Source organism: Marinobacterium sp. NO-S09, from assembly GCF_059179545.1.
Genome location: NZ_CP168954.1, coordinates 3,856,706 through 3,972,048 on the forward strand (window position 1 = coordinate 3,856,706; position 115,343 = coordinate 3,972,048).

Sequence of the window (115,343 nt, forward strand, 5' to 3'; positions counted from 1 at the left end):
AAAGCCATGGGCCTTGAGGACCCGCGCCAGGCCGGATCCAAGAACCCCGGTGCCACCAATGTCATGCGCCTGGGCGGACGCCAGGCCGCCATCCTTACGCTTTCGGGCGACCTCAGCAAGGGCGCTGCCGCCATCCTGTTGGCCATTCTGGTCGGGGCCGACATTACCCTGCGCGGCTGGGCCATGCTGGCCGCCGTGTGTGGCCACCTGTTTCCGTTCTTCTCCAGCCTGCGCGGTGGCAAGGGCGTTGCGACTACTCTGGGTTGCACGCTGCTACTGAGCTGGCCGCTGGCCTTGTGTCAGCTATTGTTCTGGGGACTGATTTTCCTGCTGGGTCGCATCTCGTCACTGGCGTCCATCGCCACTGCGATCATTACCCCACTGTTCTGCTACCTGACCACACCAGCACTGACGCTGACCTTCAGCCTGACCTCAGCGATCCTGATCCTCAGACATAGCAGCAATATCCGCAAGCTGGTGGCCGGGCGCGAGCACCGCTTTTAACCCCTTCACAGAATCAGATCGACTCCAGTGTATCCATAGGCCAGCGCGGGCGTGCCAAAATGGTCAGATCTGCCTGCTGACCAGCCAACAAACGCTGACAGCCGGCATAGGCGATCATGGCACCGTTATCGGTACAGAACTCAGGGCGTGCATAGAACAGGCCCGACTTTTCCTTGCGCACCACCTCATCCAGACGCTCACGCAGTCGCTTGTTGGCACTGACACCGCCAGCAATCACCAGCTGCTTCATGCCGGTCTGCTGCAGGGCACGGCGACATTTTATAGCCAGGGTTTCTACCACCGCTTCTTCAAACGCAAAGGCAATATCGGCCATGGTCTGCGCATCAATCTGACCGTTCTCGTCACGCTCGGCATTGGCGGTATTCAAAGTGAAGGTTTTCAGGCCGGAAAAACTGAAATCCAGACCCGGACGGTCGGTCATTGGACGCGGGAAGCGATAACGGCCCGGCGTGCCCTGCTCGGCCAGCTTGGCAATCAGCGGACCACCGGGATAATCCAGCCCCAACATTTTGGCTGCCTTGTCGAAGGCTTCACCGGCCGCATCATCCAGTGACTCGCCCATCAGCTCGTACTGGCCGATGCCCTTAACACTGACCAGCTGGGTATGGCCACCGGATACCAGCAGCGCTACGAACGGAAACGCAGGCGGGTTGTCTTCCAGCATCGGCGCCAGCAGATGGCCTTCCATATGGTGTACCGCAATGGCCGGCACGCCCAAACCAAGAGCCAGTGCGCGCCCGGTGGATGCACCGACCATCAGGGCACCGATCAGACCCGGGCCAGAGGTGTAGGCCACTGCGTCCAGGTCCTTGAGTTCCAGCTCCGCCTTGGCCATCACTTCCCGAATCAGCGGCAGCAATTTGCGCACATGGTCACGTGAGGCCAACTCGGGCACCACGCCACCGTATTCGGCATGCATTTTTACCTGGCTGTAGAGGGCGTCGGACAGCAGTCCGCGCTCGCTGTCGTACAGCGCCACACCGGTTTCATCACAGGAAGTTTCAATGCCCAGCACTCGCATAGCGGCCTCGTCAATTAAAGCAGATCGAACAGCTTGCCATTATCCCTGCTGTGGGCCGCAAAATACAGTCTCGATCACTTTACATGGCCGGGGGGCTTCACTAGAATATGCCGCCTTAATCTCTATCATTGCGATAGGTACATTCACCCCAACCACTAAAGGGAGCATTCAATGCCTCAGGTTAAAGTTAAAGATAACGAGCCGTTCGACGTAGCTCTGCGTCGCTTCAAGCGTTCTTGCGAAAAAGCCGGCATCCTGGCTGAAGTTCGTCGTCGTGAGCACTACGAAAAGCCGACTTCTGTTCGTAAGCGTAAAGCAGCTGCTGCCGTTAAACGTCACGCCAAGAAACTGCAGCGTGAAACTTCTCGTCGCGTACGTCTGTACTGATTTAACACTCTGTTAAGCTAACCAAGCACACTCGAAGGAGCATCCCATGTCTGATCTGAAAGCAACCATTACAGAACAGATGAAAGATGCCATGCGCGCCAAGGACAAAGCACGTCTTGGCACAATTCGCCTGATTCTGGCGGAATTGAAGCGTATCGAGGTGGACGAGCGTATCGAACTCGATGACGCCCGCGTCCTGACAGTGCTGGACAAGATGGTCAAACAGAGAAGAGACTCCATTACCCAGTACGAGGCGGCTGAGCGACCCGAACTGGCAGAGAAGGAGCAGCAGGAGCTGGAGGTGATTAAAACTTTCCTGCCGCAGCCACTCAGCGAAGCTGAGATTACTCAGATTATTGATGACGCCATCGCCGAATCCGGCGCCAGCTCCATGCAGGACATGGGCAAAGTGATGGCAATCGTCAAACCCCAGGTACAGGGTCGAGCCGACATGGGCAAGATTTCCGGCCTGGTGAAGCAGAAACTCTAAGGGTCCGCATACGCTGACCTGTCCGCGGAGCGAACATGGCAGGTCGAATACCCCAACACTTCATTGACGACCTTCTGGCCCGCATCAACATCGTTGATGTCATTGATGGTCGCGTCAAACTGAAACGCGCAGGCAAGAACTACTCTGGCCTCTGCCCGTTCCACAAGGAAAAGAGCCCCTCCTTCTCGGTTAGCCCCGACAAGCAGTTTTATTATTGCTTCGGTTGCGGTGCCGGTGGCAACGCGCTCGGCTTCCTGATGGAATATGACCGCCTTAACTTCCCCGAAGCCGTTGAAGAGCTGGCCAAGCTCGCCGGCATGGATGTTCCCCGCGAAGAAGGCAGACCCGTCGACCACCAGCGCGAACAGCGCCTCAAGCGCCAGTTTGAAGCCCTGGAGCAGGCCAACACCTTTTTCCAGCAGCAACTGCGCCAGTCCCCGGAACGCGAGCGTGCGGTCAACTACCTCAAGCAGCGTGGACTCAGCGGCCAGATTGCCGCCGCCTTTGGTATCGGTTATGCCCCGCCCGGCTGGGATAACCTGATGAACCATTTCTCGGCTGTGGATAACGCCACCGAACTGCTGGAACAGTCCGGCATGGTGATCCATAACGAAGAAAAAGCCAGTCACTACGACCGTTTCCGCGATCGCATCATGTTTCCGATCCGCGATGTACGGGGCCGGGTGCTCGGCTTTGGTGGTCGCGTACTGGGCGACGACAAGCCCAAATACCTGAACTCGCCGGAAACCCCGACCTTCCACAAGGGCCGCGAGCTCTACGGCCTCTACGAGGCCCGCCAGCACAGCAATCACCTGGACCGCCTGCTGATTGTGGAAGGTTACATGGACGTGGTCAGCCTGGCCCAACACGGCATTCACTGGTCGGTCGCCACACTGGGTACCGCCACCACCGCCCAGCACCTGGAAAGGCTGTTCAAACTGGTCCCGGAAGTGATCTTCTGCTTTGACGGCGACCAGGCCGGGCGCACCGCCGCACTGCGGGCACTGCACACCACGCTGCCGGTGATCAAGGATGGCCAGGAAGCACGTTTCCTGTTCCTGCCCGACGGTGAAGACCCGGATACTCTGGTGCGCCAGGAAGGTGAAGCCGCCTTCAGCGAACGCGTCACCCAGGCACTGCCGCTGAGCGAATTTTTCTTCAAGTCGCTGACCGAAGACGCCGACCTCAGCAGCATGGACGGCCGTGCCCGCTTCAGCAACGCCGCCCTGCCCCTGATCCAGTCCATGCAGCCGGGCCTGCTGAAGCAGATGATGATGGACCGTATATGCGAAATCACCGGCCTGTCACTGGAGCAGCTGGGCAGCGTGATCGATCTGCACCAGGTCACCCAGCCCAGCCAGGAGCCGCCACCGGAACAGTACACCCCGTCACCGGCGCCACGCTATGACGAACCCAGAGCACCGAGCTACGAGTCAACGCCACAGCGGCAGTCAGCACGTCAGCAGTCACGACACCTGGTCAACCAGGCCATTTCGATTCTGCTGCACCAGCCATCATTGGCAACGCAGGCACCCAAGGCCGAGGAGTTCGTGCTGGTCGACGAGCCCAATATCAGCGTACTGACCCACCTGCTGGAATATTTGCAGCAGACGCCTGGCAGCTCCCTGGGCACCCTGCTGGTGGACTGGCAGGATGATGACGCTCGCCGTGCCGACTTGATGCTGCTGAACGAAATCTCGCACCTGGACCCAATCCTGGGTAACACCAATGCCGCCAGCCTGTTACAGGACACGCTCAAGCGCATTCTGGCGCGTCGTGAGGACGCACAACTGGATCAACTCTTGAAAAAGTCCAGACAGTCCCCACTTACCAATGAAGAGAAACAAACACTTCAGCAGTTGTTGATCAATCAGCGTAACTGACTGATGCAGGAAATCTTCGGCAAGCACCTGATTTCTGGTCTATTCTCCTAGCTATAGACTTTTTTACGCAGGTGCTGCGCTTATTGTTGTAGCTGCCGACAGCCTTTTTCGGTATAATGTCGCGCTCGCTTTTCCGCCACCAGTCACATCAGCTTTCATTCGTTGCAGGGGCTCTATGTCAGATAAATCCCAACAGCAGTCTCGACTTAAGGAACTGATCGCCCGAGGTAAAGAACAGGGCTATCTAACTTACGCCGAGGTTAACGATCATCTGCCGGAAGATATTGCCGATCCCGATCAGGTCGAAGATATCATCCGCATGATCAACGACATGGGTATTCGCGTTTCTGAAGAAGCGCCGGATGCCGAAGATCTGCTGCTGAGCGGCGGCGATTCTGCAGAAGAAGCCGACGAAGAAGCCGTTGCTGCACTGGCTGCCGTCGAGAATGATGCCGGTCGCACCACCGACCCCGTCCGCATGTACATGCGTGAAATGGGTACCGTGGAACTGCTGACTCGCGAAGGCGAAATCGACATCGCCAAGCGTATCGAAGAAGGCATCCGTGAAGTCATGATGGCACTGTCCCGCTTCCCGGGCAGCGTTGACATCATCCTGGACGCTTACAACAGCGTACTTCAGGAAGAAGGTCGCCTGAGCGATATCTTCAGTGGCTACATCGATCCTGACTCCGACATCCCTGCACCGGAAGCCGAAGCCCCCGTCGAAATCGAAGAAGATGATGACGACGAGGACGATGATGACGACAAGGAAAAAGGTGACGACGACTCCAACGAAGAGAAGGAGCGTGGCCCGGATCCTGAAGAAGCACGTCAGCGCTTTGGCCTGATCCAGGAATCCCTGGACAACCTGAATGCGACCATCGCACGCGGCGGTTCTGCCGACGAAATCGAATTTGCGGCCATGTCCCTGGCCAATGCGTTTGCGCCGATCAAGCTGTCCCCGCGCTACTACGACCTGCTCGTCCAGCGTGTGCGTGACTGCATCGACAGCATTCGCAAGCAGGAGCGCACCATCATGCGCATCTGCACCCAGCGCGCCAAAATGCCGCGCCCGCTGTTCATCAAGTCCTTCCCGGGCAACGAAACCAGCCAGGAATGGCTGGACGAACTGGTTAACAGCGACAAGCCTTTTGCTGCCCCGATCAAGCGCAGCATGCCTGACCTGCAGCGTGCCCAGCGCCGCCTGCGCCAGGTAGAAGAAAACATCGGCCTCCGTCTGGCTGATATCAAGGAGGTCAACCGCGACCTGTCCATTGGTGAAGCACGCGCCCGTCGTGCCAAGAAAGAGATGGTTGAGGCCAACCTGCGTCTGGTTATCTCTATCGCCAAGAAGTACACCAACCGCGGTCTGCAGTTCCTCGATCTGATCCAGGAAGGCAACATCGGCCTGATGAAGGCTGTGGACAAGTTTGAATACCGTCGTGGTTACAAGTTCTCCACCTATGCAACCTGGTGGATTCGTCAGGCTATCACCCGCTCCATCGCGGACCAGGCCCGTACCATCCGTATTCCGGTACACATGATCGAAACGATCAACAAGCTCAACCGTATCTCCCGCCAGATGCTGCAGGAGATGGGCCGCGAAGCGACTCCGGAAGAGCTGGCCGAACGTATGGAAATGCCGGAAGACAAGATCCGCAAGGTACTGAAGATCGCCAAAGAGCCGATCTCCATGGAAACCCCGATCGGCGACGACGAAGATTCCAGCCTGGGCGACTTTATCGAAGACACCACCCTGCACTCACCGGTGGATACTGCCACTGGCGAAGGCCTGCGTGAGTCTACGCGTGAAATCCTGTCCGGCCTCACCGCCCGTGAAGCCAAGGTACTGCGCATGCGTTTCGGTATCGACATGAACACCGACCACACCCTTGAGGAAGTGGGCAAGCAGTTCGACGTTACCCGTGAGCGTATCCGTCAGATCGAAGCCAAGGCGCTGCGCAAACTGCGTCACCCGAGCCGCTCCGATCACCTGCGTACATTCATCGACGAATAATCGTTTAATTTCATCATATTGCGCCAATGATAGGACGTGCTATCATTGGCGCGCACTCCCCGGGCCTATAGCTCAGTTGGTCAGAGCAGTGGACTCATAATCCATTGGTCGCAGGTTCAAGTCCTGCTGGGCCCACCAACTTCCCCGCTAAATATCTATTAAAAACATGAAGTTAAATACTCCATGACTATAGATAACAGCGCCTGCGATACCTCTGGATTCTCATTCGGTACAATTTCGGTACACTGACAAAGCGCAAGCGGTACAGTCAGGTACAGGGAATGTGTGAGGAAACAGTATGGCAACGATTGTCAGAACAGAGTCCAAAACCTGGAAAGCCATGATTCGCAAGAAAGGCTTCCCAACCACCGTTAAGACCTTCCGAACTAAACGTGACGCTGAAGACTGGGCGCGCCGAACAGAAGATGAAATGGTCCGCGGTATCTACATCCAACGCGCACCTGCTGAGAAAATGACTTTCAGTGCAGCTCTGGACAGGTACCTCAACGAAGTCACTCCAACCAAACGACCTAAGACCCAACAAGCCGAACGTAATCGTGCAGCACCGCTGAAAGCCTTTTTCGGCAAGTACTCCCTGGCTACTATCAACGCAGAACTAGTCGCCGCGTTTCGTGATAAACGCTTGGCTGGTGAAGATCGCCTGGACAAGGACGGAACCCCTCGCCCCCGATCAGCCAACACAGTACGTTTGGAAATGGCTTTGCTAGGCCACCTATTCACAACGGCCATCAAGGAGTGGGGCATAGGGCTAACTTACAACCCTGTGATGAATGTTCGCCGCCCTTCCCCTGGTGCTGGACGCAACCGCCGTCTTTCTCAAGACGAAGAGCAACGCCTTTTAAACGCCATAGATGAACACTCCAACCCGATGCTGGGCTGGATTGTCAGAATCGCCGTAGAGACCGGAATGCGCTCATCAGAGATTACCTCGCTAACACTTGGCCAGGTAAATCTACAAAAGCGCATCGTCACCCTGCTCGAAACCAAAAACACCATGCCCAGAACGGTGCCGCTAACGCTAGAGGCTGTAGAACAATTCCAGCAGGCCACAAATAACCCTGTTCGACCACCCGATACCAACCTGGTCTTTTTTGGGGAGCCCGGCAGAGATGGCACACGTAAGCCCTACATGTTTAACAAGATCTGGATGCAGATAAAAGAAAACGTGGGACTTAAAGACCTGCGATTTCACGACCTACGACACGAAGCTGTAAGTCGCTTTGTCGAGGGAGGACTTAGCGACCAACAGGTTGCAGCTATTAGTGGCCACAAATCCATGCAGATGCTGCGACGTTACACGCACTTGAGAGCAGAAGATCTGGTCGATGAATTAGATGCGATAGGAAAGCGTAGACAGCAAAACGGAAAAGCCCCCTCCAACTGAGCCCTGCCCACCTGATAACTATGTAGTATGTTGTAGTAGTGTACAACATACTACATACAACAAACTCAAGTTCATCTATTTTCAATAATGAAAATTTAGCCGCTAAAATATAATTAAAATTCAGCCCCTCAAATGTCAAAGAAATAAAAACACAAAAATATTATATCGAAATAATGTATAGCTAAACCTTGACATATTAAAATAAATATAAATTTTTACTTGAAATTATAATAACCATACTAAAAAATACCGAAGTCTTAGGTTTAAATACGTATGGATATTAATATGACAACCGAAGAACTTTTATTAAATAAATACGGTGGTTCGCCCCTCCTTTCTCTTGTCCAAGTCGCAGAGGTTTTGCACCGCAGTCCTGAGGGCTTACGCATAACCCTAAGAGGCGAGAATGAACTTGCAAACAAGTTACGCCCCAACAGGGTAAAGATCGGACGGCGCGTCTTTTTTAAACTCTCGGCTATTGCTTGCCTGATTGACGAGTCCTGAGGGCTAATATGGACGACACAGTGATCATGCGTCGGCGGGTTCATTCAAACTTCACGACGTATACCAACGAAGTTATCCGAGACGACCGGATATCCTGGAAGGCGCTAGGAATACTGGTGTTCTTGCTTTCATTTCCAGATAACTTTCGCTTTCGACTGTCGCATCTATCTAAGCAAAAGTCGGTTCACTCTGGTCGAGATGCCACGCGCTCAGGACTGAAAGAGCTGCAACAGGCCGGTTACCTCCATATTGAGCGTGTAAGAACAGAAGGTGGGAAGTTCGCCCATGTGCAATGGCTCGTCACGGATCGTCCCGGCGATTGGGCATTAGAGCCACCATGTTCGGATTTTCCGAACGCGGTAAATCCTACTGCGGATAATCCTGAGTCGGAAAACCCGACGCTAATAAATACAGATAGTAATAAGAATTGAATTAAATAAAGACTTAGTCCAATAAATATCGTGCGGCGGTGCCGCGGTTACAACGCCAGGAAGAGATAGGCGCCTACTACCTTAACGATTTTTATAGGCAACCATCTGTTTTATTGACACTTGAGGGGCGGGTATACGCCAATAAGGAAAGCTGTGTATCTCTGTGTTCAAAGCCCGGTAATGGCACTACAAAAAAACGTTGATAGATCGCTATCTTAACGCTGTTAGTGCGCTGCTGTGACACTGAAAAATCAATGTATTCGGGCTATTTGGCAGTTTCGAAAAAAATGCACAAAAAAACAGCGCGATGCAGAGAATAGCAGAGTAATGCACATGGCATACGCGAACAAACCAATGCTGAAATGCGGGCAGGATGTGTGAAGTAGGACCACCACGCAAGCGTGGCATTCCTCTTCACTGATCGTTATTCGCACCTGACGGTGCTCAACGGACATCCTGCTCTGCGAGGCTGCACGACAGACGAAGAATCACATGGACGAGCCAAAGAGAATCACCAGAAAAAACAGTACACCGCTCAAGGTCTACTGCCTTCCGGAAGAACGTGAACTAATCGAGGCCAATGCCAGTCGTGCGGGACTCAGCGTTGCCTGTTATTTGCGTGAAGTCGGTCAAGGCTACCAGGTCAATGGCGTTCTGGACTACCAGTGCGTCCGTGACCTGGTGCGTATTAACGGTGACCTTGGGCGGCTGGGCGGATTGCTAAAGCTTTGGCTCACTGACGATCTGCGTACAGCCCAATTCGGCATTAACACCATCCTCGCCCTCCTCGGCCGGATAGAGGCCACTCAAGAGGAAATGAGCCGGATCATGAAAGCCGTAGTACAACCAAGGGCCAAGCCATGATTTTTTTAGCCGCTAAAAAGTCGGGGACGGCGTAGTGATCGCCAAACACGTCGCCATGCGCTCATTGGGCAAGTCTGATTTTGCCGGGCTGGTGAACTACGTCACTGACGAACAGAGCAAGGAGCATCGGCTAGAAAGTGTGCGATTAACCAACTGCGAGGCGCATTCCATCCAGGACGCCATCAGCGAAGTGCTGGCGACACAGTTTGCTAACACCAGGGCGAAAAGCGACAAGACCTATCATCTAATTGTCAGCTTCCGCGCTGGCGAGAACCCCGACGCAGAAACGCTGCAAGCAATCGAGGAACGCATTTGTACGGGTCTTGGATTTACCGAGCATCAACGTATCAGTGCCGTCCACAACGACACCGACAACCTGCATATCCATATCGCTATCAACAAGATTCACCCGACGCACAACACCATGCACGAGCCCTACTACCCCCATAAGGCGCTTGCAGACTTATGCGAATTGCTCGAACGAGACTTCGGGTTGCAGCAAGACAATCATATGCCACGCCGACGTGGTGCCGAATCAAGAGCCGCAGATATGGAACACCACGCGGGTATTGAAAGCCTGATCGGTTGGATCAAGCGCGAGTGTATGGATGAGATCAAGGCCGCGAATTCTTGGGGAGAACTGCACCAAGCAATGCGCAGCAACGGGCTGGAACTCAAAGCTCGAGGTAACGGGTTGATTGTGGCTTCTGGCGACAAGTCGATAGTTAAGGCGAGTACGCTAGGACGTGATTTCTCCAAGCCAAAGCTCGAAAAGCGCCTGGGACCTTTCGAGCCCGACCAGGCGCAACAGACCAGACCCCACCGCCAATACACGAAAGCCCCGGTGAAGCTGCGCATTGATACCACCGAGCTTTATGCCCGCTACAAGTCGGAGCAGCAAAAGGCAACGACTAACAAGACAGCAGCCCTGAAGGAAGCTCGACAGCGGAAAGAGCGCCAGATCGAATACGCAAAGACGAAGGGCAAAGCACGACGGGCAACCATCAAACTCGCCGGTGGCGGTAAGTTAACGAAGAAACTCCTGTACACACAGGCCTCCAGCTCCCTGAAAGCCGACATAGAGGCGATTCAGAAGCGATACCAACAAGAACGCCAAGCGATCTATGAAACGCACGGTCGACGTACCTGGGCCGATTGGCTCAAGCGGGAAGCCCTGCGAGGCGATACCAAAGCACTCGCCGCGTTACGGGCCAGAGGTTCCGACCAGAAGCTCAGAGGCGACACGCTTCAGGGAGAGAGACAAACAAAGCAGGTTAACGCGCCGGTGATCGACAATATCACTAAGAAGGGCACGATTATTTACCGCGCAGGAATCAGCGCTGTGCGTGATGATGGGAACAGACTCCAGGTATCGAGAGACGCGGACCAGACCGGTGTCCAGAAAGCTCTAAGGCTCGCAATGGAGCGCTATGGTAATCGCATCACCGTAAACGGTTCGCCTGAGTTCAAAGCCAAAGTGATTCTGGCGGCGGTTGACTCTCGACTGCCAATAACCTTCGAAGATCCCGCACTGGAGTATCGACGGCAGTCTTTGGCAAATAAGCCAAACGCGACTACTTCCAGAAAGAAGACGGGACGGTCTGGCGTTGCTCCGATTGGCCGGTATCCCCCACCAATGCGTCGCAACCGGCTGCACAACCTCTCTGAAGTGGATGTGCTCAGTTTCGGCGACAAAGCAGCCGTGGATCAACCGCTGCCTGAACAGAATACTCAGGCTCGCCGACTTGCCAAACTTCAGGCGGAAATGAGCGCTAAAAAGGCGAAACAGAAGACAAAAGGAAGATCGCGCTAAGGGCACCCACTCTATCGACACCGTGACAGTTAAAAATACGGCCGGGCTTCGGTGTCGCTCAGGTCAGCTACCGCACTAGCCAAGTGACACGCTGGTGGCGATGAAGACAGCTCAAGAGGGACTTTGAGCCCAGGGGCTTTTGTCACGTCAATGGAGGAAACTGACCATGAAGCCAGTAGATTTTTTAGCGGCTAAAATTCCTGCCCTCGCCTTATCCTTGGCGTTAACCACATCAATGCCAGCGCACGCTGGTATTCCTGTAGTAGATGGCACCAACCTGACTCAAAACATTATGTCAGCCCTGGAAGCCGTTTCGCAGACCGCCAAGCAAATCCTACAGTATCAAACTCAGTTGCAGCAGTATGAAAACCAACTGCAAAACACGATGGCACCGGCTTCGTATATTTGGGACCAGGCTCAATCCACGATTAATGACCTGACCCAAGCAACCAACACGCTGGCCTATTATGAAAACCAGCTTGGCAGCCTCGATGCGTACCTGGGCAAGTTTCAGGACGTGGCCTACTACCGCAGTTCACCATGTTTCTCATCGACAGGATGCAGCGATGCCGAATGGGGCGCGATGACCGAGAACCGCCGCCTGGCGTCTGAATCACAGAAAAAAGCCAATGACGCGCTGTTTAAGGGCTTGGAGCAGCAACAAGACAACTTGCAGGCCGACGCTCGACAACTCCAGCGGTTGCAATCTGCCGCCCAGGGCGCGGACGGCCAACTGGCGGCCATCGGCTACGCCAACCAACTCGCCAGCAACCAGGCCAACCAGCTCCTGCAAATTCGTAGTTTGCTGATTGCTCAGCAGAATGCCGTAGCTACCCGAATGCAAGTCGACGCAGACCGCGAGGCCCAATATCAAGCATCTCACGAAAAGCTCTATGAAGGACTAGGCGACCCCGTAGACCGCTCCCAGAGTAAGGAGTACTGAGGCATGAAATACGCGATTCACATGCTGGCCGTCCTGCTCTCCGTCGCCATGTTGGGGGGTTGTAGCGAGAACGATCCAGACTGCGAAGAAATTGGCCAATTACAAGCTCAATGTGAAGCACAGGGCGAAACCATCTATGACGGTCTAAAAGAACCAGCGGATCGCTCCGAGAGCAAGGAATACTGATCATGAAATCACGGATTCTGCTTTTGATTATGGGGCTTCCGCTCCTCACCATTACCCGCCTAGCTACTGCTGAGATAGACAAAGGTGGTGTTCTAAATGAAGTCTCGGATCGCTTTTTTACCGAAAGCTCTTATTGGGCTCCGACAATTACCGACTACGCATCTTGGTTGTTCTGGACACTCGTTGTTATCTCGATGGTCTGGACCTTCGGAATGATGGCCTTGCGTAAGGCCGACATTGGCGAATTCTTTGCCGAACTCGTCCGCTTCACCATTACCACGGGCTTCTTCTGGTGGCTTGCGATAAATGGACCAGGCTTTTCAATGGATATAATCAACTCACTTAGAACCATGGCCGCCGAAGCCTCCGGATTGCCCCGAGGGCTGAACCCTTCTACACCGATCGATATCGCATTCGACATTATCGCCAAGGCTGCACAGAGCTATAGCTTCACCAGTCCCATGGATAACCTATCCATATTCCTGACCAGCTTGGCTATTCTGGCCTGTCTAACTGTGGTGGCCGCAAATGTTCTATTGGCCTTGGTAACAGCCTGGATCATCGCTTACGCGGGGATTTTCGTTCTTGGATTCGGTGGAGCTCGTTGGACCTCTGATATAGCGCTCAACTACTTCAGAAGTGTCGCCGGCATTGCTCTCAAAATCATGACGATGACCCTATTGGTAGGCATCGCGGTTTCGATTATCGACGGCTATCACGCTACTTTATCGGAAGGGGCACCACTCGATGAGCTACTGGTCATTTTCGTCGTCTCGCTAGTCATGGTTATCCTCGTTAATTCGGTCCCCAATGTAGTGGCAAGCTTGATCCCCGGCGGCAGCTCAGCGGCCAGTGCAGGTAGTTCGTTCGGGGCCAGTACTCTCGTTGGGGCCGCTGCCGGTACAGGAGCAGCAATTGCCTCGGGCGGTGCAGCCCTCGGGGGCGCAGCAGTTTCAGGAGCTGCCAATATGGCCGGTGGTGCCAGCGCCGTTAAAGCGGCTTTTGAGAAGGCTCAATCAGCCGCATCCCAAAGCTCAATGGAAAACTTTGAGAATAGTCGTGTTAGCGGCAACTCGGGCAGTAACAATGCCACCGTAGGAGACACTCCCTTCGCTCAAGCCGCTGGTTTTTCGGGCTCTAGCTCTTCTGGTGATAACAGATCTCAGCAAAGTAGCGGCTTTGGAAAAACGACGTCGCTCGCTGTCGGAACGGCTAGCGAACTCGCTAAGGGGACTTCAGCTCAGATGCTTGGGAGTTTCCAAGATAAAGTAGGACAAACTGCCGGAGGTCGATTAGCCTCATCTATCCGGGAAAGCATGGAATCAAATGGTGATGGCAATGCTAAAGACACTGAACAAGTGATCGATACTGATGAACCTGCCAACACTTCACCAGCTTTCGAAACCGATAGTCTAGGCGGCAATAACAATGGCTGGGTAAACCAAACAGACGGCTTTAATGCTCTGTCCGGTGAGGACCAGAACAAGGCCCACCAATCGCATGCTAAGTGGCAAGCACGCGACCCGGAAAAGCACACCTTGGACGTTGGGGATTACGTTTTGTATGCCCAGAAATACCAGCAGAATAGAAACGACGAGATCAGCAGGTTTGTTAACCGCGGAGAATCTTTTATTTAGATGCCGCTAATGTAGAAAAAATTAATTGAATGGCCGTTTTCTAATAAAATTAATTTATAATAACGGTAACTTGTTTTAAATAACATTCCATTCATAAAAAATAAATTGTATTATATAATAGTCAAATTTATTCATCACTACCGCATGAATAATAAAATATCTTAAATCAAACTATAAATACTCCTACGTAATAATTACTCTAACTAAAAAACGAGATTTAAATAAATTATTATTTTCGGTAAAAGCAATAAAAATCGTGAAGCCCATAATAAAACTTACGAGAAATTAATAAATATAATATTGAAAATATACGTTCTAAGGAGAGAACATGGCTAGGCTATTACCTGAAGACTTCATACCCGAAAAGTTAAATATTGAGATTGTTGAAATTTACCCTAATTTCACCGAAGTTTTTTATATTCCTAGCCAGGATGAATTAAAAGAAGCAGGAATAGAGTTAGAAGAACCTGCAACGCTAAGAACAAAACTTGCTTGTTTTAGCGGACAAGATCATATTATAGCGGTTTACCCAACTATTACCTTGCCGTACCATACGGATTACTTAAAACCGAAATACAGACAAATAAATGAAATTATTGTCGAAGTTGAACTTGATAATGCCCCATATAAAAAAGAAGAAGTAGTTGATTCTCTGCAACTATTACCTGCTGGATTTATAAAAGACATTCGATACGGTCTAGGATTAACAAGAGAATTTCGTTCTATAATTTCAGCAATCGAAGATCAAACTAATAATAATAGTCTTTGGATTGGAAGTGATGCAGATGAAGATACCGGAGATACCGCCTACGATAGTTTTTATCTACACCTGAGTGATTACGATGAAATGCGACGTTCTTGTAATCGTATTACAGAAAGAACCAGAAGAGTTTCACGTGTCACAAAATCAGTGGCTACCTACAACTATATAGCGAGCCTATTAGGTAACGATCATAAGCAATTACCGTCAGATACTGACGCTATTAGCAAAATGATTCGTATCAAAATTAGTGATCACGATAAACAAACGGCCATGAGCATGGTCTCTCATGACAAATCGGCTGTTAAACAAGCAGATTCGACGACCCTAACAAAACTGAAGAATAACATTGAACTAGTTTCTCTTGAACGTTTAATTAATGATTATGAAGAGCTACTTAACAAAAAAACAAAAGAAGAAACTTGGCAGAAACTTTTCAATCAAAATCCATTTATCTTAAGTCTCACCTTTGGTTACCCGGCTATAAAAATATCAGAACAAGCTAGTGTCGGCGGTAATCGACTTTCAGGTAATGGAGAAAAGATTACAGACTACCTGATAAAAAATGGTATCACGAACAACTTGGCACTAATTGAAATTAAGAAGCCATCCTCCGCATTACTCAATAAAACAGCCTATCGAGGCTCCGTTTTCTGTGCATCTACTGAGCTTACAGGCTCTGTGACGCAGGTACTAGATCAGTGCTATCAACTGCAGAAAAATATAGCTACTATTAAAAGTAACAATCGAATTTATGATATAGAATCATACGCGGTTCACTGTATTTTAGTGATTGGCACGATGCCTGGAGACGAGGATGAGAAGAAGTCCTTTGAAATATATCGCCGTAACTCAAAGAACGTACAAATCATTACCTTTGATGAACTTTTACTAAAAATCAAGCAATTACATGAATTTCTCAGCGACAGAAATGATGTGATAGAGGAGCCTAAACCGTGAGCTTAGAAACAAACTTAAAAGGGCGCTTACGAAATACGTCACTGCCTAAGAGCCACGGTTTGATGCCAGTTTTCGAAGCCGTAGTTAACTCCGTTCACTCCCTCGAAGAGGGAGGAAATACAAATAACGGCAAGATAGTTCTCAAAATAAATCGAACTACCCAAAATAGTTTAGATTTAGATTCAAAGTCTTTACCTTTTATTACTGGTTTCACCATAACAGATAACGGCTGTGGTTTTAACGATGCCAACTTTAAGTCCTTTGAGACTCTAGACTCTGAGCACAAAATCGATAAGGGGTGCCGTGGCGTAGGCCGACTGATGTGGCTAAAAGTATTTGATCAAGTAAGTATCGAAAGCCACTTTTTTGATGCCACTGGAACGTTAAAGAAAAGAGTATTTAAATTTAACGATAAATTCGCTGTCCATGACACAACAACAATAGACGCTACAGAGCAACATCCTGGTACAACAATCCATTTGGTTGGCTTTGATGAGAATTACCGCAAAAATGTGCCCACAACTGGGCTATCTATCGCAAACCAGCTACTAGAGCATGTGCTTTGGTATTTTGTTCGCCAAGGGAGCGCACCGAAAATACTTGTTCAAGATTCTGGAGATGCCTTCGACTTGGATGATCTTCTAGCCGAACATATGCATGCAGATGCCTTTCTTGACACCATAAGTATTCATGGTCATCCATTTGATCTCACACACATCAAGTTCAGGGCTTCAGTAAACAAGAAGCACCAACTCGCATTGTGTGCAGCTAACCGGTTGGTTAAAGAAGAGTCCATTCAGGGAAAACTCCCAGGGCTATATGGAAAGATTGCCGATGAGTCTGGTGATTTTACTTACACCTGCTATGTATCGTCAGCCTATCTTGATGACCATGTTCGTAGTGAACGGACATCCTTCGATCTTACTGAGGATGTAGAGGACATGTTCAATGAAGTGACCCTTAAAGACATCAGAGAAGCTGTACTAGAACGTACGAAAGACTATTTGAAGGATGTCCTTACGGCGAACGTAGCCGCAGGGAGACAACGTGTTGACGATTTTATCAGCAACCAAGCTCCTCGCTACCGCCCTATCGCTAATTACGTTCCTGAGGAACTATTAATCGTTGACCCTGATAAATCAGACAAAGAGTTAGAACTGCATCTACATGCCCAATGGTACGAAGTAGAACGGCAGCTAGTAAGTGAGGGTCACGACATAATGCAGCCTCAGAATGAGGAGCATCTCCAAGAATACAAAATACGTTTGAGCAGCTATCTGAGCAAGGCCGAAGATCTGAAGAAGTCAGATCTTGCAAATTACGTCTCACACCGCAAAGTTATCATCGACCTTTTACAAAATTCGCTCGAACAGCTTGAAAATGGGAAATATGCTCGCGAAGACATGATCCACGAACTAATCATGCCGATGCGCAAAGACTCAACCGAAGTATTTCTCGATTCCTGTAACTTATGGTTAGTCGATGAACGGTTAGCATTCCACAACTACTTGGCGTCTGATAAAACGCTTAACGCGATGCCGATTACAGACAATAAGTCGACCAAAGAACCTGACGTGTTGGGTATTAAAGTTTTCGATAACCCTCTTCTCGTAAACGATCAAACCACATTCCCATTAGCATCAATTACGGTTGTGGAGATTAAGCGGCCGATGCGCAATGATATGCGAGAAGGAGAGGAAAAAGACCCAATAGATCAAGCATTAAGTTATGTTGAGAGAATTCGTGAAGGACAAGCAAAAACGAAGTCAGGATTACTGATACCAAGAAGCCACGATATTCCTGCGTACTGCTACGTGCTTTGTGACCTCACACCTACAATGATAAAGCGTTGCAAGAATTTCAGCTTAACTATCACTGCTGATGGCATGGGATATTTTGGATACAACCCGAATTACAAAGCTTATATAGAAGTGATCAGCTTTAATCAACTTGTAAGGGCCGCCAAAGAGCGCAATAGAGCTTTCTTCGATATGCTTGGAATGCCCTCAATATGATTAAAATTGCAAAGATATTTACCACTTAAAAATTTTTGGTAAAAATTTCAATAAAACTAAAATAGATGAGTAACGGTAAGCCCTAGACAGCTAATCAAATGTATTATTTTGAGCTAGATAGTTTCACAAAATTAACGGCTGGAAGGATAACAGGATCATAACCTGACTGGAGGATTATATTCGCAACAAAACTCCTTAAGAAGGGATACGCAATTGCGGGAGCATTAACTTTGACAAAATGAGACGAACGAAAATCACTTGATATTTCCTCCGAATTTCTAAAGTCAGCTTGATAATCAAATTCAAGCGTAAGCTCACCATCTATATCCATTTTCATGTGAAAAACTATAGAGAACAAGTGCTTGTCTTGCTCATCAAAAAATGGTTCGAACTTAAAGTCATCGACCTTATTTTCTGACTCTTTGTAATCACCGCTTTCCAGCTTAATACTCAAAGCTTTAGTAGTTAAAAGACTAATAGATGCCAATTTTTATGCTGCCATACTGAACATATCAAGCTCTTCAGATGAAGAGACAGCTAAGTAATTCGTCATATGCTCATCGACTGATAAACGCTTTACAAGCTTTTCAGTTACTTGAGCAAACTCTCTTTTAAACATAAAAATTTTCAACTCTTCCGCACTGACTAGCGGGGCAAACTTCTCTGGAAGCTGCTCGTCAAAGGATTGGGAAAAACCTTCAATAGATATAGAGTCCACCCATTCCCCCATAGTCAGCCAAAGTGAGCTACAAGCTCTCTCTAAAGCTTTGTTAAATATACGAACAGAAAACTCTCTTTTCCGCCGAGAAAAGATAATTTCAGACGTAATTTCCACTCGCTCAGAATGTTCACAGCTCGTGACGCTGACTCCGCGCCCGGTTTTGTGCTCTAGGAAGAACTTGCACAGCACCCCTGCGATCCGCTGCTCTCCAATCGCAACAAAATCACGTGCTAATGCCGCGCAGCTGATTGTCTGAGGTTGACGTTCGTTCACCGAAATCTCCTAACACTGTCTACACTGCGGCCCATCTGCCGCTTCTCGAATTTCTTCGAACTCTTCTCATCACACTCTATGTCAACTAGGCACATCTAGCAATGAGCAGCACATCTTCAAATGGCGAAGCCACGCCCCAAATACACCTAGCAAGAGCATCATCTACATCCCCGTTCAAGCTAACTTCTTCACCTCTTTCAAAGCCATACACGCCTTCCTCTTCCTTTAAAAGCTTGAGGAGCGAATAATTAATGGCTTGGACTTTAGGGTTATCCGAAGTGCTACCTAACTGCTCCCAAATACGCCTACCAGGAGGATAGTGGTGATGGTCCGACAGCAGTGCGCCACTCTTATTTTTAAGATACTTAACAATTTCGTTATACAACCGAAGTGCCAGATGACGATTGCTCTGAACGATCTCATCGCGATGCTCAGTAGCAATAACACCACAAACCTTTAGCCAATAAGATTCATGTACATCTTGAGATTTGACTCCTGCTTCATCACAGTTATCAGTCTCGCACAATTGTAGATCGATAGCCGTTAAGTAATTAGCCTCCAGCGTCTCTGAGTCAACGAACTCCGCAATTAAAACCATCGCATGAGAACCATCCGACTTGAGGACACATTGGCAAAAAACATCGTCCACTGGCTCGAAAAAGCCTCCTAAGGCAACGTAGCCTTTGTCGTCAAGTTGTTGCTGCGTCCATTCCGTCCTGCCAAGCTCGTGCCGCTCTATCGTGTATAGAGGAGGTACAGTTGAAGCACCCTCAACACCTAACATCTGGGGAGCCAATCGATACTCCATTAAAAAACTGTGCTTATTACCGTCTAGACAACGGTCCAGACTATAAATCCTAGGATGACAATTGCCGCTAGTGCGAATGCCAACCGAATCAAAATAGATAGCAGGCCGGCCAACTTTGAGAAAATTATGGCTCCAGCAATACTGCTAACTACGATGCCAGAAAAGCGTAGCCATTTTGGCAGATCTGCTCCGCCCAAGTACCTAAACGCTAAGTAAGCTAACACTCCACACACTAGAAAGCCAAAAGCTCCATACGCTTCAGCTTGTGCCTCTCGCTGCTCTCGCCGCCTAGCCTCTAGAAAAGTATCTTTATCGCCGTGGTATTCGTAGGCGCCGTCCGAGGCACGTCGTCCATAACGTGTTCCCATTTCATCCTTGCCTGATTGCAGACTTGGCACTTCTTTAGCTGTGTGCGTGCTCTATGAAAGGGCTGATGTCCTCACCACGCCCCTGTTACCGGATCATCCCCAATCGACAATTCGGCCATTCACTGCTTAATCCGGTACATTAACGGTACACTCATCAGTTTGGAAGCCCTACCCAAAGTTACGCTAACTTACTGTTACTAAACTACTTTCCCCTACGCTCGATTACGCTCACATCTCTTTGATTTCAAAGGATTTATGGTTTAATATCAGAACTCATAATCCATTGGTCGCAGGTTCAAGTCCTGCTGGGCCCACCAACTACCCTTCCCAAGCGTTCCAACCACTTCCCAAGACACTAGAAAACACGCGGCTTACAGCCTATAGTGATTCCCAGTCATTCCCAAACATACCCAGCAAAGCCGGGGTACATTGGGGGTACGATTGGGGAGATATGTGATACCCCAAAAAACGATACCCCCAGACACATACCCCTGGCCCAATTTGAACAGGGGGACGCCATGCCGCTGACGGATCGACAGGTAAAAGCCGCAAAACCTCGGGAGAAGAAGTACAAACTTGCCGACGAGAAAGGCATGTTTCTGGAGGTACGCCCGAACGGTTCCAAGTACTGGCGCATGAAGTACCGCTTCCAGGGCAAAGAGAAGCTGGCCGCTTTCGGCGTGTACCCTGATGTCAGCCTTGCCGCTGCCCGTGAACAACGAGACTCAGCCCGGCAGCAACTGGCGCAAGGGATCGACCCCAACGCTGCCAAGAAGGCAGAGAAGCAGGCTGGTCGTGCTGCAGCTGAGAACAGCTTTGAGCTGATCGCCCGTGAATGGTTTGAACTCAAGATGAAGGACCGGAGCAAAGACCACCGGGCCCGAACTCTTAGGTCCATGGAGAGAGACCTATTCCCTACCCTGGGCAAACGCCCAGTTAACGACATAAGCCCATCTGATCTTTTACAGGTACTTCGCAAGATCGAGGCACGCGGCACCATAGAAACCGCCCACCGAGTAAAGCAGACCGCCTCCGCTGTATTCCGCTATGGTGTGGCCACCAGCCGCTGTGAGCGAGATCCTAGCGCCGATTTGAAAGGAGCACTCGCAACCCACAAGACCAAACATCTTGCCGCCATTACAGACCCTACAGAAGCAGGCCGCCTGATGCTGGCCATTGAAGGGTACACCGGCACCCCTGTTGTCAAAGCAGCCCTTCAGTGTTCCGCTCTATGGTTCTGCCGACCAGGAGAGGTGCGCCATCTTGAATGGGCACAAGTGAACTGGGACGAGAGCCGCCTTGAATTTGCAGCCGAGAAAACCGGCCTGGATCACGTTGTCCCCTTGAGCCAGCAAAGCCTTGAGATACTCCGTGAGCTGGAACCCCTCACAGGTCGCCATCGCTTCGTTTTCCCAAGTGCCAGGGGTGCTAGCCGCCCATTAAGTGAAAACGGCGTTAGAACGGCTCTTAGGACCCTAGGATATGCTAATGATCAGATGACGCCTCATGGCTTCAGAGCAATGGCACGCACTCTGCTGGATGAAGTCTTAGGGCACCCGCCGCATATCATCGAACAGCAGCTGGCGCATGCGGTACAGGATGCAATGGGCAGAGCATACAACCGCACCCAGCACTTGGAGCAACGTCGTAAGATGATGCAACACTGGGCTGATTACCTGGATCAGCTCAAAGCCGCCGCCAGTGCCGGGAATGTCGTTACTGGGAACTTTGGCAACAGGGCCGTGTAACCACTAAAGAACAGATTATGGCTGCTCTACCGGGACGCCGGGAAAAGGTGGCACCTCACCACCCTGGGCAGCCATTCCAAATTGAGGCCACGCAAGAGGGCGTGTATATGAGACGAGTCTCAGCCCCCGAGGAACCTAGCTATAACATCAATGACCTCTTAGATCGTTGGAGCGATATCGTTGATGGGGTTGATGGTCTCCGGGTAATAACTGACATTGGAAGAGCAATTAACCAAGGCCAAATGAAAGTCTGGATGATGATCCCCCGTCAGCCAGGTGATGGAGACTTCAGTAAGCAGCAACTGGTACAAATCGTTCGATGCAAATACGCTTTTGACTATGATGAAAACGACCCTTTTTCGGGCCATTCTGCATTAGAAGCAGAGTTGTGCGTTGAGCCAAACAGCGGAATACCCATACGCCTAACCAACCCTGAAGTAGCAGGGGATTGGATGCGAATGTTCGTGTATCTGAGTGACCTAATCGAAGCTGAAGAGGAAATATTTGAAGTAGAGTATTACGATCACTCGGCCTACAGCCCCCACTACAAACAAAATCCTACAACCATAAATCCACTTGCTGCAAACAGCGACGAACAGCACTTGCCAGGCTATCTTCTAAAGCTCAAGAGACTGATAGAAGGTGAGGCTGGGCCCTTTCAGTCACCTGAGTTAGCCATCGCTATAAACGCATGGCTTGAACTATCAGAAAAAGCCGACGCTGCTGGTAATTTAAAGAATGGTGTAACTACTGAGGTTAAACACTGGCTAAACCACCACGTCCCCGAGGTTGAAAGCATAAAAGCCATAGACCGGATCAGCAAAGTTACCAACTGGAACAAACCAGCCAACTGGAATAAAAACCGCAAGGGATAGGTATAGGGCCCCCATGTAAACGCCAGGCAGTGCAGGCCATTGAGGCAGTACCAAGTATAATTTGCTCCTCATATAGAGGCCCCGTTAATTTCGATAGGGCCTCTATATCCCTCCCCTGCAATCCCAAACAATCCCACCGATACACATTCACAACGGTGGGGTTTCAGCATGAACAAACACGCAATTTTGCCTCGGAAAGAAGTTGAGCAACTGACTTCCATGTCCAGAACTTCAATTTACCGAATGATGGATAAAGGGCAGTTTCCAAAACCAATTCGCCTCAGCCCAAACCGGGTTGGCTGGATCTCGGAAGATATCGATAACTGGTTGCAGCAGCGCATTGATGAAAGCCGTGTGGCTTAAAGGGAGGGCGTGACATGAGAGAGCAAGCAGCAGCCCCTGCCGAAGGGAGCACCGCCGCACAGCAGGCCGATAGTAACAAGCCGCCTACCAAACTGGAACGTGTGCTGATCGCCTTATTGACCAGAGGGAGCTTGAACCGGCTTGAGGCCGAGAAGGCACCCGTCTTTGATCATGCGCTGAATAGCACCATGTCCTGTGAGCTTGGCCGTCGCCTGGACCTGACCTTCAGCAGCACTCAGGAAAATTGCATCGGATACTCTGGCCAGCCTGCGCGGTATCACCGCTATTGCCTCCTCCCTGGAAGCATTGAAGCAGCGCAAGAGGCTGTAAACGATTTGCGCCTTAAACGCGGTGCGCCTCCTGTTATATGGCATGCTGGCGCAGATTCAGAACAAGCCGCCTGATGGTTAAGGCCGGGCCTTCGGGTCCGGCTGGATGGGAGGTTCACATATGGCAGCAACTGTCACCCGGCTGAGAAAGCCAGGCAAGGGGAAGCCCAGTCATTCAATTACGTACAGGGGCCATTTTTCCTTGCCCGCTGTCGTGCTTAATCATCCGGACTTTATCGGCCTTAGCTATCCGGCAAAGGCGTTACTCCTGGACGTTGGGGCACAATACAACGGGTTCAACAATGGTGATCTATGCGCAGCTCACTCAGTGCTGAAGGAACGGGGATGGAAATCCAACGACACCCGCACCAGGGCGCTGAATGAGCTACTTAAAGCGAGGTTACTGGTGCAAACCAAGTTTGGCGGCCTGAATGCTGGCCCTCACCTGTATGCACTGACATGGCAACCGATAGATGAGTGTGGTGGCAAGCTGGATATTGCAACGACAGGCAAGAAGCCTTACCGCCAATTCAAGGAGGCTTCTTAAATTTCCACTGTACCGGCTAACGGTGCTGACTGTACCGCCTGCCGGTGCTGTAAATGACTTCACTGTACCGTTTCCCGGTGCTGACTGTACCGGCTCCCGGTGCTGTAAAGGGTGTTTTTAAGGGGTTCACTGTACCGGCTCCCGGTGACCTTTATATATATACCATAGGGAGGGCATAACAATGGACGCTGAGAACATAGGCACAAACCAATTTGCGCCCTACCAGCACACCAGCATCAATCACCCTGGCCCATGAAATGCTGATCAACTTACTGGTGCTGTACCAACAAACCAACCAGGCATAGAAAATTCACCTGACCATCCAGCCATTAGACATAGGTGCGGTTGAATGAAAGTTACGAACCCCGACAAGTGTGTCGCCTCCACTCAGCAGGAACTTGACGTAGAGATCACAGTGAAGATCAACGGCAGGGAGCAGCCTGTTATCAGGGGCAAGGAGACTGCAGAAATAATGGCCAGACTGCTGGGCTTGAAATGGCGCACTGTCCAGAAGCGCCGGCAACGAGGGAGCGACTGGGCGTCATCCCTGGACCCCAAGCTGAAGCGGCCGCCAAGAATCGAGTTTTGATTCTCGCCCTCGCCTGTCTGGTTTCGGTATGGGCCACCTCCCGTCTGGTACTTCGTGGTAGCCTGAAGCTGCTGCTAGAAAGCACTGTGACAGCCCACAATCAGAGCTGCTTCAGAGGGGGCTGCCAATCGCCGCCCCCTTGACCAGCACCAGCCGTTCAGATAATTTCCAGCCTTGAGGCGTCGAAACCTCTTATGTAACCGGACCACCCAACCCCGTCAGTGTTGGTTTTTTTGCGCCCAAAATCTGCCAAGATTAAGGGAGCAAGCCCCCGTTATGTCGGGAGGGCGACGAATACAATACCCTTCGGGGAAATAAGTCCGCGGTCTGTTACAGCCGTTTCGAACCTCCCGGCACCCATACGGCTTATGGGTACTTCGAAGAAAATGTAACGGAGGCATCATGCCAACCATCCACCACACACGCTCCCTGAAGCTCTTCAGAGCCGTTTCTACACTAAACCCAATCGACCGCATTACCGTGACTGCTTTCAGCCTGAGAGAAGCTCGTGAGCTGCTTCCTGCTTGCGTTGTCATTACCAGCTGGGCACCAGTACAGGGATCGAGAGTATGAACCAGGCTAATTTCACATACAGCATGGCCGCTAACATGGACATTATCGCCATTGGCCTGGAGCAGATGAACTTGCTTGTAATGCTGGCATCCCGGGCCGGAGAGCTGGACGAGAAGCAGCAATCCATTCTGTTTGGTGATCTTCGGGGCCGGATAGAGGAACTGGAACAAGCCTGTGTTGATATTCAGACCGAGGTGGAAGCATGAGCAATGCGCCAAAGCCTCAGGGCTTCATCAAAGCAGATCTCCCTACCCTGACCTTCCACAATGAGAAGGCACTGCCCATTCACCGCCTGCCGTTTGTTGGCCGACCTGCTGACCACACAGACTTATCATTCTGGAACGTGCCTCAATCTGGTGGCTACACAGGCGGCTGTATGACGGGCAAAGCGCTGTGCCGCATCTACCTAAAGCACTGCCGGGAGCACGGTGCCACCAAGGGTGGCCTACTCCAGCTCATTGCCGGGTCCATGCTTTCACCTGGGCAGACAGATACACCTAAACAGGCAGCGCTTCAGGGGCAGATTGTTGGATTCATGAGTGAGCTTGAGCCCTGGATAGCCGCTGCTGCTCGCAATGCTGGCGCTCCACTTGATGAGCTGCAGCATAACGACCTGCTGAACAAAGCTAACAGAGGGCTAAATCTGGAAGAGGCGGCATACTGGGCCGCCCGTGCTGAAGGTGATTGCGAGGAATAATATCACTGGTAGGGCTGCCGACCTGGCGGCCCTTGCCTAAACCTTGCCAGTGTTGGCCCTTTCCTTGGCCCTCAATTGACATCAACACCAGCAGTGACGGGGCTTTCAGTTGGCCCTTTTGTTGGCCCTTCGATCTCTCTGATCAGGCTTTCTCAAAAGCTAATACGTACCTATGGCCACGAGTCAATCACATGTTTTCAAGAGCCGATTGGAGACTGGTATTGATAATGTAATTAGTACAGTATCATGGGACTAGGGAAAGGCCCTAAGCAATACCCAACACGGTAAAATCACCAAAACGCATGCTAGTTTTCAACGGAGGAGAGTGGCTGTGATTTCTCGATTTATCTCTTTTCTTCAAGTGATCAGATAAGCAACCTCCGTCTTTAGCTGGGAACACAAACACGTACACGTACACGTACACGTACACGTACACGTAGTATTAAAGTATTCAACGCTCAAGACAGCGAACATCAATGGGAGGGACAGCTATGGAATTCGACTACAGATCAGACGATGATTCTGGTCTCATGTATACAGGCGACTATGAGCCCGGGACAAGCCTGTCACAAACCATCGAATCCGGTGATGAGGTGACACTCAAGGTTGGTGGAAACAGGGTTAATGTCATAGTCGACGGGATCAATGGTAATTCGTACGAGGGGACTGTAAGTCGTATCATCGACGATTCCATTGCATTTGATGACCTCGAGGCTGGTGATAAGGTGGAGTTTTCACACTCCAATATTTGGGCTAGGTTTCGAAGTTTGTGAGCGTCTAACCAATCGCCGTAGTACGCGACCGATGAGCGCCTCTAAGCTCAAAGTTAGGGAGAAAAAATGGCTGAGTCTTTGCAGGTAGCTTTCTACATAGTCAGTCCGATCGGGACCTTTCTTGCCGTCGCAACGGCCTACTACGCGATTTACCGTCAGACAAAGCCTTGTGTCGTCTATTATGAGCCGAATCCTGACACTGCCAGCCTGATTGATCTTGTGATTCGCAATATCGGAACTGGCACGGCGCGGGACATTTCCTTTTCCGATCCACTTCCCATTCTGTGCTGGGGAATCGACAAGGCTGATAACAGCGAAAGAAAGCAGATTGATCATCTAATTCCCTTTCTGGCGCCAGGCAAAGAGCTGAGGTTCAATGCCGGTCAATATGGTGGTCTCAAAGATCGAGTGAAGGATGGCATCTCTATCAGAGCAAACTACACCTTTCGGACTCCATTACGTTCAGGCAAAAAGGGCTCTGACCCATCAATGCTGGATGTAAATTACATGCAACATGCTGGAACAAAAAATAGTGCAGCTCAGGATCTCTCCGATGCTCTGAAAGGGCGGAACCAAACTGTATTTATCCAGATGAACAATAGCTTAGCTAGTATTAGCAAATCGTTATCGGAGCTGTCAGACAAGAGCGGGGATGCCTAGCCTACCGAACTAGCGCAGGCACGGCGACGCCATTTACCTTGCGCCTTCGGCTTCATTTTGTGGGCGCGCATGCGGCAAGCGTTAGTTTTCCAAGAGTAAGGAGATAAATGTTGGACGACACTACGAAGCTTGCGGCAAAAATAGCGGGCAATATGTTTTTGGGTGGCGCTCTTACAAGCTTTCTAATTGATAAAGTCGAATCATCATCTAATGCTGCTGACGAGGCGGCAAAGAAAGATATTGAGACTCTCAATCAAGAGGCTACGCGGCAAAAAATTGAAATGGAGTTGGCATTACAGCATTCTCGAATAGCTCAAGAATTAGCAATTGCCCAGAGAATTGAAAATGCTGCAGAAGTAGAAATAGAGGAATACTACGATTCAACAGCGAAGGGTCAGGGAGGGCTCAATCTTGATGCAGAAAATAATACAGCGTCACTAGGCGGGTCAGGAGAGCGAAATCGGGTATCAAAAAGAGTCTACAAATTCAAAGGATTTAACCCAATTTCAGGTATCGAGACCATATCTCAGGATCTAAGCTAACAAACCGCATAAATTCGTTCGTGCCACAAAAGCATGACCTGCACTGGACTCGCTCACGCTTGCTGTTTAGCGAGGCGTCCAGCGACTGACTGAGTACTGCACATGAATTGGATCAAGCGCATTTTTCACCCTCAATCCGCAATTCCTGTTCCTGCAACCGAGGTCGAAACTAGAGAGCCTAAGCGGCAGGCTACTATCGCCGCAGATAACCCTATTACTATTGAGAGTGATGACACACTAAATAGAACAACCTTGGCACACTCCTTCGCAAACCAGATACAAGCTATCGATCCACGAAATGGGTTGGTCGTGGGCGTACTAGGACCGTGGGGATCCGGCAAGACCTCATTCGTAAATTTGGCTCGCAGGAGCCTCGGGGATGCAGAGATTCCGGTACTCGATTTCAACCCTTGGATGTTTAGTGGTGCTGATCAGTTAGTCCAGGCCTTCTTTGTCGAGTTAACGGCGCAACTAAAGCTGCGGCCTGATTTCGCACAAGTTGGTGGATTGATAGAAGAGTATGGTGAGGCGTTCTCCGGTCTAGGGTGGCTGCCATTCGTTGGCCCGTGGATCGAACGAGGTCACAAAGCAACCGACGTACTAGCTAAATTACTTCAGAGTAAAAAAGAAGGCGCTGAAGGTCGGCGCTCCAAAGTAATCAAAGCACTAGCAGATATACCCACGCCCATCGTTGTGGTTTTAGATGATATCGACCGACTGACAACACCTGAAATTCGTGAAGTGTTCAAGTTAGTTCGGCTCACAGCAAATTTCCCCAATATTATCTACCTATTAGCGTTTGACCGTATTCGCGTTGAGCAAGCTCTCGGTGAGCAAGGTATACCTGGGCGAGATTACTTAGAAAAAATCCTGCAAATTGGAGTCGATCTTCCAGCAGTCCCCTTCGAAGTGCTTAATTCCGAAATATTTGCAGGTATCAATGGAGCACTGGACGGTATCGAAAACCTAGGAGAGCTCGATTCCAATGTATGGCCTGATGTTTTCATGGAGATCATCAGACCATTAATTAGAAATATGCGTGACGTCCGGCGATTCTCTGCAGCAATTCATGGGACCATGAGAGACTTAGGAGGACAAGTCGCATTGGTTGATGCCTTGGCACTTGAAGCCGTTCGGGTCTTCCTCCCTGACGTCTTTACTCAGCTCCACTCCTCGCTCGCTGGTCTGACAACAACATATAGAGATTTCGGCGCGGGACGGGAACCCGAGCATTTGAAAACGCAGATTGATGTGCTGTTGGAGTCAGGCGGCACTCATCAGCAAGTTGTTCGGAGCTTGATTGAACGTTTGTTCCCGGCCGCTCAGCGGCACATTGGCGGGTCTCAATTCGGCGGCGACTGGATGCACGGATGGCTCGTGAACCGGCGAATCGCCCATGAAGACATCCTTCGTCTCTACCTTGAGCGTGTAGTTGGCGAGCGTCTGCAAGCATTTTCCAGCGCTGAAATTGCGTGGTCAAAATTGGCAGATAAGGATGCCTTTAGCAAATTTCTCGGTGAGCTCCCGACAGAGCAACTCCGCGAGGTGATATCGATGCTTGAAGCGTATGAGGAGAAATACACTCTTGAGCATGTAGTCCCCGCTTCCGTAGTTTTGTTGAATTTGCTGCCGACAATTCCAGACATTCAACGAGGGATGTTCGATTTTGGGGCGCGAATGACGGTAACGAGGGTCGTTTACCGATTAGTGAAATCACTAGATGGGCCTGAGGCGGTTGAGGCAGCAGTGCGCGAAATTCTTCCTCAGGTTTCGCACCTTTCCTCGAGGCTGGATCTCATAACCATCGTTGGCCATCGGGCCGGCGCTGGTCACAAGTTGATAACCGAAGAGGCAGCAAAGGGTCTTGAGCGGGAGTGGCGAGCCGAAATAAGGGGCACGGATTCGGCGGTGCTTTCTCAGGAAGTGGATTTGTTCAGAGTGCTCGGACTAGCAATAGATGATGCTGACGAAGATGAGACGACGATTTCGGTGCCAGACCTTCCCGAAATCACGCTTGCTCTGTTGGAATCGGCGAAGACAGAGGTATCAAGCCAGGCAATGGGGAGTCGTGCTGTAGTCCGAACGCCGCGCCTTCATTGGGACAGCCTAGTTAAGATATACGGTGATGAGGCAACGCTGCAGCAAAGAATCGACGCATTGAAGGCTACAACGACCGAGATCGACGGGGGTCTAGTTGAGCTAGTCGACAACTATTTGAGCGGTTGGCGACCGAAAGACTTTGACGATGATTAGGCGCGGAGCAACGCCACCAACAAATCACCAACCGAACCAATAAGCCCAGTGCCTTGTTTCCGTTGAGTATACACAGAAGATCTAATCCTTGATGCTGTCTTCATAATACCGGCATCCCGGTAGTTTAGGACATCATGGCTCAAACCTGCCGGCGCTCTTCAACCTTACTAAACCTGACATCATAGGCACCTGAAGGTATTGTCAAAAATAGACTTCATAGCCACCGAACTACCTGTAAAAACTTGTAATGGCTGGCGCTGGGTTACTTCAGAAAACTTCAGGCCAGAAAGCTCCCAAACGGGGACTATTGAAAAGGGTATCCAGCACCGCAAAGGTTCCGTGAATCTGGAACTATCATCTGCTGATCAACCAATAAGGCATTACACTGATACTGGGCTTCATGCCCTGGCGGTGCTTTGGTTCCACGCATGTGAAGGTGTGGCAGATCAAAGCATTGCCATCTTTTACCCCTCTTACCGAACGCTCTCAGCTTTGGTAACTTTAAGTAGCTTGAAAGTACTCTCAGACTCTCACAAGGCTCAGGAAGCTATGAATCTTTCAACAAAATTTCAGGAAGTAATTGATAAACTGAAAATTGCGAATGAAAATCCACAGCCATGGCTAGAAACAGAAGGGTTCCCTGACTTTGTCGGTACTGAAAGCGGAGTAACCGTATTTTTCAACAAGCCTGCAAAAGACGCTCTATGGGAGCTATCAAGCCTTATTTTCCAAAACAGGCCTAAAGATTCAGTAAAAATCGATCTGAATAAATTTTATCTTATAGCCAGAACTAGCATTGCGGAAATGTATGGCAGATATGCTGCTGAAGGAAGCAATTGGGGATGTAAGCCGCACAGGGAGCTAAAAGCGGCAATCGAGAGCCGTATATCAGCACGGCCATTCACCCATTACTACCCTGCCTTTTGTATGGCCATAGCAAAAACTTCCCCCCTAGTATTAGGTCCGGTGACAATATATTCCACTATTGATTGGATAAACCACGTCAAATTTTCGAAGCGCGCCATCCAAAACTATAGCAATGACCGAGAAACAAATAAAAATTGGAAGAAATTACTGATTGACACCCTATCTGAAAGCTTGAATACCGACGAATTAGAGGGGCTACCTAAAAACTTATATTCAGCAGTGAGCGAAACACCTGCAGTCATCAAGGTGACTGTTGAAGGTTATGAGCAGGACTATTCACGTAGGTTTGGAAGGATTGCTGCTAAAACAGCACTTGATTCGCTCTCTCTTGGGCTTGTATCCCGTAAGTGTTTTTTCCAGCAAACCCTTCAAGACGAACACCTTCCTCCACTAAGAATACCGAGCATTATCGAAACGGAAGGATATCTATGGTATCCAGGCAGTGCTTTTAGTGATCGTTTTCAAACACATTCAGAATCTCAAATTTTGGAGGGCATAGATAAAATGCGCGATTTTCTCTGCCCTATTGGTAATATTCTTCAGGGTGTCGTAAGCCCAGAAACGCATAAACATCAAAAGCTAACCAATAGATGGGCAACTGCTTTAGACTGGTTTTCAGAAGGCATGCGAGAAGAGAATGATGCTATCGCCGTTACTAAAATGGCAACTTGTTTAGACACATTATCAAATGGAGGAAAATATCAAGGCATTCTTCAGATGGTATCTAAAATAACAGGCACAAGCCCAGATTTCATTGCTGTGCCAGGGATTAGAGAACGGTCATTGGCACAATTAATTTCGGACATTTATGACGACGGTAGGTCTAGGATACTACACGGTAATTACTATGACAGAATGATGTCCTTCGAGTCTCTGAGGACACACTCAACCTTTATCGCACGTGAAATTCTATTTAGGACAGCATTTATGATGCATAAATATGAAGGGCCAGATCTAGATACTTTCAGGGATTTCACATGCGCGGATACAAACCTAAGCGTCTGAGCACTTTGACGGCTACTCCTTTAGCTGCTCCATCTTCACGAAACATGATTAGCAAATGGCAAGAGCAGATAGGGAACCAAAGGAGATCCGTCATTGTTGACAGACCAGGTCCGCTAACAGCAGTAGAATTAACTAGGCTAGATCTAGGACACACCTTAACCCTACCCTAGTTTCAAAAGTCGAACGTACAGAAAACTCACCTTATAGTTACTACCTTTGAACAGAGCAAGTTAACACCGGAGTTAACACCCCCATGCGCACGAATGGAAACACCGTTTCCTATAAAAGGAAACACCCTTAGGCGCACGAGTGACTGAAGATATATCCAAGATCAGCACAAAGGGAACTAGACCGGCTACACTGCTGTTGAAGGTTTACCCTCCCCCGGGGCTGCCTCTTCAGGTTCTGAATCCGCTACTAAGTAGCCCACCTTCCCTTTTCTAATTTCAGCAGCTCGCACACCCCGCACCGAACAGCTATTCTGTCAGAGCAGTTAACGCTGCCAGCTTGGTACTGCCACGGCGGAATACGATACCGCGTCGGTTGCTGTGCCAGGCTGCCTACCCGCTATGAAACTGAGCAGCTTCAAAAAATAAGCCGTAAGCAGAAACGAAAACAGTTCACCTGTGCAACTTGGGGGTACAAATGGGGGTATATTCAATAAATAAAGCGACCTTTATCTTTAATTATCTTATGGTTACATACACTATTCAGTAGGTGCTAGGCACATCAAGGGGTTACGAACTTTCGGATCAAGGATTAGTACCGAAAGTGTCCATAAGGCGTCCACGTTTGCGGACCGGACAAAACACGGAGGTGCTATGTGTCCAGCACCTCATGAGCGAATCGTCTTCGAACGCGCTCCCGACCCTGTCGAACCCACTCCCCTCTGGATTCACGTTGCACTTGGCGTTGTCGCCGGCGGCATCATACTGTTTGCCCTTTGGTTTGGTTACCAGAAGTACCAGGAATACCGTGTCATGCGCGCTCTTGAAGCAGCTGCAAACGCATTTCAGGGCAGTATGAAACAGATGTCTGAACAATCCCGTCAGGCCGCCATAGAGCGCCGCATAGCCCTGGAAGCACAGAACCAGACCCGTCAGCTGCGCTTGGAAGAATCTCGCCTGAAAATGGAGCAGGAGCGGATTTCAAGGGAAGCACAGCTTGACGCCAAGCAGGATCGTGCCGAATACATCAAAAAGCTTTCTGACCCTCAGTGCCAGTTCTGGTTAGATAACCTGCGCTCAACCGGAAGTGATAAGGCCAAAGTTATGGTTGAATACCATTGCCCGAAATGAATATTAAAAAACAAAAAATATTAAACAACTTTGCTACATGCTGCTTCCGAGATGTAGCTGACCAAGATTATATAGCAGCTCGACTCCTTTTCAGGAATGGACTGTATCATCATTTTTTGTGGCAATCTCAACAAGCATTAGAAAAATACTTTAAAGGCATATATTTATTTAACAGAGTTCCTGCGAAAGAGGTCGGACACGATCTAAGGCTTGCCTATAAAAAAACAAATGAATTACCTTTTTTCTTTTCTGTGGATAATCACACGGTTGACTTTATCGAGTATATAAATGACTTTGGGCAAGGTCGCTATCTCGAATCCTCTCACTTCATTTCGGGGCCTGTTTTAAACCAACTAGATAATGCCATTTGGAACATCAGAAGATACTGCCAGCCTCTTAATGCCTCAATTCCCTTTTCCGATGACTATGTAATAATCATAGAAAAAAGATTGACAGACATTAAAGAAAGCGAAAGATTAAAAGATACAGTTTTTTATAGGATAAAAAATGGAAAACTTGAAAGCATCATCGACAGCAAGGCCAATAAATGTAGAGATGCTCTTATTTGGCAAAATTTATTTTTTGGAAAGATAAAAAGACGCAAGGTTTTTCACCCTGATGTTTTCATGGCTCAAAACTCTCCTTTATTTAACCATCCTGAAATAATTGATGATGTATTATACTATGTTCGTGTTCCAAAAAAATTAGCAAACGAGTATAGGAAAAGGATCAGATCATAATTTATATAGGCTTTGCTATATTTGTCATAAGAATACTTAAGTTTTAAACGCGGACATGGTGACTTGCATAACTATGCCTAAGGGCAAGAGCCTCTCCTTCCCTCCGCGACCACCCGCCCCAGCCCACAATACCCATACAAAAAAGCCGTATTTTTCCTACACTGAGTCAAACTAGCGTTACAAAGTGGGGTTGCTCGGCTTAGAATGCTTAACAACAGTGTCATCCAAGATGTATGGCCGATACCTGCACAGAAACAGGTACTGGTGCAGCAAGGGGAATTCCAGTGAAGATAGGCCTGGTTCAGTCAGCCCTGGATGCATACCGCGACAGCAACCCCAAAAAAGGCTTCATGATCTTTCAGGCCCTGCTGGCGTCTGCCTGCATCATCCCAATGGGCATCTGGCGCTTTGCAATTGGGCAATATCCACAGGGCATCTTCGATCTGGTGCTGTCCTCGGTCTTTGTTCTGATTGCGTACATCGGCAGCAAGGACCATTACTTCCATCTTGTATCACGCATCTTTGCCGTGGCCTATACCATCGGCGTGGTCATAGCGATTCAGTACACTGGCATTATTGGTTTGTTCTGGTCTTACGCGGCCACGGTTGCCGTGTTCTTTGCCGCCCGCCGCTGGGAGGCGGTGCTGGTCGCCTTCATTATCTACCTTGCCTGCACTCAGGCGGTCTGGTCCCTGGCAGATCCGCAGCTGCTGTTCACCTACAGCGCCTGCTTCATGCTGGTAACCTTTTTCTGTTTCAATTTCTCGTCGCGCCTGCTGGCAGACCATACTCGGCTGAGCCAGGAAGCCCTGCAGGACGCACTGACCGGCCTTGGCAATCGCCGCTCACTGGATGATCACATCAATAAGGTCGCCAATACGGACGACCCACCCTCGGTGGCGTATAGCCTGATCATGTTTGATATCGACCACTTCAAGCTGATCAACGACACCTATGGTCATACCACCGGCGATCTGGTGCTGGCCCGGCTGGCTGAACTGATTCAGGAACACGTCCCGCCCGACGTCAAACTCTACCGTTACGGTGGGGAAGAGTTTCTTATCCTCACCCCTACAGCATTGGACGATGCAACTCAGCTGGCTGAACACCTGCGTCAGCAGGTTGAGCAAAGCGCACTCATCCGTGAGCGGCATCTGCCCATTACCATCTCCCTGGGCGTGGCACAAAAACAGCCGGGCACTGACTATCGTTCCTGGCTCAAGGATGTGGATGATGCCCTCTATCAGGCCAAAACAACGGGTCGAAATCGGGTCTGTACAGGCAACTAAAGGCGCATATTATTAATCCATCAAGCGTTTTAATCTCGGTAGAAAGGGTGTGTTAGCGGGGCAACAAAAAACGGCCATTTGAATCACCAAAACCCGACTGTCCCTGATCGACAACACATAATAAAAAGAACACATAAATTACAGGGTTGTTGTTGTCATCATCTTGTAAATCTTCTAAAACCGTAACGGAACTGCATTGTTTTCGTGCTTGAATACGATGCCATTCTGATAACAGCACGGCCTTCTAGAGTCGCGCACAGTGCCCGCAGGGAACAGTATGAAGATTGGGATCCTGGCATTCCCGGCTGATCAGCAAACCAAGCTGCAACGTATACTCAGCCTGTCCAAGACTCGTGCCTACGAGCTGGTTGAAACTCCAGAGAAAGGTAGCGTAGACCTTCTGGTCGTATTTGGTGAAGAAGGCTTGAGCCTCAGTAACGATTTTGACCTGCCCAGCAGCCATATCCTGGTGGCCAGTCGTGTTGCACCACCGAATGGTCACCCGCACCTGAAATTACCCTTTATTTCATCACGCGTACTGCGCATCATTGATGGCACAACACCGTTGGCCAAACCGGCGGCAACGCCTGAACCCAAGCCAGCTGTCAGCCCTCAGCCCACTATTCCAGAGGCTCGCCCGGCTGCAACACCCCAGCCAGCACCTGTGGCTAAACCTCAGCAGCCTGAGGCACCGGCCCCTACCGTGGCCCCGACTCAGCCAGTGCAGCCTGCCGCTCGCCCTGTAACGCCAGCGCCAGCCACACCTGCACAACCATCTGCAACGGCTCCGGCAGCTGCTCCGCAGCAAGCACAACCAACTGCGCCTGCGCCCAAAGCTCCGTCTTCAACACCGGCTGCAGCGCCTCAGGCAGAACCAGTCACCAAACAGCCCTCCGCTGCTGATGCACAGCCGTCACCGGCACCCGCCGCACCTGTAACACCCGCGGCCAAGCCTGCCCCTCAGGCCGATGCCGTTGGTGATGACAAGGATAACCTGTTCAAGAAATACGATTCTCAGATCGAGGAAGCCCAGCGCCAGAAGGCGCAACAGGATGCTGCAGCATCCTCAATGGAGTACTCGGTTCTGGTGGTGGATGACAGCCATCCCATGCAACAGGTGCTGGCCAAGGAGCTGGAGAAGCTGGAACAGAAGATTAATGTGGATTTCGCCGATGATGGCGAGACCGCTCTGGAAAAAGTAGCCGCCAAGCATTTTGATTTTATCTTCCTGGATATCATGATGCCCGGCATCGACGGCTTCGAAACCTGTACACAGATGCGCGCCATGCCGGCGCTGAAAAAGACGCCCATCATCATGTTGTCGTCGAAAACCTCTCCTCTGGATGAGGTTAAGGGCATCATGGCGGGTTCTTCTACCTATTTGACCAAACCCATCGACCCTGACGAATTTCAAAAAGTGATCAAGCGTGTATCGCGCTGGGTCAGTGATTTTCAATCCAAACGGGACCAGTGACAGTAAGGACGTAACACCCCATGTCGGCAAAGAAAATTTTGGTTGTTGAAGACGATCCGGTTTACCAGCAGCGCCTCTGCGATATCCTGCGCCAGACCGGTGCTGAGCTGCTGGTCGCAGCAGATGGACAACAGGGCGTAACCCTTGCAGAGCAGGAGCACCCTGACCTGGTGTTCATGGACATTGTCATGCCCGGCATTGACGGTTTTTCCGCCTGCCGCCAGATCACGACGGGCGACACCACCAAGCACATTCCGGTGATTATCGTGTCCAGCAAGCACGAAGAGGCCGACCGCGTCTGGGCCCAGCTCCAGGGCGCCACTGCTATCGTCGCCAAGCCATTTACCGATCAGGACATTCTGGATCAGGTAACAGCCCATGGCTGACAGCGAAGCCCCTCTGGAATCCATTAACAGCCTCCTTGCCAGTGGCAAGGATGTGCTGCTGGCAACGCCGGAAGAGGGTGCCAAGCACCGCGTGGTTCGCCACGGTTTTGTTCTGGGCGAGCAGCACCTGATGCTGGCCGCCGAGGTGTATTCGGAAATTGCCTCTGGCAGCAAGATCTGTGCAATTCCGGATACTCCACCCTGGTTTACCGGCTTTATCAACAACCGAGGCCACACGGTTCCGGTGTACGACCTGCAACACTGGTTGACCGGTACACCGATTGATCGCCGCAATCCGGTCTATGTCTTTTTGTTCGGTCAACAACCGCATACAGCGGGAATCCTGCTGGAGCAGTCGCCCAGTGTACTGAACGACCCCGAACGACTGGACCAGAAGCCCCCTGCCCACTATACCGCGCTGAATGAATTTGCCCGCGCAGGTTACAGCAGCCAGGGCAAACAATGGCTTGAGATCGATCACGCCGCACTACTGAACTATTTAAAAAATAACTTTCATCAGCCTGTGGCGAAAGCCGAAGCGCAAGACAATTCATGAGGGACGCACCATGCCGCTTTTCTGGGAACTGCAAAATCTTCGCATGGGGATCAAGTTTGCCGTTGCCGGTGTTCTGCTGGTTATAGGCATCATCGCAATTGCCGTTGCCTACTATCAGACCATCCTGATCGACGAGCAGGCCCAGATCACCAGCCGCGAGACACGGCAGCTGGCCGAAGATGCCAGCCGACTGGACCTCTCCCTGGCCGATGCTCAGGTAGCCCTGACCAACGCCCGTCTGACACCGAGCAACGACACGTTGAAGCAGTTCATCGTATCTGCAACGCGTATGCACAACGAACTGAACGCTCTGCTGCCGCAGCTGCGCTCTAACGAAGACCGCCAGAACATTCAGCAGCGTCTGGAACAGCTGCAGCTGGATGAGAAAATGACCGCGCTGAAACGGGTTAACCTGCGTACCCTCAACCCGGGTTCCCAGATTTCATCGCTGCAGCAGAGCTTCGGCCAAACCCTGGTCGACCTGCGTGAGGTCAACGAACAGATGCAGCTGCTAACGTCTGTCTATGCCGACGAAGACAGTGAAAAACGTAACGCCGACACGGCGCAGATGATCAAGCTGTTCTTCGCCTCGCTGGTGATTCTGGGTCTGGCCATGGCGGTTGCCCTGGCGATTGTTAAATACGGTGTACTGGACCCTGTTCGTCGCATCCAGAAAACTGTAGATGCCGTACGTGGTGGTGATACCGAAGCCCGTACCCGTCTGGAAAGTGGCGACGAGCTGGGCCAGATGGCCAACGTACTGGATATGCTGCTGGACGAGAAGGAAACGGCCATCGCCAAGCAGGCTGAAGAGAACAAGAAACTCAACAACTCCATCATTGAACTGATCCAGAGCGTCTTCAAGATCAGTCAGCGTGACCTGACCGTTCGCGTGCCGGTAGCCGAAGACATCACTGGTGCCATCGCCGACTCCATCAACCAGCTGACCCAGTCCATCGAGAAGGTACTGCTGGAAGTCAGCCATATCACCAAAGAGGTCAACACCTCCTCCGTACAGGTAAAAGGCCAGTCAGAAGCGGTTCTGGAACAGGCCAACAAGGAGCAGGAAGAGATCAACGCAACGCTGGAAGGTCTGGACTCCGCCATCGAGGCGATGCAGCTGATCGCAAAACTGGCCAGTGTGTCCAACACTGCATCCCAACAGGCAATCAGCACCTCCGAAACAGCGAAAGAGTCCGTATCGGCGACCATCAACAGTATCAACAAGATGCGTCAGACCATCCACGAGGCGGAAAAACGTATCAAACGTCTGGGCGAACGTTCGCAGGAGATCGGCGGTATCATCAACCTGATCAACAACATCTCCGAGCGTACCCACATCCTGTCCCTGAACGCGAGTATGCATGCTGCTTCTGCCGGTGAAGCCGGTCGTGGCTTGATGGTGGTGGTAGACGAGGTACAGCGTCTGGCCGAGAACTCCCGTGAGGCAACCGCCGAGATCGAGAACCTGGTCAATAACATCCAGCTGGAAACTGCCGACACCATCCACGTTATCAACACCGCTATCGAGGACGTTGTCACTGGTACTCGCCTGGCTGAACAGGCCGGTGAGCACATGGAACAGACCCGAAGCACTACCCAGTCACTGGTAGAGTCCGTTGTCCGTATCGCCCAGAACGCGACCGGTCAGGCCAAACTGGCCCAGACCCTGCGCCAGCGTGCCGACAGCATCAACGCCTTTACCCAGGCAACCAACAGCGAGATGGTGCAGCAGAAACAGCTCTCCTCCCGCCTGGTAGGCGCCGCCGACGAACTGCAGCGCTCAATCAGCGTGTTCAAACTGCAGCATCAGGCTGAAGACTAAGGAACGCCGGCAGATGGAGGAAAGCGGTATGAAGCCGATGCTGGCCGACCAGCTGACAGCCCTGGGCGAGCAGCTCGACCAGCCAACGGAACAACTGGCCGAGCAGCTGGCCGAGCTGTCAGAAACCTGTCAGGAAACAGAATTACCGGGGCTGGGAGACCTGCTGGCGTTCATGTCCGAGCTGGTAGCAGCGGAAGAAGCTGCACTGGCCCCTGAACATCAGGCACAACTGGCCCTTATTCTGCAGGCACCAGGCAAGGGATTGGCACTGGACGACCTACTCGCCGCCGCCACTGGTATCCTGACAGCCGACAGCTGGCAGGCACCGCTGGAGGCCGAGGATCTGGATATGCTGCCCGAGCTGCTGGCCGAAGACTGGCCGAAGCTGACAGCGGCAGGCTCATCCGAGGCAGAGACAGAACTCGAAGCCGGGTCTGCACAGGACGACGAGGCTGATGAAGTCTCAATTGACGACCTGGACTTCCAGCTGTTGCCCGAAGAGGACCTTTCCCCTGATACCGAAGCAACCATGGAAGACGTATCCATGGATAGCGTTGAGGCAGCACCTGTAGAAACTCCTGTGGGAGCGCATGAGGAAGCACCTGTGGGAGCGCTCTCCGAGCGCGAAGAACCCACCTCGGAAACTCAGCCCTCATCAGAACCCCCTGGCCCTGTCACCAGTGCCCTGAAACAGTCAGACAACCCTGAAGCTCTGAGCGAACAGCTGGCTGATTTAAGCGAGTCCCTTGCAGAACAGGACCCGCCTCTGATCTCGGACCTCTGCGCTCTCGCCGCCGAGCAATACGCCTCTCTGGAAAGTCTGGACGATAGCCCAGCCGCTGAACTGGCCAGCTTGCTGGATCAGCTGTTGAGCACGCCTGATCTGGACACCGCAACCGCTGCACTGAATGTGTTAGGTCATGCCGACTGGCCCGAGCCCATGGACCCTGAAGATCTGGCCGAACAGCAAGCGCTGATTGAAGAAGAGTTCCAGGCAGATGCCAGCGTACCGAAAACCGAGCCCGAAACGGCTGTAGCAGAACCTGACGAGGCTGAGGCAGTTCCTGAAGCGCTTTCTGAAGCTTCCTCTGAGGCGCTTTTTGAGACCACTCCTGAAGCGACACCTGGTGAAGCGCCTGTGGGAGCGCTCTCCGAGCGCGAAGAACCTTCCACGGAAACTCAGGACTCATCAGCCCTCTCCGGCCCCGCCATAGCGGCTTTCAACAGCAGTGACGACCTAGAAGCCCTGTGCGATCAGCTGGCTGAGCTGAGCGAAACCCAGGCAGAGCGTGAGCCCACGCTGATTTCAGACCTGTGCGCACTGACCGCTGAGCTCTGTGGCGCGCTGGAATCCCTGGACCACCCGGGGCTCAAGTCCCTGCTGATGCAACTGGATCAGCTGCTGGAGCAGCCCGACCAAAGCAACGCCAGCGCCGTTCTGACGGCCTTGGGCGATGAGCAATGGCCCGAGCCCCTGGATGCTGAAGACCGGGCCGAGCTACAGTCCTTGATTGATGCCGCTTTCCTGTCTCAGGAAACCGAGCAGACCACAGAGCAAGACATCATCACCGCAGAAGCACAGGAAACGACTGCGCCTGAGGCTGTAAACGAAGCGGGGCCTGCCTGTTCTGCACTGAACGCTGCCGACTCCGGTGAAGCCCTGTCCGAACAGTTGATGGAGCTGAGTGAATCTCTGGCAGAGCGCGATCCTACACTGATCTCCGATCTGTTCGCGCTGGCCGGTGAAGCCTGCGAGGCGCTTGAAGATCTCACCAACCCTCTCGCCACTCAACTGTGCCAGCAGCTGGACCAGTTGCTGGCAACTCCGGATGCCGACACCTGCAACCGAACCATCGAGCTGCTGGCCGACGCGCACTGGCCGGCGCCACTGGAAGCTGACGATCAGGCCGAGCTGCACGCGCTGGTCACCGAGGCGTTTTCACCTGCCGATGCACCGGTCGAAGAGCTTGCCGAGGCTGACTTTGAGCCTGCGGCTCAGCCAGAACTGCAACCGGAGCCGGTCGAGTCAACGCCTGCCGTGGCAGAAGCGGTCGAGCTGGAACAGCCCGATTTCTGTACCGTGGATATGAGCCTGCTTGAGAATGCAGGCCCCAAGGTCGATCCTCAGATTCTGACCATGCTGTCCGGCTCCTTGCTGCAACTGACCCAGTTGTGGGAGCAAACAAAGCCCAACAGCAACTCGGCACTGCTGGAAGCCAGCCAGGAAGCCCTTCTGCCACTGGAACGGGCCTGTGAAACCGTTCACCTGAGCGGCATCCGCATTCTGCTGGAAGGCCTGGGACGCAACCTGGATTACATGATCCAGCGCCAGCTGCCATTGGAAGTATACGAGCACAACCACTTTACCCACTGCCTGGAAGCCCTGCAGACACACCTGGATGACCTTGGCGACAAGGGCAACCGCGATACGCTGGTGGATGCCATCAGCGATCCGGGGCTTCCCATCCACGCCGACCCTCAACAGTCCGCGTTCATCACCGGGCTGCTGGCATTAGCGAGCATCCAGTCACCGGAGGATATCGAGCATCCTCAGGCCACACCGGAAGATGTGGAGCTGGCCATTGCAGATGATATCGATCCCCAGTTGCTGGAAATGCTCTACGACGAGCTGCCCACTCTGGTGGACGAGTTCCAGCAGCACTTGCAGGCGGTACTGGAGGAAGAGCAGACCGAATCCCTGCTCAGTGCCCAGCGCGCAGCCCACACCATCAAGGGCCTGGCCAACATGGCCGGCATTCGCGGTCCGGCCAAATTGACCCACTGCATGGAAGACGTGCTGGAGGTACTCACCGACGCCAAGACCCTGCCGGGCCCTCAGCTGGCGGAAGATCTAACCGAAGCGATCGACTGCCTGGCCCAGATGAGCGAGTCGATCAGCGAGTCAGAACCCAGCCCCGACGGTTCGATGGAAGTGCTGCAAAGCATGATGGACTGGTTCTACCGCCTCCGTACCGAAGGTATAGAGGCGGCTGGCCAGGCGTTGAGCGGCAAACCCAAACGCAAGAAAACACCTGCTCCTGCGCCCAAGGATGACAAGCCTGCCGAGCAGCAGAAACAGGCTGCCCAGGGCGGCGGCGAACAGGGCCAACTTCGTGTTCCGGTCAGCCTGCTCGATAACCTGTTCCGAATCGCCGGTGAGTCCAGCACTCTGAACGCCCAGCTGGATGATCGTCTGAGTCAGATGCACCGCTTGGCGCGCGCCAACCGTGACCGCCAGCGTGTACTGCAGAAAGTCATGTTCGACATCGAACAGCAACTGCAGGACTACTTCACACTGCATCCCACGGAAAACGGCGATGACAGCCACTTCGACCCGCTCGAAATGGACCGCTACCACAGCATGCACACAACGCTGTCGCAGCTGCAGGAAGCGGTTGCCGACGTACGCGAGGTGGGCCGTGAGATGGCCGAGCAGCTGCGTCACCTGGACGAAATGCATGCGTCCCAGACCAACCTGCAGAAGGAGTCGCTGGATAACGTACTCAGCACCCGTCTGGTTCCGGTCAAAACCCTCAGCTCGCGCATGCAGCGCATCATGCGCCAGGCCTGCCGTGCAGCCGGCAAGGAGGCGCGCCTGGTCATAGAAGGTGAAGGCGTACTGATCGACAGCCAGGTATTGAGCCAGCTGGCCGACCCCCTGATGCACATTATCCGTAACGCGGTGGACCACGGTCTTGAAGACCCCGAAACCCGTGCAGCCAACGGTAAGGACGAGGTCGGTACGCTTACCATCGGCTTCCGTCAGGCGCAGAATCAGGTACAGGTGAGCTGTGCCGATGACGGTGGCGGCATCAACGTCACCCGCGTTAAGGAAATTGCCGAGCGTAAAGGCCTGCTGAAAGGGGGCCGTGTGCTTTCCGACAGCGAAGCCCAGCGCCTGATTCTGATTCCCGGGTTCTCGACCCGTGATGAAATCAGCCAGCTGTCAGGACGTGGCATCGGCATGGACGTGGTGTATCAGCAGGTTACCCGCCTGCAGGGCACCATCAGTATCCATTCGGTACAGAATGAAGGCACTCGTTTCGACCTGGCACTGCCGGCCTCGTCACTGCTGATCCATACCCTGCTGGTGCGCAGCGCCAACAAGCGTATCCATGCCCTGTCCAGCCACACCATTGAGCAGAGCCTGCTATCGGCCGATGGCGAGATCAACAGCTCCGATGACGGCATGACCTTTACTACAGAAGAAGGTGTATACCCGGCCTACACGCTGGAAACGCTACTGGGTGAAAAGCCCGGGGATTACAGCGGCAAGCGTCTGTTCCCGGTACTACTGGTCAAACTGGACCAGGGCGAAAAAGCGGCGGTATTTGTGCCCGAAGTATTGGCCCACCGCGAGCAGGTGTTCAAGTCCATGGGCGAGCACCTGCCCGATATCCCCGGCGTGCCCGGCGTTACCATTCTTGCCGACGGCAGCGTGGCGCCCATCGTTGACCTGCAGGGACGTATCCGCCAGCGTCATTCGGCCCTGAGTCCGGTATCCGAACTGGCAGAGCCCGAGTTCAACCTGCACCTGCCTGAAGTCCTGGTGGTGGATGACTCTCTCAGTGCCCGTAAGACACTGGCAACCCTGCTCAGCGACAGCGGCTACGAAGTACGCACCGCCATCGATGGCCTGGATGCATTGGACAAGATCCGTCAGGAACCGCCTGCGATTGTCCTGACCGACCTGGAAATGCCACGCATGAGCGGCATGGAACTGGCGGCCATCCTGCGCAACAGCAAGCAGTACAACAACATCCCTGTGGTGATGATCACCTCCCGTTCCACCCACAAACACCGTGGCGAAGCAGAAGCCGCCGGTGTCTCTGCCTACCTGACCAAACCCTGGACCGAAACCCAGGTGCTGGACCAGGTTCAGACCCTGCTGTTCTAGTCGCCTTGCCGCCGTTCCATCCTCTCCGGATGGACGGCGGCAGCGGTGGACTCCTGCGCCTTCAAACGGTATAAACTACTACTTTTGTTATAGTATATCGGCTGTATCGGCGTCCGCCGGTAGCATTCACCACACACTTAACTGACTGGAGTTCGTCCCGCTGATGAACCTGTTCTGGATACCTTTATTGCCGTTACTCGGTACCCTGATGCCACTCCTGACCGAAAGGTTCGGACGCAGCGCCTGCGCGCTGATGACCGCCATTCTGCCAGCCGTTGCGCTGTTCATGGTCCTGTATGCGGCACCCCAGGTGTTCGCGGGAACGACGTTGCAGGAGAGTTTTAGCTGGATTCCATCCCTGGGGCTGGAGCTGTCCTTCCGCCTCGATGGTCTGGCACTGCTGTTCTGCCTGCTGATTCTGGGCATCGGTTTGTTGATCATCCTCTATGCCCGCTATTACCTGTCCGAACAGGACTCCATGTCCCGTTTTTACGCTTACCTGATCCTGTTCATGACAGCAATGGTGGGCATTGTCACCGCCAACAACCTGATCCAGCTATGGCTGTTCTGGGAGCTGACCAGTATCAGCTCCTTCCTGTTGATCAGCTTCTGGAACCACAAGAGTGAGGCCCGCAAGGGTGCACGAATGGCACTGACAGTCACCGGTGCCGGTGGTCTTGCCCTGCTGGCGGGTCTGTTGCTGGTCGCCCATATTGTCGGCAGTTACGACCTCAGCGTGGTGCTGGCCAGTGGCGATACCCTTCGTGAGCACAGCGCCTACCCGGTTGCGCTGGTGCTGGTCCTTCTGGGTGCTTTCACCAAGTCGGCTCAGTTCCCGTTCCACTTCTGGCTGCCGCATGCCATGGCGGCACCGACGCCGGTCAGTGCCTATCTGCACTCGGCCACTATGGTCAAGGCGGGTATCTTCCTGCTGGCACGCTTTTATCCGGTACTGTCCGGCACCGAACTCTGGTTCCTGATTGTCAGCCTGACTGGCCTGGCAACCCTGCTGCTGGGCGCCTATATCGCCCTGTTCAAGCACGACCTCAAGGGGCTGCTGGCCTATTCCACCGTCAGTCATCTGGGCCTGATTACCCTGCTACTGGGCATGGACACCCAGCTGGCTGCCGTGGCCGCGATCTTCCATATCATCAACCATGCCACCTTCAAGGCATCACTGTTCATGGCCGCCGGTATCATCGACCATGAGTCAGGCTCGCGGGATATGCGCAAGCTCAACGGCCTGTGGAAATACATGCCCTATACCGCCACGCTGGCCATGGTCGCTGCCGCTTCCATGGCCGGTGTGCCATTGCTGAACGGCTTCCTTTCCAAGGAGATGTTCTTCGCCGAGACCCTGCATCAGGTGTCGCTGGGCTCCCTGTCCTGGATGGTGCCGGTGCTGGCGACGCTGGGCGGTGTGTTCTCGGTGGCCTACTCCACCCGCTTTATCCATGATGTGTTCTTCAACGGCGAACCGATCGACCTGCCCAAAACACCTCATGAACCGCCGCGCTACATGCGTATTCCAGTGGAGATTCTGGTAGCGCTCTGTCTGCTGCTGGGTATTTTCCCGGGCTACATCATTGGCGGTCTGCTGGACTCGGCCTCATCGGCCGTACTGGCGGGTAACCTGCCCGATTACAGCCTGTCGATCTGGCACGGCTTCAACCTGCCGCTGCTGATGAGCGTGATCGCCATGATGGGCGGCCTGATGATCTACTATAACCGCCGTCATCTGTACCAGTTCCAGGCGCAATTCCCGGAAACGGACGCCAAAATGGCATTTGAGAGTGCCATTCAATGGCTGGTCGCGGCGGCGACTCGCGTGCACAAGTTCTACGAGAACGGCTCGCTGCAACGTTATATGTGGCTGCTGTTGCTGTTCGCGCTGGTACTGACCGCAGGCCCGTTGATGGACCTGAATACCACCGCCGGCCTGCGACCGCACCTGCCCATTGATGGTGTTGAAATCACCGCTGCAGTACTGCTGTGCCTGAGTGCACTGGCAACCGTGATCTGGCACCGCAAGCGTATGATTGCCCTGCTGACCCTGTCCGTGGTGGGCCTGATCGTGTCCATCGCCTTTGCCCGCTTCTCGGCACCCGACCTGGCGCTGACGCAGCTGTCGGTGGAAGTCGTAACCGTGATCCTGCTGATGCTGGCACTGTTCTTCCTGCCGCAGAAAACGCCGAAGGAATCCTCACCCCGTCGTGTGGTACGTGATCTGGCCATTGCCGCCATGATCGGTGGTGTGGTCGGCACCATCAACTACGCCATGATGACACGACCACTGGACAGCATCTCCGACTACTTCCTTGCCAACAGCAAGATCGGTGGCGGCGGTACCAACGTGGTCAACGTGATACTGGTGGACTTCCGTGGCTTCGATACCCTGGGCGAGATCACCGTACTGGGCATTGCAGCGCTGGGTATCTTCAAGCTGATCGCACGCATGCGCCTGTTCATGCCGGCCGGTGATGAGCATGGCCGCCCCTGGGCGCGTGATCGCCATCCGATGATGCTGGCCGTGATCTCCCAGAGTCTGCTGCCGCTGGCGCTGCTGGTATCCGTGTACATCTTCCTGCGTGGCCACAACCTGCCGGGCGGTGGCTTTATCGCCGGCCTGGTGACATCGGTAGCGCTGGTACAGCAGTATGTTGCCCACGGGGTCGACTGGATGAAGGCTCGCCTGAAGCTGGACTACCAGTGGCTGATCGGCAGCGGTGTGCTTATCGCCACACTGACAGGTCTGGGCAGCTGGGTGTTCGAGCGCCCCTTCCTGACCTCCTGGTTCGATTACTTCAAGCTGCCCTGGATCGGCAAGTTCGAACTGGCCAGCGCCATGGTGTTTGACCTCGGCGTCTATCTGACCGTGATCGGCGCGACGCTGCTGATCCTGGCCAACCTGGGCAAGCTCACCACCAACCACCGTCCAACTCAGCCGGAGTCTGAATAAATGGAAGCCGTATATGCCGTGTGTGTTGGCCTGCTTACGTTTTCAGGCATTTTCCTCTGCCTGCGCGGGCGAACCTTTCCTGTCGTCATGGGTCTCACCATGCTGTCCTATGCCGTCAACCTGTTCCTGTTCTCCAGTGGACGCCTGAAACTGGACGGTGCCGCCATTCTGGGCACCTCCTATACCTATGCGGACCCGCTGCCCCAGGCACTGGTGTTGACAGCGATTGTAATCGGCTTCGCCATGACCGCTTTTGTGGTCATTCTGGCCATGCGCGCACGCGCCGATTTGGGCAACGACCACGTGGACGGCCGACTGCCCCCGCAACCTGAAACCAAAACACGCCGCAAGAAGGACCAGGCATGATCGAACACCTTCCCATACTGCCGGTTCTACTGCCTCTGCTGGGGGCACTGTTGCTTCTGCTGCCGCCGCTCAGCGCCAGCCTGGAACGCCAGCGCATCGCATCACTGGTGGTGTCGGCGCTGACCCTGCTGGCCGCACTGACCCTGATGCTGCATACCCGTGCCGAAGGCATTCAGCTCTATGTACTGGGTGACTGGCAGCCGCCATTTGGCATCGTGCTGGTCTCCGACCTGCTGTCATCACTGCTGGTCCTGCTGACCTCGGTACTGGGACTGGCCGCACTGCTTTATGCCTGTGCCGGCGAAGATCGAACCGGTGCCTACTTCCATCCGTTGATTCTGTTCCAACTGATGGGGATTAACGGCGCTTTCCTGACCGGGGACATTTTCAACCTGTTCGTATTCTTCGAGGTGCTGCTGATCGCCTCCTATGCCCTGCTGATTCACGGCGGTGGCAAGCAGAAAACCCAGGCCAGCTTCCACTATGTGGCGCTCAACCTGGTAGGCTCCAGCCTGTTCCTGTTCGCACTGGGCATGCTGTACGGCACCCTGGGCACCCTGAATATTGCTGACATGTCGACCAAGGTCGCCAAGCTGTCTGAAGCAGAGGCCGTGCTGGCCCGTGCCGGTGGCATGCTGCTGCTGGTGGTATTCGGCCTGAAGGCAGCCATGCTGCCGTTGCATTTCTGGCTCACCCGCGCCTATTCATCCGCTGCGGCTCCTGTGGCGGCGCTGTTCGCCATCATGACCAAGGTCGGCATCTACAGCCTGTACCGTGTCCATACCGTGGTGTTCGGTGAAAACGCAGGGCCACTGGCCAACATGATTGAACCCTGGATCTGGCCGCTGGCGATCATGACCGTTGTCGCCGGCAGTGTCGGTGCTCTGGCCAGCCCCAACCTGCGTGAACTGACCGCCAACCTGGTGATCGTATCCGTGGGCACCCTGTTGATCTCGGTCGCACTGCACAATGAAAAAGCCACGGCCGCAGGCCTTTACTACCTGGTTCACAGTACCTTTATCAGTGCAGCCTTGTTCCTGGTGGCAGGCCTGATCAGTGAACAGCGCGGCAAGGCGGGAGACCGTTTCGTGATGTCTCGCAAGGTGCGCCAGCCTGCACTGCTGGGTGTCTGTTTCTTCGTCGCAGCCATGACCATTGCCGGTATTCCGCCGTTCTCCGGCTTTGTCGGCAAACTGCTGATGCTGCAGTCGGCCGAGCAGGGATCTGAAATGCTCTGGGTATGGCCCACCATCCTGATCAGCAGCCTGATTACCATCATCGCTCTGTCACGCGGCGGCACGACTCTGTTCTGGCGTCGCAGCACCGACAAAAGCCAGTCAGATCCGGCTTCTCCCTGGCAGGTTGCAGCCGTTACCTTGCTGCTGCTGGCAGCGCCGTTGATGGTGATCTTTGGCGGTCCCATGACTGAATACACCGATGCCGCTGCCCGGCAGTTGCATCAGCTGCCCGCATCTCTGGATGTTCTGCTGCCTGGAGGCCCCTCATGAGTCGATCCTTTTGGCTGCCCATGCCGCTGCACAGCCTGCTGCTCTTTGTCGCCTGGCTGCTGCTTAACAACTCCGTCGAACCCGGCCACCTGGTGCTGGCAGCCTTCCTGGCCTGGACCATCCCACTGCTCTGTGCACCCCTGAAAACAGACCAGCCCCGCGTCCTCAAGCCGCTGCTGGCAGCCCGCTATGCCCTGCGTGTGCTGGGTGATATTGTCACCGCCAACATCGACGTGGCCATTCTGGTGCTGGGCCCCATGCGTAAACTGCAGCCGGGCTTCATCGCCATTCCGCTGGATCTGAAAGAAGACCTGCCGATTACCGTGCTGGCCAGCACCATCTCGCTGACCCCCGGTACCGTCAGTGCCGAGGTTTCAGAGGACCAGAAATGGCTCTACATTCACGCGCTGCATATTACCGATGAGCAGGCGCTGATTGCCGAAATCAAGGCGCGCTACGAAGCCCCGCTGAAGGAGATTTTCGGATGCTGAATACCACCATTTTCATTGTCAGTGGCGCGGTATGTATCGCACTGGTACTGAATCTCTGGCGTCTGTTGCGTGGGCCTGATCTGTCGGACCGTATCCTTGCGCTGGATACCATGTACATCAACAGCATCGCCCTGATTCTGCTGTACGGCATGCACATGGGCACCAACCTCTACTTTGAAGCGGCCCTGCTGATCGCCATGCTCGGCTTTGTCAGCACCGTGGCCCTGTGCAAGTACCTTTTGCGCGGCGATATTATTGAGTAAGGATGTATGAATATACTGGTTGAAATTCTGGTCTGTGTACTGCTGTTGATCGGTGGCTTTTTTGTTCTGGTCGGTTCTCTCGGCCTGTGCCGCCTGCCGGATGTTTACACCCGCCTGCATGCACCGACCAAGGCTACTACGGTGGGTATGGGCGGCATCCTGATCGCCTCCATGGTACTGATGACCTACGAGCAGGGGTATTTCAGCGTACACGAACTGTTGATCACGCTGTTCCTGCTGATCACAGCCCCCATCACCGCACACATGCTGGCCAAAACGGCACTGCATCATGAGAACCGCGCCCTGAGACGCACACGTTCACAGCACCTGATCGCCAGTGCCCGCGAGCAGCAGCCACCGGCGGTTCCCGACAGCTCCAGTCATGATTGAGCGACTGCAGAACGCCGAGCTCAGCTGGCAGGCGGGCTCACCGGAGTCAGACCGATTTGGCGATATCTACTTCAACCGCGATGGCGGTATTGCTGAAACCGAACACGTTTTCCTCCAGGCCAACCACCTGGAGGAACGTTTTGCCAGCCTTGAAAGCGCGTCGTTCGTCATTGCCGAAACCGGCTTTGGTACCGGACTCAACTTTCTGTGCGCCCGTGATCTATGGCTAAAGCAGTCCAAAGCACCGCAGCAGCTCCACTATATCTCCTGTGAGAAGTACCCGCTCAAGGTGGATGACCTGGCCCGAGCGCTGGAAGCCTTCCCCCAGTTCGCAGAAGGTTCGCGTCAATTAATTGACGGCTATCCGGCACCGGTTGAAGGCTTTTATACCCTGAGATTTGATGGCGGCCGTGTGCTCCTTACGCTCCTCTTGGGGGATGCCCTTGAGCAACTGCCGCGCCTGGAAGCCCGCATTGACAGCTGGTTTCTGGACGGTTTTGCTCCCGCCAAGAACCCGGATCTCTGGACTGACGCTCTGTTTCTGCAGATCGCCCGCCTGAGTCAGCCGGGCACGCGTTTTGCCACCTTCACCGCTGCCGGTATCGTCCGTCGCGGACTCCAGGCAGTCGGCTTTGAGGTGGAAAAACGCCCGGGGTTTGGCCGCAAACGCGAGATGCTTGCCGGAGTCATGACCGCGCCCGCGCAAACAAACGGGGAGTCAAAAACCCGGCTGCCGATCTGGAGCCTGCCTCCGGAACCTCGCAAGCCCGTCAGCACAGAACCTGTCATTGTCATCGGCGCGGGCATCGCCGGCGCTTCTGCTGCACGGGCATTGGCCGAGAAAGGCATTCCTGTTCAGGTGGTTGAACGCCACGCATCCCCTGCGCAGGAAGGCTCAGGCAATGCGCAGGGTGCGCTCTATGCCAAACTGCCGGCCAAACCCACGGCACACAGCCGCTTCCACCTCTGTGGTCTGGAATACAGCTGTGCGTTGCTGCAGCCGCTGATGCAGCAGGACCCTGCTCTGGGCGACCTTTGTGGTGTGTTACAACTTGCATTGAATGCCAGGGAACAAAGTCGCCAAGGTGATATTGTTGCGGCCGGTGCCTACCCTGACAGTCTGGTTCATGCAGTTGCTCGGGCTGAAGCCACTGAACTCGCAGGACTGCAGATAGATACATCAGGCCTGTTCTTCCCCCGTGCAGGCTGGGTTTCGCCCCCGGCACTGTGCCAGGCGCTGCTGAACCATCCGCTGATTCAGTGCCAGTACAACACGCCAGTGAGCGACTTGAGCTGCCACGAGGGCATCTGGCAGCTGGAAGGCACCACCTTCAGTGCCCGTCAGGTCGTGGTCTGCTGTGCCAGCAGTAGCCGTCAGTTCAGCCCCCTGTCATGGCTTCCACTCAAACCGATTCGAGGCCAAACCAGTCAGGCCGATGCGCCCGCCAACCTGGCTGCGTTGAAAACCGTGGTCTGTGGAGAAGGCTATATCTCGCCGCCTATGAAGGAACGCTACTGCTTTGGGGCATCATTCAAGGTGGGTGAGACTGAACTGGATGTACGTGAAGACGAGCATACGCACAACCGGGACATTCTGACCCGTGCGTTGCCCGAATTGGGCCATGCCCTTAGTGACAAGTCTCTGGATGGGCGTGTCGCACTGCGTTGCAGTACACCGGACTATTTACCCTTGACCGGGCCCGCGCCTGATCTGAACGGCTATATCGAACGCTACGCCAAACTCAGGGATGACGCCCGCTGGCCACTGGACCAGCCACCAGCCTATCAAAACGGCCTGTTTATCAACCTCGGACACGGATCAAAAGGCCTTATTAGCGGTCCAATAACAGGAGAGTTATTGGCGGCTCAGATCGCGGGAACCCCCTCTCCCCTGTCTGCTGACCTACTGCCAATCCTCCATCCAGGACGATTTATAATCAAGAATCTGATTCGCGGGTCGCTATAATAGGAGTAGCCGGTATTTTCCGGTAAGTGCGGAGGTAGCCTATGGCACTTGTCATCTATGATCAGGGGTATCGGATTCAGACCCCCGTTGACTCGTTGTTTCGGCAACGCGGTGTCGAGTCGATGCAACAAAGCAGCCAGGCATCCGGCTTGCCGGCATCCGAAGACAAGGCACAACGGCAGCAAGGGACTGAAGAACGGATTGAGCTGTCTCGGGAGCGTTTTCAGCTACCACCCAAGGACCGGCGCCAGTCACCCAAGGGCTATGACCAGGCAGGCCGAGAACAGGCGTCAGTTTCGAGCAAGCCTCAGGAGCTAAAAGCGGCGCAGGTCATGAGCAGCCCGGTACTGACCGTCACAACCGATACCAGTCTGCGTAAAGCCTGGGAACTGATGCAGGCACAAGAGGTGTACCACCTGATCCTGATCGACGACGATGAACGGGCACTTGGCCTGCTATCACGAGACGATATTCTGGCAAAAGGCACCGACTCACCTGTGAGTGTCACTCAGGCCTACCACAAACAGATGGTTGTGGCCTCGCCTGCGACCCCTGTCTCGAGCATTGCCGCCAGCTTCGTGCGCTACGATATCGGCGCTATTCCGGTCATTGATGATCATGACCGGCTGCAAGGTATCGTATGTCGCACCGACCTGCTGCGCATGCTGATCAATAATGCCCGTGTCGAAAGCTGGGCCTGAGGTATCACTGCGGCGGCAGTTGACGGCCTGAGGCTTTAGCTGCGGTTCGCTCCAATGGATCTTCCGGTATGTCCGATGGAGAGCGGTTGCCACTCAGCCAGTTGGCCAGGGTGCTGAAAACCTTTTTAACCGCACGCCAGAGTTTTGGCAGAATCCAGATCAGCAGCCCGATAAACAGAATCAACGCGCCCAGGAACCAGAGCGGATGATTCAGTGCGGTCCAGAGGCCACCGATCACGATCAGGTCTTCACTGAAGGAGGCTGTCCAGTTGGTCAAGGGCTCGGGCGAGGTATTGATGACTACCCGGGTACCTGCCTTGAGCGCATGGCTTCCTGCCGCCATGGAGCCACCCACCAGGGCAGCGGCCAATTCTACCACCGGACTCATATCGCCCACGGCACCTGCGGCCAGCGCCGCACCAGCCGGAATGCGTATGAAGGTATGCAGGCTGTCCCAGCCGGTATCCACCCCTGGCACCTTATCGGCAAAGAACTCGACGAAGTACATGAAGCCTGCCGCCATAAGCACCAGCGGATCGCTGACGATCTCCAGCCCCGGCGGCAGCGTCAGATGGCCCATATTGGATAGCACACCCAGCATCAGCACAGTGGCATAGAGATTAATGCCACTGGCCCAGGCAACGCCCATGGTGAGTGCTATCAGCGAAGTAATCTGATCAAGCTGTTCCACAGGCAGGCCTCGCTATTCAGTTTTGCCAGTCGCGCACCTGATCGGCCGGCACAATATTGCACTGGCCTGTGTGCTCACTAAAGATCAATACAGCCTCACCACGCTCCAGGGCTCGTCGCACCTGGCTCACCTTATCGGCAAGACTGTACTCCTGTTCACCATAGTCAGTGCCGTCACGGCTGACAAACTCCTGAATCAGGTTATCCAGTGTCTCAGCCGACACTTCCTGCCAGGGGATAATCATGCCGACTCCCACTCAGCCAGCTGCTGCAGGAAGCTTGCTTCATCCATCACGGGCACGCCGGCCTTCTCCGCCTTGGCCAGTTTGGAACCGGCACCGGGGCCAGCGACAAGCGTGTGGGTTTTGCCGGACACACTGCCGCTGACCTTGGCCCCCAACGCCAGCAGGCGCTCCTTGGCTTCATCGCGGGTCATCTGCTCCAGCGTACCGGTCAGTACCCAGGTTTGTCCCTGCAACGGCTGGGCGTTTGCACCTGCCGCGACTTTGACTTCGGACTCCCAGTGCATGCCGAAATCACGCAGTTGCTGTTCCAGTGCACGAATGCGAGCGACCCAGTCATCATTACGCAGGCACTGCATCATGCCGTCACGGGCCTTGCGGCTGAGTTTGGGCACCTCGGCCAACACCGACTCATCCGCCGCCAGCACAGGCTCCAGCGCCTTGAAATAACGCGCCAACGCCTCGGCCCCCGTCTTGGCCACACCCGGAATATCCATGCGCAACAGCAACATATCCAGCCCGATAGCGCCCTGAAGGCCCATAGCGATGTCGGTTTCGCCCTGCAGATCGATGCCTTGCGCCAGCAGGTCGTCCAGTACCTGGCGGTTATGGTCGTCCTGCATGAAGTTATGGATCTCATGACCTACTTCCAGGCCGATATCCGGCAGCCAGGTCAGCAGCAGCGGCTCCGCTTCTCGCAGGCGTTGCAATGAACCCAGCTGGGCCGCCAGGGTACGCGCAGTGCCCTCACCCACCTCAGGAATGCCCAGTGCATAAACAAAGCGGGCCAGTTCCACCTGACGGCTGGCCGCGATGGCATTGATCAGGTTTTCTGACGACAGCTGAGCAAAGCCTTCCAGTTCCAGTACCTTTTCCACTGTCAGTCGGTACAGGTCTGCTGGCGAGCTAACCAGTTCCTTTTGCACCAGCAGTTCGATGTTTTTCTCACCCAGGCCATCAATATCCATCGCCTTGCGCGAGACAAAATGGATCAACGCCTGGATCAGCTGCGCCTGACAGGACAGGCGGCCGACACAGCGGTATACCGCACCTTCCGTATGTTGTTCACGCCCCTTGCCACGCTTGACCAGACGCACGCGTTCCACCGCCGAGCCACAGACCGGGCATTGCTCGGGAATGTGAACCTCGGTTTCCTCCCCGGTACGCTTGTCCGTCTGTACCGCCGCTATCTGCGGGATAACATCACCAGCACGACGCACGATCACCCAGTCACCGGCGCGCACACCCAGGCGGGCAATCTCATCCATATTGTGCAGGGTGGCGTTGCTCACCGTGACGCCGCCGACAAACACCGGCTCAAGGCGGGCAACCGGGGTAATGGCACCGGTGCGTCCCACCTGGAATTCAACCGCTTTCAAGCGGGTCGCTTCTTCCTGAGCCGGGAACTTGTGGGCAATGGCCCAGCGCGGCGCCCGGGCGATGTAGCCCAGCTGCTCCTGCTGGTCGAGACGGTTAACCTTGAATACGATGCCGTCGATATCGTACGCCAGTTGGTCACGACGGGCGGCAAGCTGCTCGTAGTAGTCACGACAACCATCCAGGCCGTTTAAGACGCGCATTTCAGCGTTGATCTTCAGCCCCCAGGCGTGCAGCTGTTCCAGCCGCTGGGCGTGACGGTCCGGCAGCTCGCCACCGCTGACCACTCCCGTGCTGTAGCAGCAGAACTCCAGCGGCCGCTTGGCCGTTACCGCCGGGTCCAGCTGACGCAGACTGCCAGCCGCCGCATTACGCGGGTTTACGAATGTTTTTTCATCGGCTTCGCGGGCCAGCGCATTGAGGCGTTCAAAGCCGGCACGGGGCATGTAAATCTCGCCACGCACTTCCAGTCGCTCGGGCCAGCCGCTGCCCATCAGGCGCAGCGGAACCGAATTGAGGGTGCGCACATTCAGTGTAATATCTTCCCCGGTGGAGCCATCGCCACGGGTGGCCGCACGCACCAGACGCCCCTGCTCATACATCAGGCTGACTGCGATGCCATCCAGCTTGGGCTCGCAGGCGATCTCCAGATCAGCGGTATCGTCCAGCTGCAGGCGTTCACCGATGCGTTTAATAAAGGCGGCCATATCTTCGGCATCGAAGGCGTTATCCAGTGACAGCATCGGCTGTTCATGGCGCACTTCGGCAAAACCGGTATCCGGTTTTTTACCTACACGTTGGGTGGGTGAGTCTGCCGTCACCAGCTCAGGATGCTCGGCCTCCAGTGCCTTCAACTCCTGAAACAGGCGGTCATACTCGCTGTCGGTGACACTGGGCTCATCAAGTACGTAATAACTGTAGTTATGCGCTTCAAGCTCGCTGCGCAGCGACTCGGCACGTTCGGTAACGGAATCGGGAAGGGTCATGCCTGTGGATATCTCAGGTCGGTTAAAAACAAAAACGGGTCTTAGTTGACCCGTCGTTGCCGCTGATGCATCTGAAATTCACGGATGCGTTCGCGATAGTGTTCCTTGGTTTGGGGCCGCATCACCGAGCGGTCTTCATCCAGCAGCTCGCCATTGAGATGCTTGGCCAGCGTTTCAGCCGTGGCCAGCATGCACTCGTAGGCCGTCATCGGGTCCTTGGGCTCGCTCATGGACATGAAGAAGGAGACCGCCGGAGTTTCCAGCGCTTCCATGTTGTCCGGATCGAAGGTCCCCGGGGCAACGGCATTGGCCATGCTGAACTGGATCGGCGAGCCTGGAGAGCTGTCCTCAGCACGGTGATAGATCGACATATCGCCCCAATCCATACCACAGGCATCGACAATTTTACCCAGTGCAGGCCCAGGCAGGCGCTCACCATTGCGGCCGACTACGGTAATCACCAGCACATGCTCGGGATCAGGCATGGACGAGCGTGTCGGGCCTTTGGGCTTCGCAGGAGCAGGCGTTTCAGCAGGTTCCACTGGCTCAGGCTCAGAAGGCTGCTCAACAGACTGTACAGGCTGGCGTGGCTGACTTTCCGTGCTCGCGGCTGCAGAGCGCTGCGGCTCGGGGGCCTCAGGTGTGAAATCGAGATCAGGTTCAGCCGCCACAGCGGGTTCAGCCGAGTGAGACAGGCGTTCCTGCTCAGCTTCGGCCGCTTCCACCCGCTCGGATTCACGTTCCACCGAGTCACGGTAGGCAGCCAGGGTATCGTTGGGAAGATCGGTACCAATCTGGTCAAACAGCGTGGGGATCGGCTGGTCCAGATCCAGTTCATGCTGATCGTCGTCAGGGACCTGTGCCTGTTCTGACTGCACCGGCAGAGGCTCTTCCTTCAGCGGGTAGTCCATCTCCAGAGAAGAGCCCTGAAGATCGCCACGGTCAACGGCGTCCATCAACTCACGGTCATCGCCGGCAGAGGCATCAGCCGGACCCAGGTTGTCAAACAGCGGTTCGGGCGCGGGTTCAGGCGCTTGCACAACCGGCTGAGCCGGCGCTGGCTTGCGCGTGTCCTGTTTGGGTTTGGCACGGGGCTTGGCTCGGCCTCGGGCTGCTTCCTCACGCGTGGGAATATCGTCAAACAGAGGGTCCATTTCGGTCAACTCTGGCGCCGCATCCAGAGACGGCTCCATGCGCTGATCCAGGCTGGGCTCTCGGCGTTCTTTTACAGCGGGGCGCGCAGGCGCGGTTTCACGTTCGGGCACCTCTTCAGGTGCCTGTCCCTGACATCGTCGCGCACCGCCGTTGGGCAGTTCAGGGTTATGGCCATCGCTGTCACCCAGCTCGGACAGGGTACGGTCAATCTCCAGCTTCAGCCGGCTCCGGTTGGCACTGACACGCCGCCAGCCATCCACCAGAATCAAAATCACAATCAGTACACCGCCGATGATTAGCCACTCGCGCAGACTGATATCCATATTTTCGCCTTACCCTGTTAATGAACGCCCTGCGTTACTTTAACACCTGGTCGATCACCAGTGAAACAGGCGCCTCGCGGCCCTGGGTTGCAACCGGACCAAATGTCCCCTGCAGGTCGCCTGCCTGAGGCTGAGGCTGTCCCGAAAGGCTGATCCGCGCGCTGATTTCCACTTCGTCATGCATCGACAGGCGTGCCTGGGGTGCCATCGCCATGGCATCCGTCAGTTCCAACTCTAACGGCAGGTCCTTTACCTGACGCTTAACAGCCGCCAGCGGCATACGCCCTTCCAGCGGACGGGCAAAAATAAACAGCGTCTGCTCCGGGTCGACCTGATCCAGCAACGCCGGATCCAGGGTGACCTGTACCCGGATGCTGGCCATATTCAGTTCCGGCACGTCGGGCACCGGCTGGCCGGCCGCCGCCAGCTGCTCCTGAGCTCGGGCGATGCCGCTGCGCAGCGAATCGGCTGCGGTGCCATCGGCATTGATCAGCGCCTTGCTCCAGTGTTCGATCGCTGCGGTGTAATTTTCCTGTTCAAAGGAATCGATCCCCAGCAGGCCCAGAGCCGCGATCTCATAGGGTTCCAGTGCCAGTGTCGCATTGATCTGCGCACGCACCTGCTCATCCATGACGCCGTTGTTGGCAAAATACATGGCCTGGGCCAGCTGACCCATCACACTGGCGTATTGTGGAGCTTCCCGGGGCAGGTAATCGAGCACCTTGGCAAAGGCATCACGACCGCCCGCATAATCCCCCATGTTCATGTAGGTATTGGCCAGCAGGTACCAGCCTTCCGGGTTCTCGGGGTCTGCCGCCAATTCCTGCTTCAGGGAGGCAATGGCCTGCTCCATGGTCATCTGGCCGTTGGGGCCTGGCGGGTTGTTCAACGCAACCGCCAGGTCATCCGCACGGCCCAGGTGGTTGTACAGGCCCAAGGCTGCGGCCGGAATCATCAGAGCCAGCAGAGTCACGGTGACCAGTTGCGCCTGGCCAACACGGGTACGCTTGGGCATTTCCGGGGCTTCATCCTCTTCCGCGTCAATCAGCAGATTGCGTTCCAGCTCCAGCTTCAGCGTGGCGAACTCGACTTCAGCCAGGGTGCCCTGACGACGCTCATTTTCCAGTTCCGTCAGGCGTTCACGGAAAATATCGATGTTTTGCTGGCGACGCTCTGTAGCTTCACTGCGGGCCAGACGTTGATGTCGCACCACTGGGGCAAACATGAACGCGATGGCGATCAGTGTCAGAACCGCGATACCGATCCAGAGTGTACTCATTGATCTTTTTCCTGTTGCAGTAGCTTGTTCAGGCGCTCCGCCTCTTCAGGCGTCAGGTTGTCACTGGGGCTATAGCCTTCGTTTTGACCCGGCTGTGCCTCAGTAGCAGTGCTGTTCTCACTCAACGTCTGGCGGTTGCGCCGATTGCGGCTGATCAAAAAGACCACCATAAGGCCGATGCCCAGCAGTACAAAGGGGCCATACCAGAGCAGCCAGGTGGTCTCCGTTACACGCGGGCGGTAGAGCACGAATTCACCGTAGCGGGTCACCATGAAGTCGATGATGCTGGCATCCGGCTCGCCCTCTTCCACCATGCGGTGTACTTCACGGCGCAAATCTGCTGCGAGAGGCGCATCGGAATCAGCGATATTCTGGTTTTGGCACTTGGGGCAGCGCAGCTCACCGGTCAGCTGATGAAAGCGCTCCTCATTACTTTCGTTCGAGAATTCGTAGGCATCGATGGCCGCCGTTGCCGACAACGGCGCCAGCAGAAACAGCCAGAGGCACAGACGCTTGATCATCCCTTGGCCTCCGTGCGGACCTGCTGCATCACCTGCTGCAGGGTCTCCCACACCTGGGCATCAACTGCACCGACATGGCGATAGCGCACGCGGCCTTCTGCATCCAGCACATAGGTTTCAGGCGCACCATAGACACCCATATCCAGCCCCAGGGTTCCTTCCTGATCAAGCACAACTTTCTGATACGGATTCAGGTAGCGGCGCAGCCATTCGCGCGCCTTGCCCGGCTCATCCTTGTAGTTGATACCGTAGATGGTAACGCCTTCATCCCGCGCCAGACGGTTAAGGAAGCCGTGCTCCTCCTTACAGGTAGGGCACCAGGTCGCCCAGACATTCAGCAGAGCCACTTCACCAGCCAGATCGGCCGGGGTCAGCAAGGTGTCAGGCTCGGTGAGCGAAGGCAGCTCGAAAGCCGGCAGCGGCTTTTTCTTTTCAGCCAGTTCCGAAGGCAACTCGGTCGGGTCCAGTGACAGACCCCGCCACAGGAAAATACCCAATACCAGAAACAGTACCAGCGGAATAAAGGCAAACAGCTTACGGTTGTTCATTGTCACCTCTCAGCTTCAGGCAGCCGCCGTGGCACGGCGTTTTCGGTAGCGTGGATCAGACGCAGCCAGGAGACCACCAAAGGTCATCAACAGGCCGCCCAGCCAGAGCCAGCGCACATAGGGTTTGTACTGCACACGTACCGCCCAGGCACCATTTTCCAGGGGTTCACCCAGTGCCACGTAAAGGTCACGGGTAAAGCCGGGGTCAATAGCGGCTTCTGTCATCACATTGCCACGTGCGGTGTAGAGGCGCTTCTCCGGATGCATTTCCGTGTACGGTTCACCATTGAGCAGGACACGGATCTGGCCCTGGTCGGAGGTGTAGTTCGGCCCTTCCACGTGGCGGTTGCCATCGTAGATAAAGGTGTAGTCACGGAAACTGATGGAATCGCCCGGCTGCATGCGCAGGTCACGCTGCTCGCTGTAGATCGATACCAGCGCGACGCCAACCACCAGTACGGCAACACCCAGGTGCGCCAGCACCATGCCGTAATAGCTGCGCGTCTGTTTCAGCAGGCCGGCCAGCTTTTCGCGGCGGTGTCGCAGGCGGTTATAGAGGTCACGTAGACCACTGAGTACGACCCACCAGGCCAGTACCAGTCCCAGGGTAACCCAGGGCTTGAGTTCAGCGGCAAACAGCCAGGTAGAGCCGACACCCAGCACCAGAGCAACGACACCCGGCAACCAGAGCTGTTGTACCAGCATACTCAGCTGCATCTGCTTCCAGCGACTGACCACACCGATACCCATGAACACCACCAGTATTGCGCCCAGCGGCACAAACAGTGCGTTAAAGTACGGCGGGCCTACCGACAGTTTGCCCATGCCCAGTGCATCCACAATCAGAGGGTAAATGGTACCGAGCAGCACCATGGCGCAGGACACCACCAGCAGCACGTTATTGACCAGCAACAGGCTTTCGCGTGACAGCAGACCAAAGCTGGACTCGCTGCGCATTTGACCGGCACGCAGAGCGTACAACAGCAAAGAGCCACCGATCACAATTGCCAGCATCACCAGAATAAACAGACCACGCTCAGGGTCGGAGGCGAAGGCATGTACCGAGGTCAATACACCTGAACGCACAAGGAAGGTGCCCAGCAGACTGAGCGAGAAGGCGAAAATCGCCAGCAGCACAGTCCAGCTTTTGAACACACCACGTTTCTCGGTCACGGCAAGGCTGTGAATCAGTGCAGTACCCACCAGCCAGGGCATCAGGGAGGCGTTTTCCACCGGATCCCAGAACCACCAGCCGCCCCAGCCCAGCTCGTAATAGGCCCACCAGCTGCCCAAAGCGATGCCCAGCGTCAGAAACGCCCAGGCGACTGACGTCCAGGGGCGCGACCAGCGTGCCCAGGCAGCATCAAGGCGGCCACTCAGCAGCGCGGCAATGGCAAAGGCAAAGGATACGGCAAAGCCCACATAGCCCATGTACAGCATCGGTGGGTGCACAATCAGGCCGAAGTCCTGCAGCAGCGGGTTCAGGTCGGCACCTTCCTGCGGGAAGGCCGGCAGATGACGTTCAAAGGGGCTGGAGGTAAACAGGATAAACAGGTAGAAACCGACCGAAATCCAGCCCATTACGGCCAGCACGCGGGAAATAATATCCTGCGGCAGGTTACGGCTTTTTACCGCGACCGCCAACGTCCAGGCGGCCAGGATCAGCGCCCACAACAACAGCGACCCTTCATGGCCACCCCAGACCGCACTCATGCGGTAGTACCAGGGCAGTGCCGAGTTGGAGTTGCTGGCCACATAGGCCACGGAGAAATCGTTGTACAGGAAGGACCAGCTCAAACAGATAAAGCTGAACAGGGTAAACAGGAACATGCCCTTGCTGAGCGGACGGGCAAAGTTCATCCAGAGAACATTGCCGCGGCTGGCGCCCACCAGGGGCACGATCGCCAGAAGTACAGAGAGACACAGGGCCAGAATGAGGGAAAACTCACCCAGTTCGGGAACGACCATATCGATCATTTATTGAACTCCTGACCTTCAGGCTGGGGCATTTTGCCAGCCTTGGCGAGCGCTTCAGCCACTTCCGGCGGCATGTAGTTTTCATCGTGCTTGGCGAGGACTTCTACCGCATTCAGCACGCCTTTCTCATTGAGGGAACCCTGGGCGACAATGCCCTGACCTTCACGGAACAGGTCCGGCAGAATACCGGTGTACTCAACAGTCACGGTCTTGTCGTAGTCGGTAATGTCGAACTGGACGAACAGGGAGTCTGGGTCGCGTTTCACGCTGCCATCCACCACCATGCCACCGGCACGGATACGGGTGTCCTGAGGCGCTTCACCGGCCGCAATCTGGGTGGGTGAGTAGAACAGGTTGATGTTCTGGTTCAGTGCGAACAGGGTCAGGCCAACGGCCACGCTGACGCCCACAACAATGAACATGACGATCAACAGGCGTTGTTTGCGTTTCGGTGTCATTGTACCCCCTCCTCACGACGCAGACGGCGTTTCTGCTCCGCCAGCAGGCGGTTACGTTGCAACCAGGGCAGAACCAGGTTGATCAATATGACGGCAACACCCAGCCCGTAGCTGAGCCAGACGTAGAGTCCGTGGCCACCCATGGCCAGAAACTCGGAAAAACTGCTAAAACTCACCACAACCTCACTGCTTGCTCAGGAGTTCACGCACCCAACCGGTACGTCGCTCACGCCATACGATTTCGTTGCGCAGCCGCATCATCAAACTGACCGCAAAGAGACAGTAGAAGCCCACCACCATGACCAGTAGCGGCACCCACATCTCGGCGGGCATGGCCGGTTTCTCGGTCAATTTGAACGTAGCCGGCTGGTGCAGAGTGTTCCACCACTCCACCGAATACTTGATGATCGGGATGTTGACGACCCCCACCAGCGACAGAACCGCTGATGCCTGCGCTGCAGTGGACTCGTTTTCGATGGCAGAGTTCAATGCCATCACCCCGAGGTACAGGAAAAACAGAATGAGCATGGAAGTCAGGCGTGCGTCCCAAACCCACCAGGAACCCCAGGTCGGCTTGCCCCAGATGGCACCCGTTGCCAGCGCCAGCACCGCCATGGAAGCACCGATGGGAGCTGCGCTTTTGAGCACCATATCAGCGACTTTCATCTTCCAGATCAGGGCTATCGCCCCCGCAACGGCCATAAGCATGTAGGCTGACTGGGCCAGAATGGCCGCCGGCACATGCAGGTAAATAATGCGGAAACTGTTGCCCTGCTGATAATCAGCCGGGGCAAACATCAGCGCCCAGAGGGTGCCACCAATCAACGACAGGCCCGCAATAAGGGCAAACCAGGGCAGGAGCTTACCGGTTATCTGGTAACACCAGCGCGGTGAGGCCAGCTGGTAGAACCAGCGCGGCATCCATTTTTTTTCCGCCATAACGTCTCTTTATTTGTCTTAGCTACTCATCGATATTCGCAGTGCGGCACTTATCGCCAATGGCGCCAGCCCCAATGCCAGCGCCAGCAACGCACCCAGCAGAGCCAGGTAGCCGCCCAGCGGCAGGCCCGTCACTGCGGCCTGGACCGCACTGGAGCCAAAGATCAGTACCGGAATATATAACGGCAGCACCAGCAGCGAGATCAGTACCCCGCCCTTGCGCAGCCCTACGGTCAAAGCCGCACCTATTGCTCCCACCAGACTCAGGGTAGGCGTCCCCAGCAACAGGCTCAGCATCAGTCCCGGCATGCCATCTGCCGGAAGAAACAGCATCACGCCCAGCAGTGGCGCCATCAGCGTCAATGCCAGACCGGTGACACTCCAGTGGGCCAGCACCTTGGCCAGCACCACCACAAACAGAGGCTGTGGACTCAGCAACAGCTGTTCCAGCGAGCCATCCTCGTAATCGGAGCGAAACAGCGCATCCATCGACAGCAGTGTGGCCAGCAGGGCCGCAACCCAAACCACCCCAGGCGCCAGCTGAGACAGGAAGCCCGGCTCCGGGCTCACCCCCAACGGAAACAGGGTGGCGACCATGAGGAAAAAGATCAACGGATTGACCAGATCACTCTTGCGTCGAAACGACAGCAGATACTCCCGTCGACAGGTTGCCCAGAACAGTCCGGACAGGCTCTGCCGCTGCGATTCAACGGAATTAGTCTGCATTGTCATACTGAAGTTCCCGCACACTGGTCCAGATTGATTTTACGTACCGGCCCGCGGATACCCAGCTCATGATGGGTCGTCAGGATGACACTGCCGCCCTGTTGCGCATGTTTGAGAAGCAGATTTTCCTTGGCCGCCACCCCTTTTTTATCGATAGCGGTAAAGGGTTCATCCAGAATCCACAGCGGGGCCCGGCTCAGGTAAAGGCGCGCCAGGCTGACACGGCGGTTCTGCCCTGCCGACAACGAATGACAGGGCACATCTTCATAACCACGCAGACCAACCTGCTCCAGCGCATGGTCAATGGCCTCAGCATCAATGGCCGGGCTCAGAGCCGCATACCAGCGCAGGTTTTCCTGCGGCGAGAGCACCGCTTTCACGCCCGCCTGATGACCGAAATACAGCAGATTGCGACAGAACTCTTCGCGTACCTCACTGACCGGTTCACCGCGCCAGAAAATATCCCCTTCATAATTGCGCGACAAACCACTGAGAATACGCAGCAGTGTGGTTTTGCCACTGCCGTTCTGGCCTTCAATCTGGACGATTTCACCCGGTGCGATGGCAAAGCCAAGGCGGCTGAACAGTATCCGGTCGTCGCGTTCACAGAAGAGGTTTTGTACGGTTAACAGCTGATCTGCCACGCCTGGACCCTTTAAAAAACGGACTCTTGGTCGATAATGAACAAATGGGCCATTATATACAGAATGCCCCCTTAGCGTCAGGCTCAACTTTTGCAGGAAGGACAGGGCTCTTGTTACCCCCGACTACAGTCCCGAACAATACAACCTCTGGTAGCCAGAACCGGCCCAGCACCTCAGCCCTGCCCGCACCGGGCAACCAGGTTCAGGCGGTCGTACGCAGTGTTGCCAGTGGCGATACCTCCGGCCAGGTGTTTCGCATCCAGGTTGAAGCCAACAACCGCCTGCTTGAACTGGTCACCCGGGCTCCGCTGGCCAATGGCGACCGCATCAACCTGTCCCGAACGCCTGGTGGCGAACTGCAGATCCAGCTGCCGACACAGGGCAACCAGGGTCAGCCAGCAGCCAACGCCGGCGCCAATATCAACCGCATCCTGCTCAATGTGGCGCAGCAGAATAGTGCCCAGATCATGCAGTCGCTGCCGCTCAACACCCCCAAACAGGCACAGGTGACACAGTCGGTGCCGCTGACCATCAGCACCCCGCCTGCGCAGGGAAGCAACGCAGGAGCCAATCCTGCTGGCACAGCTCAGCAGCCATCGGCCAATACACCAACGCCAGGCCAGGCCGGCGGCGCCCAGACGAATTCAGCTACAACCGGTGCCGCTTCAAACAATAATCCGGCAGCTACCGGCAGCCAGGCCCGTCCCGCACCATCAACTGCGGGCAGCGGTACTCCCCCTGCAGGGGCTGCTCAGACTTCCGGCACCTCTGCCGCTTCCCAAACAGGCTCAAGTAGCCCTCCTGCTGCAAACGCTCAAACGCCAGCACAGGGGCGCGCCAGCGTAGCCACCGGCGGTTCCGGCAATGCCGCTGCCAACACCTCCGCCTCGAGTGGCAACCAGGCAGCTCAAACCCAACCACCGACCGCCTCAGCTCCCCAGCTGGCGGCAAAAGCTCAGGTATACAGAGCCCAGATCACACAGATCAACGCCATGCCGACGGGCGGGGCCAATAGCAACACTCAGACACCAGCGCCTACTGGCACTCCGGCACAAGGACAGGCAGCTCAAACATCGCCACCGCCGGGTACAGCAGCTCAAAACAACCAGTCTCCGCCTGCGGCTAAGCCACCAACACCACCGAGCACCAACGCCCAGAGTAACAATGCCCAAACCACTTCAGGGACAACTACTGCCCGAGCTGAATCCACTCCGGCCCAACCCCAGCCTGCCGCTGTTACGCAAAAAGGCCAGCAATTGGCGCGATCATTGGGCATGCAACAGCCGCCGCCAGCGCCGACCCAGCACCAGGTACAGTTGAACCTGGCTGGCGAGCGTATCAGCCTGATCAGCCCTCGCCCCCTGATGGTAGGGCAGCAGGTTGTACTGACCCGGACCGATGCCCAACAGGTAAGCCTGTCTCCTGCCCCTCAAGCTCAGCAGCCACTGCAACAAAGCGTGCAGCAACCGGCTGTTCAGCAGGCGCTGCGGGATGCATTGCCCCAGCAGATTCCCTTTGGTGATGCGCTCAACCAGATGATGCAGCTCAGCCAAAGCCCGGCGGCACGCAATCAAAGTGCCGTCACCCAGCTGGTGCAGTCCATGCTGAGCCTGTTCGGCGTCAGCCCTGGCAGTGAGGATGCGGGAGAGGCGGTGAAGCGCAACCTGCAGCAGGGTGGTTTGCTGACCGAAGCACGACTGGGCCAGGCCAGTGCCGACAAGGCTGCTCCCCAGGCCGACCTCAAACAGCAGCTGGGACAGTTGCTGAAGGCCGCCGAGCAACTGCCCGAGGGCGCACGTCAGCAGATGACCCGACTGATTGATGCCCTGCAGGCACGCTCCACCAGCCAGCAGGTCAGCAGCCTGCAGGCCTGGAAAGAACAGCCGGATGGCTCCATGGAGCGTGCCTACCGGCTGGATCTGCCGATCCGTCAGGCCGAGCGTTTCGAGAATGCGGAACTGACCATTACCGAACGGCGGGAGCGCCAGCCGGATGGAGACATGCTGTCACTCTGGAGTGCAGCCCTGCACTTTGATCTGGATGAGCATGGCAGTGTGGATGCTCGTCTCAGCCTGCAGGAAGGCTGGCGCCTGCAGCTGCAATTCTGGGCCGAGGAACCGCAAACCCAGCGCCTGATCAACCAACGCCTGGACCCGTTTACGGATAATCTGCACCAGCAAGGTTTTTTGGTCGAAAACGTTCAGGTCCATGCCGGTCGTCCCACACAACCTGAACTGAATGATATCCAGCGCCGGCTGGTGGATGTGCATACATGAGCAATCGCCCGGAAGATAAAAGTGCCGTTGCCCTGCGCTATGACTCAGATGCCGGCACCGCGCCCAGAGTCGTCGCCAAGGGGCACGGGCTTATTGCCGAGCAGATACTGGCGCTGGCCGAACAGCACGATATCCACATCCACCAGAGCCCGGAACTGATTGAAGTACTGATTCGGCTGGAGCTGGGGGAAGAGATTCCCGAGGCTCTGTACCGGGCCATCGCAGAAGTGATCGCCTTTGCCTACGGGCTGAAGAAGGAAGAAGGTAAAGATACAGGCAAAGCCGGGACTCAATGACGCTGATGTTGCTCCGGCAGCATCTCGCTGCTGTGCAACTCCTGATGCAGCAGGGCCATCAACTCGGCTTCAGGCCGGCCAATGCCGCAGTTGCGCACCAGGTCGTCCACTGAAGCACCCATTTCCATCAGTTTCGCGGCCTGATTGTAAGCAAGCACGCCGGGATCGCGGTTCTCCAGCTCCTGCTGTTTTTCCACTGTGATATTGAGCGTGCGCTCGATCGCCATCAACCGCTTGCCCATGCCGATGGAGCCGTTGGTCATGGCACGAATCTCATTACGCAGCACATTGATCAGCGCCTGATGCTGACGTTCCTGGCGTTTGACCCGGATCAGCACATGAATGCAGATCGCGGCCGCCAGCAGTGTCAGCACCGCCATACCCAACATGATTAGCTGTGTGTATTCCGCCACGCCGAATCCGTGCTCCGTTAAGACAGGGTTAATCCGAACGGAACAGTGTAACCGATCCCGTCCGGGTGTTCATCGCCTTCAGGCACTGCAGGCTTCGAATTCCAGCAACAGCTGCTCAATATCCAGAACCGCACAGCGTTCCGGCATATAGGTGCCCAGCAACCAGGAGCGGTGCTCACGGTCATGGTTCCAGTTAATGCCCGATGTCGGGATGCGGACCGATTTGATCAGTTCGTCACAGGCCAGTGCCCAACGACGACCGCGCAAGATAATCACCTCTGAGTACTTCGAGTACTCGGGCTTGTAGCGCTCGGGAATCAGCCAGCGAGCCGTATCCACAATACGCGTCCAGGCCGGGTCGGTGCCGAAGCGGCCAATCATCCACTCAGGACCTTCAAGAGACATGGAAAGATCCTCCAGCTGCAATGCTCCTTCAACCTGCTCAAAGGGCACTGCCAGCTTGAGACCGTGCATATCCAGCAGAATACAGTTCACCTCGGCGCCTAGCGCCTTTGCTTCAGGCGGAGGCGCCTTGGATGCGGCGGGCTGTGGTGCCGGTTCAGGTGCTGGCTCTGGCTCTGGCTCTGGCTCTGGCTCTGGCTCTGGCTCTGGCTCTGGCTCTGGCTCTGGCTCTGGCTCTGGCTCTGGCTCTGGCTCTGGCTCTGGCTCTGGCTCTGGCTCTGGCTCTGGCTCTGGCTCTGGCTCTGGCTCTGGCTCTGGCTCTGGCTCTGGCTCTGGCTCTGGCTCTGGCTCTGGCTCTGGCTCTGGCTCTGGCTCTGGCTCTGGCTCTGGCTCTGGCTCTGGCTCTGGCTCTGGCTCTGGCTCTGGCTCTGGCTCTGGCTCTGGCTCTGGCTCTGGCTCTGGCTCTGGCTCTGGCTCTGGCTCTGGCTCTGGCTCTGGCTCTGGCTCTGGCTCTGGCTCTGGCTCTGGCTCTGGCTCTGGCTCTGGCTCTGGCTCTGGCTCTGGCTCTGGCTCTGGCTCTGGCTCTGGCTCTGGCTCTGGCTCTGGCTCTGGCTCTGGCTCTGGCTCTGGCTCTGGCTCTGGCTCTGGCTCTGGCTCTGGCTCTGGCTCTGGCTCTGGCTCTGGCTCTGGCTCTGGCTCTGGCTCTGGCTCTGGCTCTGGCTCTGGCTCTGGCTCTACAGTGATTGTGGGCTCAGGGGAGTCAATAGGGGAAGCATCTTCTGCCGGATCCTCTGCAGCCGGGCTTTCTTGAGACGGCTCCACCGGTTTGCTTTCGGTTTTGGGCTCGACCTCAGGTGCGTCCAGGTCTGGATCCTGCAACAGGGCCTCGAGGTATTCGAATACAACTTTTTTCTGATCAGCCATGGCTTACTCCTGTCGACGCCGTTCCAGCAGTGTACGCAACAGGCGCGCATAGGCATGCACACCACGACTGCCCGCATCAAGCGACGACGGTACCAGCCCCTTTAGGCTGGCATTTCTGAATTTGGTATCGACCGGCACAACCGCATTGGAAACATGATCTGCATAATGATGATGCAGCTCACGCAAGCTGTTGACTGAGGCCTGAGTTCTGCGATCGTAGAAGGTGGGGACGATGGTGTAGGCCAGCTTATTGCGGCGGGCACGGTTAATCATTTCAATGGTGCGCACCATACGCTCCAGCCCTTTAAGCGCCAGGAATTCGGTCTGTACCGGCACTAATAGATGATTACAGGCCGCGAGGGCATTCACCATCAGCACACCCAGCACCGGCGGGCTGTCCATAATGACGTAATCATAGTCGGCCTGCAGGTGACGCAGCGCCTTGGCTACCTGCAGCCCCATGCCTTCCTGTGCAACCGCCTTGCGTTCAAGTGTGGCCAATGCGGTCGAGGCCGGAATCAGCTGGATACTTTCGTGGCTGGTTTCGAGAATAAGCTGGCGTACCTGATCCTGCTCCACTTTAACCTGTTCAAACAGATCATAGACGCTGTGTTCCAGCTCATCGGGGTCATAACGGAAATAGCTGGTCATCGACCCATGTGGATCCAGGTCGACCAGGAGCACCCGGTAGCCCACTTCCGCCAGAAGACCGGCCAGGGTAACAGCGGTGGTCGTTTTGCCCACACCGCCCTTCTGATTTGCAACTGCCCATACCTGCATCATTGTTGTTCCTGTTCTTGCTCCGGGCTTGCCTGTCGAAACAGAATCCCGGAGTCCGTTTCCACCTGTTCCAGTGTCGGTACCGACGGCGACTCATCTACGCCTTCGATCAACAACGTATTAATTGCATCCTCACTGATGCGGTCACTGCCATAGGCTTCCACTGCTCGGCGCACCTTTTGATCACGTGCTACCACTATCACGATACGACGGTTGCGCTGCCGCCCCTCAGCCGTGCGGTTACTGTAGGCCGGCTGATACTGGCCATAACCCACCGCAGCCAGACGCTGCGGGGCAACCCCCCGTTGCTGCAGCAAACGCACAACCGCAGCGGCACGTGCTGCAGAGAGCTCCCAGTTGGATGGAAAACGTGCTGTATTGATCGGCTGACTGTCGGTAAACCCTTCAACATGCACGGGATTTTCTGCATCCTGCACCAGTTCAATCACCGGCTGCAAGAGTGCGTCCGCTTCAATCACCGGAATGGCATCACCACTGGCAAACAACAAACTGGCATTCAGCTCTATCGCAACCCAGAGACGGTTGCCACTGACCTGCACCAGTCCCCTGTCAATCTGCTCAGCGAATATCTGCTCTGCTTGCGTCCTGATCGCGTCCAGTTGTTGGCTGACCTCGGGATCTGACGGCTCAACACGGGCTTCAGGTTCACTGACAGGGCGCGCTTGCCCATCCAGAAGACCCGGCCCCCGGGAAGTCGGCGTCAGCACCTGACTGCCACCTTCGGCGCGAAAAATCTGCGAAAGTGATTCCGATAGCTGGCGGTATTTGTCTTCGTTCACCGAGGACAGCGCATACATCACCACGAAGAAAGCCAGCAGCAGTGTCACGAAGTCCGCCCAGGAGATCATCCAGCGGTCGGTTTTCAGATCGGTTTCAGGACGGCGTCGGCGCGGCATCGCTCGTATCCAGATAGCCTTGCAGCTTAAGCTGAACGCTTTTGGGCCCCTGGCCGTCAGCAATCATCAGCAACCCTTCCATCATCATTTCATGGTAGAGGCTGCGGCTGTCAATCATTTGACGCAGCTTGGCCGCCAAGGGCAGCAGTAGCAGGTTGGCCACGCCAATACCGTAGATGGTCGCCACAAACGCCGTCGCGATGCCGCTGCCCAACTGGGACGGCTGATCCAGACGCACCATCACTTGTATCAAGCCCAGAACAGCGCCAATAATCCCCATGGTCGGCGCATAACCGCCCATACTTTCCAGCACGCGCGCTGCCTGGTAATCACGCTGCTCACGGGTGATCAGTTCCACTTCAAGGGTAGCCCTGACCGCTTCCGCCGGTTTACCGTCTGCCAATAATTGAAGTCCATTGCGCACGAAACGATCCTCCACGGAGGAGGCTTCCTGCTCCAGCGCCACCAACCCTTTCCGATGAGCCGTTATACACCAGTGGATCAACTGCTGGATGCCCTGCTCATGTGACAACTGTGTGCGTTGTGACAGGCTTAGCAGTTGGCCGGTACGGCGCAGAATCGCAGGCGGGGTTTGCACCATGACGGCCCCCAGCGTACCGCCGAATACAATCAGAGCGGCCGGCAAGTTCACCAGCTGCAGCAAGCTTCCGCCCTCCAGCTGATTGGCGGCAATAATCGCTCCTATGCCCAGCAAAAGCCCGAGCAAGAGCCACATCAGCGCGGTCCCCGATTCGCCAACAGGGGGCCGATGTCCTCCAGTGCCAATACCGCATCTGCCAGATTTGCATTGACCACCGCCTGTGGCATGCCGTAAATGGTGCAGGTATCCCTGTTCTGCGCCCACATGGTGGAGCCGGCCTGTTTCAGCAGACGGGCACCATCACAGCCATCCGCGCCCATGCCGGTCAAAATCACGCCCAGCACCTTGCCGGAATAGGTTTTCGCGGCAGAAGCATAGGTAACATCCACACTGGGCTTGTAGGTCAGACGCTCGTCACCGGGCAGGATACGCACCCGATCCGTCTGCTTGGGGTCAATCATCATCTGCAGACCGCCAGGTGCCAGCAACGCCAGCCCCGGGCGCATACGATCGCCGTCCTCAGCTTCCTTGACACTGATGTTGCACTGCTGATTCAAGCGCTCGGCAAATACCTGGGTAAAGGTTTTCGGCATGTGCTGCACTAGCAGGATCGGGTAGGGATAATTGGCCGGCAAGGCCGTCAATACCTTCTGCAATGCGGCCGGTCCGCCTGTGGAAGCGCCAATCACCACCAGCTTGCAATCCGGGAAGCGCACGCGGCTTGCCGGCGTTGTAGCCGGGTCATTTTTACCTGAAACCGCAGGAGCAGCAGGTGAAGCGACAGGTGGCGCCGTCTCGCGTGAACGCAGCGCGCTTGGAGTGGTGCGTGGCGCTGGGGTGGTGCGTGCGCGAGGACTGGCAGTCGTTGTCGAAGTGGTGCTGCGTGGCTTCTCGGGCTCAGGCCTGAACACCATGGTGGTGCCCTTCTCGGCATGCCCCGGGTAGGAACGTTCGAAGGCGGTGCTGCGACGGTGTCGACGGCTACGCCCCAGAGCCACCAGGCGATCAATCAACTGGCTGCGGACGCTGCTGCCCTTGTCCATCCAGGCACGAATATCCTTGGGCAGATAGTCGGCCGCGCCGGCCTCAAGTGCCTGCAGGGTGACGCGCGCGCCTTCATGGGTCAGCGAAGACAGCATCAATACGTTGGTTGGCGCCTCACGCATGATGATGCGTACCGCTTCAATGCCATTCATTTGTGGCATTTCCACATCCATGGTAACGACATCAGGCTTGAGGCGCTTGGCCAGCTCCACCGCTTCCTTGCCATTGACGGCGGTGCCTACCACGCTGAGACGGGGGTCATCCTTCAGCATCTCTTCGATGCGATGGCGGAAAAACCCCGAATCATCAACGATCAACACACTTACCGGCATAGTACTTCCTCTGTCACATCCGCCGTACTCAGGTCGATGCGTAGTATTTCAGCAAATTGGGAATATCAATGATCAGTGCAATGCGGCCATCACCTGTAATGGTGGCACCGGACAGGCCCGGTGTACCGTGCAGAATGCTGCCCAGAGGCTTGATCACCACCTCTTCCTGACCCACGAGCTGGTCGACAATGAAGCCCACACGGGTGGTACCCACACTGACAATGACCACATGCCCCTGATCAGGCAGCTCGGCACCTGACTGCCCTTTCACCAGCCAACGCTTGAGGTGGAACAGCGGCAACGCCTGATCGCGCACAATGATCACCTGTTGACCATCGACAATGTTGGTCTTGGTCAGATCCAGGTTGAAGATCTCATTCACGTTCACCAGCGGCAGCGCAAAGGCCTGACCTTCCAGCACCACCATCAACGTCGGCATGATCGCCAGCGTCAGCGGTACCTGAATGGCGATACGGGTGCCCTGCCCCAGAATGGAATCGATGCTCAGGGTACCGTTCAGCTGGGTGATCTTGGTTTTGACCACATCCATGCCCACGCCGCGGCCGGACACATCCGAAATCTCGGTTTTGGTGGAGAAACCGGCCTGGAAGATCAGGTTGAAACACTCCTGATCGGTAAGGCGACGCGCAGCTTCCGCATCCATCATGCCGCGTTTAACGGCAAGGTTGCGCAGTTTTTCCGGATCCATACCGGCGCCGTCATCCTGAATAATCAACAGGATATGGTCACCTTCCTGCTCTGCAGAGAGCAGAACATGACCTTCACGCGGCTTGCCGCTGCTGGCGCGCTGATCCGGATCTTCAATACCGTGATCAACTGCGTTGCGCACCAGGTGGATCAAGGGGTCCGCCAGAGCTTCGACCAGGTTTTTATCCAAGTCGGTCTCTTCACCTCGTAACTCAAGACGGACTTCCTTCTTGAGGCTGCGAGAAAGGTCTCGAATCAGACGCGGGAAGCGGCCGAATACCTTCTTCACCGGCTGCATGCGTGTTTTCATGACCGAGGTCTGCAGGTCGGCAGTCACCATATCCAGCGTGCCCAGCGCCTTGGCCATCTCTTCGTCTTCACGGGTATTGCCCAGACGTACCAGACGGTTACGCACCAGTACCAGCTCACCCACCATATTCATGATTTTGTCGAGCAGGCGTGTATCAACACGCACATTGCTTTCGGCAGGTGGCTTATTGGCCTTGGCAGCCGCTTTGCTGGCTGTGTCTTTCGGTTTTTCCGGTTCCGCAACGACAGGTGCCGCGGCGGCGACCGGCTCAACCGGAGCCGGCTGAGGTTCAGGTGCTACCGGAGCCGGAGCAGGTGCGGCTGCCGGCGCTGCTTCATCATGCGGCAGGTGAGCAAAGGCCCCCTGGCCAGACGACTGCAGCTCATCCAGCAGCGCTTCAAACTCGTCATCGGTAATCAGGTCTTCGCCGGTACTGCCCGCCGCTGGTGCGTCACCAGACGCTTCGGGGGTATGGACCGGCCCTTTGCCCGGGCCATGCAGCTCGTCGAGCAGGGACTCGAATTCGTCCTCGCTAATCAGGTCATCATCACCGCCGGATGGGGCTGCCCCCCCTTCAGCATGACTCCCCGCGAGATCCCCCAGCAGCATTTCAAAATCATCGCTGGGAGTGTTGGGGTTAGTGCTGGCCGCTTCAGCAGGTGCCTGAGGAGCAGGCTCTGAAGGGGCTGGAGGTGGAGCTGCGGGAGCTGTTGCCGGAGCTGAAACAGGCGGTACTTCGCCGCCTTTACCTTCGGCATAATCCTTCAGCGCCTGCAATAGCTGGGGCGATGCATGCTCGGGCTCGTCACCGGAACGCACGCTCTCGAACATGGCGTTGACTGAATCCAGTGCCTGCAGCACCACATCCATCAAATTGGCGCTAACTGCCAGCTCGCCATTGCGCAGCAGGTCGAACAGGTTCTCGGCCTTGTGGCAGCACTCAACCATTGCGTCCAACTGCAGGAAACCGGCACCACCCTTAACCGTGTGGAAGCCCCTGAAAATCGCGTTTAGCAGATCCTTGTCATCGGGGCGCTGCTCCAGATCCACCAGCTGCTCCGAGAGCTGCTCAAGAATCTCGCCCGCCTCAACGAGAAAGTCTTCCAGAATTTCCTGATCGACATCCAAACTCATACGGAGCTCCTATCAAAATCCCAGGCTGGAAAGCAGGTCATCCACATCGTCCTGGTCACACACATTATCCCCTTTGCCAGTCGGAAGTTGAGGGCCTTCCGCACGAACAGGATCATGCTTGTCTTGTTTTTTATCGCTACTATCGGGTGCCGCAGGCTCTTCTGCCGTGGGCTCAGCCGCGCTCACACCAGCAACAGACGAGCCCTCAAGACTACTGAGACGCTCTACCTTGGCTGCCATATCCATCAAACTGACCAGCTGGCCTTCCACCTGGGTTACCAATGTGATGACACGGCGAATCAACTGCCCGGTTATGTCCTGTGTCCCCTGGGAGACGAGGATATCGGTCAAGGTTGTACGCAGTTCTTCAATTGTTGCCTCGGATTCGCTCTTGAGCTTACAGGTACGGTCATACACACCATCCAGAGCCTTGAACTCGCCCTCCAGCTGCCCTACCAGAAGCAAAAGCTCCTTGAAGCGCCCGCTCTGCTGATCCAGTTTGTCTACCAGACTGAGTGAGCGATCAACCCGGTCCATGGTTTCATGAGCGCTTTTTTCCGTCAGCTCGATAACATAGCTCAAGCGATCGGACGCATCTCCCATGGCCGATTGTACGTCGGCTTCCGCCGTGGGCATTTGCCCGCCGACATCACTGGAAAAGGTTTTGATTGCCTCATGCAGGCCGCGTGTCAAATGGCCCACTTCGTTGTAGAACACCTGGTGCCGAGCGAACTGAAGCTCGTTGATCAGCCCCATGGCTTCCGGCAGATTACCGGCTTCCAACTCGGACACCAAGGCTTTGGCCCTGTCACGCAGGAACTCGTCAAAACCGTTGAAATCCACTTTGCTGGCCGTTTGCGCTGCCATCTGCGACTCCCCGCTAACGCCTGTTAGCCATCAATACGTTCAAAGATCTTATCGATCTTTTCTTTCAGCACGCCGGCGGTGAAGGGTTTAACAACATAACCGTTCACACCTGCCTGCGCCGCAGCGATGATCTGTTCACGCTTAGCTTCGGCCGTGACCATCAGCACTGGAATCTGTGACAGAGATGGGTCAGCACGCACGGTTTTCAACAGGTCGATACCGGTCATGCCGGGCATGTTCCAGTCGGTAATCAGGAATTCGATATGTCCCTGCTGCAGAATCGGCAACGCCGTCTTGCCATCGTCTGCTTCTTCCACATTGGTGAAGCCGAGATCGCGCAGCAGGTTCTTGATGATGCGTCGCATCGTCGAGAAATCATCTACGACAAGAATTTTGATGTCTTTTTTCAAGACACTTCTCCCAGTTCAAAAACATCTTTCAGCGTTGTCCGCCGATGGCTGGCGCCACCTGACGCTCAACGCCAATCCTTCAGCCGGCCTCTAAGCCGGAGGGCTGCCTGACTGTGAATCTGGCTGACGCGTGATTCACTGACACCCAACACCTGACCGATCTCTTTTAAGTTCAGCTCTTCGTCATAATACAGCGACAGAACCAAACGTTCACGTTCCGGCAGACGACCAATGGCATCAGCCAGCGCCTGGCGGAAACCGCCATCTTCATGTTGCAACCCGGGCCCCGGGTCCGCCGTTTCAAACTGATCACCGGGCGACTCGTCCGAAGACTCGGTTAATTGATCATAGCTGAACAGACGACTGTCGACCGAGTCCTGCAACAAGGCATGGTAATCGGTCATACTCACCTGGAGCTCTGCAGCCACTTCCGCATCGGAGGCATCGCGCCCGGTGCGGTGCTCAATCTGATTGATCGCATCACTGACACGACGCGCATTCCGGTGCACGGAGCGCGGTGTCCAGTCGCCCCGGCGCACTTCGTCAATAATGGCGCCACGGATACGAATGCCGGCAAAAGTCTCAAAACTGGCCCCTTTACTGGCATCGTAGCGCCGAGCAGCTTCCAGCAGCCCGATCATGCCGGACTGGATCAGGTCATCCAGGACAACGCTTGCCGGCAGCCGCGCCATCAGGTGATGGGCAATACGCTTGACCAGCGGCGTATACTCCTGAATCAGCTCCTGGCCTGATTTAAACTCCAATTCGTTGTACATACACGCTGCTATCAGGGAGCTCTTGTACCCTGGACAAGACGCTCAACAAAAAACTCAAGGTGTCCGCGGGGGCTGTTGTTAACGGGCCAGCCATCAACCTTGTTGGCCAGCTGCCGATATGCCAGCGCAGCCTTGTCCCGGGGGTAAGCCTTGAGAACCGCCTTCTGTTTCTGCACGGCCTTGCGTACCGTCTCATCATAAGGGATTGATCCCAGGTATTGAAGCGTCACATCAAGGAACCTGTCGGTAACTGTCAACAGTTTGTTAAACATGCTCCGCCCCTCGGACTCGGTACGCACCATATTGGCCAGCACACGGAACCGCGTCATCTGGTAGTCACGGTTGAGCAGTTTGATCAACGCATAGGCATCGGTGATCGAGGTCGGCTCATCGCATACCACCACAAGCACTTCCTGCGCCGCCCTGACAAAGCTGACGACCGAATCCGATATACCCGCCGCAGTATCGATTACCAACACATCCAGCTCATCGGCGATATCGTTAAAGGCATGAATCAGCTCGGCGTGCTCGTGCGCACTCAACGCCGTCATTTCCTGGGTACCCGATGCTGCCGGTACAATCCAGAAATTCTCACCGGCGCTGACCATCACATCCTTGAGAGTAGCCTGACCGGACAATACGTCCGCGATGTTCTGCTTGGCTCTCAGCCCCAGCATCACATCCACATTGGCCAGCCCCAGGTCAGCATCCATCAGCACAACACGCTGATTCATCTCACTCAGAGCCGCGGCCAGGTTTACGGAAACGTTGGTCTTGCCAACACCGCCCTTACCACCTGTGACTGCTATTACTTTTACCGGGTGGGTTTGCTTCATCCAACGACTCCTCAACCCGCCCTGAACAGGGACGCCGCCCCGTCATCCGAATGACCCGACGCTTTCTGCGCCGTGACAACTGCTCGACTGACCAGGTCGTTCCGGCTGGCGATGCCAATATCGTCCGGAATCTTCTGCCCATCAGTGATATAGGTCACCGGCAGCTGTTTTTCCACCGCCAGTGTCAACGCTTCACCCAGGCTACCCGATTCATCCGTTTTACTGAGCACACAGCCGTGCAAGCCTAATGTAGAGTAGTTGTCATAGGCGCTACGCATCAACTGTTGCTGACTGGAACAGGACAGCACCAGCAGTTTTTTCAGCCTTAACGTGACGCCTGACAACATCTGCATCTGCAGTTGCCCCTGAGGGTCACTGGCATTCATACCCGCTGTATCGATCAAAACCAGGCGCTTGTTTCTCAAGCTTTGCAGCACTTCTTCCAGGCTGTGGCTTTCATCGACCACACGCACAGGCACATCGAGGATGCGGCCAAACGTCTTCAGCTGCTCATGTGCCGCGATACGGAAGCAGTCCGTGGTCACCAACGCCAGACTGGAACTGCCATGCTGCAGCACATGACGCGCTGCCAGCTTGCCAATAGTGGTCGTTTTGCCCACTCCGGTGGGACCGACAAAGGCGATCATACCACCGCGTTCAATCATCTCTTCGCCCAATACCGGCAAGGCGTCCGACAACCTCGACAAAGCATTGCGCCAGGCCTTGTCCGGTGACAGGTCCGGCTCGACGCCGCTCATCAGCTGGCGCACCAGCGCCTGGCCCAAACCCAGCTGCTGCAGTCGACGCACAACCAGATTATCCGCACCGGCAGTGTCTGGTTGAGAAGAATACACAGGGTTTTGCGGTGGCGCGGGGGTGGGTTGTGCATTTTGCTGGAGCAGAGAGCGCAGCTCCTGAATCTCGTGCTGCATGCTTTGCAACAGGCTATCATCACCGATAGATGCCGTGTCCTGATGCGGCGGCTCATCCATCGGCAAGGGTGCCGGCTCACGGGCCGGAGGTCTGGCGGGCGGGCGCTGTTCTTCCAGCTCGCGACGGCGATTTCGACTGCGCAACGACTCCAGAATAGAGCGAAGATCTTCATCATCTTCGTCATCAATCTGGCGGTTGGCATTGCGGTCTGCGGCCGGAGTAGGCTCCGTCATGCGACGGCTGGCTTCGGCGATACGGGCGCGGGTCTTGTTCAGCTCCGCCTCAAGGGCCGCATTGCGGCTGGCCTGCTCCGACTGGTGTGAATGCCCTCCGGTGAGGATACGTACCTGTTCCTCACGGTTGGAGCCACCCGGTTTGGCCGCAGCCGCCCGGTTGCGCTTCAGCTCTGCCTGCGCCGCCTCGTACTCATCTTCACGCGCAGCCACGACCTCCACCCCACCGGCAACGCGATGGTTGGAAATGATGACCGCATCGGGTCCGATCTCTTCACGCACCCGGCGCATCGCTTGTCGCATGTCCGGTGCAAAGATGCGTTTGACTTTCATATGCTTCCCTTATCGGCAGCCAGTCGCCAAACCCTAGCCATTTTGTCCACCTACTGTGGCCACGATGGTGACTTTCTTGTTTTCAGGGATCTCCTGATAGGAGAGTACATGAATTTGGTGCTCACCATAACGCACAAATTTCGCCATCAGGGGACGCACCGGGGCCGCAACCAGCAGTACCGACGGCTTGCCTGCCATCTCCTGCCGCTGCGCTGTTTCAGCCAGGGATTTCTGCAGACGCTCAGCCATACCCGGCTCCAGCACCATGCCTTCATCCCCCTGGCCCTGCTGCATGGAGTTGAGCAGCATCTGTTCAAGTGCCGGTTCAAGGGTTATCACCGGCAGATCAGGATCGGAGCCATTGACGGTCTGAACGATCAGACGCGACAGGGCCACACGTACCGCCGCCGTCAATGCCAGCGGATCCTGGGTACGCTGCACCGCCTCGGCCAGCGCTTCGGCAATGGAACGGAAATCTTTCAGCGGCACCTGCTCCATCAACAGGTTCTGCAATACCTTTAACAGCGCACTGATCGACAGCTTCTTCGGAATAAGCTCTTCCACCAGTTTGGGACAGGACTTGGTCAGCAGATCCAGCAACTGCTGCACTTCCTCATGCCCCAACAGCTCATGCGCATGGTTTTGCATGATCTGGTTGATATGTGTGGCCACAACCGTGCTGGCATCGACCACCGTGTAACCCAGTGTCTGCGCCTGCTCTTTCTGGTTCTTCTCGATCCAGACCGCATCCAGACCAAACGCCGGATCCTTGACGGCAACGCCCTTGAGATCGCCAAACACCTGGCCCGGGTTAATCGCCAACTCACGGTCAGGGTAGATCTCGGCCTCACCCGCAATCACGCCCATCAGGGTTACGCGGTAAGCCCCGGGCAGCAGATCCAAATTGTCGCGGATATGCACCGAAGGCACCAGGAAGCCCAGATCCTGTGACAATTTCTTGCGTACCCCTTTGATACGACCAAGCAGTTGACCACCCTGCATTTTGTCCACCATGGGTATCAGCCGGTAACCAACCTCCAGGCCAATCATGTCCACCGGCATGACATCATCCCAGCCCAGTTCGCGCTGCTCTTCAGCAGGCTGCTCGGTTTCAACCGTCTGTTCCTGTTCTGCCGCTTCTGCAGCCGCCGCCTGACGCTGTACTTCACGGCGATGAATCCACCAGGCACCACCGGCTGCCAGCGCTGCCAGACCGATAAAGGCGATGTGCGGCATGCCGGGCACAATGCCCATGATAAACAGTATGGCAGCCGCCACGCTAAGCGCACGCGGCGAGGCAAACATCTGACGGAACACCTGGGCACCCATCGCTTCGGATGAGTTGGCTCGGGTCACCATCACCGCCGCCGCAGTAGACAGCAGCAGCGACGGAATCTGTGCAACCAGGCCATCACCGATGGTCAGCAGCGAGTAGTACTGCAGTGCCATGTCAAAGCTGAGGCCGTGCTGGACCATGCCGATACCCAGACCGCCCAGCAGGTTGATCACCAGGATCAAAATACCGGCCACGGCATCACCGCGCACGAACTTGGACGCACCGTCCATGGCACCGTAGAAGTCGGCTTCCTGAGTTACTTCCTGACGCCGGGAGCGTGCCTCATCCTGATTGATCAGGCCTGCATTCAAGTCTGCATCGATGGCCATCTGCTTACCGGGCATGGCATCGAGGGTAAAGCGGGCACTTACTTCGGAGATACGGCCTGCACCCTTGGTCACCACCACGAAGTTGATGATGACCAGAATCAGGAACACCACGATACCGACCACATAGTTGCCGCCCACAACTACATCACCGAAGGCCTCGATCACCTTACCGGCTGCATCACCGCCCTCATGACCGAACAGCAGCACCACACGTGTCGAAGCAACGTTAAGCGCCAATCGCAATAACGTTGCCGCCAGCAGGATGGTGGGGAAAACGGCGAAGTCCAGTGGCCTCAGGGCATAGATACTGACCAGCAGCACCACAATCGACAGCGCGATGTTGAAGGTAAAGAACACGTCCAGCAGAAAGGGCGGCATGGGCAGGGTGACCATGCCCAGAATAACCAGCAGCAGCAGCGGAATACCCAGATTCCCCTGTGTCAGGCCACGGACATTGTTCAGGATAACCTCGCGCTCCACTTCCCCTCCCGAGCGTCAAAAAAACGACAGATGTAGCCTTGATGGCAGCTTAAACAAACTGCCAAGGATAATAATGGGTGATAATGATGTTTTTCTGACGATTAACCGACACCCAGCAGGGTATTATGCAAGATTCCAGCCAGATTTACTCGGGTTCCGGGTCGGCGCGCAGGTCTTCAGGAATTTCGAAGTCATCTTCATGCAGCGGCTTCGGTGCTTCCTCCAGATGCTGGCGTGAACGCTTGAGCTGAAACACATAGGCCAATACCTGGGCAACGGACTTGTAGAGGCCCGCCGGAATCTCATCACCGATCTCGCTGTTATGATAAAGCGCCCGCGCCAGCGCTGGAGCCGAAAGCAGGGGCACATCGTTGGCTTCGGCGATTTCACGGATCTTGAGCGCCACAAAATCGGCGCCCTTGGCAATGACTCGCGGTGCACCGCCGCCCTGCTGATCATATTTCAGCGCTACAGCGTAGTGGGTCGGGTTGGTAATCACCACATCCGCTTCGGGCACTTCCGACATCATCTTGCGCTGGGCGATTTCGCGCTGCAACTGGCGAATACGACCTTTCACCTCGGGCTTACCCTCCGTGTTTTTCATCTCGTCCTTCACTTCCTGCATCGTCATCTTCAGCTTCTTGTTGTAGTCGTACAGCTGAAAAGGCACATCCACCAGGGAGATAATGATGAGAGACAGACTCATGACCAGAAAGGACCAGCCGAGGATCTGCAGCGAGTGCGCAACTGCCGGCTCCACGGCTTCACGGGCCAGCGCGATCAGGTCAGGCCGGTCCAGCCAGAGCACCATAATGGCAAAGGACCCGACCAGCAGAAACTTGGCGAGCCCCTTCCCCAGCTCCATCAGTGCCTTGAGAGAAAACATGCGCTTGAGGCCACTGAGCGGGTTGATGCGGCTGCCCTTGGGCTGCAGCGCCTGGCCACTGAAATTCCAGCCGCCCAAGGCAATCGGGGTCAGGAGCGCCGCCAGCAAAGTGAGCAGAAAAAAACCCCAAAGACTGAAGAATCCTTCATAAAGGGCTTCTCCGAGATGGGTAAACATGCGCGAGGTATCAAACACATCCTGCCGGTCCAGAGTGAAGCTTTCTCGCATCACGCTCATCATGGTAAACGCCACATCTTCGCCAAACAGCAAGCCCGCAGCCGCTGCAGACAGCAGCAAAGCAGTTGAACCCAACTCACGAGAACGCGGAATATCGCCTTTTTCTCGCGCGTCTCGCAGACGCTTCTCCGTTGGCTCTTCTGACTTTTCCTGACCTGTCTCTTCTGCCACCTCAGCGCCCTGCCTTCAGCAGTTGCGAGATATTTTCCAACGCCTCAGTCGAGAACGTCTGGTAGTGGCTGAAGAAGCCGGACAGACTTGCCCAGACAATGAACAGGCCCATCAACATGGTGAACGGAAAGCCGATGGCGAAGATATTAAGCTGAGGTGCGGCCTTGGTCATGATGCCAAAGGCAAAGTTCACCACCAGCAGCGCGGTGACTGCAGGCAAAGCCATCAGCAAAGCTGCCATGAACAGCCAGCCACCCGACAGAGCGACTTCCCAGAGGGTAATACGACTGACACCATCCAGCCCGACCGGCACCACATGGAAGCTTTCCACCATGATCTCAATCAGCACCAGGTGGCCATCCATGCCCAGAAACAGCAGCATCACCAGCATCAGATAGATCTGCGAAATAATGACCACATTGACGCCGTTGGCGGGGTCGGTCATGGACGCAAAGCCCAGGCCCATCTGCATCGCCATGATCTGGCCACCCGCAACAAAACTCTGCAACAAAATAGTGGCAGCAAAGCCCAGCAAGCTGCCCAACACCACCTGCTGAGCAATAATGACCCAGCTTTGCAGTGAAATGGGATCAAATACCGGCATCGGCGGCAGGGAAGGCAGGATCAGGATAGTGACGATCAGCGCCAGCCCCAGACGAATTCGTGCCGGTAACATCTGGGTACCCACGATGGGCATGGCCATGAAAAAGGACATCACGCGGAACAGCGGCCACAAAAAGCCACTGACCCACTGTTCAATCTGCATCAGGCCAATATCCATGGCAGGCCTAGGAGATCAAACGCGGGATATTGAGGAACATGTAATTGAACAGGTCCGATATCTTGGTCACGATCCAGGGACCTGCCCACATAACGGCCAGCAGCGTCACGATAAGGCGTGGCAAAAAGCTGAGGGTCTGCTCGTTGATCTGGGTCGCGGCCTGAAACACGGAGATCATCAAACCTACTGCCAGAGAAGGCCCGACAATCACGGCAACAATCACCACGATCAACCAGAGCGCCTGGCCAAACAAGTCCAGTATGATGCCCGGATCCATATGCCCTCCGCTACATTCCGAAACTGGCAGCCAGGGTACCGATCACCATCGCCCAGCCATCTACCAGCACAAACAACATGATTTTGAATGGCAGAGAGATGATGATGGGAGACAGCATCATCATACCCATCGCCATCAGAACACTGGCCACTACCAGGTCGATGACCAGGAACGGAATGAACAGCATAAAGCCGATCTGGAAGGCTGTTTTCAGCTCACTGGTGACAAACGCCGGTATCAGGATAGTAAAGGGCAGATCTTCAGCATTTTCCACCGGTGGCGTATCCGAGATGCGCATAAACAGATTCAGGTCACTTTCCCGCGTTTGCCGTAGCATGAACTCATGGAAAGGCACACCGGCGGCCCGAAATGCATCCTCGGGCCCGATTTCTTCACTCATGTAGGGCTGGACAGCGTTGGCATTCACTTCTTCCAACACCGGCGACATGATGAACAGGGTCAGAAACAGGGAAAGGCCGATGATGATCTGGTTGGACGGTGTTTGCTGCAAACCCAGCGCCTGACGGAGAATCGCAAATACGATGATGATACGAGCAAACGAGGTCATCATCATCAACATTGCCGGCAGGAACGTCAGCAACGTCATCAGCGCCAGAATCTGGATCGTGACGCTGTAGTTGGTGGTACCGTCTTCGCCCGTGACCAGGGTCACGGCCGGTATGCCTGTTTCAGCCGAGGCGGCAGGAGCCAACAGGCATAACAGGGGGATCAGACCAAGCCATCGCATCAACGCTCAGCTCCACGCGACAGAACCTGCTGCAAGCGCTCGGCAAAGGCCGCCCCGCGTATTTCCGCACTGTCCAGCACCGGCTCATCAAACTCTACCAGCAGACTGACACGTCCAGGCGCCACTCCCAGCAGCATCTGCTGCTCGCCTACCTGTACCAGCACCGCTCTCTCACGCTGCCCCAATGGCAAGGCGGCCAGCACTTTCATGCCCTGCCCGCCCGCCGGCACGCCATTGACGCGACGGACCAGCCAGGCCAACAGCAGAATCAAGCCAACGACCAGCACCAGGCCCAGACCCAGCTGCATAATGGCGCCCCAGGATAGAGGGTCCGGCATGGCGGGCCGCGCAGCGGCTGTATTCTTGGCCACACTCTCTTCCGCCGCCTGGCTCAGCACCGGCAGCAGACATAACAGGGCACAGCTGATACGGGGAAGAATCATTTCAGACGGCGAATCCGTTCCTGGGGGCTGATGACATCGGTCAGACGAATACCGTAGCGGTCGTTCACCACAACCACTTCACCATGGGCGATGAGAGTTCCATTCACCTTCACATCCAGCGGCTCACCGGCCACACGATCGAGTTCGATTACCGAGCCCTGACTGAGCTGCAGCAGGTTGCGAATGGCTATTTCCGTACCTCCCACTTCCATTGTAAGAGTGACCGGAATATCCAGAATAACGTCCAGCTTGGGGTCATTAATGGGCCGGGAATCATCCTTCAGCTCATCCAGTTCAACCCCCTGTGCAGGCGGCGCACTGGGTGCAGCCTGGGCCTGGACATCATCCAGCAGCGCATCAGCATCGACTCCGGCATCGCCGGTCTGCTGCTCAAGTGCCGCAGCCCACTCGTCTGCGAGCGCCTGTTGATCCTGATCGTTGTTTTCGTCACTCACGTTTTACTCTCCGCGCGCCGGTCAGCTATTACCCGGCTGCTTGATGGTATCTTTGATTTTAACAGCCAGATTGCCACGTGAGGTCCCTAATTGACACTCAAACATGGGGACATTGTTGGCCTTGAGTTGCAGGCTGTCCGGCAACTCGATGGGGATAATATCGCCGGCTTCAAGTTCCATGACATCACGCAACGTCATCTCACGCTCGGCCACACGCAGATCCAGCTCCAGCGTTGCCATCATGATGTCACGCCGCAGGGCTGACAACCAACGCTCGTCCATCTGCTCTTCGGTGGTTTGCACACCCGATACCAGAAGATCCCGGATAGGTTCGAGCATGGAATAGGGCATGGTGATATGCAAATCCCCGGAGCCCCCTTCAAGATCCACCTGGAATGAGCAGACCACGACCACCTCGGTCGGGTTAACCGCGTTGGCCATGGCCGGGTTCACTTCGTGTCCCACATGCTCAAACTGCAAATGGGTGACCGGCTTCCAGGCCTCCTGCAGGTCCTGAAACAACTGCTGCAGGGTACGGTGCACAACACGGGTTTCGGTCGGGGTAAATTCACGTCCTTCGATCTTGGCATGACGGCCGTCGCCACCAAAGAACTGATCCACCAGTTTGAACACCAGGCGGGCATCCATGATGAAAAGAGCCGTTCCCCTCAACGGATGAACCTTTACCAGGCTCATGCTGGTGGGTACATAGAGTGTATGGATGTAATCTCCGTACTTCATGACCTGAATGCCACCAACAGTGACATCAGCAGTACGGCGCAGCAGGTTGAACAGGCTGATTCGGGTATGACGCGCAAAACGCTCATTGATCATTTCGAGCGTAGGCATACGCCCACGCACGATGCGCTCGTGACTGGCTAGGTCATAGGTGCGAACACCATCGGCATCTTCGCCATCCGCATCATCCTCGGTTTCAACATCTCCATCATCGACACCGTGCAAAAGTGCATCGATCTCGTCCTGGGAGAGCAGATCCTTGACCGACATCCGGCCCCCTACTGCATCACGAGGTTAGTAAACAGAATCGTCTCGACCCCGGGCTGACCAATCTTGTCTTGCATAATCGACTGCACCATGGAAGTGGCTTCAGCACGCAGGGCTTTTTTGCCCTCGATGCTCTGCAGCTCTTCAAAACTTTGTGTTGAGAACAGGGCATTCAGGCGCGAAACGATGAGTGGCATATGCTTTTTCAGGGCCTCGTCGACCAGAGGGTCTCGGCTCTTGGCCTCCACAAAGGCCTGCATGTAATGCCGCTTGTTATCGGCGGACTGGAGGGTTGCAACAAATGATGGCTTACCTTCGAGGGTACGAATTTTGGTATAAATGGCTTCGCGCTGAACCGGTTCGGCACTGGCCTGGGCCACCGCCTCTTCATCACCGGACATCAGGAAAAAGTACGCAGCACCTCCCCCTCCGCCCAGCAGTAATACAACCCCCAGGACGATCAGGATGATAAGCTTTTTCTTTGAACCCTTGCCTTCTTCAGGCGCTTCATTATCTGCCATTCATGCCTCCGTAAAACTGTGCCTTATCCCTGATAACAGGGTAATATAACACACTGTTTTTGGGGCTGAAGACTTCAGGCGTAGTAGTCGACCAGACCCACGGCAACGGCACTGCCCGGCAGTGACTCCGAATCCAGCTCACCACTGCTGCCACCCGCGTATCCACCAGCTCTTCCCTCGGAGCCACCGCGGCTGTCAGAACCCTGCCCACTACTGGACGAGTCATCCGAGATCGCGCCTTCACTCAGTTCAAGCCCCTGCTCGGCCAACATTTCGCGCAATCTGGGCATCTGTTGTTCCAGCGCATCCCTTACCGCCGGATTAGGGCTGGTAAAACTGACACTGATCTGATCCTGCCCCTGAACGTGTACCCTGATCTGCATGGAGCCCAGCTCTGGCGGGTCCAGCTGAATTTGGGCACTACGTGGTCCATGCTGCGCCATCATGATCATGCGCTCGCCCACCGCTTGCCCCCAACGGGGTGTCAACAGCTGCGGATGTGTATTCAACAACTGTTGAGCCTGTGCCTGTGCAGCCTGAGGGTTACGTGGCTGTGCCGTTTGAGTATTCTGGGTGGTGCTTGTCTGGGCTCCTGAATCCTGTCGCTGACTGCCACTATCACCGCTCTCTGACCCCATACCTCCGGCACCACTGCCGCCAGTGTTCAAAGCACTGACATCGACTCGTCCACCAGCTTCACCGCCACGTACCTGAGCAGGGTCAAGCTGAGCCTGGCGTGCTGATGAATTGTCAGCAGGTGCTGCAGGCGTAACCAGCTGAGTAGGCGCTCGACTCTCGCCACTGGTTTGCTGAGCCTGCTTTGCCTGTACCGCATCCTGGCTGGCCAGAAGAGTGACAGGGTCAGGCGCCGCCTCAGTATCCGCAGTGGCCACTGAAGCACTGTTCGACGCATTTTGAGACCCCGGTATTGCTGATGCCGAGGTTGTTTGCCCCGCGCTCACAGGTACTTTTACGTCTCCATCCATTATTTCAGGCTGACCACCCTGTGCTGTTTCAGCACTGGCAGCTCCACTCAAGGGATGGGGCTGGGCTGAGGCGTTATCCACAGCGCCATTGGCCGCAACCCTTGCTTGCGCCTCTACACGCGCCTGTTCGGCTGCGCTTGAGGGTAATTGAGAGCGGCTTTCACGCCCCTGTTCTGCTTGCGGTATCTTCGGTTGTTCACTCTCGGCTTCAGCCGTTAACTGCTGAGCCTTAGCGGTTTTTTGCTGTTGGCCTGCGTCTCGCTGAGCCTGGTTACGCAACTGCGTTTGAGTCATCGCCTCCTGCCCTGCCTGGCGTTGCTCAACCGTCTGCTGAGCCAGCTGTTTTGTCTCTATCTGTTGCTGCTGGACAGTACGCTGCTGAGCCTGAGACTGGACTTGTTGCTGATTCGTGCGCTGCTGAGTCTGCACTTGCTGCAAGGCCTGCTGCTCCGCCTTCGTCAATTGCTGCTGCTCAATACGCTGCTGGTTTTGCTGCTCAGTCTGCGTCAGATGCTGCTCAGCTCTTTGGTGAGTCTGGGCCTTCTGTTCTGCCTGAGTCAGCGCTTGCTGTCCCGCTTGTGTTTGAGCAGCCAACTGCTGCTGACTCAGAGCAGATTGTTCAGAGGCATTGCCGTTACCCCCCGCCGCTCCGGACGCTAGATTGGTGGCTTGAGTGCTTTGCTGCCCCGGTCGAGGCTCTTGAGGTGGTTGCTGGCCCGCTGGCAGCTGCTCAGACTGCACTTGGCCCGATACGGAGGAAGTAGGCTTGGCATCGGTTGTTTGCGCCTGATTAGCAGCGTCCTGAACAGAAGCCTGTGCAGTCCCCGCTTGCGGAGGCATACCACTCAGATTGTCGGCATCCTGCTGACCCGTTTGCATATCCGCAGCGGCTGCGCCACCTTCAGCACCCGTCTCGCTGCCATCAGCCGGCAATTGGCCTGGCAAGTTTTCGCCCTCGGCAGGCAAAGTCTGGCCGTTTGCCGCCACTTTGCCCTGTGCCTGCAGACTGCCCTGAAACAGCAGTTGGAAACTGCCGGGAGCCGCGCCCTGAGCGCCAGCAGTCATGCCATTGACCGGCGTCTGCATTGAACTGAGATCAAGCAAGGAGGGACTGGTTTGACTGGGTGCTTTAACAATGGCCATGCGAGACTCCTGGTATCCGATAGCCAAGTAAAAGCAATTAAGGTGCCAACGTTAGATATATTGCGGCCGGCGATGCTGGGAGCGCTCGTCGATTTCCTGCTGCAGCTGCTTGTCAGCCTGACGTACTTCGGTCTCACGCGCCTTGCGAATCAGCTCTTCAATGCCTTTTTCCTTGGCATAGGCCTGCTGCCAGAAGGCGCGCACCTGCTGCAACTGATCACGCGCCTGTACCAGCGCCTGTTCTTGTGCCTGAATCGTTGAGTTGATCTTTTGCAGGAAGGATTGCTGTGCATGCAGGGTGCCAATATTCATGCCCTGCTGGCCCACCTGGGTATACTGCTGCTGGTATTCACCCAGATATTGCTGCAATTGATCAATACCGCGTTCGCCCTGCTCGACCCGTTGCTGGGCTTCGGCCAGGTAGCGCTCGGCTTCACGACGCTTTCGCTCAGCCACTGCCAATACCACTTCCAGCCGCTCAGATCTTGGTTTTGCCATCCATTACTCCTGTATCAGGGAACCCGCCGGATTCCCGGCTGCCCCGCTTTCGGCTGTGCACCGCCCTGGGCATTGCCCTGCTGCGGCGGCGTACTCATCACCATGGCCAACTCCTGCATAGACCGCTGCAGGGGCATGGGTTCGTTCATGCTCTGCTGCAGATAAGCCTTGATGGTTGGCATCATATCAATGGCACGGTCGGTTTCAGGGTCGCTGCCACGGGCATAGGCTCCCACCGAGATCAAGTCGGCATTCTGACTGTAACGTGAGTACAGGCGCTTGAACTGCAGTGCCAGGCTCAGCTGGGAATCATCTACAATCTGCGGCATGGCACGGCTGATCGAGGCTTCGATATCGATGGCCGGGTAATGCCCCTGTTCTGCCAATGAGCGTGCCAGCACCACATGTCCATCCAGAATAGCACGCGCCGAGTCGGCCACCGGGTCCTGCTGGTCATCACCTTCCGTGAGGACTGTATAAAAGGCGGTAATGGAGCCACCACCCGTTTCGCCGTTACCGGCACGCTCCACCAGCTTCGGCAGCTTGGCAAACACCGACGGCGGATAGCCCTTGGTAGCTGGTGGCTCTCCCACGGCAAGCGCGATTTCACGCTGCGCCTGGGCATAGCGTGTCAGCGAATCCATCAGCAGCAGTACATTTTTACCCTGGGCACGAAAGTATTCGGCAATTCGAGTGGTCAGCTGCGCCGCGCGAAGGCGCATCAAAGGGGAATCATCGGCCGGCGAGGCCACCACAACCGAGCGCGCCATGCCCTCTGCTCCCAGGCTGTGATCGATAAATTCACGCACCTCACGGCCACGCTCACCAATCAAGCCGACCACGGTGATTTCCGCTTCGGTAAAGCGCGTCATCATCCCCAATAAGACCGATTTACCGACACCACTGCCGGCAAACAACCCAAGACGCTGCCCACGCCCCACCGTCAGCAAACCGTTAATGGCCCGCACGCCTACATCCAGGGTTTGTTCTATCGGGTGACGGTGCAGGGGATTGATGGTTTCGCCGGACAGCGTCACCAGATCATCGGGTGCCAGCGGTCCTTTGCCATCCAGTGGCCGCCCTATGCCGTCGATGACACGCCCCAACAAACCGAACCCGACCGGTACCAGACTGGCACCGATTCGCGGACGCACGGCGGCACCAGGAGCCAGGCCATCGACGCTGTCCAGCGGCATCAGATAGATACGATCACCGGCAAAGCCGACCACTTCCGCTTCCACCTCACCCTCGTCCTGCAGCGACACCAGGCAGTAGTCCCCCAGTGCCACCTTGAGCCCCACGGCTTCCAGGGTAAGCCCGATCAAACGGGTAACCCGGCCTTCAACTTCCGGGCGCGGCGATTCGTAGTCGATATGACGGTAGCGGTTGAGACGGTGAGCCAGGTCCGGCATGAGACAGCCTCGTTATTTAGATGAAGAGTCGGGCGTTTTGATCAACCGGGCGCGCAGCTGTTCTGCTACCTGAGTGAAACGCTGTTCCACCTGATAATCGACGCGGCAGTTGCCACTTTCCAGCACACAACTGCCCGGCTCCAGCTCGGGGTCAGGCTTGAGCTTGAGCGCCAGATCACCCAATAGCGGTTCCAGCGGCGCCACCTGATCAGGTGCAATGCGCAGACTGAGATTGCCTTCACCCTCCGGCATTTGCTCCAAAGCGTCATGAACACTGCGCGCAAGCGCGTCAATATTTTGACTAAGCTCTGCCTTCACTGTGGCTTGGGCAAGCTCGATCACCAGATTCACCAGCGCTTCTTCAAGCGCCTCACGCTCTTGTTCAAGCGGCTTCTGTAATAATTCGATAAGCCCATCCAGGCGCTGCAAACGCTCATTAATCTGCGCCTTGCCTGCTTCCAGCCCCTGTTGCAGGCCTTCCTGGTAGCCTTGCTCACGCCCTTGGGTCATGCCCTCGGCATGCCCTTCTGCCTGACCTTCACGACGGGCTTCTTCACAAATTTCTTCCCACTGCGTCAGTGTCAGCTTTTCGGCAAAAATCTCTTCTTCAACGACGGAGACATCGACATCTTCAAGGGGGGAAGGAGGTTTGCGGGCCAGTGCCTGTACCACCGGGGCTGCACCGCCCACATCAGGAGGCAACCAGGGCTTCACGGCATCCGCGTCACTGGCACGGATGCGTATGGGCTGATCCTTTTTCATCAGATCATCTCTTCACCAGAGCCACCCAGCATGATTTCGCCATCATCGGCCAGACGGCGTGCCACGGTAAGGATCTCTTTCTGCGCTTCTTCCACCTCAGATACACGCACAGGCCCCTTGGCTTCAAGGTCGTCACGCAACAATTCGGCGGCCCGCTTGGACATGTTCTTGAACACCTTCTCCTGCAACGCGCTGTCTGCACCCTTAAGTGCCAGCACCAGGTTATCAGTGGAGATTTCACGCAGGATGACCTGAATACCACGATCGTCCACATCGATCAGGTTGTCGAACACAAACATGAGATCAGAGATTTCGGTTGCCAGACCTTCGTCGTTGTCGCGAATACCATCCATGAGTTCCGCCTCCAGATTGGAGTCGAGGAAGTTCATGATATTGGCGGCAGAACGCACGCCACCGAGGGTACGCGACTGACTAGCCTTACTACCGGTGAACTGGGATTCAAACATGTCATTGAGCTCCTGCAGTGCCTGCGGCTGGATACGATCCAGTGCGGCAATACGCATGAGGATATCAAGACGGGACTTTTCATCGAAGTAGGTCAGCACAACCGAGGCCTGATCCGGGTCAAGATAGGCAATAACGACCGCCTGAATCTGCGGGTGCTCATATCGCAACATCTCTGCCACCTGGCGTGGATCCATCCAGCGCAGCGTGTCCAGGCCCGAGGTATTGGTACTGAACAGAATACGGTCAATCAGCGTTTTGGCTTTTTCCTCACCCAGCGCCTGATTAAGCATGGCGCGGATATAGCGGTCATTGTTGATACCAATGCCGGTCTGGTCACTGACCACGTTCATGAAGTCAGCCACTACCGCTTCAACACGGGACTGGGGCACATTGTCGAGCTGGGTCATGGCCTCGCCGATCTTCTGTACTTCCTTCGGCCCCAGGTGCTTGAGGATTTCGGCGGCATCAGACTCACCCAGGCTGATCAGCAGAATGGCTGCTTTCTGGATGTCGTTCAGTTCAGCATCACTGCTCATTATCGATTACCCACTGACGAACGGCCTGGGCCACTTTTTCCGGATCTTCTGCGACCATACTGCGAATGGCATTAAGCTGATAATCAAAACTCTCATTGGGCGTCGGCAAGATACCACGGTCGCCCCCGGTGCCCAGAGTAACCTTATCCTCGGATACATCCGCACCTTCCAGGCCTTCCAGATCCGCCGAAATTTCACCCGCCGGCCCCAGGGAGACGACATCCTTGGTTTTGCCGGCATCGGCCAGACTGCGCAGAATGGGGCGCAATACAAAGAAGACCAGAACCAGGACAAACAACGCAGCCATCACCTGTTTGATCAAATCCCAGAACCAGTCCTGCTCCCAGATGGCAGGATCTTCCATGCTGATGGGTTCATCCGGTACAAACGGCGAGTTAATCACGGTCACGCTGTCGCCCCGCACCGCCGAATAGCCCACGGCATTGCGTACCAGAGTTTGCAGCCGCTGCAATTCATTTTCCGACCAGGTCATGCGCTGGGCTTCGCCACTCTCGGGGTTGGTCGTCGTCAGGTCGTCCACCACGACAGCGACACTTAGGCGCTTGATCACGCCCGTCTGGTGACGGGTATAACTGAGAGTGCGGTCCAGCTCGTAGTTGCGTACAGCCTGCTCACGGCTGGACCCGGTCCCTGTAGCGCCAGCGGCATTGGCGGCGCCGACCGTACCGGGTTCAATCTGCTCGGGGACTTCATTCGGGCCAGGCGGCTGGTTGGTCAGCGCACCAGGCACACCTCGGGCCAGCTCACCCGCGGCACGCTTTTCTTCCAGCGTTTTCTCACTGCGCAGGGCCGGCAGGTCCGGGTTATAGATTTCATCGGCCTGCTCTACCTGGGTGAAATCAATATCGGTGGATACTTCGGCACGGAAGTTACCCAGCCCGACCACCGGCTGCAGAATGCTGTTGATGCGGTTAACCAGGGTCTGCTCGACCTGACGGGTGTACTCCAGCTGCTTGGCCGCCAGCACCACATCTTCATCCTGATCGCGAGTATTAAGCAGACGCCCCTTCTGATCCACAACGGTGACATCATCCACCGCCAATTCAGGAATGCTGGACGCGACCAGATTGGCAATGGCCGCAACCTGATCACGGGCCAGAGTACGGCCGGAAAACATTTCGATAAAGACAGAGGCGCGGGGTTTGCGCTGGTCTCGCACAAACACCGACTCTTTGGGCAAGGCCAGGTGTACACGGGCGGACCGCACCGCCAGAAGGCTACTGATAGTACGTGCCAACTCACCTTCCAGGCCACGCCGGAAGCGCGCATTCTCCATGAACTGACTGGTGCCCAGACCCTGTTCCTGCTCCAGCAGTTCAAAGCCGACGGTCTTGTCAGCGGTAAAACCCTCGGAGGCCAGTTTCAGGCGCGCCTGATGCACATGCTCTTCCGGCACCAGAATGGCACGGCCGTCGGTATCAAACTTGTAGGGAACGCTGTACAGCTTGAGTTGCTCGATGACTTCGTTGGCATCGGCAAAGTTGAGATTGGAGAACAACACCCGGTAGTCAGGCTTTTGCGACCAGAGCACCACGGCAAAACCGATGGCAATACTGGCAGCCAAACCGATCATAAGACCGAGCTGCCGCAGGATGCCCAGGCTATTGAAGCCGGTCATCAGACTGCCCTTGCCGCTTAATTGTGCTGCCGTGTTATCCATTTAATCCTGACCGCTGCCGAGTGTTAGATCGGCATCTTCATAACATCTTCATAAGCCGTGACCAGACGGTTGCGTACCTGGGTCATTGCCTGAAACGAAACTGAGGCTTTCTGCGCCTGAATCATCACCTGGGGCAGGTCTACCGAGGGGTCACCCTTCTCGTAGGCCGTGCGCAGACGGGATGCTTCAGACTGATGTTCGTTAACCTTGTCCACAGCGCTTTTGAGCAGATCGGCAAAGCCGCTGCTGTCGGCCTTGCTGATCCCGGACACCTGATTCAGCTCCGGTGCCTGCACGGGCGCCACGCCCTGCTGCATCTCCTGCCGAATCGTCCGCATCTGCGACAGCAGGCTGTTGATATCAGCACGTTCAATCATGCTATACCTCTCCTGTGCGGCAATATTTTGACATTATAGAGCCTGTCCTAACCTCATCAAGCCGGATAGTACACAAACCGACAATAGATTGACGATATGTCGGAAAAAGGCTCCTGCCCTGTGATGCAAGCAAAAAACGGGCCATACGGCCCGTTCTCTCAATTCAATATACAGGATTTGCCGCTCAGTAGATATTTTTCGGCGTTTCACCGTACTTCAGACGGACATACATCAAGGCAACCGTGATCGCATCACCCAACGCAGTATGTCGTTCAAGGATGGGGATATCCAATTTGCCGGCAATGGTATCGAAGCGCAGGTCCACGTCGCCACCGACATGCTTCCACTTGATGATGTCGTGGTAGACGTGGGACAGCTCAACCGCCTTGTTGGGCAGACCGAACCCCAGCTGGGGACGCAGAAACTTGTCCAGCACACGCACATCAAAGTTGACGTAATAGCCCAGAATGGGTCGGTTGCCGACAAACTCCAGCACCTGTTTCAACGCATCCTCAAGCTCGATACCATCAACCAGATCCTGCGCCCTGAGCTTGTGAATCTTGATGGAATCACCACTGAGACTGGCCGGCGGCTTGAGCTTGATATCCAGACGATCACTGGTAATGACCTTGCGGCCCTTAATCCGTACTGCACCGATCGACAGAATCTCGGCCTTTTTCACATCCAGACTGGTGGTTTCACAATCCAGGGATACGACCTCGTCACCCTTGTAAGGTTCGAACAGCTCCGCCCAGGGCCCTTCCCGATGCTCCTTGCGTTCCTTATAGCGCCTTATCGAGCGCGGAATGATCATCTGTATCAGCCTCCGAGGTGGTAGCGTGTTGCCAGGTGCTTCTTGAATCCCTTCACGACATGAAGAGCGTCGCGCAGCAGGTCACGTTCAAGCTTGTTTAATTGCTGCAGGTCGATCTGGTTAGGCGTGGGGTCCAGGCCATCTTCCTGCTCCTCCGCCCGACGGATCTGCTGACGCAGGCGCAGCTGGATAAACAGGGCCAGCGCCTCGGACAGATCACTGCCATGTTCGGCCTGCATGACCTTCTGCTCCACCAGCGTTTCAATGCGCTGAAAAGTATTGGTCTTGAGAATACGGTGCTCCAGTGCCAGGGTGCGCACGCCATGCACAATCGGGAAGATGCCGCCTTTTTTGATATCCAGCTGCCCCTTGTCCTTGAGGTTGCCGAAAAAGGTCAGTGGCGTATCAAACTCCACCGCCGCACGGGCAAAGTGGGAGAAGAACACATCATTGTTACGCAGGTGACGCAGGAACCAGTTGCGCGCCACCTTGAACAGGGCCTCATTGCCCGCTACAGGCTTTGCATCCACGGCAATGGCCAGGTTCATCTGAGCATTGCCTTCACAGGTGTCGGCCCAGTCACTCAGGTGCTGGGTCCAGTCCCCCACGGAGTTCACCCACTCCGGGTTGGATACCATGATATTGCCCGGGCAGGGTGGAAAACCGAACGAAATCAGGTTCTCGCTGAACCGGTTCAGGGTCTCCTGCATGCCGGGCCAGACCAGGTTTTCGCGGTAGATAAGGGCGTTATCCTGGTCGGTTTTCATGATCTGCTCACCACGCCCCTCCGACCCCATCACGATCAAACACACATGAGGCTGCATGTCTGCCGGAATAATCAGATCGAACAGCTTGGAAATAATACGGCCGTTCATGGCCGCCAGCAGATCCATGGTGAAGCGGATCTTCACTCCGGCGGAAATCAGCGCCTTGATCAGCTCGTTCAGGCCCTGAGCCGCTTCGCGCAATTGCTCGATGGTACCGGCGCGCTCGATACGCAAACCGATCACATGGGAATGGCTGGAGAAATAACTCAGTACATCGGTCAGCTCAACAACCCCGACCATGGACTGGCCATCCATTACCACGACCCTTTCAATCTGCTGCTGGGTCATCATGACCAGTGCATTGAACAGGTAATCTTCGTGATCGATAGTGATCAGACGGAAACTGGCCACATCGATGATATCGGTATCCAGCGGTTTCTCATTGATCACCACGGCATCCAGCAGGTCGGTGCCGGTCACCATGCCGTAACGGCCGCCTCGGCGTGCCAGCAGACAGTCGGACTTGTGCTGACGCATCAGCTCGGTCGCCTGCTTGATGCTGGTTCCCTGCTCCACCACCAGCGGCTCACGCACAGTGGCATCCGTGATGCGAGCCAGCATGAACTCGGCCATGTCCTGGTTGCCGCCGTGTTGCGCGACAATCTCTCTTTTTACCGCCAGGTTCTGCTGGAAGTAATCAGCAAACTGGGCATTGCTGGCGATCAGGTCCAGCAGAGTCCTCGTGGGCAGGATATGGCAGATGGTTTCTTCGTCCGCCACAAAGTTGTGAATGGCAGTGCCACGCACCGCTGACCAGCCACCAAAGTAATCTTCATTCTCGTAGTGAACAAAAATGTGCTGGCCACCACCCTCTTCACCCTTATCAGCCGCCTCGCTTTCGCTAACCCGGCCCTTGAGGATGATAAACAGCCCTTCGGGCTTTTCACCCGCTGTAATGATCGCTTCGCCCTGCTGGAAGTATCCGATATCCAGATTCTTGCCCAGCATCGCCTGTTCGTCCTCATTCAGCAGGCTGAAGGGGATGTTATCCATGTTAAATGCATCTGGCATCCGTCGTCTCCTCACCCGGTTATTGCATCAGAGAGTACCGGGGGCATCACGCCCCCGGCTGATCCGTATCAGGCTCAGTGTGCATGCGCCTGGGCAGCACCCCGGGGGATACGAATGTCCTCGATGATGGACTGGATTTCCTCCGGCGGCTCCGGCGTCATGGACGCCACCAGCATCGCCACCACAAAGTTCAACAGCATGCCGACAGTACCGAAGCCTTCCGGCGAAATACCAAACAGCCACTGATCAGGCGTGCCGCCCATGAACTTGAAGTAAATAATATAGGCCATGGTGGACCCCAGCCCCACCAGCATGCCGCTGACGGCACCCTGAGTGTTCATGCGGGTGCTGAAGATACCCAGCACGATGGCAGGAAATACCGAGGAAGCCGCCAAACCAAAGGCCAGTGCGACCACCTGCGCCACAAACCCGGGCGGATTGATCCCGAAGTAGCCGGCAATGATGATGGCCACAATGGCCGCCAGGCGAGCGTACGTCAGCTCCTGCTTGTCGGTGATATTCGGGTTGATGCTTTTCTTCATCAGGTCATGCGAAATCGAGGTCGAAATTACCAGCAGCAGACCTGCTGCAGTCGACAAAGCTGCGGCCACGGCACCCGCCGCCACCAGCGCAATCACCCAATCCGGCAGGTTGGCAATTTCCGGGTTCGCCAACACCATGATGTCACGATCAACATACACCTCATTGGCACTGCTGGAGGCGTTTTCGGTCAAACGCTCGCCGTAATCACCACGCGAATCGATAAAGGCCGGTTTACCACCGTCAAACGCGGCACCTGCCTGGTATTGCACCTTGCCATCGCCGTTCTTGTCGGCCCAGGCAATCAGACCCGAGGACTCCCAGTTTTTGAACCAGCTGGGCATCTGGGTGTATTCAACACCGGCATTGTCAGGACCATTGATGGTTTCGATCAGGTTCACACGACCAAAGCCCGCTACCGCCGGCACAGTGGTATAAAGGATGGCGATGAAGATCAGCGCCCAGCCAGCGGAGATACGTGCATCCTTTACGCGCGGCACGGTGAAGAAGCGCACGATAACGTGAGGTAGGCCCGCCGTACCGCACATCAGTGCAGCGGTCATGAAGAACATATCGATGGTGGTCTTGTTGCCCTGGGTGTACTGGTCAAACCCAAGCTCTGACGAGAGCTCGTTCAGGGTCACCAGAACCGAACGCCCATCTTCAAGCGTCGCCCCCAGACCAATCTGAGGCAGGAAGTGACCGGTCACCTGCATGGACAGGAAGAAAGCCGGCACCATAAAGGCCATGATCAGCACACAGTACTGCGCCACCTGGGTGTAGGTGATGCCTTTCATGCCGCCCAAAACAGCATAGAAGAACACGATCACCATACCAACGATAACCCCGGTATTGATATCAACGTGCAGATAGCGAGAGAACACGATGCCGACACCGCGCATCTGCCCGGCGACATAGGTAAAGGAAATAACGATGGTGCAGATAACGGCGATATAGCGCGCCGTTTTGGAGTAGTAGCGGTCACCTACGAAGTCGGGCACCGTAAACTTGCCGAACTTGCGCAGGTACGGTGCCAGCAACATCGCCAGCAATACGTAGCCGCCGGTCCAGCCCATCAGATAGGCGGCCCCATCGCGACCAATGAAAGAGACAATCCCCGCCAGGGAGATAAAAGAGGCCGCAGACATCCAGTCCGCAGCGGTTGCCATGCCGTTAGCAACAGGCGGCACACCACCCCCGGCAACATAGAATTCAGTTGTAGACCCGGCACGGGCCCAGATCGCAATGCCGATATAGAGGGCAAAAGAGCCACCTATAAACATGTAGGTCAGCAAATCGAGACTCATCACTCAGCTTCCTTGACTTGGTGATTGTTATTCGTGGACGTCGTATTTTTCGTCGAGGCGGTTCATGCTGAACACATAGGCCCAGATCAAACCGATAAAGACATAAATTGCGCCCTGCTGGGCGAACCAGAAGCCAAGCGGGAAGCCGAAGAATTGAATCTGGTCGAGCGCATCCACAAATAGAATGCCGCAGCCGTAGGAGACCGCAAACCAGATCACCATATAGGTGAAGATAATACGCAGGTTTTCGCGCCAGTAAGCGCGCGCGCTGTCCGGTTGGGAAGACATAACACCATCCTGTTGTTTTTATTTAAGGTGAGGTTCACCTTTGAATCTAACAAACAGGACAGGGTAAATATGCCCCGACTTTAGTCGGAGCATTACGTGTAAAAACAGGTGTTTAACAAGGATTGTAAATACTTAGCGACACGCCATCTGATAAAGCGGAGCCGCTTGCACGACTTCACGCAAACTGCCGGCCACCATATCCTTTTGCTCATTCAGCTCGACCATCTCGCCCTTTTCACAGTTGAGCAGATGAACACTGTGTTCAACATGATCGGTATAGCTGCGCTCAAAGCGGTAAAGCACCAGCTGCGCCAGAGTGCCATCGTCCGTGACCTGGTGCGCCACACTGTTGCGATCCAGCACAGTGAAGGTATCGGTCATCGGAAACAGGAAAGTCCAGGGGCGCCAGATCATGCTGTTGGCTTCGTAGGAGACAACCACTGAGCCTTCCGGCAGCTGGCTGGTCTTGAACTCGAACCAGGTATATTCGTTGTAGATCGAATACCCCAGCATTCCTAGACCGGCGGCAGCCGGCACAATCCATTTGGGCAGTTTCTTACGGCTCAGAGAACGCAGGATCAGAGCGATACCTGCAGCACCCAGGCCGGCAAAAACAGTGGCAACCAGATTCCAGACCATACTTCTACTTCCTGAAAAAAGTCGGGCTTCCAGTTGGAAGCCCGAGGAGGTTCAACACGTGACAGTCAGACTGTCTGTTGAGTCATTATGACTTAGTGGTCAACGGCAGAGCCAGCACCTTTCGGGTAGCGCACGCTTTCCACCAGCTCCTGAATCTCAACCGGCGGCTCTTCAGTTGCATTGGAGACAACGAAGGCCACTGTGAAGTTGATGATCGCACCGATAGCACCGAAGGACAGCGGAGAGATACCCAGGATCCAGTTATCCACGGTGTCCGGCAGGTTGGCAGTACCCGGGATGAAGAACCAGCCCTTGTACATGAAGATGTACACCAGGGTAGTGATCAGACCGGCCAGCATGCCTGCGATAGCGCCCTTGTTGTTCACGCGCTTGGAGAAGATACCCATCATCAGTACCGGGAAGATGGAAGCAGCCGCGATACCGAAGGCCAGTGCCACCACCTGGGCCGCAAAGCCTGGCGGGTTCATACCCAGGTAGGTTGCCACTACGATCGCCACGGTCATGGATGCACGTGCCGCCATGAGCTCGCCTTTCTCGGAGATATCCGGGTTGATGGAGTTCTTGATCAAGTCATGACTTACCGCAGAGGAGATTGCCAGCAACAGACCTGCCGCAGTGGACAGTGCCGCCGCCAGACCACCGGCTGCGATCAGACCGATAACCCAGCCCGGCAGCTGTGCGATCTCGGGGTTCGCCAGTACCAGGATGTCGCGGTTGTAGGTCAGCTCGTTGCCTTCCCAGCCCTTGTCGGACATGTCGGCTTTATCGTTGTAGAACTGGATACGACCGTCATTGTTCTTGTCTTCGATGGTGATCAGCTTGGTTTCTTCCCAAGTTTTCATCCATTCCGGACGCTCATCGATCTGGATTGACGGAGCATCAGTACCGTTCGGGTAGACAGTGTCGATCAGGTTCATGCGAGCCATGGACGCAACCGCCGGAGCAGTCAGGTACAGCAGCGCGATGAAGATCAGCGCCCAACCGGCAGACCAGCGCGCATCAGCCACCTTCGGTACAGTGAAGAAGCGGATGATAACGTGCGGCAGACCAGCAGTACCGATCATCAGCGTCAGGGTGAACAGCACCATGTTCAGCTTGTTCGGCACATCAGCGGTGTAAGCTGCAAAGCCCAGCTCCTGAACCACCTGGTCCAGTTTCGCCAGCAGCGGCATACCGGATGCAGTGTGATCACCGAACAGGCCCAGGGCCGGGATCGGGTTACCGGTCAGCTCCATGGAGATGAAGATAGCCGGGATGGTGTAAGCCACGATCAGTACGCAGTACTGAGCCACCTGAGTGTAGGTGATGCCCTTCATGCCGCCGAGTACGGCGTAGAAGAATACAACCACGGACGCGATAACCAGACCAGTGTCCTTGTCCACTTCCAGGAAGCGGGAGAAGGCGATACCGGCACCAGCCATCTGGCCGATAACGTAGGTAGTAGAGGCAACGATCAGACAGGCCACAGCGACCAAACGCGCCGGCTTGCTGTAGAAGCGATCGCCGATGAAGTCAGGTACGGTGAACTTGCCGAACTTACGCAGGTAAGGCGCCAGCAGCATCGCCAGCAGCACGTAACCACCGGTCCAGCCCATCAGGAAGGTAGAGTTGGCATAACCACCGGCGGCAATCAGCCCCGCCATGGAAATAAAGGACGCTGCAGACATCCAGTCAGCAGCCGTTGCCATACCGTTAGCAACCGGGTGTACACCCCCGCCTGCTACGTAGAACTCTTTGGTGGAACCCGCACGGGCCCAGATTGCGATGCCGAAGTAGAGAGCGAAGGACGCGCCTACGAACAGCAGGTTGATATAAAACTGATCCATCGATTACTCCTCCAGTCCCATCTCTGCATCAAGCTTGTTCATGCGCCAGGCGTAGAAGAAGATGATACCGATGAAGGTCAGAATTGAGCCCTGCTGAGCAAACCAGAAGCCCAGATCGGTGCCGCCGACTGAAATGCCGGACAGCAGAGGACGGAACAGGATGCCGCAGCCGTAGGACACGAATGCCCAGACGACCAGGCTACCTAGGATCAGACGTAGGTTCGTCGACCAATAGAGAGCAGCTTTGGATTTATCATCTGCCATGGTGTTTCTCCGTTTTCTTGTTATTGGAGCCGGGAAGATACGGGATGATCTTGCATAAAGAACCGAAGCAAGAAAAGCCCCGACTTTAGTAGAACTCAAAGGTTCAACTTTCTGATAAAACAAAATAAACATTATTAATCAACAAGTTACATAATGGCGTCAAAAACATGACCCAGCTCATGTAATACAATAGTCAAGTACCGTTCATGATTTTAAACGGCCACTTTCGACTAAAGATGTATACTGTGATGCCGGACTTTTCAGCGGTACACTCTATATCTGTCCCAACACTGATATGAGAGCCTTCTTATGCTGTCTGGCTGGTCCATCATTCTGATCTCACTGGCTTACCTGGGTCTGCTGTTTGCCATCGCCTATTTCGGTGACAAAAGCAGTGCCGGCAAGCAATGGGCCAGCAACCCGGTGGTCTATTCGCTGTCACTGGCCGTGTACTGCTCCAGCTGGACCTTCTATGGCGCCGTGGGCCGTGCTGCCTCCACCGGCTGGGAGTTTCTGGCCACCTATCTGGGGCCTGCAATCGTATTCATGCTGGCGATCCAGGTGATCGAAAAAGTCTTTCTGGTCAGCAAGCAGCAGAACATCACCACCATTGCCGACTTTATCTCCTCGCGTTACGGCAAGAGTCAGGGACTGGCGGTTCTGGTCACCATCATTGCCGTTATGGGCACCATTCCCTATATCGCGCTGCAGCTGAAAGCTGTTGCCATCAGTTACAACGCTCTGGCACCCGGCGCCACCGAAGCCATGAGTAACGGCAGCGATACGGCGCTGTTCGTGGCACTGGTGATGGCAGTATTCGCCATCCTGTTCGGTACCCGCCATATCGATGCCACCGAGCACCATGAAGGGCTGGTATTGGCCGTGGCCTTTGAATCCCTGATCAAGCTGACAGCCTTTGTCGGTGTGGGCCTGTTTGTGGTCTTTGGCCTGTTTGACGGGGTCGAGGAAGTGACCAACCAGGTTATCGCCCAGCTGCGCCACAACGAGAACTTTGATACTGCCCTTAGCAGCGGCTTTCTGACCGAGATCGTACTGGCCTGCGCTGCCGCTATCTGTCTGCCGCGCCAGTTCCACGTCAGCATCGTGGAAAACACTCGTCAGCGTAACCTGCTGACCGCACGCTGGCTGTTTCCCACGTATCTGCTGTTGATGGCACTGTTTGTACTGCCCATCGCCACCGGCGGTATTACCTACTTCAGCAACACCGGTGTTGATGCCGACACCTATGTCCTGATGCTGCCTCTGGCCACAGGCTCTGAGCACCTGGCGACGCTGGCCTTTATCGGTGGCTTGTCGGCGGCCACCAGCATGGTGATTGTGGCCAGTATTACCTTGGCCACCATGGTATGTAACGACATCATCATGCCCCTGCTGTTCCGTATCTCCTGGCTGCACCTGTCCCAATCGAAGGATCTGGGCGCCCTGCTGCTGCGGGTACGACGCATCACCATCATCTGCCTGCTGCTGATGGGCTATTTCTACTACCGCATTCTGGGTGAACAGGGTCCACTGGCCTCCTTTGGCTTGCTGGCATTTGTCGCGGCCATCCAGTTCCTGCCCGCCATTCTGGGCGGAATCTACTGGAAAGGCGGTACCCGCCACGGGGTGCTGGCGGGTCTGATGGCCGGTTTCCTGCTTTGGCTCTACACCCTGGTGCTGCCCACACTGAACTCGGCCCGCCTGATCCCCTATGAATGGCTGCCGCAGTTGACCGGCAACGAAGGCTGGCTCAGTCCCACCGGCCTGATGGGTATTGACGGTATGGACCCGCTTACCCACGGGGTGGTCTGGAGCCTGGGCGTAAACCTGCTGCTGTTTGTGATCGTCTCGCGGCTGGCGACGCCGCGTCTGGTCGACCGCATTCAGGCCAGCGCCTTCGTCAACATCACCGCCAAGGGCATCACCGACCCTTCCCGTCACCTCGGGCAGGTGACCGTCGGTGATCTGCAGATGCTGAGCGAGCGCTTCCTCGGCATGAGCCGTACACGACAGGCATTCAGCACCTTTGGTCAGCAGCGTGGTGAAGGCCCACCCATGGCGGCGGAAAAAGCCACACCCGAACTGATTCAGTACACCGAGCGCCTGCTGGCCGGTGCCATTGGTGCATCCTCTGCCCGCATCGTGATGGACTCCACCCTGCGCGGCAAGGAAATGGAAATTGGTGACGTGGTCACCATTGTGGACGAGGCGTCTCAGGCGTTGCGCTTCAACCGCTCACTCCTGCAATCCACCATCGAGAACATCAGCCTGGGCATCAGCGTGGTAGACCAGCAGATGCGGCTGGTGGCCTGGAACCAGCGCTATGTGGATATGTTCAACTACCCTGAAGGACTAATCTGTATCGGCCGCCCCATTGAGGAAGTGTTCCGCTATAACGCCATCAAGGGTGAGTACGGCCTCGGCGATGTGGAGCAACAGGTGCGCATGCGCCTGGACACCATCAGCTCCGGCGATCCGCACTCCTACGAACGCTTCCGACCCGATGGCACCGTGCTGGAAGTTCGCGGCAACCCCATGCCCAACGGCGGTTACGTCAACACCTACATGGATATCACCGAGCACAAGCGCATTGAAGAAGCGCTGCGTGAGAGTGAGCAAAATATCCGCATCTACACCGATAACGTGCCGGTGCTGATCGGCTACCTGGACCCGGACAAGCGTTTCCTGTTTATCAACAAGGCCTATGCCGATGCCTTTGGCCTGGACCGGCACAACATTGCCGGCATGTCGGCGCTGGAAGCCCTGCCGGAAGAGGAGTATCTGCACAGGCGTCAATATATTGACAAGGTGTTGCGTGGCGAGCGACAGCGCTTTGAAACCCGCCTGCCGACTCATGATGGCAGTGTTCGTTTTGCCGAGGTGACCTATATCCCGCATATCGGCGAATACGGCGATGTGCTGGGCTACTTCACCCTGTATCAGGACATCACCGAGCGCCGCAAGGCCGAGCAGGCCCTGCAGGAGACCAACGAGAACCTGGAGCAACGTGTGCGCGAACGCACCCATGCCCTGTCCGTTGTAAACAAGGAGCTGCGCAAGGAGAACACCATCCGTGCCCTGATGGAGGACGAACTGCGTCAGGCCAAATCGGATGCGGAGGCCGCCAACTTCGGCAAGACCCGCTTCCTCGCAGCAGCCAGCCACGACCTGCTGCAGCCCTTGAACGCGGCCCGCCTGTTTACCTCGGCACTGGCTCAGCAGAGCCACAGCGACGAAACCAGCCAGTTGGTGGAGAACCTGGACGGCTCGCTTAAGGCTGCCGAAGAGCTGATCACCGCGATTCTGGATATTTCCAAGCTGGATGCCGGCGCACTTGAGCCGACACTGACCCACTTCTCGCTGGAAGGCCTGTTCCAGACTCTGAACACCGAGTTCAGCGCACTGGCACGGGAGAAAGGCCTCAAATTTGATACCGTCGACTGCAAACAGGTGGTGTACTCCGACCAGCCGCTGCTGCGCCGTATCATGCAGAATTTCCTATCCAACGCCATGCGCTATACCGCCCAGGGCCGCGTTCTTATGGGCGCCCGCCGTGTGGGGCGTCAGCTGCGTCTGGAAGTCTGGGATACCGGTGTCGGTATACCCGAGGACAAACTGCGCGAAGTGTTCGAGGAGTTCAAGCGCATCGACAACCCCAAACACAGTCAGGTGAAAGGCCTGGGGCTGGGCCTGGCCATCACCGACCGTATCGCCCGCATGCTGGGGCACCAGCTCCATGTGCGCTCCTGGCCCGGGCAGGGTACGGTGTTCAGTATCACTCTGCCGCTGGGTGACCCCGCTCTGGCACAGAAATCACGCCCTGAAAAACGTGGCTGGATTCGCAGTAAAGGCCTCAACGGCGTGCGTGTGCTGGTGATCGATAACGAGCCGAAGATTCTGGAAGGCATGGGTGCCCTGCTCAAGGGCTGGTCCTGTGAAGTGGCGGTCGCGCTGTCTGCCGATGATGCTCTGGAAGAACTGGAAAGCCTTGGCTGGACACCGGATATCATCCTGGCCGACTACCATCTGGGTGAAACCGATACCGGGATCATGGCGCTGCAACAGCTGGCCAGCCTGCCGGGGCAGACAGAAGGCGCCGAATACTTCAGCCCGGCCATAGTGATTACGGCTGACCGTACCGATGAAGTCAGAGACGAGATTAGTGCTGCCGGTGCACAGCTGCTAACGAAGCCGGTCAAGCCCGCTGCACTTAGAGCGATGATCAACAAGATCATGGCGAACCTGAAAGCGGGACGGGAGTAATCAGGAGGGTTTTAGAGTCGCTCTGTTGCCGAGGTATTCGTGCGCAGAGCGCACTCCCACAGTTTTACCTGAGCTCTAGCAGCTTGAGCACTGCTGTAGTGCAATAATGCTGTGGGGAGTTTAGCAGCGGGATACAGCCATGTAGCCTGAAGTTCGCGCACGGAGTGCGCTTATATGGATCCGCCCGGGTTGCAAGCCTTTGACCAGTAGATAGAGATTGCATGCTTATATCCGGCCTGTCATCGGGGCGTATCCACCCCTGGCCATTATGAGATATGCACTTGCTGTCCTGATCTCCCACTCGGCTTCTATGAGCCATGCGCGCTCAAAGGCTTCAGCAAGTCGATCTTATCTGTGGTGTCCTAAGGCTCTGCGCAACTCTGGTGATGAGTACCTGTTACATTACTGAGTATTAATATGGCTGACGCTCATGCCCGGTAACACTCTTCCCGTGTCATGAGCGCCCAGACAATGCGGGCCAGCTTGTTGGCCAGCGCGACGATGATTGTATTGGGATGTTTCCCTTTCATCCCGTGAAGCCATCGGGCCAACCGCGAGTCGTCAGTGTGTATCAAGGCGCGATAGGCCGCACGAGCACCATGCACGAGCTGCTTGCGCACGTGGACGTTTCCCTGCTTGCTAATGCCCAGCAGGCGCTCTTTGCCACCACTGGCATGCTGCCGGGGCACCAGGCCCAAGTAGGCACTGAAGTGCCGCGCTGACTTGAAGTGACCGGCATCGCCCGCGTGACTGTACAGCAGAGTGGCATTCACTGGGCCGATACCTGGAATGCTTTGCAGGCGTGTACAGACTGGGTTGTCTCGTGCGATCTGTTTCAGCTCGCGGTCATAGTGAGCAATGCGCTGTTCACGCTCAAGCCATTGATCTCGCAGATCATGAATCAGTTGGCGGCCTCGGTGGCTCAACTCAGCGTCGGCATCTTCTAAAACGCGTGGAACAGCCTCCAGGATGGCTCGATGTCCTTGGGCAATAACGACCCCCATTTCCAGCAAGATACCCCTCAGCTCATTGCCAATGGCCGTGCGCTCTTTAACCAGCCGTTCACGTACTCGGTGTAGTGCCTGGATGTCGAGCTGGTCGACCGATTTGGGTGCCACTGAAGGCATCGCCGGTCGGGCGGCGGCTTCGGCGATCGCGGCAGCGTCACGCTGATCATTTTTATGCACCTGAACGAAGGGTTTTACGTACCGGGGATGAATAATCTTCACCTGATGCCCGAGCGCACTGATAGCACGTGCCCAGTAATGAGCACCGCCACAGGCTTCAATGGCAACCAGGCTTTTCGGTTGGCGCGCCAAAAAGGGCAGGAGCGCATGCCGTTTCAGTTGTTTTGCAAAGCGGGTATGCCCCTGTTGATCATTGCCTTGAAGTTGGAAAACATGCTTGGCCAGATCAATTCCGATGATGCTAGTCTTATTCATGAGATGGATCCTCTTGCCTGGATGCCGAACCTTGATTGGTCTGCAAACTCAATCATGGCACGGGGTGGGCGGATCCATCTCATTTCCCACAAACCTGATCAAAGCCCAGACAGGTGCTTGGATATTCCTTTGGGAGACTGCCATGTGGGAGGCCGCTCCGCGGCCGAATGCTTCGCGCACAAAGTGCGCTTCCACACTTCCACACTTCCACACTTCCACAACACAGCCTGCAGCTAACTGACTGGCAGAAGGTCTACAGCACTGAAAATAAAGAGCTGTTTCAGACTTCAGTCTTGGGGGGTTCAACACCCAGACGCTGGGCAGCAATTACGGCCTGGGTACGGCTGTGTACACCCAGTTTGCGCAGGATTGCGGTCACATGGGCCTTGATGGTCGCCTCGGACACACTGAGTTCATAGGCGATCTGCTTGTTGAGCAGGCCTTCGGTCAGCATGGTCAGTACGCGGAACTGCTGGGGAGTCAGGGATGCCAGAGCAGCGGCAAACTGCTGGTCTTCTTCGCTGACTTCATCCATGTTGTCGGTCAGTTCCTGCGGCAGCCACTCTTCGCCTTCCAGTACGGCGGTAATGGCTTCGGACAGGGTTTCCAGCGGCGCGGACTTGGGAATAAAACCTGATGCACCATAATCGATGGCGCGCTTCATCACATGCGGTTCTTCACTGCCGGAGACCACTACCACCGGCACACCGGGGTGCTGGCCACGCAGGAATACCAGGCCGGAGAAGCCATGAGTACCGGGCATGTGAATATCCAACAGCACCAGATCAGCATCGTTATGCTTCTCAACCGCCTCTTGTACCGCTGCCAGGCTGTCGGCTTCGACGATGTCGATACCAGGCACGGCCTGCGTCACGGCCTGACGGAGCGCCGCACGGAACAGAGGGTGGTCATCAGCGATTATGATCTTGTGTGCCAGTTGCATGCATCGTTCTCCCAGGAGCTGTTTTTGAACTGGGCCATCGACCCTGAGGCCAAGGCAGACCGTTTTCCGGCACAGCATAATAGCACTTCTCGCTATACAAAACCGCAACCGGAGCAGGTGTTAATGATTATAGGGGTTTTCAGCGAACAGACGTAAAAACGCCCGCAACCAGAGGCCGCGGGCGTTCGTGAACCAGAATGTAAGGCGTTGGAATTAGCCTTTGCGGTTCATGCGGTTTTCGATAAGGTCGTCCACCACGGTCGGGTCAGCCAGGGTAGAGGTATCACCCAGGGCACCGAAATCATCTTCGGCGATCTTGCGCAGGATACGGCGCATGATTTTGCCGGAACGGGTTTTCGGCATGCCCGGTGCGAACTGGATCAGGTCCGGAGAGGCGATCGGGCCGATCTCGGAACGTACCCAGTTGCGCAGCTCTTTCATCAGCTCATCAGACTGCTCGTAGCCGCTCTGCAGGGTAACGTACACGTAGATACCCTGACCTTTGAGGTCGTGCGGGTAACCCACTACAGCCGCTTCCGCAACCGCCTGGTGTGCCACCAGTGCAGATTCAACTTCCGCAGTACCCATGCGGTGACCGGATACGTTGATGACGTCATCCACACGACCGGTGATCCAGTAGTAACCATCTTCGTCGCGACGGGCACCGTCACCGGTGGTGTAAACACCCTTGAAGCTGGAGAAGTAGGTCTGGGTGAAGCGCTCGTGGTCGCCCCAGATGGAACGGCTCTGGCCCGGCCAGGAGTCCTTGATTACCAGGTTGCCATCGGTGGCACCTTCCAGTTCGTTGCCTTCGTTGTCCAGCAGTGCCGGCTGTACGCCGAAGAACGGACGGGTTGCAGAACCCGGCTTGGTCGGCGTGGCACCCGGCAGCGGTACGATCATGATGCCGCCGGTTTCGGTCTGCCACCAGGTGTCGACGATCGGGCAGTTACCCTTACCGACAACGCGGTGGTACCACTCCCAGGCTTCCGGGTTAATCGGCTCACCCACGGAGCCCAGAAGTTTCAGGCTGGACAGGTCGGAATCACCCAGTACGTCTTCGCCCTGCTGCATCAGTGCACGGATGGCAGTCGGTGCGGTGTAGAACTGGTTAACCTTGTGCTTCTCGATCACACGGCCGAAACGGCTGTTGTCCGGGTAGCTCGGCACACCTTCAAACATGACGGTGGTAGCACCGTTGGCCAGCGGGCCGTACACGATGTAGCTGTGACCGGTCACCCAACCCACGTCGGCAGTACACCAGTAGATGTCGCCTTCCTGGTAGTCGAACACATACTGGTGCGTCATGGCCGCGTAGACCATGTAACCACCGGTGGTGTGTTTCAGGCCTTTCGGGGCACCGGTAGAACCGGAAGTGTAGAGGATGAACAGCGGTGCTTCAGCGTTCATCGGCTCGGCCGGGCAATCGGTAGACGCAGCGGCAACCGCTTCTTCGTACCAGACGTCACGGCTGTCGTTCCAGGCCACATCCTTATCAACACGTTTGACCACGAAGACATTATCAATTAGCTCAGCCGCGCCAGCGTGATCATCCAGCGCCTTGTCGACGTTGGCTTTCAGCGGTACAGCCTTGCCACCGCGCAAGGAGTAGTTGGAGGTCACCACGACCTTGGACTTGGCGCCTTCGATACGGGCAGCCAGTGCGTCCGGCGAGAAACCACCGAATACGATAGAGTGAACAGCACCGACACGGGCACAGGCCAGCATGGCCACAGCCGCTTCCGGGATCATCGGCATGTACAGGGTAACCACATCACCCTTTTCAACGCCCTTGGCCTTAAGTGCGTTGGCAAAACGGCAGACACGCTCGTGCAGGTCGCGGTAGGTGATTTTTTCGTCTTCGTCCGGGCTGTCGCCTTCCCAGATGATGGCAACCTGGTCACCACGAGTTTCCAGGTGACGGTCCAGACAGTTGTAGGCAGCGTTCAGCTCACCATCTTCGTACCATTTGATGTCAACGTTGTGCGGATCGAAGCTGGTGTGTTTAACCTTGGTGTACGGCTTGAACCAGTCCAGGCGCTTACCCTGTTCGCCCCAGAATGCATCGGGATCATTCACCGACTGCTCGTACATGGCCAGGTAAGTATCGTTATCGATGTGCGCCTTGGCTGCGAAAGCCGGATCGACCGGGTAGACTTTTTGTTCACTCATGGTGATGCCCTTAACTTGCGATTTGTTTTTATACCTTGGTCACGCCGCTCTTGGTTATAGTCGCTATTGTCGGCGCATGCGAGTTACCTAGGGAGGTTATACCGAAGCGCCTCCGTCCCCCTGAATTAGACATTGGTCTACTCGGATCACTACAAAAGTCTCAAACTCCAAGGTAAGCAAGTATTCACTTACCTGCTAACATCGACTCCAGATCAATTCCCTCTTCACGCATTCGGGCGAGCTTATACCTTAGTGTCCTGGGGCTGATCCCCAGCTTCTCGGAAGCATCCTTGCGACTGCCATTGGTTGCCCGCAAGGCTTCCACGATCAGTTGGTATTCATGCTGCTTGAGATCATTCCCCAGCAGACCATCCGGCTCGGCCTCTGCCGGTTCATCAATGGTTGCGGATGTCTGTGTCTGCATCTCGCCCAGCGGGATCGCCTGGCCGCTCAGGTGCAGGTCTTCGGCACGGATCAGCGCCCCGCCCTGCAGAATCAGCGCCCGCTGCATCACGTTATCCAGCTCACGCACATTGCCGGGCCAGGCATAGTCACGCAGCTGCGCCACGGCCGCAGGTTCAAGGCGCGCCAGCGTGCGTCCCATCTTGCGGCAATGATGTTGCAGCAACTTCAGGGCCAGCGGCTCGATATCCTCCTGGCGCTCGCGCAGAGGCTGCCACTGCAGCGGGAACACATTGAGGCGGTAATAGAGGTCTTCACGAAATTTGCCTTCAGATACATAGGCTTCCAGCTTGCGATTGCTGGTAGCCAGCACTCGCACATCCAGCGGAATCACCTTGCGCCCGCCGATGCGTTCTACTTCCTGTTCCTGCAGCACGCGCAGCAGTTTCGCCTGCAGCCCCAGATCCATTTCGCTGATCTCGTCCAGCAACAGCGTGCCACCGTTAGCCTGCTCAAATTTGCCGGGCTGGCTGCCGATGGCACCGGTAAATGCGCCCTTTTCATGACCGAAAAGGGTCGCTTCCAGCATGCTCTCGGGAATGGCGGCGCAGTTGATGGCGATGAAGGGTTTGGATTTGCGCGGCGAATGCTGGTGGATATAACGTGCCAGCACCTCCTTACCGGTACCGGATTCACCGGTGATCAGTACGGTTGAATCAGTCGTCGCCACACGCTGGGCTAGTTGCAGCAGATGGCGACTGCCCGGTGCTTCCGCAATCGGCGCTTCGCTGTCGGCTTCAACCCGCCCCTCCGCGTGAGTGCGGATCAGCGTCACCAGCTGTTCCGGTTCAAAGGGCTTCATCAGATAATCGACGGCTCCGTTGCGGATCGCCTCCACCGCCTTGCTGACCTGACCATAAGCCGTGATCAGCGCCATGGGCAGCGCCGGATACTGTTGCTTCACCTGCGCCAGCAGTGCATGGCCATCCATGCCCGGCATGTTCACATCGGAGACCACCATATCGACCCGGTTGCTCTGCAGGCACTCCAGCGCCTCTTCACCACTGCCCGCCTGCAGGAAGCCGATATTGGCCAGCTCCAGGGTGTCGGCAATGGCTTCTCGCAGATCCACATCATCTTCAACGATCAATACCGTAGCGGTCATGGGTGTCCTTCATCAGTTTTCAGCAGGGGTAAACGGAAAGAGGCACGAGTGCCTTGCCCCGGGGTAGAGCTCAGTTCAAATTCGCCATGGTGCGCCTTGGCCATCACCTGCGCGATGGCCAGCCCGAGGCCGGTGCCATGGGAACGGGTGGTGTAAAAGGGTTCTTGCGCGCGCTTGAGTGTTTCGGCATCCATCCCCGGCCCCTGGTCGACCACCTCAATCTGCAGTCGATCTGCTGACTGACTCAAGCGTAGCTGCAGCTCGGCGCCCTCGCCACAGGCCTGGAGCGCATTGCTGACCAGGCTCAACACCGCGCCCAACAAGGCTTCCAGATTGCACTGGATACGCGCCTCCGGCGCTTCGTTAATGCAGTCACAGTCAGCGTCGTACTGAGTCAGAGGCTGGTCCAGCAGGTCTTCCAGGCGCGCCATCAGGGTTCGGCCATCGACGCGATCTTCAAGCTTGGTCTCGCCACGGGCGAAGATCAGCATGTCGCGTACCTGCTGCTCCAGATGCGTCAGGCGTGACTTCACCTTGCCGGCAAAACGGATGCGCTTGTCATCGTCCAATTGCGGTGCCATCAAATGGCTGGCATAGAGCAACGCGGCCGATAGAGGCGTGCGTACCTGATGCGCCAGCGACGCCATCATACGGCCCATCTCGGACAGACGCTGGTAATGGTGCAGCTGCTCTTGCAGGGTACGCGTATGGGTCTGATCGGTGAGGAATACCAGCTGACCGGGTTCCCCTTGCAGGGACTGGGTCGACAGGCTGACACGGCGGCCGTTTTTCAGTGACACTTCATGGCCATCATCAGGCCGCGGTGCGAAACAGGCGTTAATCACTTCGAGCCAGGTTTTGCTCGCCAGCGTTATTCCCAGCAGCGCTTCTGCCGCCGGGTTATGTTCGGTTACCAGGCCATTCTGCCCAATGACCAGCACCCCGCCGGGCATGCGATCAATCAGGCGCTGCAGGCGATCTTTGCTGAATTCGATAGCTTCATTGTTACGCTGAAGGCTCTCATTGGTGCGCTGAAGGCTCTCATTCTCGCGCTCAAGCTCTGCCACACGGGCTTCCAGCTCGGCAATACGTGCCTGTGCATCCGGTGAGCTCATTGACGTTCAATTCCGTATTTGCGCATCTTTTCGACCAGCGTGGTACGGCGAATCTGCAGCAAACGTGCCGCACGGGAGACCACCTGGTTACTTGCTGCAAGCGCCTGCTGAATCAAGGTTTGTTCCTGGTTTTCCAGCCAGGCTTTCAAATCCAGCCCATCGGCTGGCAGCCCTGCTTGCTCTGGTATGACTACAGGCTGAGCGGTATGAATAGCGGTTTCGAGGGGTGCGGCTTCATCCACAGGTACGCCCGCTTCATCCAATTCCAGCGCCTGTTGATAATGCTCCGGGTTGGGCTCGGGCAGGTGACGGAATTTTGCCGGCAGCTCACTTACGCCGATTACGCCGCCGGGGTGAATGATGCTGAGCCGCTCCACCAGGTTGGCCAGTTCACGCACATTCCCCGGCCAGGGATGGCGCTTGAGTGACTCCAGTGCGGCAGGGTGAAACTGCAAACGGCCTGCATCCTGATCATCCAGCTGCTCGCAGAGGTTGTGGATAAGCAGCGGCAGGTCTTCCAGCCGCTCACGCAGGGCCGGCATTTCGATGGGGAAAACGTTCAGGCGGTAGTACAAGTCTTCACGGAACTGACCATCCTGAATCATCAATTCAAGATTCTTATGGGTGGCGGCGATGATACGCACATCCACATTCAGCGTTTTACTGCCGCCTACACGCTCAAACTGCTTTTCCTGCAACACACGCAGAATTTTCACCTGCATCGGCAGCGGCATATCGCCGATTTCATCGAGAAACAGTGTGCCACCATTGGCCAGCTCGAAACGGCCTGGACGGCTGGAAATCGCACCGGTAAAGGCCCCTTTCTCATGGCCGAAGAGTTCACTTTCCAGTAACTCGGAGGGAATGGCTCCACAGTTGACCGGCACGAAAGGCCCGTCGGCACGGCCCGAGTGTTCGTGCAAGCAACGGGCAACCACTTCCTTACCCGTACCCGACTCACCGGTTACCAGTACACTGATATCACGTGGCGCGACCTGGGAAATAAGATGACGAATGGTCCACACCGAGCGACTTTGACCAACAAAGCCGGGCATATCCGGCAGGTCCTGCCAGTGTTCTGGTGCCTGTTCATTCAGGATGGTGCATTGATGCAGCCAATCCATCAGCTGTGGATAACGATAGGGGGCCTCCAGCACACCCAGAATCAGGTGACGGGAAAAGTCGGCCCGTTCAAGCTCCGGCCATTCACAGGTGAGCAATTTGGGGATAAGGCGGGATTGGTCCAGGTCCGAAATCAGCTTGCCAAGAGCGATTGGCAGCGTGCTTTCGCCAATCAACACCAGGCCAACATCGGCAAGCGACAACTCCTTGCCTTGCTGCAGCCAGGTTACAAAGTCAAAAACATGACACTCCCGCTCCA

105 protein-coding genes and 1 tRNA gene (2 of these 106 running past the window's edge) are annotated in these 115,343 nt (G+C 55.5%); 48 read left to right on the plus strand and 58 right to left on the minus strand.

Features of this window, described 5'->3' with window-relative positions; translation table 11 throughout:
• Positions 1 to 504, plus strand: the 3' portion of a protein-coding gene (gene plsY / locus O3C79_RS17805; RefSeq protein WP_494384176.1) for a glycerol-3-phosphate 1-O-acyltransferase PlsY. It extends 114 nt beyond the left edge of the window; 504 of the gene's 618 nt are visible here — the last part of the coding sequence; its start codon lies off the left edge, out of view; its stop codon occupies positions 502 to 504.
• A 13-nt stretch (positions 505 to 517) separates the two neighbouring features.
• On the opposite strand, the gene tsaD is transcribed toward plsY, so the two are convergent.
• A complete protein-coding gene (gene tsaD, locus O3C79_RS17810; RefSeq protein WP_010322912.1) occupies positions 518 to 1,546 on the minus strand; it encodes a tRNA (adenosine(37)-N6)-threonylcarbamoyltransferase complex transferase subunit TsaD in 1,029 nt (342 codons plus the stop codon).
• A 171-nt stretch (positions 1,547 to 1,717) separates the two neighbouring features.
• Between tsaD and rpsU the strand changes: the two genes are divergently transcribed.
• The 14 genes from rpsU to O3C79_RS17880 all read left to right on the plus strand — a co-directional run bounded on the left by rpsU (position 1,718) and on the right by O3C79_RS17880 (position 17,841).
• The gene (rpsU, locus tag O3C79_RS17815) at positions 1,718 to 1,933 is read left to right on the plus strand and encodes a 30S ribosomal protein S21 (RefSeq protein WP_010322913.1); all 216 of its coding nucleotides are present in this window, start codon (positions 1,718 to 1,720) and stop codon (positions 1,931 to 1,933) included.
• Between the two features lie 46 nt (positions 1,934 to 1,979).
• Positions 1,980 to 2,423, plus strand: coding sequence for a GatB/YqeY domain-containing protein (locus tag O3C79_RS17820; RefSeq protein WP_494384177.1), 444 nt, complete (start codon positions 1,980 to 1,982; stop codon positions 2,421 to 2,423).
• Positions 2,424 to 2,458: 35 nt separating this feature from the next.
• Positions 2,459 to 4,306: a DNA primase gene (dnaG, locus tag O3C79_RS17825; RefSeq protein WP_494384178.1), complete on the plus strand. Its 1,848-nt coding sequence runs from the start codon at positions 2,459 to 2,461 to the stop codon at positions 4,304 to 4,306.
• 175 nt (positions 4,307 to 4,481) lie between these two features.
• Positions 4,482 to 6,323, plus strand: coding sequence for an RNA polymerase sigma factor RpoD (gene rpoD / locus O3C79_RS17830; protein ID WP_494384179.1), 1,842 nt, complete (start codon positions 4,482 to 4,484; stop codon positions 6,321 to 6,323).
• A 61-nt stretch (positions 6,324 to 6,384) separates the two neighbouring features.
• A tRNA-Ile gene (locus tag O3C79_RS17835) sits at positions 6,385 to 6,461 on the plus strand.
• Positions 6,462 to 6,621: 160 nt separating this feature from the next.
• On the plus strand, positions 6,622 to 7,728 hold the full coding sequence (locus O3C79_RS17840; RefSeq protein ID WP_494384180.1) for a site-specific integrase: 1,107 nt from the start codon (positions 6,622 to 6,624) through the stop codon (positions 7,726 to 7,728).
• A gap of 512 nt (positions 7,729 to 8,240) precedes the next feature.
• Entirely contained in the window at positions 8,241 to 8,663 is a 423-nt protein-coding gene (locus O3C79_RS17845; RefSeq protein WP_494384181.1) for a hypothetical protein, read from the plus strand.
• A gap of 492 nt (positions 8,664 to 9,155) precedes the next feature.
• Positions 9,156 to 9,527, plus strand: coding sequence for a conjugal transfer transcriptional regulator TraJ (gene traJ / locus O3C79_RS17850; RefSeq protein ID WP_494384182.1), 372 nt, complete (start codon positions 9,156 to 9,158; stop codon positions 9,525 to 9,527).
• 34 nt (positions 9,528 to 9,561) lie between these two features.
• Complete coding sequence (traI, locus tag O3C79_RS17855; RefSeq protein WP_494384183.1) at positions 9,562 to 11,340, plus strand: TraI/MobA(P) family conjugative relaxase; 1,779 nt, start codon at positions 9,562 to 9,564, stop codon at positions 11,338 to 11,340.
• Positions 11,341 to 11,506: 166 nt separating this feature from the next.
• The gene (gene trbJ / locus O3C79_RS17860; protein ID WP_494384184.1) at positions 11,507 to 12,283 is read left to right on the plus strand and encodes a P-type conjugative transfer protein TrbJ; all 777 of its coding nucleotides are present in this window, start codon (positions 11,507 to 11,509) and stop codon (positions 12,281 to 12,283) included.
• A gap of 3 nt (positions 12,284 to 12,286) precedes the next feature.
• Positions 12,287 to 12,469, plus strand: a complete 183-nt coding sequence (locus tag O3C79_RS17865; RefSeq protein WP_494384185.1) for a hypothetical protein — start codon at positions 12,287 to 12,289, stop codon at positions 12,467 to 12,469.
• A gap of 2 nt (positions 12,470 to 12,471) precedes the next feature.
• Positions 12,472 to 14,106 carry a P-type conjugative transfer protein TrbL gene (trbL, locus tag O3C79_RS17870; protein ID WP_494384186.1) on the plus strand — a complete coding sequence of 545 codons (1,635 nt, stop codon included), beginning with the start codon at positions 12,472 to 12,474 and terminating at the stop codon, positions 14,104 to 14,106.
• 328 nt (positions 14,107 to 14,434) lie between these two features.
• On the plus strand, positions 14,435 to 15,826 hold the full coding sequence (locus O3C79_RS17875; protein ID WP_494384187.1) for a Shedu immune nuclease family protein: 1,392 nt from the start codon (positions 14,435 to 14,437) through the stop codon (positions 15,824 to 15,826).
• A complete protein-coding gene (locus O3C79_RS17880) occupies positions 15,823 to 17,841 on the plus strand; it encodes a hypothetical protein (protein ID WP_494384188.1) in 2,019 nt (672 codons plus the stop codon). The genes O3C79_RS17875 and O3C79_RS17880 overlap by 4 nt, the downstream gene beginning before the upstream one ends.
• 103 nt (positions 17,842 to 17,944) lie before the next feature.
• Here O3C79_RS17880 and O3C79_RS17885 read toward each other — a convergent pair whose 3' ends face one another.
• The 3 genes from O3C79_RS17885 to O3C79_RS17895 form a co-directional block, all read right to left on the minus strand.
• The gene (locus O3C79_RS17885; RefSeq protein ID WP_494384189.1) at positions 17,945 to 18,328 is read right to left on the minus strand and encodes a protein-export chaperone SecB; all 384 of its coding nucleotides are present in this window, start codon (positions 18,326 to 18,328) and stop codon (positions 17,945 to 17,947) included.
• Between the two features lie 3 nt (positions 18,329 to 18,331).
• Positions 18,332 to 18,835 (minus strand): hypothetical protein, encoded by a 504-nt coding sequence (locus O3C79_RS17890; protein WP_494384190.1) that lies wholly within the window; start codon positions 18,833 to 18,835, stop codon positions 18,332 to 18,334.
• Positions 18,836 to 18,920: 85 nt separating this feature from the next.
• Positions 18,921 to 19,631, minus strand: a complete 711-nt coding sequence (locus O3C79_RS17895) for a hypothetical protein (protein WP_494384191.1) — start codon at positions 19,629 to 19,631, stop codon at positions 18,921 to 18,923.
• Between the two features lie 898 nt (positions 19,632 to 20,529).
• On the opposite strand from O3C79_RS17895, the gene O3C79_RS17900 reads away from it, so the two are divergent.
• The 29 genes from O3C79_RS17900 to O3C79_RS18040 all read left to right on the plus strand — a co-directional run bounded on the left by O3C79_RS17900 (position 20,530) and on the right by O3C79_RS18040 (position 53,001).
• Complete coding sequence (locus tag O3C79_RS17900) at positions 20,530 to 21,759, plus strand: tyrosine-type recombinase/integrase (RefSeq protein ID WP_494384192.1); 1,230 nt, start codon at positions 20,530 to 20,532, stop codon at positions 21,757 to 21,759.
• A 17-nt stretch (positions 21,760 to 21,776) separates the two neighbouring features.
• Complete coding sequence (locus O3C79_RS17905; RefSeq protein WP_494384193.1) at positions 21,777 to 22,634, plus strand: hypothetical protein; 858 nt, start codon at positions 21,777 to 21,779, stop codon at positions 22,632 to 22,634.
• A 168-nt stretch (positions 22,635 to 22,802) separates the two neighbouring features.
• Complete coding sequence (locus O3C79_RS17910) at positions 22,803 to 22,997, plus strand: helix-turn-helix transcriptional regulator (RefSeq protein WP_494384194.1); 195 nt, start codon at positions 22,803 to 22,805, stop codon at positions 22,995 to 22,997.
• Between the two features lie 14 nt (positions 22,998 to 23,011).
• Positions 23,012 to 23,401, plus strand: coding sequence for a hypothetical protein (locus O3C79_RS17915; RefSeq protein ID WP_494384195.1), 390 nt, complete (start codon positions 23,012 to 23,014; stop codon positions 23,399 to 23,401).
• 46 nt (positions 23,402 to 23,447) lie between these two features.
• Positions 23,448 to 23,873, plus strand: coding sequence for a hypothetical protein (locus O3C79_RS17920; protein WP_494384196.1), 426 nt, complete (start codon positions 23,448 to 23,450; stop codon positions 23,871 to 23,873).
• Between the two features lie 349 nt (positions 23,874 to 24,222).
• Positions 24,223 to 24,462 (plus strand): hypothetical protein, encoded by a 240-nt coding sequence (locus O3C79_RS17925; protein ID WP_494384197.1) that lies wholly within the window; start codon positions 24,223 to 24,225, stop codon positions 24,460 to 24,462.
• 569 nt (positions 24,463 to 25,031) lie between these two features.
• Positions 25,032 to 25,241, plus strand: coding sequence for a hypothetical protein (locus O3C79_RS17930; protein WP_494384198.1), 210 nt, complete (start codon positions 25,032 to 25,034; stop codon positions 25,239 to 25,241).
• A complete protein-coding gene (locus O3C79_RS17935) occupies positions 25,238 to 25,732 on the plus strand; it encodes a hypothetical protein (protein WP_494384199.1) in 495 nt (164 codons plus the stop codon). Before O3C79_RS17930 ends, O3C79_RS17935 begins: the two co-directional genes overlap by 4 nt.
• A 491-nt stretch (positions 25,733 to 26,223) precedes the next feature.
• The gene (locus tag O3C79_RS17940) at positions 26,224 to 26,505 is read left to right on the plus strand and encodes a hypothetical protein (RefSeq protein ID WP_494384200.1); all 282 of its coding nucleotides are present in this window, start codon (positions 26,224 to 26,226) and stop codon (positions 26,503 to 26,505) included.
• 66 nt (positions 26,506 to 26,571) lie between these two features.
• The gene (locus O3C79_RS17945; protein WP_494384201.1) at positions 26,572 to 27,165 is read left to right on the plus strand and encodes a DUF8453 domain-containing protein; all 594 of its coding nucleotides are present in this window, start codon (positions 26,572 to 26,574) and stop codon (positions 27,163 to 27,165) included.
• Between the two features lie 107 nt (positions 27,166 to 27,272).
• A complete protein-coding gene (locus O3C79_RS17950; protein ID WP_494384202.1) occupies positions 27,273 to 27,707 on the plus strand; it encodes a hypothetical protein in 435 nt (144 codons plus the stop codon).
• A gap of 102 nt (positions 27,708 to 27,809) precedes the next feature.
• Positions 27,810 to 29,960 (plus strand): KAP family P-loop NTPase fold protein, encoded by a 2,151-nt coding sequence (locus O3C79_RS17955; RefSeq protein ID WP_494384203.1) that lies wholly within the window; start codon positions 27,810 to 27,812, stop codon positions 29,958 to 29,960.
• Between the two features lie 198 nt (positions 29,961 to 30,158).
• Positions 30,159 to 31,892, plus strand: a complete 1,734-nt coding sequence (locus O3C79_RS17960) for a hypothetical protein (protein ID WP_494384204.1) — start codon at positions 30,159 to 30,161, stop codon at positions 31,890 to 31,892.
• Positions 31,893 to 32,713: 821 nt separating this feature from the next.
• Entirely contained in the window at positions 32,714 to 33,190 is a 477-nt protein-coding gene (locus O3C79_RS17965; protein WP_494384205.1) for a hypothetical protein, read from the plus strand.
• Entirely contained in the window at positions 33,187 to 33,930 is a 744-nt protein-coding gene (locus O3C79_RS17970; RefSeq protein WP_494384206.1) for a HEPN domain-containing protein, read from the plus strand. The genes O3C79_RS17965 and O3C79_RS17970 overlap by 4 nt, the downstream gene beginning before the upstream one ends.
• A 284-nt stretch (positions 33,931 to 34,214) precedes the next feature.
• Positions 34,215 to 35,219, plus strand: coding sequence for a GGDEF domain-containing protein (locus O3C79_RS17975; protein ID WP_494384207.1), 1,005 nt, complete (start codon positions 34,215 to 34,217; stop codon positions 35,217 to 35,219).
• A 277-nt stretch (positions 35,220 to 35,496) separates the two neighbouring features.
• Positions 35,497 to 36,693, plus strand: a complete 1,197-nt coding sequence (locus O3C79_RS17980; RefSeq protein ID WP_494384208.1) for a response regulator — start codon at positions 35,497 to 35,499, stop codon at positions 36,691 to 36,693.
• A gap of 20 nt (positions 36,694 to 36,713) precedes the next feature.
• A complete protein-coding gene (locus O3C79_RS17985) occupies positions 36,714 to 37,079 on the plus strand; it encodes a response regulator (protein WP_494384209.1) in 366 nt (121 codons plus the stop codon).
• The gene (locus tag O3C79_RS17990) at positions 37,072 to 37,635 is read left to right on the plus strand and encodes a chemotaxis protein CheW (protein ID WP_494384210.1); all 564 of its coding nucleotides are present in this window, start codon (positions 37,072 to 37,074) and stop codon (positions 37,633 to 37,635) included. The genes O3C79_RS17985 and O3C79_RS17990 overlap by 8 nt, the downstream gene beginning before the upstream one ends.
• A 10-nt stretch (positions 37,636 to 37,645) precedes the next feature.
• Positions 37,646 to 39,460: a methyl-accepting chemotaxis protein gene (locus O3C79_RS17995; protein ID WP_494384211.1), complete on the plus strand. Its 1,815-nt coding sequence runs from the start codon at positions 37,646 to 37,648 to the stop codon at positions 39,458 to 39,460.
• Between the two features lie 28 nt (positions 39,461 to 39,488).
• Positions 39,489 to 44,357, plus strand: a complete 4,869-nt coding sequence (locus O3C79_RS18000) for a hybrid sensor histidine kinase/response regulator (RefSeq protein WP_494384212.1) — start codon at positions 39,489 to 39,491, stop codon at positions 44,355 to 44,357.
• 163 nt (positions 44,358 to 44,520) lie between these two features.
• Positions 44,521 to 47,316 carry a monovalent cation/H+ antiporter subunit A gene (locus O3C79_RS18005; RefSeq protein WP_494384213.1) on the plus strand — a complete coding sequence of 932 codons (2,796 nt, stop codon included), beginning with the start codon at positions 44,521 to 44,523 and terminating at the stop codon, positions 47,314 to 47,316.
• On the plus strand, positions 47,317 to 47,682 hold the full coding sequence (locus tag O3C79_RS18010; protein WP_010322297.1) for a Na+/H+ antiporter subunit C: 366 nt from the start codon (positions 47,317 to 47,319) through the stop codon (positions 47,680 to 47,682). It abuts the gene before it with no gap.
• Positions 47,679 to 49,190: a monovalent cation/H+ antiporter subunit D gene (locus O3C79_RS18015; protein WP_494384214.1), complete on the plus strand. Its 1,512-nt coding sequence runs from the start codon at positions 47,679 to 47,681 to the stop codon at positions 49,188 to 49,190. The genes O3C79_RS18010 and O3C79_RS18015 overlap by 4 nt, the downstream gene beginning before the upstream one ends.
• Positions 49,187 to 49,681, plus strand: coding sequence for a Na+/H+ antiporter subunit E (locus O3C79_RS18020; RefSeq protein WP_494384215.1), 495 nt, complete (start codon positions 49,187 to 49,189; stop codon positions 49,679 to 49,681). Before O3C79_RS18015 ends, O3C79_RS18020 begins: the two co-directional genes overlap by 4 nt.
• The gene (locus O3C79_RS18025) at positions 49,675 to 49,944 is read left to right on the plus strand and encodes a K+/H+ antiporter subunit F (protein WP_076466437.1); all 270 of its coding nucleotides are present in this window, start codon (positions 49,675 to 49,677) and stop codon (positions 49,942 to 49,944) included. The genes O3C79_RS18020 and O3C79_RS18025 overlap by 7 nt, the downstream gene beginning before the upstream one ends.
• A gap of 6 nt (positions 49,945 to 49,950) precedes the next feature.
• A complete protein-coding gene (locus O3C79_RS18030; RefSeq protein WP_494384216.1) occupies positions 49,951 to 50,334 on the plus strand; it encodes a Na+/H+ antiporter subunit G in 384 nt (127 codons plus the stop codon).
• Entirely contained in the window at positions 50,327 to 52,300 is a 1,974-nt protein-coding gene (gene mnmC / locus O3C79_RS18035; protein ID WP_494384217.1) for a bifunctional tRNA (5-methylaminomethyl-2-thiouridine)(34)-methyltransferase MnmC2/FAD-dependent 5-carboxymethylaminomethyl-2-thiouridine(34) oxidoreductase MnmC1, read from the plus strand. Before O3C79_RS18030 ends, mnmC begins: the two co-directional genes overlap by 8 nt.
• A gap of 41 nt (positions 52,301 to 52,341) precedes the next feature.
• A complete protein-coding gene (locus O3C79_RS18040; RefSeq protein ID WP_010322303.1) occupies positions 52,342 to 53,001 on the plus strand; it encodes a CBS domain-containing protein in 660 nt (219 codons plus the stop codon).
• A gap of 4 nt (positions 53,002 to 53,005) precedes the next feature.
• Here O3C79_RS18040 and O3C79_RS18045 read toward each other — a convergent pair whose 3' ends face one another.
• From O3C79_RS18045 to ccmA, 13 genes are read right to left on the minus strand one after another with little or no spacing between them, the layout of a single operon-like run.
• Complete coding sequence (locus O3C79_RS18045) at positions 53,006 to 53,692, minus strand: DUF4126 domain-containing protein (RefSeq protein WP_494384218.1); 687 nt, start codon at positions 53,690 to 53,692, stop codon at positions 53,006 to 53,008.
• A 16-nt stretch (positions 53,693 to 53,708) separates the two neighbouring features.
• Positions 53,709 to 53,936, minus strand: coding sequence for a YheU family protein (locus tag O3C79_RS18050; protein ID WP_417534230.1), 228 nt, complete (start codon positions 53,934 to 53,936; stop codon positions 53,709 to 53,711).
• Entirely contained in the window at positions 53,933 to 56,296 is a 2,364-nt protein-coding gene (gene ligA / locus O3C79_RS18055; RefSeq protein WP_494384219.1) for an NAD-dependent DNA ligase LigA, read from the minus strand. The genes O3C79_RS18050 and ligA overlap by 4 nt, the downstream gene beginning before the upstream one ends.
• A gap of 41 nt (positions 56,297 to 56,337) precedes the next feature.
• Positions 56,338 to 57,774 (minus strand): cell division protein ZipA, encoded by a 1,437-nt coding sequence (gene zipA / locus O3C79_RS18060; RefSeq protein WP_494384220.1) that lies wholly within the window; start codon positions 57,772 to 57,774, stop codon positions 56,338 to 56,340.
• A gap of 34 nt (positions 57,775 to 57,808) precedes the next feature.
• A complete protein-coding gene (gene ccmI / locus O3C79_RS18065) occupies positions 57,809 to 59,053 on the minus strand; it encodes a c-type cytochrome biogenesis protein CcmI (protein ID WP_494384221.1) in 1,245 nt (414 codons plus the stop codon).
• Positions 59,050 to 59,574 (minus strand): cytochrome c-type biogenesis protein, encoded by a 525-nt coding sequence (locus O3C79_RS18070; protein ID WP_494384222.1) that lies wholly within the window; start codon positions 59,572 to 59,574, stop codon positions 59,050 to 59,052. The genes ccmI and O3C79_RS18070 overlap by 4 nt, the downstream gene beginning before the upstream one ends.
• The gene (locus O3C79_RS18075) at positions 59,571 to 60,122 is read right to left on the minus strand and encodes a DsbE family thiol:disulfide interchange protein (protein WP_494384223.1); all 552 of its coding nucleotides are present in this window, start codon (positions 60,120 to 60,122) and stop codon (positions 59,571 to 59,573) included. Before O3C79_RS18075 ends, O3C79_RS18070 begins: the two co-directional genes overlap by 4 nt.
• Before the next feature lie 15 nt (positions 60,123 to 60,137).
• Positions 60,138 to 62,099 carry a heme lyase CcmF/NrfE family subunit gene (locus tag O3C79_RS18080; RefSeq protein WP_494384224.1) on the minus strand — a complete coding sequence of 654 codons (1,962 nt, stop codon included), beginning with the start codon at positions 62,097 to 62,099 and terminating at the stop codon, positions 60,138 to 60,140.
• On the minus strand, positions 62,096 to 62,557 hold the full coding sequence (ccmE, locus tag O3C79_RS18085; protein WP_494384225.1) for a cytochrome c maturation protein CcmE: 462 nt from the start codon (positions 62,555 to 62,557) through the stop codon (positions 62,096 to 62,098). Before ccmE ends, O3C79_RS18080 begins: the two co-directional genes overlap by 4 nt.
• Positions 62,554 to 62,733 (minus strand): heme exporter protein CcmD, encoded by a 180-nt coding sequence (ccmD, locus tag O3C79_RS18090; protein WP_010322314.1) that lies wholly within the window; start codon positions 62,731 to 62,733, stop codon positions 62,554 to 62,556. Before ccmD ends, ccmE begins: the two co-directional genes overlap by 4 nt.
• A gap of 7 nt (positions 62,734 to 62,740) precedes the next feature.
• A complete protein-coding gene (locus tag O3C79_RS18095) occupies positions 62,741 to 63,496 on the minus strand; it encodes a heme ABC transporter permease (protein ID WP_010322315.1) in 756 nt (251 codons plus the stop codon).
• Between the two features lie 18 nt (positions 63,497 to 63,514).
• Positions 63,515 to 64,228, minus strand: coding sequence for a heme exporter protein CcmB (gene ccmB / locus O3C79_RS18100; RefSeq protein WP_050813353.1), 714 nt, complete (start codon positions 64,226 to 64,228; stop codon positions 63,515 to 63,517).
• Positions 64,225 to 64,854 carry a cytochrome c biogenesis heme-transporting ATPase CcmA gene (gene ccmA / locus O3C79_RS18105; RefSeq protein WP_494385806.1) on the minus strand — a complete coding sequence of 210 codons (630 nt, stop codon included), beginning with the start codon at positions 64,852 to 64,854 and terminating at the stop codon, positions 64,225 to 64,227. The genes ccmB and ccmA overlap by 4 nt, the downstream gene beginning before the upstream one ends.
• 122 nt (positions 64,855 to 64,976) lie before the next feature.
• On the opposite strand from ccmA, the gene O3C79_RS18110 reads away from it, so the two are divergent.
• Positions 64,977 to 67,142, plus strand: a complete 2,166-nt coding sequence (locus O3C79_RS18110; protein ID WP_494384226.1) for a flagellar hook-length control protein FliK — start codon at positions 64,977 to 64,979, stop codon at positions 67,140 to 67,142.
• A complete protein-coding gene (locus O3C79_RS18115) occupies positions 67,139 to 67,438 on the plus strand; it encodes an EscU/YscU/HrcU family type III secretion system export apparatus switch protein (protein WP_494384227.1) in 300 nt (99 codons plus the stop codon). The genes O3C79_RS18110 and O3C79_RS18115 overlap by 4 nt, the downstream gene beginning before the upstream one ends.
• Here O3C79_RS18115 and O3C79_RS18120 read toward each other — a convergent pair.
• Positions 67,432 to 67,851, minus strand: a complete 420-nt coding sequence (locus tag O3C79_RS18120; RefSeq protein WP_010322320.1) for a DUF2802 domain-containing protein — start codon at positions 67,849 to 67,851, stop codon at positions 67,432 to 67,434. The genes O3C79_RS18115 and O3C79_RS18120 overlap by 7 nt on opposite strands.
• A gap of 78 nt (positions 67,852 to 67,929) precedes the next feature.
• On the minus strand, positions 67,930 to 68,346 hold the full coding sequence (locus O3C79_RS18125) for a chemotaxis protein CheW (RefSeq protein WP_494384228.1): 417 nt from the start codon (positions 68,344 to 68,346) through the stop codon (positions 67,930 to 67,932).
• A 41-nt stretch (positions 68,347 to 68,387) separates the two neighbouring features.
• Between O3C79_RS18125 and O3C79_RS18130 the strand changes: the two genes are divergently transcribed.
• The gene (locus tag O3C79_RS18130; protein ID WP_494384229.1) at positions 68,388 to 68,996 is read left to right on the plus strand and encodes a hypothetical protein; all 609 of its coding nucleotides are present in this window, start codon (positions 68,388 to 68,390) and stop codon (positions 68,994 to 68,996) included.
• Positions 68,997 to 69,180: 184 nt separating this feature from the next.
• On the opposite strand, the gene O3C79_RS18135 is transcribed toward O3C79_RS18130, so the two are convergent.
• From O3C79_RS18135 to O3C79_RS18295, 33 genes are all read right to left on the minus strand, one after another.
• Positions 69,181 to 69,957 carry a ParA family protein gene (locus O3C79_RS18135; protein ID WP_494385807.1) on the minus strand — a complete coding sequence of 259 codons (777 nt, stop codon included), beginning with the start codon at positions 69,955 to 69,957 and terminating at the stop codon, positions 69,181 to 69,183.
• Positions 69,957 to 70,874, minus strand: a complete 918-nt coding sequence (gene motD / locus O3C79_RS18140; RefSeq protein ID WP_494384230.1) for a flagellar motor protein MotD — start codon at positions 70,872 to 70,874, stop codon at positions 69,957 to 69,959. Before motD ends, O3C79_RS18135 begins: the two co-directional genes overlap by 1 nt.
• On the minus strand, positions 70,852 to 71,610 hold the full coding sequence (locus tag O3C79_RS18145; protein ID WP_494384231.1) for a flagellar motor protein: 759 nt from the start codon (positions 71,608 to 71,610) through the stop codon (positions 70,852 to 70,854). The genes motD and O3C79_RS18145 overlap by 23 nt, the downstream gene beginning before the upstream one ends.
• The gene (locus O3C79_RS18150; RefSeq protein WP_494384232.1) at positions 71,610 to 72,851 is read right to left on the minus strand and encodes a protein-glutamate methylesterase/protein-glutamine glutaminase; all 1,242 of its coding nucleotides are present in this window, start codon (positions 72,849 to 72,851) and stop codon (positions 71,610 to 71,612) included. The genes O3C79_RS18145 and O3C79_RS18150 overlap by 1 nt, the downstream gene beginning before the upstream one ends.
• Before the next feature lie 28 nt (positions 72,852 to 72,879).
• Entirely contained in the window at positions 72,880 to 75,003 is a 2,124-nt protein-coding gene (locus O3C79_RS18155; RefSeq protein WP_494384233.1) for a chemotaxis protein CheA, read from the minus strand.
• Positions 75,004 to 75,015: 12 nt separating this feature from the next.
• Positions 75,016 to 75,870 (minus strand): protein phosphatase CheZ, encoded by an 855-nt coding sequence (locus O3C79_RS18160; protein WP_494384234.1) that lies wholly within the window; start codon positions 75,868 to 75,870, stop codon positions 75,016 to 75,018.
• 23 nt (positions 75,871 to 75,893) lie between these two features.
• Complete coding sequence (gene cheY, locus O3C79_RS18165) at positions 75,894 to 76,280, minus strand: chemotaxis response regulator CheY (RefSeq protein WP_010325334.1); 387 nt, start codon at positions 76,278 to 76,280, stop codon at positions 75,894 to 75,896.
• Positions 76,281 to 76,345: 65 nt separating this feature from the next.
• Positions 76,346 to 77,056: an RNA polymerase sigma factor FliA gene (locus O3C79_RS18170; RefSeq protein WP_494384235.1), complete on the minus strand. Its 711-nt coding sequence runs from the start codon at positions 77,054 to 77,056 to the stop codon at positions 76,346 to 76,348.
• Positions 77,057 to 77,067: 11 nt separating this feature from the next.
• A complete protein-coding gene (locus O3C79_RS18175) occupies positions 77,068 to 77,892 on the minus strand; it encodes a MinD/ParA family protein (RefSeq protein WP_010325332.1) in 825 nt (274 codons plus the stop codon).
• A gap of 11 nt (positions 77,893 to 77,903) precedes the next feature.
• The gene (flhF, locus tag O3C79_RS18180; protein ID WP_494384236.1) at positions 77,904 to 79,391 is read right to left on the minus strand and encodes a flagellar biosynthesis GTPase FlhF; all 1,488 of its coding nucleotides are present in this window, start codon (positions 79,389 to 79,391) and stop codon (positions 77,904 to 77,906) included.
• A gap of 33 nt (positions 79,392 to 79,424) precedes the next feature.
• On the minus strand, positions 79,425 to 81,536 hold the full coding sequence (gene flhA / locus O3C79_RS18185) for a flagellar biosynthesis protein FlhA (RefSeq protein WP_417534240.1): 2,112 nt from the start codon (positions 81,534 to 81,536) through the stop codon (positions 79,425 to 79,427).
• 145 nt (positions 81,537 to 81,681) lie between these two features.
• A complete protein-coding gene (flhB, locus tag O3C79_RS18190; RefSeq protein WP_010325329.1) occupies positions 81,682 to 82,830 on the minus strand; it encodes a flagellar biosynthesis protein FlhB in 1,149 nt (382 codons plus the stop codon).
• Position 82,831: 1 nt separating this feature from the next.
• A complete protein-coding gene (fliR, locus tag O3C79_RS18195; protein ID WP_010325328.1) occupies positions 82,832 to 83,596 on the minus strand; it encodes a flagellar biosynthetic protein FliR in 765 nt (254 codons plus the stop codon).
• Between the two features lie 22 nt (positions 83,597 to 83,618).
• The gene (fliQ, locus tag O3C79_RS18200; protein ID WP_010325327.1) at positions 83,619 to 83,888 is read right to left on the minus strand and encodes a flagellar biosynthesis protein FliQ; all 270 of its coding nucleotides are present in this window, start codon (positions 83,886 to 83,888) and stop codon (positions 83,619 to 83,621) included.
• A gap of 10 nt (positions 83,889 to 83,898) precedes the next feature.
• A complete protein-coding gene (gene fliP, locus O3C79_RS18205; protein WP_494385808.1) occupies positions 83,899 to 84,636 on the minus strand; it encodes a flagellar type III secretion system pore protein FliP in 738 nt (245 codons plus the stop codon).
• On the minus strand, positions 84,636 to 85,079 hold the full coding sequence (fliO, locus tag O3C79_RS18210; RefSeq protein WP_494384237.1) for a flagellar biosynthetic protein FliO: 444 nt from the start codon (positions 85,077 to 85,079) through the stop codon (positions 84,636 to 84,638). The genes fliP and fliO overlap by 1 nt, the downstream gene beginning before the upstream one ends.
• Positions 85,076 to 85,534, minus strand: coding sequence for a flagellar motor switch protein FliN (gene fliN / locus O3C79_RS18215; protein WP_010325323.1), 459 nt, complete (start codon positions 85,532 to 85,534; stop codon positions 85,076 to 85,078). Before fliN ends, fliO begins: the two co-directional genes overlap by 4 nt.
• A gap of 21 nt (positions 85,535 to 85,555) precedes the next feature.
• Positions 85,556 to 86,542: a flagellar motor switch protein FliM gene (gene fliM / locus O3C79_RS18220; RefSeq protein ID WP_494384238.1), complete on the minus strand. Its 987-nt coding sequence runs from the start codon at positions 86,540 to 86,542 to the stop codon at positions 85,556 to 85,558.
• A gap of 8 nt (positions 86,543 to 86,550) precedes the next feature.
• Positions 86,551 to 87,060, minus strand: a complete 510-nt coding sequence (locus O3C79_RS18225; RefSeq protein ID WP_494384239.1) for a flagellar basal body-associated FliL family protein — start codon at positions 87,058 to 87,060, stop codon at positions 86,551 to 86,553.
• Positions 87,061 to 87,134: 74 nt separating this feature from the next.
• Positions 87,135 to 89,189 (minus strand): flagellar hook-length control protein FliK, encoded by a 2,055-nt coding sequence (locus tag O3C79_RS18230; RefSeq protein ID WP_494384240.1) that lies wholly within the window; start codon positions 89,187 to 89,189, stop codon positions 87,135 to 87,137.
• 51 nt (positions 89,190 to 89,240) lie between these two features.
• Positions 89,241 to 89,687 (minus strand): flagellar export protein FliJ, encoded by a 447-nt coding sequence (gene fliJ / locus O3C79_RS18235; protein WP_494384241.1) that lies wholly within the window; start codon positions 89,685 to 89,687, stop codon positions 89,241 to 89,243.
• Positions 89,688 to 89,701: 14 nt separating this feature from the next.
• Entirely contained in the window at positions 89,702 to 91,099 is a 1,398-nt protein-coding gene (gene fliI, locus O3C79_RS18240; protein ID WP_494384242.1) for a flagellar protein export ATPase FliI, read from the minus strand.
• A 12-nt stretch (positions 91,100 to 91,111) separates the two neighbouring features.
• Positions 91,112 to 91,861, minus strand: a complete 750-nt coding sequence (locus tag O3C79_RS18245) for a flagellar assembly protein FliH (RefSeq protein ID WP_494384243.1) — start codon at positions 91,859 to 91,861, stop codon at positions 91,112 to 91,114.
• Entirely contained in the window at positions 91,861 to 92,865 is a 1,005-nt protein-coding gene (gene fliG / locus O3C79_RS18250) for a flagellar motor switch protein FliG (protein ID WP_494384244.1), read from the minus strand. Before fliG ends, O3C79_RS18245 begins: the two co-directional genes overlap by 1 nt.
• Positions 92,855 to 94,546 (minus strand): flagellar basal-body MS-ring/collar protein FliF, encoded by a 1,692-nt coding sequence (gene fliF / locus O3C79_RS18255; protein WP_010325315.1) that lies wholly within the window; start codon positions 94,544 to 94,546, stop codon positions 92,855 to 92,857. Before fliF ends, fliG begins: the two co-directional genes overlap by 11 nt.
• A gap of 23 nt (positions 94,547 to 94,569) precedes the next feature.
• A complete protein-coding gene (fliE, locus tag O3C79_RS18260) occupies positions 94,570 to 94,923 on the minus strand; it encodes a flagellar hook-basal body complex protein FliE (RefSeq protein ID WP_010325314.1) in 354 nt (117 codons plus the stop codon).
• 184 nt (positions 94,924 to 95,107) lie between these two features.
• Entirely contained in the window at positions 95,108 to 95,737 is a 630-nt protein-coding gene (locus O3C79_RS18265; protein ID WP_010325313.1) for a 3'-5' exonuclease, read from the minus strand.
• A 5-nt stretch (positions 95,738 to 95,742) separates the two neighbouring features.
• Positions 95,743 to 97,575: a putative nucleotidyltransferase substrate binding domain-containing protein gene (locus O3C79_RS18270; protein ID WP_494384245.1), complete on the minus strand. Its 1,833-nt coding sequence runs from the start codon at positions 97,573 to 97,575 to the stop codon at positions 95,743 to 95,745.
• Between the two features lie 74 nt (positions 97,576 to 97,649).
• On the minus strand, positions 97,650 to 99,422 hold the full coding sequence (locus O3C79_RS18275) for a sodium:solute symporter family protein (RefSeq protein ID WP_010325311.1): 1,773 nt from the start codon (positions 99,420 to 99,422) through the stop codon (positions 97,650 to 97,652).
• A gap of 27 nt (positions 99,423 to 99,449) precedes the next feature.
• Complete coding sequence (locus tag O3C79_RS18280) at positions 99,450 to 99,710, minus strand: DUF4212 domain-containing protein (protein WP_010325310.1); 261 nt, start codon at positions 99,708 to 99,710, stop codon at positions 99,450 to 99,452.
• A 132-nt stretch (positions 99,711 to 99,842) separates the two neighbouring features.
• Positions 99,843 to 100,349: a hypothetical protein gene (locus O3C79_RS18285; RefSeq protein ID WP_494384246.1), complete on the minus strand. Its 507-nt coding sequence runs from the start codon at positions 100,347 to 100,349 to the stop codon at positions 99,843 to 99,845.
• Positions 100,350 to 100,441: 92 nt separating this feature from the next.
• A complete protein-coding gene (locus O3C79_RS18290) occupies positions 100,442 to 102,196 on the minus strand; it encodes a sodium:solute symporter family protein (RefSeq protein ID WP_076465765.1) in 1,755 nt (584 codons plus the stop codon).
• 3 nt (positions 102,197 to 102,199) lie between these two features.
• Positions 102,200 to 102,460 carry a DUF4212 domain-containing protein gene (locus O3C79_RS18295; protein ID WP_494384247.1) on the minus strand — a complete coding sequence of 87 codons (261 nt, stop codon included), beginning with the start codon at positions 102,458 to 102,460 and terminating at the stop codon, positions 102,200 to 102,202.
• A gap of 309 nt (positions 102,461 to 102,769) precedes the next feature.
• Between O3C79_RS18295 and O3C79_RS18300 the strand changes: the two genes are divergently transcribed.
• Positions 102,770 to 106,723: a hybrid sensor histidine kinase/response regulator gene (locus O3C79_RS18300; protein ID WP_494384248.1), complete on the plus strand. Its 3,954-nt coding sequence runs from the start codon at positions 102,770 to 102,772 to the stop codon at positions 106,721 to 106,723.
• A 428-nt stretch (positions 106,724 to 107,151) separates the two neighbouring features.
• Here the strand turns inward: O3C79_RS18300 and O3C79_RS18305 are convergent, their stop codons facing one another.
• The 6 genes from O3C79_RS18305 to O3C79_RS18330 all read right to left on the minus strand — a co-directional run.
• Positions 107,152 to 108,165: an IS110 family RNA-guided transposase gene (locus tag O3C79_RS18305; RefSeq protein ID WP_494384249.1), complete on the minus strand. Its 1,014-nt coding sequence runs from the start codon at positions 108,163 to 108,165 to the stop codon at positions 107,152 to 107,154.
• Positions 108,166 to 108,445: 280 nt separating this feature from the next.
• Entirely contained in the window at positions 108,446 to 109,108 is a 663-nt protein-coding gene (locus O3C79_RS18310; RefSeq protein WP_010325305.1) for a response regulator transcription factor, read from the minus strand.
• A gap of 213 nt (positions 109,109 to 109,321) precedes the next feature.
• Complete coding sequence (gene acs / locus O3C79_RS18315) at positions 109,322 to 111,280, minus strand: acetate--CoA ligase (RefSeq protein ID WP_494384250.1); 1,959 nt, start codon at positions 111,278 to 111,280, stop codon at positions 109,322 to 109,324.
• A gap of 184 nt (positions 111,281 to 111,464) precedes the next feature.
• On the minus strand, positions 111,465 to 112,847 hold the full coding sequence (locus tag O3C79_RS18320; protein ID WP_494384251.1) for a sigma-54-dependent transcriptional regulator: 1,383 nt from the start codon (positions 112,845 to 112,847) through the stop codon (positions 111,465 to 111,467).
• Entirely contained in the window at positions 112,844 to 113,962 is a 1,119-nt protein-coding gene (locus tag O3C79_RS18325) for a sensor histidine kinase (protein WP_494384252.1), read from the minus strand. The genes O3C79_RS18320 and O3C79_RS18325 overlap by 4 nt, the downstream gene beginning before the upstream one ends.
• A protein-coding gene (locus O3C79_RS18330; protein ID WP_494384253.1) for a sigma-54 dependent transcriptional regulator crosses the window boundary here: on the minus strand, positions 113,959 to 115,343 show its 3' portion. The gene runs 94 nt beyond the window's last position; 1,385 of the gene's 1,479 nt are visible here — the last part of the coding sequence; its start codon lies beyond the right edge, outside the window — the gene reads right to left on this strand; its stop codon occupies positions 113,959 to 113,961. The genes O3C79_RS18325 and O3C79_RS18330 overlap by 4 nt, the downstream gene beginning before the upstream one ends.

What these genes read in the sequence shown, in the direction of transcription:
- tsaD (WP_010322912.1), bottom strand. Translation starts at nt 1,546, where the DNA reads ATGCGAGTGCTGGGCATTGAAACTTCCTGTGATGAAACCGGTGTGGCG.
- rpsU (WP_010322913.1), top strand. Translation starts at nt 1,718, where the DNA reads ATGCCTCAGGTTAAAGTTAAAGATAACGAGCCGTTCGACGTAGCTCTG.
- O3C79_RS17820 (WP_494384177.1), top strand. Translation starts at nt 1,980, where the DNA reads ATGTCTGATCTGAAAGCAACCATTACAGAACAGATGAAAGATGCCATG.
- dnaG (WP_494384178.1), top strand. Translation starts at nt 2,459, where the DNA reads ATGGCAGGTCGAATACCCCAACACTTCATTGACGACCTTCTGGCCCGC.
- rpoD (WP_494384179.1), top strand. Translation starts at nt 4,482, where the DNA reads ATGTCAGATAAATCCCAACAGCAGTCTCGACTTAAGGAACTGATCGCC.
- O3C79_RS17840 (WP_494384180.1), top strand. Translation starts at nt 6,622, where the DNA reads ATGGCAACGATTGTCAGAACAGAGTCCAAAACCTGGAAAGCCATGATT.
- O3C79_RS17845 (WP_494384181.1), top strand. Translation starts at nt 8,241, where the DNA reads ATGGACGACACAGTGATCATGCGTCGGCGGGTTCATTCAAACTTCACG.
- traJ (WP_494384182.1), top strand. Translation starts at nt 9,156, where the DNA reads ATGGACGAGCCAAAGAGAATCACCAGAAAAAACAGTACACCGCTCAAG.
- trbJ (WP_494384184.1), top strand. Translation starts at nt 11,507, where the DNA reads ATGAAGCCAGTAGATTTTTTAGCGGCTAAAATTCCTGCCCTCGCCTTA.
- O3C79_RS17865 (WP_494384185.1), top strand. Translation starts at nt 12,287, where the DNA reads ATGAAATACGCGATTCACATGCTGGCCGTCCTGCTCTCCGTCGCCATG.
- trbL (WP_494384186.1), top strand. Translation starts at nt 12,472, where the DNA reads ATGAAATCACGGATTCTGCTTTTGATTATGGGGCTTCCGCTCCTCACC.
- O3C79_RS17875 (WP_494384187.1), top strand. Translation starts at nt 14,435, where the DNA reads ATGGCTAGGCTATTACCTGAAGACTTCATACCCGAAAAGTTAAATATT.
- O3C79_RS17900 (WP_494384192.1), top strand. Translation starts at nt 20,530, where the DNA reads ATGCCGCTGACGGATCGACAGGTAAAAGCCGCAAAACCTCGGGAGAAG.
- O3C79_RS17905 (WP_494384193.1), top strand. Translation starts at nt 21,777, where the DNA reads ATGGCTGCTCTACCGGGACGCCGGGAAAAGGTGGCACCTCACCACCCT.
- O3C79_RS17910 (WP_494384194.1), top strand. Translation starts at nt 22,803, where the DNA reads ATGAACAAACACGCAATTTTGCCTCGGAAAGAAGTTGAGCAACTGACT.
- O3C79_RS17915 (WP_494384195.1), top strand. Translation starts at nt 23,012, where the DNA reads ATGAGAGAGCAAGCAGCAGCCCCTGCCGAAGGGAGCACCGCCGCACAG.
- O3C79_RS17920 (WP_494384196.1), top strand. Translation starts at nt 23,448, where the DNA reads ATGGCAGCAACTGTCACCCGGCTGAGAAAGCCAGGCAAGGGGAAGCCC.
- O3C79_RS17925 (WP_494384197.1), top strand. Translation starts at nt 24,223, where the DNA reads ATGAAAGTTACGAACCCCGACAAGTGTGTCGCCTCCACTCAGCAGGAA.
- O3C79_RS17930 (WP_494384198.1), top strand. Translation starts at nt 25,032, where the DNA reads ATGAACCAGGCTAATTTCACATACAGCATGGCCGCTAACATGGACATT.
- O3C79_RS17935 (WP_494384199.1), top strand. Translation starts at nt 25,238, where the DNA reads ATGAGCAATGCGCCAAAGCCTCAGGGCTTCATCAAAGCAGATCTCCCT.
- O3C79_RS17940 (WP_494384200.1), top strand. Translation starts at nt 26,224, where the DNA reads ATGGAATTCGACTACAGATCAGACGATGATTCTGGTCTCATGTATACA.
- O3C79_RS17945 (WP_494384201.1), top strand. Translation starts at nt 26,572, where the DNA reads ATGGCTGAGTCTTTGCAGGTAGCTTTCTACATAGTCAGTCCGATCGGG.
- O3C79_RS17950 (WP_494384202.1), top strand. Translation starts at nt 27,273, where the DNA reads ATGTTGGACGACACTACGAAGCTTGCGGCAAAAATAGCGGGCAATATG.
- O3C79_RS17955 (WP_494384203.1), top strand. Translation starts at nt 27,810, where the DNA reads ATGAATTGGATCAAGCGCATTTTTCACCCTCAATCCGCAATTCCTGTT.
- O3C79_RS17965 (WP_494384205.1), top strand. Translation starts at nt 32,714, where the DNA reads ATGTGTCCAGCACCTCATGAGCGAATCGTCTTCGAACGCGCTCCCGAC.
- O3C79_RS17970 (WP_494384206.1), top strand. Translation starts at nt 33,187, where the DNA reads ATGAATATTAAAAAACAAAAAATATTAAACAACTTTGCTACATGCTGC.
- O3C79_RS17980 (WP_494384208.1), top strand. Translation starts at nt 35,497, where the DNA reads ATGAAGATTGGGATCCTGGCATTCCCGGCTGATCAGCAAACCAAGCTG.
- O3C79_RS17985 (WP_494384209.1), top strand. Translation starts at nt 36,714, where the DNA reads ATGTCGGCAAAGAAAATTTTGGTTGTTGAAGACGATCCGGTTTACCAG.
- O3C79_RS17990 (WP_494384210.1), top strand. Translation starts at nt 37,072, where the DNA reads ATGGCTGACAGCGAAGCCCCTCTGGAATCCATTAACAGCCTCCTTGCC.
- O3C79_RS17995 (WP_494384211.1), top strand. Translation starts at nt 37,646, where the DNA reads ATGCCGCTTTTCTGGGAACTGCAAAATCTTCGCATGGGGATCAAGTTT.
- O3C79_RS18000 (WP_494384212.1), top strand. Translation starts at nt 39,489, where the DNA reads ATGAAGCCGATGCTGGCCGACCAGCTGACAGCCCTGGGCGAGCAGCTC.
- O3C79_RS18005 (WP_494384213.1), top strand. Translation starts at nt 44,521, where the DNA reads ATGAACCTGTTCTGGATACCTTTATTGCCGTTACTCGGTACCCTGATG.
- O3C79_RS18010 (WP_010322297.1), top strand. Translation starts at nt 47,317, where the DNA reads ATGGAAGCCGTATATGCCGTGTGTGTTGGCCTGCTTACGTTTTCAGGC.
- O3C79_RS18015 (WP_494384214.1), top strand. Translation starts at nt 47,679, where the DNA reads ATGATCGAACACCTTCCCATACTGCCGGTTCTACTGCCTCTGCTGGGG.
- O3C79_RS18020 (WP_494384215.1), top strand. Translation starts at nt 49,187, where the DNA reads ATGAGTCGATCCTTTTGGCTGCCCATGCCGCTGCACAGCCTGCTGCTC.
- O3C79_RS18025 (WP_076466437.1), top strand. Translation starts at nt 49,675, where the DNA reads ATGCTGAATACCACCATTTTCATTGTCAGTGGCGCGGTATGTATCGCA.
- O3C79_RS18030 (WP_494384216.1), top strand. Translation starts at nt 49,951, where the DNA reads ATGAATATACTGGTTGAAATTCTGGTCTGTGTACTGCTGTTGATCGGT.
- mnmC (WP_494384217.1), top strand. Translation starts at nt 50,327, where the DNA reads ATGATTGAGCGACTGCAGAACGCCGAGCTCAGCTGGCAGGCGGGCTCA.
- O3C79_RS18040 (WP_010322303.1), top strand. Translation starts at nt 52,342, where the DNA reads ATGGCACTTGTCATCTATGATCAGGGGTATCGGATTCAGACCCCCGTT.
- O3C79_RS18050 (WP_417534230.1), bottom strand. Translation starts at nt 53,936, where the DNA reads ATGATTATCCCCTGGCAGGAAGTGTCGGCTGAGACACTGGATAACCTG.
- ligA (WP_494384219.1), bottom strand. Translation starts at nt 56,296, where the DNA reads ATGACCCTTCCCGATTCCGTTACCGAACGTGCCGAGTCGCTGCGCAGC.
- zipA (WP_494384220.1), bottom strand. Translation starts at nt 57,774, where the DNA reads ATGGATATCAGTCTGCGCGAGTGGCTAATCATCGGCGGTGTACTGATT.
- ccmI (WP_494384221.1), bottom strand. Translation starts at nt 59,053, where the DNA reads ATGAGTACACTCTGGATCGGTATCGCGGTTCTGACACTGATCGCCATC.
- O3C79_RS18070 (WP_494384222.1), bottom strand. Translation starts at nt 59,574, where the DNA reads ATGATCAAGCGTCTGTGCCTCTGGCTGTTTCTGCTGGCGCCGTTGTCG.
- O3C79_RS18075 (WP_494384223.1), bottom strand. Translation starts at nt 60,122, where the DNA reads ATGAACAACCGTAAGCTGTTTGCCTTTATTCCGCTGGTACTGTTTCTG.
- O3C79_RS18080 (WP_494384224.1), bottom strand. Translation starts at nt 62,099, where the DNA reads ATGATCGATATGGTCGTTCCCGAACTGGGTGAGTTTTCCCTCATTCTG.
- ccmE (WP_494384225.1), bottom strand. Translation starts at nt 62,557, where the DNA reads ATGACACCGAAACGCAAACAACGCCTGTTGATCGTCATGTTCATTGTT.
- O3C79_RS18095 (WP_010322315.1), bottom strand. Translation starts at nt 63,496, where the DNA reads ATGGCGGAAAAAAAATGGATGCCGCGCTGGTTCTACCAGCTGGCCTCA.
- ccmB (WP_050813353.1), bottom strand. Translation starts at nt 64,228, where the DNA reads ATGACAATGCAGACTAATTCCGTTGAATCGCAGCGGCAGAGCCTGTCC.
- O3C79_RS18115 (WP_494384227.1), top strand. Translation starts at nt 67,139, where the DNA reads ATGAGCAATCGCCCGGAAGATAAAAGTGCCGTTGCCCTGCGCTATGAC.
- O3C79_RS18130 (WP_494384229.1), top strand. Translation starts at nt 68,388, where the DNA reads ATGCGGCGGGCTGTGGTGCCGGTTCAGGTGCTGGCTCTGGCTCTGGCT.
- O3C79_RS18135 (WP_494385807.1), bottom strand. Translation starts at nt 69,957, where the DNA reads ATGCAGGTATGGGCAGTTGCAAATCAGAAGGGCGGTGTGGGCAAAACG.
- motD (WP_494384230.1), bottom strand. Translation starts at nt 70,874, where the DNA reads ATGCCGCGCCGACGCCGTCCTGAAACCGATCTGAAAACCGACCGCTGG.
- O3C79_RS18145 (WP_494384231.1), bottom strand. Translation starts at nt 71,610, where the DNA reads ATGTGGCTCTTGCTCGGGCTTTTGCTGGGCATAGGAGCGATTATTGCC.
- O3C79_RS18150 (WP_494384232.1), bottom strand. Translation starts at nt 72,851, where the DNA reads ATGCCGGTAAGTGTGTTGATCGTTGATGATTCGGGGTTTTTCCGCCAT.
- O3C79_RS18155 (WP_494384233.1), bottom strand. Translation starts at nt 75,003, where the DNA reads ATGAGTTTGGATGTCGATCAGGAAATTCTGGAAGACTTTCTCGTTGAG.
- O3C79_RS18160 (WP_494384234.1), bottom strand. Translation starts at nt 75,870, where the DNA reads ATGGCAGCGCAAACGGCCAGCAAAGTGGATTTCAACGGTTTTGACGAG.
- O3C79_RS18170 (WP_494384235.1), bottom strand. Translation starts at nt 77,056, where the DNA reads ATGTACAACGAATTGGAGTTTAAATCAGGCCAGGAGCTGATTCAGGAG.
- O3C79_RS18175 (WP_010325332.1), bottom strand. Translation starts at nt 77,892, where the DNA reads ATGAAGCAAACCCACCCGGTAAAAGTAATAGCAGTCACAGGTGGTAAG.
- flhF (WP_494384236.1), bottom strand. Translation starts at nt 79,391, where the DNA reads ATGAAAGTCAAACGCATCTTTGCACCGGACATGCGACAAGCGATGCGC.
- fliR (WP_010325328.1), bottom strand. Translation starts at nt 83,596, where the DNA reads ATGCAGATTGAACAGTGGGTCAGTGGCTTTTTGTGGCCGCTGTTCCGC.
- fliQ (WP_010325327.1), bottom strand. Translation starts at nt 83,888, where the DNA reads ATGGATCCGGGCATCATACTGGACTTGTTTGGCCAGGCGCTCTGGTTG.
- fliP (WP_494385808.1), bottom strand. Translation starts at nt 84,636, where the DNA reads ATGCGATGGCTTGGTCTGATCCCCCTGTTATGCCTGTTGGCTCCTGCC.
- fliO (WP_494384237.1), bottom strand. Translation starts at nt 85,079, where the DNA reads ATGATTCTTCCCCGTATCAGCTGTGCCCTGTTATGTCTGCTGCCGGTG.
- fliM (WP_494384238.1), bottom strand. Translation starts at nt 86,542, where the DNA reads ATGTCGGTCAAGGATCTGCTCTCCCAGGACGAGATCGATGCACTTTTG.
- O3C79_RS18225 (WP_494384239.1), bottom strand. Translation starts at nt 87,060, where the DNA reads ATGGCAGATAATGAAGCGCCTGAAGAAGGCAAGGGTTCAAAGAAAAAG.
- O3C79_RS18230 (WP_494384240.1), bottom strand. Translation starts at nt 89,189, where the DNA reads ATGGCCATTGTTAAAGCACCCAGTCAAACCAGTCCCTCCTTGCTTGAT.
- fliJ (WP_494384241.1), bottom strand. Translation starts at nt 89,687, where the DNA reads ATGGCAAAACCAAGATCTGAGCGGCTGGAAGTGGTATTGGCAGTGGCT.
- fliI (WP_494384242.1), bottom strand. Translation starts at nt 91,099, where the DNA reads ATGCCGGACCTGGCTCACCGTCTCAACCGCTACCGTCATATCGACTAC.
- O3C79_RS18245 (WP_494384243.1), bottom strand. Translation starts at nt 91,861, where the DNA reads ATGAAAAAGGATCAGCCCATACGCATCCGTGCCAGTGACGCGGATGCC.
- fliG (WP_494384244.1), bottom strand. Translation starts at nt 92,865, where the DNA reads ATGAGCAGTGATGCTGAACTGAACGACATCCAGAAAGCAGCCATTCTG.
- fliF (WP_010325315.1), bottom strand. Translation starts at nt 94,546, where the DNA reads ATGGATAACACGGCAGCACAATTAAGCGGCAAGGGCAGTCTGATGACC.
- fliE (WP_010325314.1), bottom strand. Translation starts at nt 94,923, where the DNA reads ATGATTGAACGTGCTGATATCAACAGCCTGCTGTCGCAGATGCGGACG.
- O3C79_RS18265 (WP_010325313.1), bottom strand. Translation starts at nt 95,737, where the DNA reads ATGATCATTCCGCGCTCGATAAGGCGCTATAAGGAACGCAAGGAGCAT.
- O3C79_RS18270 (WP_494384245.1), bottom strand. Translation starts at nt 97,575, where the DNA reads ATGCCAGATGCATTTAACATGGATAACATCCCCTTCAGCCTGCTGAAT.
- O3C79_RS18275 (WP_010325311.1), bottom strand. Translation starts at nt 99,422, where the DNA reads ATGAGTCTCGATTTGCTGACCTACATGTTTATAGGTGGCTCTTTTGCC.
- O3C79_RS18280 (WP_010325310.1), bottom strand. Translation starts at nt 99,710, where the DNA reads ATGTCTTCCCAACCGGACAGCGCGCGCGCTTACTGGCGCGAAAACCTG.
- O3C79_RS18285 (WP_494384246.1), bottom strand. Translation starts at nt 100,349, where the DNA reads ATGGTCTGGAATCTGGTTGCCACTGTTTTTGCCGGCCTGGGTGCTGCA.
- O3C79_RS18290 (WP_076465765.1), bottom strand. Translation starts at nt 102,196, where the DNA reads ATGGATCAGTTTTATATCAACCTGCTGTTCGTAGGCGCGTCCTTCGCT.
- O3C79_RS18295 (WP_494384247.1), bottom strand. Translation starts at nt 102,460, where the DNA reads ATGGCAGATGATAAATCCAAAGCTGCTCTCTATTGGTCGACGAACCTA.
- O3C79_RS18300 (WP_494384248.1), top strand. Translation starts at nt 102,770, where the DNA reads ATGCTGTCTGGCTGGTCCATCATTCTGATCTCACTGGCTTACCTGGGT.
- O3C79_RS18305 (WP_494384249.1), bottom strand. Translation starts at nt 108,165, where the DNA reads ATGAATAAGACTAGCATCATCGGAATTGATCTGGCCAAGCATGTTTTC.
- O3C79_RS18310 (WP_010325305.1), bottom strand. Translation starts at nt 109,108, where the DNA reads ATGCAACTGGCACACAAGATCATAATCGCTGATGACCACCCTCTGTTC.
- acs (WP_494384250.1), bottom strand. Translation starts at nt 111,280, where the DNA reads ATGAGTGAACAAAAAGTCTACCCGGTCGATCCGGCTTTCGCAGCCAAG.
- O3C79_RS18320 (WP_494384251.1), bottom strand. Translation starts at nt 112,847, where the DNA reads ATGACCGCTACGGTATTGATCGTTGAAGATGATGTGGATCTGCGAGAA.
- O3C79_RS18325 (WP_494384252.1), bottom strand. Translation starts at nt 113,962, where the DNA reads ATGAGCTCACCGGATGCACAGGCACGTATTGCCGAGCTGGAAGCCCGT.